Origin of the sequence: Azospirillum fermentarium, from assembly GCF_025961205.1 — a bacterium.
Classification (GTDB): domain Bacteria; phylum Pseudomonadota; class Alphaproteobacteria; order Azospirillales; family Azospirillaceae; genus Azospirillum; species Azospirillum fermentarium.
The window spans coordinates 281,226-394,425 of record NZ_JAOQNH010000001.1; the positions used below are offsets into that span (position 1 = coordinate 281,226).

Consider the following 113,200-nt stretch of genomic DNA (forward strand, 5'->3'; position numbering starts at 1 on the left):
TGACCCTGACCGACCCGCGCCCGCTGGCCCGCGACCGCGCCGGCATGCTGCTGGCCGGCGTCAGCGACGGCGTGCAGGGCTATGCCCCCCTGCCCCATGTGGAGGAGGAGACGGAACGGCTGTCGCGCCTGTTCCCGGCGCGGGTGCTGCTGAACGGCGATTTCACCGCCGCCCGGCTGGCGGGGGAGCTGCGCCGCACCCCCTACAACCTCGTCCACATCGCCTCTCACGGAGAGGTGCGGGGGGAGCACGCCCAAAGCTTCCTGCTGACCCACGACGGGCGGCTGACCCTGGACAGGCTGGAGGCGCTGGTGCGGCTGGGCCGGTTCCGCCCGGACCCGGTGGAGCTGCTGGTGCTGTCCGCCTGCCAGACCGCGGCGGGGGACGAGCGCGCCGCCCTGGGGCTGGCCGGTGTGGCCATCAAGGCGGGGGCGCGCAGCGCGCTGGCCAGCCTGTGGTCGGTCAGCGACGAGGCGTCGGCCCAGTTGATGGAAGATTTCTACGCCCACCTGCGCACCGAGGGGCTGAGCAAGGCCGAAGCCCTGCGCCGCGCCCAGGCCGCCCTGATCGCCAACCCCCGTTACCGCCATCCGTTCTATTGGTCGGCGTTCGTGCTGATCGGCAACTGGCTGTAACACCGCCCGGCACCCGATTCAGGATTTGAGCGCGCGTGTATATCATGGTATGTTGCGCATCCTGACGTAACCATTACCCAGGGCCGATGCCATGATCCCGCGCTTTGCCGTTGCGCGCCTAGCTTCCTTGGCTGCCGCCGCCCTGGTGATCCAGACCGCCATGCCCGCCGCCGGCCAGCCGATGCCGTCGTCCACCGTAGCCCGAGTCGTCACCGGCACCGCCCCGGCGGGGCTGCAGACCACGGCGGATGCACCCGCCCGGCCCATCGTCTACCGCCAGAATCCCCGCGGCACCCCCGGCACCCGCATCATCGGCCAGACCCGCGGCACCGGCACCGTGCCGTTGCTGACAACCCTGGCGCCGTTCGACACCGGGGAAACCACGCTGGCCCAGCCGACGCTGTACTGGTTCGTGTCGCGCCCGGTGAACGCCATGGTCGAAGTGACCATCGTGGAAGAGGCGACCCAGAAAACCGTGCTGGAGGTCACCACCGAAGGGCCGGTGGAGCCGGGCATCTGGGCCTTTCCGCTGGGCGTCCACCGCATCGCCCTGGTGCCCGACGTGGAATACCGCTGGTCGGTGGCGCTGGTGCGCGACCAGAACCGCCGGTCGCTGGACCTGTTCGCCAGCGGCACCATCCTGCGCGTCAACCTGCCGCCGCACCTGACGGCCCAGCTCAACAAGGTCGGGCCGTCGGACATGCCCTATTTCCTGGCCAGCGCCGGGCTGTGGTACGACGCGCTGACCATGCTGTCGGTGCAGATCGCCAACAACCCCCGCGACCGCACCTTGCGCGAGATCCGCGCCAGCCTGCTGGAGCAGGTCGGGCTGAGCGAAGCCGCGGCGTTCGACCGGGTGCTGTAGCCTCGATCTTGCCCCGCAAGGTCCGGCGGCAATTCTTCGTGCGCCCGCGGGGCGCGCGCCGGGCCGGTCTTGTCGCGTCAGCCCCCCCGCAACGGCCATCCGATCCGGCGCCCCATCGGCGGCGGCCCGGCTTCTTTCTTGCTCCGTGCATCGCCAGAACAAAAACAAGATGAAATATGATTGTTTCTAATGAATATTAAGAAGCGAAACACTTTGTTTGACCACGTTCGATTTCAAACCCCAACAATGACGGAGCAATCCGCCAATACAAGGGGTGTGTTATGGGATACAATCTTGTTCAATCTGCGTGGCTTCTTGGAATTGCGTCCAACGCCGCCTCCAGCATCCCGGTGCCGTCCACCGTTTCGGATGGACAGGACTTTCTTCAGCAAAATCTGGCGCTTTACCTGAACGGCGACCCGCAATATCCCAACGCCCCCTTCCCCGGGTTTCTGTCGCTCTTCAACACGCAGGTCGAGACTGGCCCGTGGGACATCGTGTGGGGGCCGTGCGTGTATCTGGCCCCCGGCTGCAACGAGGCGACCAACGCCATGTTCGTGGCCAAAACCACCGACACCAGCGTGACGCCGAACGTCTCCACCTATGTGGTCGCCATCGCCGCCACCAACCCGGCGTCGCTGTACGATTGGATCGACGAGGACGCGCAGGTGGAAGCGAGCCTGATGGTTCCCTGGCCCCTGCCCAAGCCCTACACCTATGTTCACGTCTCCCACCCGGTGGTGGACGCGGGCTCGCCGTTCATTTCGGCGGGCACGGCGCTGGGGATCAGCAACCTGCTGAACAACGTCAAGCCCGCGGGCGGCCCCGGCATCGCCGATTTTCTGGCGCAGGCGGCCAATCCCAACGACACGGTGATCTTCGCCGGCCACAGCCTGGCCGGGGCGCTGACGCCGACGCTGGCCTTCCATCTCTACCCCGACGGGGCCGCCGGCAGCGGGTGGAAGCAGGTTCTGGTGCTGCCCACCGCCGGGGCCACGCCCGGCAATGGCGCGCCCGGCCTGCTCGACAAGAACCCCACGGCGTTCTCGCAGCTCTTCACCAGGAACTTTCCGCAGATCAGCACCGGGTTCTCGCCCTACACCGCCTGGAACACCGACTACGCCAATCAGGCCGACGTGGTGCCCCACGCCTGGAACCAGTTGGGTGACTTCATGCCGGTGCTGAACGGCACGGTGTTCTCCAACCCCTGGGGCGTTCTTTCCGCGTCCATGGCCGCGTCCATGGCCGCGATGCTGACGACGGCGGAGGGGCTGGCGCTGGGCGGCTTTTACGAGAACCTGCCCCAGATCACCTTTCCCCCGCCCGGCCAGATGTATTCCTGGACCCTGAACCAGCAGACCGGCCAGTACGGCTACCCGCCGGCGGCCGTGGACGCCCCGGTCTACACGGCCGCCAACCCGCTGAGCACCCAGGCCGATTTCGGCTCCGCCCTGAAGGTCAACCACGTCGAGGCCTATTATTTCTTCTTCGGCGTGCTGCCGCCGCCGCGGATGCCGCCGACCGGGCTGGTGCCGGTGCCGCTGGAAACCGACGGCGGCACGCCGGCCCCCAAGCCCAGCCGCAAGGATCTGGTGCTCCACGCGGCCCGGCTGTCGGCCTGACGGCGGGCGTGTCTGTGCCGGGGCGGCGGTCCTCCCGCCCCGGTGCGCGTCCGGTGACGGGGGCGGCGGCGTGTGGTGGATGCAAAGTGGGGGTGCGTGCGAATCAGGGCTTGACCCGTCGCGGCTTTCCCCGGCAACTCCCATATCTTCACCCAACCGCCATCTGACCGTTTGCCGGACAAAAGAGGACTGCGCCCGATGACCGACACCCAACGCCCCCGCCCCGTCGTGCTGTGCGTTCTGGACGGGTGGGGCTACCGCGAGGAGCGTGAGGACAACGCCATCGCGCAGGGCGACACGCCCGTGTGGGACCGCCTGTGGGGCACGGAGCCGAAGGCGTTCCTGGATGCGTCGGAGGAGGAGGTCGGGCTGCCCAAGGGCCAGATGGGCAATTCCGAGGTGGGGCACATGAACCTCGGCGCCGGGCGCATCGTCATGCAGGATCTGGTGATGATCGACCACGCCATCGTCGAGGGCGAGTTCGAGCGCAACGCCGCCCTGGGCGCTCTGGTCAAGGCGCTCCAGGCCAGCGGCGGGCGCTGCCACCTGATGGGGCTGCTGTCGCCGGGTGGGGTGCATTCGCACCAGGACCACATCGCCGCCCTGGCCGCCACCCTGTCGCGCGAGGGCATCCCGGTTGAGGTGCACGCCTTCACCGACGGGCGCGACGTGCCGCCCGACAGCGCCAAGGATCAGGTGGCGGAATTCCTGGCCGACGTCCACGATCTGCCCGGCGTGACCGTGGCGACCGTCATCGGGCGCTATTACGCCATGGACCGCGACAAGCGCTGGGACCGCGTGTCCAAGGCGTACGCCGCCATGGTGGCGGGTACGGCGGACCATGCCGCCCCCGACGCCGTGGCCGCGGTGGAACAGAGCTACGCCGCCGGCACCATGGATGAATTCATCCTGCCCACCATCATCGGCGGCTACGCCGGCATGAAGGACGGCGATGCCATCCTGATGGCCAATTTCCGCGCCGACCGCGCGCGTGAGATCCTGATGGCCCTGCTGGACCCGGCCTTCGACGGGTTCGAGCGCGGGACCGTGGTGAAATTCGCCGCCGCCGTCGGCATGGTGGAGTATTCCTCGGCGCTGAACCCGCTGATGACCGCCGTCTTCCCGCCCAAGTCCATCACCCGCGTGCTGGGCGAGGTGGTGGCGGACGCCGGCCTGAAGCAGCTCCGCATCGCCGAGACCGAGAAGTACCCGCACGTCACCTTCTTCTTCAACGGGGGCGAGGAGCGGCAGTATCCCGGCGAGGACCGCATCCTGGTGCCCTCGCCCAAGGTCGCCACCTATGACCTGCAGCCCGAGATGTCGGCGGCGGAGGTGACGGACAAGGTGACCGCCGCCATCGATTCCGGCGCCTACGATCTGGTGGTGATCAACTACGCCAACCCCGACATGGTGGGCCACACCGGCATGCTGGACGCCGCGGTCAAGGCGGTGAAGGCGGTGGACACCAGCCTGGGCCGGCTGGAGGACGCGGTGCGCCGCGCCGGCGGCACCCTGATCGTCACCGCCGACCACGGCAATTGCGAGCTGATGAAGGATCCCGAGACCGGCGGCCCCCACACCGCCCACACGCTGGACAAGGTGCCGGTGCTGCTGGTCAACGGCCCGGCGGATGCCCGCCTGCGCAACGGCCGTCTGGCCGACGTGGCGCCGACCATCCTGGCGCTGATGGGGCTGGAGCAGCCGGCGGAAATGACCGGCGCCAGCCTGATCGGCGGGGCCGGTGCCGCCACGCGCGAGGCCGCTGAGTGACACCGGACCGTGCAGCGGGGAACCCGTTTCCCCGCCGCTTGTCCGCCGCCGTCCCGAGCACCTTGACGGCGGTGCTGCTGGTGTGTTCCGGCGGGGCGGGATGGGCGCAGGATGCCCCCCGCCCGGCCATCGCCCGCGAAAAGCCCATCCCCGCCCCGTCGGCCCAAGACCTGGCCCGGCTGCGGCTCCAGCTTGTCCGGCTGGCCGAGCAGGAGCGCGCCCAGGACGCCGAACTCGCCGCCCTGGAGGCCATGGCCGCCCCGTTGGAGGCGGAGGAACGCGCCCTGTCCGCCCAATTGGAGGAAGGCCGCGCCCGGATCGGGCGCCTGCTGGCGGCCTTGCAGCGCCTGTCGCGCCTGCCGCCCGAAACCGCGCTCGCCCGCCCCGACGCGCCCCTGGACACCCTGCGCTCGGCCCTGATGCTGCGGGAAATGGTGCCGGTGCTGCGCCAGCGCAGCGAGGCGCTGGCCCAATCGCTCCAGCATCTGGCCGACACCCGCCAGCGGCTGGACGAGCAGCGCGCCCGCATCACCGCCGCCCGCAGCACCCTGGCCGACCGCCGCCGCACCATCGACGAGGCGCTGAAGCGCCGCGATGCCCTGCCCCGCCCCGGTGAGGACGAGCGCCGCGCGCTCGCCCAGCAGATGGCCCGGCTGGGCAGCGGTGCCGGCGACCTGCCCCAGTTGATGGACCGGATGGAGGCGGGGCGCCACGCCGCCGCCGCCGCTGCCGCCCGCCGCGAGGCCGAACGGGCGGAGGAGGAACGCCGGCTGGCCGCCCTGCGCGACGCACCGCCGCCGCAGCCCGCCCCCGCCGATGCGGTTCCTTCCGACACCGCCGACGCGCCGCTGGTGGCCTCCCTGCCCCTGCCGGCCCTGCCGCCGCCGGACACGCCGCCCAGCGTCTTGCGCGGGGGTCTGCGCCTGCCGGTGGGGGGGCGCACCGTTATTGCGTATGGGGCGCCGGATCATACGGGCAATCCCAGCCGGGGCATCACCATTGCCGCCCACCCCGGCGCCACCATCACCGCACCGTTCGCGGGAACGGTCATGTTCGCCGGACCGTTTCGGAATTATGGGCAAATCTTGATCGTCGAACATGGCAATGGATATCATAGCCTGATCGCCGGTCTGGGCCGCATCGACACGGCCGTCGGCACGCATGTCGCCGCCGGGGAACCCATCGGTCGGACGCTTTCCCCTTCCGACGAAAGCGCCGAAGTGTATTTCGAATTGAGACGCCACGGTCAGCCCACCAACCCGGCCAACGGGTTCGGTGGGCCGGAGGGGAAAGGACAAGGGTAGATGAGGATGATCAAGCGGGCCGCCGGCGCTGCGGCGCTGGTGTTCCTGGGTGCCGGAGTCGCCACCGTGCTGGCTCAGTCCAACACGTCGGAAACATACCGCCAGCTCAACCTGTTCGGCGACGTGTTCGAGCGCGTGCGCGCCGAATACGTGGAGCAGGTCACCGACGAACAGTTGATCGAATCGGCGATCAACGGAATGCTGACCTCGCTCGACCCCCATTCCAGCTACCTGAACCGGAAGAATTTCCAGGACATGCAGGTGCAGACCCGCGGCGAGTTCGGCGGGCTGGGGATCGAGGTCACCATGGAGAACGGCGCCATCAAGGTGGTGTCGCCCATCGACGACACCCCCGCCTTCCGCGCCGGGATGCAGCCGGGCGACTTCATCACCCACCTGAACGGCGAGGCGGTCAGCGGCCTGTCGCTGAACGAGGCGGTGGACAAGATGCGCGGCCCCGCCGGGTCGGAGATCAAGGTCACCGTCCGGCGCGGCGAAGCCGGCGAGCCGATCGAGATGGCCATCACCCGCGCCGTCATCAAGGTGCAGTCGGTGCGGTTCCGCACCGAGGGCGACATCGGCTATGTGCGCATCACCAGCTTCAACGAGCAGACCCAGACCGGGCTGGAAAAGGCCATCACCACCATCCAGCAGGAAAAGGGTGCCGCGCTGAAGGGCTTCGTGCTCGACCTGCGCAACAACCCCGGCGGCCTGCTGGATCAGGCGGTGTCCGTCTCCGACACCTTCCTGGACAAGGGCGAGATCGTCTCCACCCGCGGGCGCAAGAGCGAAGAGGGCACCCGCTTCAACGCCAAGCCCGGCGACATGGCCAAGGGCCTGCCCGTGGTGGTGCTGATCAACGGCGGCTCGGCCTCGGCCTCGGAAATCGTGGCCGGCGCGCTCCAGGATCACAAGCGCGCCATCATCATGGGCACCCAGTCGTTCGGCAAGGGGTCGGTGCAGACCATCATCCCGCTGCCCGGCCACGGGGCCATGCGCCTGACCACCGCCCGCTACTACACCCCCTCGGGCCGGTCGATCCAGCAGTTGGGCATCACCCCGGATCTGGAGGTGCACCAGGCCAAGGTGGAGGACATCGACCAGGCCGCCCGGCGGCGCGAATCCGACCTGCGCGGGGCGTTGCGCAACGATACCGTCAGCGGCACCAAGCCCGCCCCGGCCACCACCCAGCCGCCGGCCCCGAACGGGGACGCTCCCGCCGAACCGGGCAACGGTGCCGCGGTCAATGACAACAAGCCGCCCTTCGATTATCAGTTGTCCCGTGCGGTGGACCTGCTGCGCGGCATCGCGCTGTATCAGGCCCGCAGCACCGGCAACTGACCGGCGCCGCACCGATCGGGAAAGGAAGCACGGGGACGTGACGTGAACGCCGCCGCCCTGCTGGGACGTCTGAAGGTCAACCCGCTGAGCCGGTTTTCGCGCAAGGCGGGGAAGGCCCCCCCGCGCTTCGCCGGGGACGACGGCGCGCCCCGGCGGCCCAAGCCCGTCGCCCTGATGGCCGCCGCCGGGGCGGTGATCGCCGCCCTGGGCGGCATCGCCGGGTGGGCCGCCCTGTTCGGCGGCCACGCGGCGGAACAATGGTCGGCGGCGGTGCCCGCGGTCACGGTGACCGTGGCCGCTCCGCCACCCCCGCCCGCCCCAGCCCCGCCGCCCGCCGCCGTGGCTCCTCCCCCCGCCATGGCCGCCCCGGCCAACGGGGGGGGCACGGGCGGTGCCGTTCCGACCGCCCCCACCGCCGAATTCCCCCTGGCCCCCGCCCCCGCCATGGGGCTGGTGGAGGACAGCCGCTTCGGCCCCCTGCCCCGCACGGCCGACGACGGACGCAAGCCGTGGCAGGTCTATGCCCGGCCCTATCCCCCCGCCGACAAACGCCCCCGCATCGCCATCGTCATCGCCGACATGGGGCTGTCGGGGGTGACCACCATGAACGGGCTGCAAAAGCTGCCCGCCGCCGTCACCCTGTCGTTCGTCCCCTATGCCGAGCGGCTGGACAGTTGGATCGAGCGTGCCCGCACCAAGGGGCACGAGGTGATGATGTCGATCCCCATGGAGCCGGTGTCCTTCCCCCGCGACGATCCCGGCCCCAACGCGCTCCTGTCGGGCATGAGCCTGGACCGGCTGATCGAACGGCTGAACACGTCGCTGGGCAAGGGGATCGGCTATGTCGGCATCACCACCACCACCGGCAGCAAATTCACCACCAAGGCCGAGGTGATGACCCCCGTCATCGACGCGGTGAAGCAGCGCGGCCTGCTGTTCCTCGATGCCAAGGTGGCGCCGCGCAGCGTCGGCGCCTCCATGGCCGAGGCGGCGGGCGTCCCGCGGGCGTGGGTGGACAAGGTGATCGACCGCGATCTCGCCCGCGGTTCCATCGACGACCAGTTGAAGGAGCTGGAGACCATCGCCCGCACGCAGGGGGCTGCGGTGGGGCTGGGTTTCCCCTATCCTTCCACCATCGAACGCATCAACCTGTGGGTCACCGGGCTGCAGGACCGCGGGATTGCGCTGGTCCCGGTGTCGGCGGTGGTCAACATGCAAAAGGGCAACGGCGGATGAGCCGCACCAAGATCGACCGGGAAACGCTCCCCTACCGCCCCTGCGTGGGCATCATGCTCCTCAACCGCAAGGGCGAGGTCTTCGTCGCCCGCCGCTTCGACACCAAGGACGCCTGGCAGATGCCCCAGGGCGGCATCGACGACGGCGAAACCATCGAGCAGGCCGCCTTCCGCGAACTGGAAGAGGAAATCGGCACCAACCGCATGGAGATCCTGGCCGTCTCCGCCGAAAAGCTGCGCTACGACCTGCCCGACCATCTGCTGGGCAAGGTGTGGAAGGGGCGCTGGCGCGGCCAGGAGCAGGTGTGGATCGCAGCCCTGTTCACCGGCAAGGACAAAGACATCGACCTCGACACCAAGCACCCCGAATTCGACGCCTGGAAATGGATGCCGGCGGACCAGTTGGTGGACCAGATCGTGCCGTTCAAGCGCGCGGTGTACGAGGCCGTGCTGGCGGAGTTCGCCGGGGTGATCAAGGCCCTGAAATAAGAAAGGGAGGAGGCTTCGCCTCCTCCCTTGCCCCTTCTCCACCAAAGGCCGGGAGCCTTTGGGAACCGTCGGTCAGGCGGCTTGCAGGCGGCGGGCGCGGCCGTCGATCACGCGCCACAGCAGGGAAGCCGCGGCCCGGTAAAGCAGGGTGTGGGGCTTCAGGCCGCAGGCTTTGAAGACCATGGCGACGGCGCGGTCCACGTGGCGGCGCTGGTAGCGACTGTAGGCGCCGCGGGCGTAGGCCGCGTTGTAGGTCTTGTGGTCGTACACGGCATCAGCGGGGGCGTTGGCGGCGTAGTAGGCGTAGGCCAGCTCGTCGTCTTCCGTCTCGGTGATGCGCGACAGGGCCACCTGCAGGCGCTTCAGACGGCCGATGTTCTCCCGCTCCAGATAGCGCTTGGCGTAGCTGTAGAACAGCTTGTAATGGCGCAGTTCGTCGGCGGCGATGTGGCGGCAGATCAGCTTCAGCACCGGCTCGTCGGTGGAATCGCCGATGGCGGTGTAATAGGAGCTGGTGCCCGTCTCCACCATGCAGCGGGCGATCAGCTCGCCCGTGCGCGACCCACGCACCGACTGATTCAGGTCGATGGGCACGCTGTAGCCGTCACGGAACCGCTGGACCGCCGCGTCGAAACTGAACGACGGATCGACCCGTTCGGCCCACAGGCCGAGCGCCCGGCCATGCTGGACCTCCTCCACCGCCCACTCGGCGGCCAGCGCCTTGAACTCCGGGTCGTCGTGGAAGACGTTGCACAGATAGGCGGTGTAGTCGTTGGCGTTGTACTCCACCAATGCCGCGGCCTTGATGAGCGGCACCAGGGCCGGATCGACCTTGGCATGGTCAAGCCGATCCCACGGCACCTCGTCGATCCGCCAATGCAACTCCGCCATCACGGCACTCCCTTTCCGCTCAAACCGCTTGTTCCGGTTTTATGACAGACACGTTTATGACACAGGCCCCGCAACGCAACAACGCCGCCCGGCGTCATAGCCGGGCGGCGTTGTCGAAGGTCGTAACCGGCTGTCAGGCCAGCAGGATCAGTGCGCGGTGGCACCGGCCCCGATGGCGTCCAGCTTGGCCCGCGCGATGGCCAGCTTCGCCTCGGCCTCGGCCTTGTCGGCGTCGGTCTTGGCGTCGTCCAGATCCTCGCTCAGATCCTTGAATTCCTGCTCGGCCTTGGCCCGGTCGATCTCGGCGACCGGAATGGCCTGCTCGGCCAGAACCGTGCAGCGGGTTTCGGTGACTTCGGCGAAGCCGCCGGCGACGAACACGCGGTCAACCACCCGGTCGCCCTCGTAGACGTCGATCACGCCCGGACGCACGGTGGAAATCAGCGGCGCGTGACCGGCCAGCACACCGAAATCGCCCTCGGTGCCGGGCACCACAACCATGTCCACCGGCTGGGAAGCCAGCAGCTTCTCCGGCGAAACGAGTTCGAATTCGACTTTGTCGGCCATGGGGGCGTCCTGGTGCTTTCGGACAGGCACCCCGGCCCCAAGGGACCGGGGTACGCATCACTCGTGGTACAGACGGGCGCCGGCGAACCGGCAGCCCGAGCGAAACCAGCCCTTAGGCGGCTTCGGCCAGCTTCTTCGCCTTGGCGATGGCTTCGTCGATGGTGCCGACCATGTAGAACGCCGCTTCCGGCAGATGGTCGTAGTCGCCGTTGACGATGCCCTTGAAGCCGCGGATCGTGTCTTCCAGCGACACCAGCACGCCGGGGGTGCCGGTGAACACTTCGGCCACGTGGAACGGCTGCGACAGGAAGCGCTGGATCTTACGGGCGCGGGCGACCGTCAGCTTGTCTTCTTCCGACAGTTCGTCCATGCCCAGGATGGCGATGATGTCCTGGAGCGACTTGTAGGTCTGGAGCACCTTCTGGACCGAACGGGCGACGGTGTAGTGTTCGTCACCGACGACGCGCGGGTCGAGAATGCGGCTGGTCGAGTCGAGCGGGTCCACGGCCGGGAAGATGGCCATTTCCGCGATCGAGCGCGACAGCACGGTGGTGGCGTCCAGGTGGGCGAACGAAGTCGCCGGCGCCGGGTCGGTCAAGTCGTCGGCGGGCACGTAAATGGCCTGCACCGAGGTGATCGAGCCCTTCTTGGTGGAGGTGATGCGTTCCTGGAGCGCGCCCATGTCGGTGGCCAGCGTCGGCTGGTAACCCACCGCCGACGGGATGCGGCCCAGCAGCGCCGACACTTCCGAACCGGCCTGGGTGAAGCGGAAGATATTGTCCACGAAGAACAGCACGTCCTGGCCTTCTTCGTCGCGGAAGTATTCGGCGAGCGTCAGGCCGGTCAGGGCGACGCGGGCGCGCGCTCCCGGCGGCTCGTTCATCTGGCCGTACACCAGCGCCACCTTGGAGCCGGGGCCGTCGGTCTTGATGACGCCCGATTCCATCATTTCGTGGTACAGGTCGTTACCTTCACGGGTACGTTCACCCACACCGGCGAAGACCGACACACCGCCGTGCGCCTTCGCAACGTTGTTGATGAGCTCCATGATGGTCACGGTCTTGCCCACGCCCGCACCGCCGAACAGGCCGATCTTGCCGCCCTTGGCGTACGGGGCCAGCAGGTCGATGACCTTAATGCCGGTGACCAGCACCTCGGCTTCGGTGGACTGGTCCACGAAGTCGGGGGCCGAACGGTGGATGGGGAACGCCAGTTCGGCGCTGACCGGACCACGCTCGTCGATCGGCTCGCCGATCACGTTGATGATGCGGCCCAGGGTGGCGGGACCGACCGGCACCGAGATCGGCGAACCGGTGTCCTTCACTTCCAGACCGCGCACCAGACCGTCGGTGCTGTCCATGGCGATGGCGCGGACCGTGTTCTCACCCAGGTGCTGCGCGACTTCCAGAACCAGGGTCTTGCCCTCGTTCTGGGTGTGCAGCGCGTTGAGAATGGACGGCAGGTCACTGTCGAACTGGACGTCGACAACAGCGCCGGTCACCTGCGTGATCTTGCCGACGGCGTTGGTCGCCTGGGTCGTGTTAGCCATCGAGAAAAGCTCCCTCGGAACTCGAAATTGTCAGTTAAGACGCCGTATCGGCAAGGAATTCGGCCGCGATCAGATCGCCTCGGCACCGGAGATGATCTCGATCAGCTCCTTGGTGATGTAGGCCTGACGGGTCCGGTTGTACGTGATCGTCAACCGGTTGATCATGTCGCCGGCGTTGCGGGTGGCGTTGTCCATCGCCGTCATCCGCGCGCCCTGCTCGGACGCAGCACTTTCCAGCAACGAGCGATAGATCTGGATCGCCAGATTGCGCGGCAGCAGCTCGGCCAGGATCTGTTCCTCGTCCGGCTCGAACTCGTACACCGGCTTCGCTTCCGCCGCCGCACCCTCGGCCGCCGCCGCCGTTTCCGGCACCGCGAAGGGAACGATCTGCTGAAGCGTCACGACCTGGGAGATCGCCGACTTGAACTGGTTGTAGACGACCGAGCAGACGTCGTATTCGCCCGCGTCGTACATCTCCAGCACCTTCTTCGCGATGCGGTCGGCATCGGCGAAGGACAGCTTCCGGCGGCCCACATCCTCATAGGACTCGACGATCAGCGAGGCATAGTCGCGGCGCAGCTGGTCGCGGGCCTTGCGGCCGACGGTCAGCAGCTTCACGGTCTTGCCCTCGGCCTGAAGCCGCTGGATCTGCCGGCGCGTTTCACGGACGATGGAGCCGTTGAAGGCGCCGCACAGCCCGCGGTCCGAAGAGATGACGACCAGAAGCTGCACCTGGTCGGAACCGGTGCCGGTCATCAGCTTCGGGCCTTCGCCGCCGCCCTGGACGTTGACCGCCAGAGAAGACAGCATCCGGCCCATGCGCTCGGCGAAGGGGCGGGCCGCTTCGGCCTGCTCCTGCGCGCGGCGCAGCTTGGAGGCAGCGACCATCTTCATGGCCGAGGTGATCTTCTGCGTCGATTTGACGCTGTCGATCCGTAGCTTGAGATCCTTGAGGTTCGGCATGCCGGGCCTTCATTCCGCTCGCGTAGTACGTCGGGACAATCCGGGGGGCGGGTGCCCCCCGGATCAGGGACGACGGATCAGACGAACACCTTGGCGAAGGTGTCGAGGAAGGCCTTCAGACGCTCCTCGGTCGCCGGGGTGATCTGCTTCTCGGTGCGGATCGTGGCCAGGATGTCGGCACCCTTGGCGCGGATCTCTTCGAGGAACTTCTTCTCGAAGCGGTTCACATCCTCGACGCGGATCTTGTCGAGATAGCCGCGCACGCCGGAGAAGATCGACACGACCTGCTCTTCCACGGGCAGCGGCGAGAACTGCGCCTGCTTCAGCAGCTCGGTCAGACGCGCACCGCGGGCCAGCAGACGCTGGGTGGAGGCGTCGAGATCCGAGGCGAACTGGGCGAAGGCCGCCATTTCGCGGTACTGCGCCAGTTCCATCTTAATGGTACCGGCCACCTGCTTCATCGCCTTGATCTGGGCGGCGGAGCCGACGCGGCTCACCGACAGACCGACGTTGATGGCGGGGCGGATGCCCTTATAGAACAGGCCGGTTTCCAGGAAGATCTGACCGTCGGTGATCGAGATCACGTTGGTCGGAATGTACGCGGACACGTCGCCGGCCTGGGTTTCGATGACCGGCAGCGCGGTCAGCGAACCGGCGCCGTTGGCGTCGTTCATCTTCGCCGCGCGTTCCAGCAGGCGCGAGTGGAGGTAGAACACGTCGCCGGGATAAGCTTCGCGGCCCGGCGGGCGGCGCAGCAGCAGCGACATCTGACGGTAGGCGACGGCCTGCTTGGACAGATCGTCGTACACGATCACGGCGTGCATGCCGTTGTCGCGGAAGAATTCGCCCATCGTGCAGCCGGTGTACGGCGCCAGGAACTGCAGCGGGGCCGGTTCCGACGCGGTGGCGGCGACGACGATCGAGTATTCCAGGGCGCCGGCGTCTTCCAGGGTCTTCACGATCTGGGCGACGGTGGAGCGCTTCTGGCCGACGGCGACGTAGATGCAGTACAGCTTCTTCGACTCGTCGTCGCCAGCGTTGATGCCCTTCTGGTTCAGGAAGGTATCAATGGCGACGGCGGTCTTGCCGGTCTGACGGTCACCGATGATCAGCTCGCGCTGACCACGGCCAACCGGCACCAGGCTGTCGATGGCCTTCAGGCCGGTCTGCATCGGCTCGTGCACCGACTTGCGCGGAATGATGCCGGGGGCCTTCACTTCCACGCGCTTGCGCTCGACATCGACCAGCGGACCCTTGCCGTCGATCGGGTTGCCGAGGCCGTCCACCACGCGGCCCAGCAGGCCGCGGCCCACCGGAACGTCCACGATGGTGCCGGTGCGCTTCACGGTGTCGCCTTCGCGGATCGCGCGGTCGTCGCCGAAAATCACGATACCGACGTTGTCGGTTTCGAGGTTCAGCGCCATACCCTTGATGCCGCCGGGGAATTCGACCATTTCACCGGCGCGGACGTTGTCCAGGCCGTGAACGCGGGCGACGCCGTCGCCGATCGAAAGAACCTGGCCGACCTCGGCGACATCCGCCTCGGTCCCGAAATTCGCGATCTGCTGCTTGAGGATCGCAGAGATTTCTGCGGCGCGGATATCCATCAGACTTGTCCCCCTGAGGCCTTCATGGCGAGTTGCAACTTATCGAGCTTCGTGCGGACCGACGTGTCCACCATCCGCGACCCGAACTTCACGATCATCCCGCCAATCAGCGCCGGATCGACCGAAACGTCCACAGCGATCTTGGCCCCGGCCGACGCCTTCAGCGCATCGGTCACGGCGGCGAGCTGGGCGTCGGTGAGCGGTTTCGCAACCGTCACCTTCGCCGTGGATTCCCCACGGCGGCGGGCCAGCTCGGCCAGATAGCCTTCGATCATCCCGGAAAGCGCGAAAAGACGCCGATTCTTCGCGACCAGCCCAATAAACCGCGTGGTGATCTCCGACGCAGCGGATTTCTCCAGAATCGCGGCCATGGCGCGACCCTGATCCGCTCGGCTGATCACCGGGCTTTGGACGAGGCGGCGTAGGTCGGCGCTCTCGGCCAGGAGTTGCTTCAGGGCAGACAGATCGCTCGCGACCTGGTCCAGCGCCTGGTTCTCGTCCGCCAGCTCGAACAGCGCCGTGGAGTAACGGGCTGCGAGTTCGGAAACGCCTGTACCTTCAGATGCCACCTGATCCCTCGAATTGAGTTCGGTAGACGGTGAATTTTCAGGGCCTTAGGAGGTTACCCATCCGCGGCGGCCCCGGCCGCGAAAGCGAGCGGTCCAATATCACAGGATTAGCGTATGTGCAACCAAGTCTGGACAATTCCAGTGAGGCTTTTGGACATTCTCCGCCACTGGGCCCAGGCGATGAGTAAGAATGCTGTCATTTCGGGCAGGCGGACCATCCGTTGGGCAAGAAATGGCCCGCAATGGTCATACCGCTTGTGACTTTTCCCGCGCTTTAAGCCCCGCTTAACCGCTGCGGCCCAGTGTCGAGGCATGGCGGCCTCTCCTTGTGCCGGCCGCGATCCTCTTGTTAACAGTTTGGAATCCCCCGATGTCCGTCGTTCCCTTCGCCCGCTGCCGCTTTACGCCGGACGACATCGGCCTGTTCCACGACGTGGCGGGGCCGAAGCTGGAACGGGGGCAGTGGATGGCGGTGGAACGGGTCAGCGGGCGGGATTTCGACAGCCTTCTGGTGCATATTCCGCGCGGAAACGGCCCTGTCTTCCGCTTTTCCCGCGATTTTCAGGGCCGATACCACCTGAGCTTCAACGACCGGTCGGGTTGGCAGGCCATCGGGGCGGGGTCCAGTGCGGCCGAATGTCTGGCCATCTGGCGCCCGCGAAGCCGGCTGGCCGCCCGCTCCGCGGTGTCCTGACGGCGAAAGGTATAGCGTGCATGGGGTGATTCGCACCCCGAGTCGGCCGCCCTCACGCCGCCGTGCCGATGGGGGTGCGCCCGCGCACCAGAGCGGCGAAGGCACGGGCGAAGTCGGCTTCCACGGCCCCGCTCGCCTCGAACTTCACATGCAGCCGGCCCTGGGTGTTGGACAGCACACGGGCCGGCAGGGTCATGGACACCCCGTCGATGCGCACCGAAACCATCTGGCCGGCAGCGATGGACGCCGGCATTCCCTCGACCGTCGCCCCGCCTTCCGAAAGGTTGCCGATGCGGCCCGGCTGGTCGTTCACCCGGCACCCCACGTCCAGGGCGTAGCGGGGCTTGCGCCGCCGGTCCACGTCGCTGGTGGAGGTGCGGACGATGCGCACCAGCACCTCGCGCAGGGAATCGATGTTGGACGCCATGTCGCCGGCCACCGTCTGCACGTCGCGGGCGCGGCTGCCGGTGGAATCCGCCTCGGCCGACACCCGCGTGATGCTGTCGGCCACGGCCTGGGCGGCCTGGCTGGTTTCGCCGACGGTGCGGGAGATTTCGCTGGTGGCGGCGGCCTGCTCCTCGATGGCGGTGGCGATGGAGGTTGAGATCTGATCCATCTCGTGGATGGTGCGGACGATCTCCTCCACCGCGCGCACGGCGGCCCCGGTGACGTTCTGGATCTCGCCGATCTGGCGGGCGATCTCTTCGGTGGAGTTGGAGGTCTGGTTGGACAGGTTCTTGACCTCCGACGCCACCACGGCGAAGCCCTTGCCGGCATCGCCGGCGCGGGCCGCTTCGATGGTGGCGTTCAGCGCCAGCAGGTTGGTTTGCGCGGCGATGCCGTTGATCAGGCCCGCCACCTCGCCGATGCGGTCCACCGCCTGGGTCAGCGACTGGATGGTGCCGGTGGCGGATTCGGCGGCGGTCACGGCCTTGCGGTTGATGGTGCTGGCGTGGGTGACGCGCTGGCTGATCTCGCCGATGGAGGCGGTGAGCTGTTCGGTCGCCGCCGCCACCGTCTGGGCGTTGCCCAGCGCCTGCTGGGCCGAGGCCGCCACGGCCTGGGCGTTTTCCGACACCGCCTCCGCCGAGTGCGACATGGCCTGGGCGTTGCGGTTCATCTGGTGGGTGCGGTCGGCCACCTGCTCCACCGCCGCGCGGGTTTCGCGCTCCACGGTCTGCGCCATGGTTTCCAGGGCCTGGCGGCGCTCCTTGATACCCCGTTCGCGCAAGCCTTCCTGTTCCGCCCGCAGCCGTTCATTGTCGCGGGCCGAGGCGCGGAACACCCGCAGCGCTTCGGCCATGGTGCCGATCTCGTCCCGGCGGCCGTGGAACCCGACCTCCACCGACAGGTCGCCCTGGGCCAGAACCCCCATCACCCCGCCGATGCGGCGCAAGGGCGCCACCACCTGGACCTGGACCAGCACCACCACCAGACCGGCCACCACCAGCACGACGACGAAAGCCGCCTCCACCGTCAGCTTGATTCCCTCGCTCAACCGGTGGCTTTCAGCCACCGCCGATCGCAGCCGTGCGGTCTGCTCTTCGGTTTCCTTGTCAACGAAGCGGGTCAGAGCCTTCACCGCCTCATCCAGCGCCTCGGCGTTCTCGTCCAGTTCCTTCATCACCAGATTGCCCTTTTCCGGGCCGCCGGCGATGTAGGCGTCGGCCATGCGGCGGCCGCCGGCATAGAAGGGTGTGAAGGCGGTGCGCACCGCGTCGATGCCGCCCACCACCTCGTCCAGGCCGAGGGCGGTGGCCAACCGGCGCGCTTCCAAGGTGTCGGTTTCGAACCGCGCGGCATACTCCGCCGCCTTTTGCAACCCGTCGTCCAGCCCGTCCTTGCCCTGGGTCGCCGACACGTCGGTCAGCCACTGCTGCACCTGCACCACGTCGTAGCGGACGGCGTCGATGCGGTCGCCCAGCGGCATCACCTGCCCCAACGCCCGTTCGGAGATGGCGGACATGGCGGTGAGCTGATGGTCCGAGCGGTTCACGTCCCGCAAAATCAGGATAAAGGCCACAACAAAAGAAAGAACGATCAGGGCCAGCACGGCCCCGATCTTCGTGCGGATCGACAAGGATGACATGGCGGTTGTTCCGGCGGCTGATGCGCAAACCCCCGCGCCGGCCCGGCGCAGGAAAACAGATGCGGCATACAACGCTGGAACGACGCAATCATCAACACACAAATGATGATGCGCCCCTCTGCTGCGGCCAGATGGCGCATTCAGGGGCGCCGCCACAAGAAAATCCCTATCGGTCTTGCTGGTATCCCTGATTGGTCGTGTTCTGATGAATATTCCCTTGGCGCCCTTGTTCCGACAGATTGTTATCTTCTTGATGATTCTTCTTATCAACGGCAGCGTCATTTGGGACATGATCGCCACCGGGGCCTTTGGGACTGCGCCCGGCGGGGGGAACGGGGGGAATGTGGCGGGTCATGGGGGTCTCCCTTGCAACGTGGGGCATGACACCACAACAGATTTACACGGGTATGCGGTTCCCAGCGACTCGCCACAAAAAGCGCCTCTTACAAAAAGCTCTGCGGGTCCACGTCCACCTGTACCCGCACCGCCGCCGGCACCTCCACCCGCTCCAGCCATTGGGCGATCAGCGGCTGCACCGCCACCCCGCGCGGCGCCTTCATCAGCAGCCGGCGGCGGTGGCGTCCGCGCAACAGCGACAGCGGCGCCGGCGCCGGCCCCAGCACCGCCACCGTCTCGCTGCGCGGCGCCGCCCGGCCCAGCGCCAGCGCCACCCGGTCCACCAGTCCCTCGTCCTCCCCCGACACGATGAGCGCGGCCAGCCGGCCGAAGGGGGGCATGGCGGCGTCCTGGCGCATCTCGGCTTCCAGCGCATAAAAGCCGTCGCGGTCGTGGGCCTTCAACGCCTGCATCACCGGGTGTTCGGGCATGTAGGTCTGCAGGAACACGGTGCCGGGCCGGTCGCCGCGCCCGGCGCGCCCCGCCACCTGATGCAGAAGCTGGAAGGTGCGTTCGCCCGCGCGCAGGTCGCCGCCGGCCAGCCCCAGATCGGAATCCACCACCCCCACCAGGGTCAGCATGGGGAAATGGTGGCCCTTGGCCATCACCTGGGTGCCGATGATGATGTCCAGCTCATGGTCGGCGATGCGGCGCACCATCTCCTGAATGGCGTGCGGGCCGGTCAGGGTGTCCGACGCCATGATGGCGGAGCGGGCGTCGGGGAACAGTTCCGCCACCTCTTCCGCCACCCGCTCCACGCCGGGGCCGCAGGCGGCGAGGCTGCCCGCCTCCCCGCATTCGGGGCAGGCTTCGGGCACCGGCTGCGACAGGCCGCAGTGGTGGCATTGCAGCTTGCGCGCCAAACGGTGTTCCACCAGCCACGCAGTGCAGTTGGGGCAGCGCAGCCGGTGGCCGCAGGCCCGGCACAGGGTCAACGGCGCATACCCCCGGCGGTTCAGGAACAGCATGGCCTGCTCGCCGTCGGCCAGGGTGGCGGTCAGGGCGTCGCGCAGGCTGGGGGCCAGCCAGTGGCGGGCCGGGGGCCGGTCGCGGCGCAGGTCGATCAGCGTCACCCCCGGCAGCACCGCCCCCCCGTGGCGCCCCGGCAGGTGAATGCGGGTGTAGCGCCCGGAATCGGCGTTGACCTGGGTTTCCAGCGCCGGAGTGGCCGACACCAGCACCACCGGGATCTGCCCCAGATGCGCCCGCGTCACCGCCATGTCGCGGGCGTGATAGATGGAGCCGTCCTCCTGTTTGTACGCCTGATCGTGCTCCTCATCGACGATGATGAGGCCAAGGTCGGCATAGGGCAGGAACAGGGCCGAGCGCGCGCCCACCACCACCTTGGCCGAACCGTCGGCCACCGCCCGCCACGTGGCGCGGCGCTGGCCGCCGGTCAGGTCGGAATGCCATTCGGCGGGCCGCGCGCCGAAGCGGCGGGCGAACCGCTCCAGCCCCTGGGCCGAGAGGGAGATTTCCGGCAGCAGGATCAGCGCCTGCCGCCCGGCGGCCAGACAGGCGGCAATGGCCTCGTAATAGACCTCGGTCTTGCCCGATCCGGTCACCCCGTCCAGCAGCACGGTGGCGTAGGTGCCGGCACCGACCCGCGCGCGCAGATCCTGGGCCGCCGCCTCCTGCTCCGGCGACAGGGTGGGGCCCGCGCGGGTGGCATCGGGGGCGGCGATGCGGGGGGGCGGGAGAAGCTGGGGCACCAGCAGCCCGGCCTCCACCAGCCCGCGCACGACGGTCACGCCGCACCCGGCCTCTTCCGCCAGATCGGCGGCGGAACGGGGGGGGCCGCCGTCCGCCAGCAGCGCCAGCACCCGGCGGCGGGCGTCGGTGGTCTTGAACCCCGGCGGCGGCTCCGCCCCGCTGGCGTGATAGGCCAGCGTGGCCCGCGGCGGCTCCAGCGCCGCCGGCACGCTGACCGCCATGCGCAGCACCTGCCCCGGCGGGGTCATGGTGTAGGCGGCCACCCACTCGATGAAGCGGCGCTGCACGTCCGGCATGGGCGGCACGTCGAACCGGCGGACCACCGGCTTCAGCCGCCCGCCGTCCACCACGCCCGCCCCCGGGCCCCACACCACGCCGATCACCCGGCGGGGGCCGAGGGGAACCTCCACGTAATCGCCCGGTGCCAGCGCCATGCCATCGGGCACGCGGTAGTCATACGCTTCACGCAAGGGTAATGGCAGCAGCACCGCCACGCGGGCCGCTTCCGTTTCCAGGCCGGACCTAGTAAGGAGTGTGTCCATGGGCTACAGTGCCCCGCGGAAAATGGCCGCGGCACCCTGCACCCGCACCGACGCTTTCGGCCCTGCTATCAATGGACCCGATCCCATGAAGTTCTTCGTTGACACCGCCGACATCGCCGAAATCCGTGAAATGGCCGACACCGGCCTGCTGGACGGTGTTACCACCAACCCCTCCCTGATCGCCAAGTCCGGGCGCAAGTTCCTGGATCTGGTGGCGGAAATCTGCGAGGTGGTCAACGGCCCGGTCAGCGCCGAGGTGGCTTCCACCGATTTCGAAACCATGCTGGCCGAAGCCCACCACATCGCCAAGATCTCCCACCGCGTGGCGGTGAAGGTGCCGCTGACCCCGGCGGGGCTGAAGGTCTGCAAGATCCTGTCGTCGGAAGGCACCATGGTCAACGTGACCCTGTGCTTCTCCCCGGCGCAGGCGATCCTGGCGGCCAAGGCCGGCGCGTCCTTCGTGTCCCCGTTCGTGGGCCGTCTGGACGACATCGGCCAGGACGGCATGGGCATCATCACCGATATCTGTGAGATCTATAACAACTATCCGGCGTTCAAGACCGAGGTGCTGGTGGCGTCCATCCGCAACCCCATGCACATCGTCAAGGCCGCCCGCCTGGGTGCCGACGTCATCACCGCCCCGACGTCGGTGCTGCGCCAGCTGTTCAACCACCCGCTGACCGACAAGGGTCTGGCCCAGTTCGTCGAGGACTGGAAGAAGACCGGCCAGTCGATCCTGTAACCACACCGGGGACGCACACCCCAATGGGCCACACCACCGGACATCCCCCGTCCCTCCCCACGGAGGAGGAGGTCAGCGCCTATCTCAGGGCGCATCCGGACTTCCTGGCCCGTCATGCCGAGCTGGTCCACCACCTGATCCTGCCGCCCCCCGACCGGGGCGGGGGCAACGTGGTGGACCTGCAGGGCTTCATGCTGGGGCGCCTGCGGGACGAGGTGCGGGCGCTGAAAGAGCAGCACCGCGCGCTGATCGCCACCGCACGCGCCAACATGAACAGCCAGAACCGCATCCACGCCGCGGTGCTGGTTCTGCTCGATGCCCCCAGCTTTCCCCGCTTCGTCCAGACCGTCACCACCGATCTGGCGGTGATCCTGGGGGTGGATGTGGCGTCGCTGGTGATCGAAACCAACGGCCCGGCGCCACCGTCCGGGTCGGGGGTCATCCCGGCGGCCCCCGGCACCGTGGCCCGCCTGTTGGGCCGGCGGGACGTTGTTCTGCTGTCCGACACCCCCGGCACGCCCGACATCTTCGGCCCCGGCGCCGGTCTGGTGCGCTCGCAAGCCCTGATCCGGGTGCAGGTGACGCCGGAAACGCCGCCCGGCCTTCTCGCCTTCGGGGCACGCGATCCGGTGCTGTTTCATGAAAGCCAGGCCACCGAACTGATCGGCTTCCTTGCCCGCGTGGTGGAACGCTGCCTGAGGGCATGGCTGGACCTGCCGGACGACGATTAGGCCGGCGCCGTCTTCATCCGCCGTCTTATCCTTTGAAAAATTCGGGGTGTCCATGGACGCGTTCGTCAGCGCGCTCGTCGTGTTCCTGGTGGTCATCGATCCGCCGGGGCTGGTACCGATCTTCATCGCCCTGACCCAAGGGTTCGACGCCCGCCGCAAGCGTCTGATCGCGCTGCGCGGCACGGCGCTGAGCTTGGCGGTGATCGTGTTCTTCGCCTATTTCGGCGAAATGGTGCTGGACGCGCTGTCCATCGGCATGGCGGCGTTCCGCATCTCGGGCGGGGCGCTGCTGTTCTGGATCGCGTTCGAGATGCTGTTCGAACGCCGCGCCGACCGCAAGGAAAGCACCGCCGACGAGGCCCGGTCGGAGGAAGAGGCCCACGACCTGTCGGTCTTCCCCCTGGCGGTGCCGCTGATCGCCGGGCCGGGGGCCATCACCTCCACCCTGCTGCTGATGGACCGTTACGGCACCGGAATCGCCGGGCAAATGTCGGTTCTTTTCGCTGCCGGAACGGTGATCGCCGGGCTGGCGGTGATCCTGATGCTGGCCGACACCGTGCGCCGCCTCTTGGGGCGGACCATCATCAACACCGTCACCCGCGTGCTGGGCATCGTGCTGGCCGCACTGGCGGCGCAGACGGTGATTTCCGGCATCACCGCCATCTATCCGCCGGGATAAACGGGCTACCGCCCGGACCCGTTTGGGGCGATGCCCCAAACCCCCTTTTCTTTTCCCGATAGGAAAGGGGGGAGGTTTGGAGGCTCAGCCTCCAAGCGGGGCCGGGGCGGCAGCCCCGCTGTTCTCCGCTTTACTTCTCCGGCACGTCCGTCCCGCTGCAATACTCCCACGCGCTGCCGTGCAGCCCGAAGAACAGGGCCACCGGCTTGGCGCCGGAACGGTCGATCACCACCCGGAACCGTTCGCCGGTGCAGGCCCCGGCAGGCTGGTTCTTGTACGGCACCGCCACATTCTTGGACGTCAGGCAGGCGTTGGACACCTTGGGCGCCGGGCCGGCGGTGACCGGCTTGCCGTTCAGCACCATGTAGTAATTCTTGGCCGCCCCGCCCTGCACCGTGGCCTTGATCTCGATCTTGCCGAAGCGGGAGCGGTACATGCCGGTGTCCTGCTCCCCGTCGGGGGTGCCGGACGGGATGGGGCGGAAGGAGATGGCGGCGCACTTGGGCGGTTCCTTGCCCGCCGCCGCGGCCGCCGGCTGCGGCGCCAGAACCGCCGCCGCACCGGCCACCATCACCGCCCCGATCACCGCAGACGCAGAAAATGCCATGGCTTTTCCCCGGTTAAGATTTATTCCCAGGGGGGAGTATCGCCCATGGCCCGGCAAAGACAACCCAAACGTTTGTCTCAGGCCGCCACGCCGATGCAGGTCTGCTGCATGGCGGCGACCAGGGATTCCTTACCGCCGTCGCGCATGAACACCTCCACCGCCGTGACCGACAGGGTACGGCCCGATTTCAGCACCCGGCCGCGGGCGATCATCACCTCCCCCTTGGCCGGCGACATCAGATTGACCTTGAACTCCACCGCCAGCACCTCCGTCCCCGCCGGCATCAGGGAATAGGCGGCGTAGCCCCCGGCGTTGTCGGCCAGCATCGCCACCACGCCGGCCTGGAAGAACCCGTGCTGCTGCGTCAGGTCGCGGCGGAACGGCAGGTGCATTTCGCAAAAGCCCGGCTCCAGCCGTTCGATGGTCATGCCCAGCGCCGACACGATGGGCTGGGCGGCAAGACTGGCGCGGCAGCGCGCCTCCCACTCGGGATCACGGGGCTGAAAGTCGCTCATGGGGCGGGGGCGTCCTGGCTGGTGGTCCATACGGAAACGGATGGTCGCATCCCCTCCCCCGCCGATCAAGAGCCGATCAGGCCGAGCTGGGGGCTGGACGCCTCCGCCCCGAAGCGCTTGGGGATCCGCCCCGCCAGCCGCGCGTCACGTCCGGCCCGCACCGCCCCGGCCATGGCGGCGGCCATGCGCACCGGGTCGCGCGCCTTGGACACCGCGGTGTTGAGCAGCACCGCCGAGCACCCCAGTTCCATGGCCAGGGCGGCATCCGACGCGGTGCCGATGCCGGCGTCGAGGATCACCGGCACCGGGCTGCGGGCGCAGATGACCTCGATGGCGTGGGGATTCTGGATACCGAGGCCGGAGCCGATGGGAGCGCCCAGCGGCATCACCGCCGCCGCCCCGGCGTCGGCCAGCTTGCGGCAGGTCACCGGATCGTCGTTGCAATAGGGCAGCACAGTAAAGCCGTCGGCCACCAGGGTTTCGGTGGCGCGCAACAGCTCCTCCACGTCGGGATAGAGCAGTTCGCTGTCGCCGATCACCTCCAGCTTGACCCACTCGGTGCCCAGCGCCTCCCGCGCCAATTGGGCGGTCAGCACGGCGTCGCGGGCGGTCAGGCATCCGGCGGTGTTGGGCAGGAACAGCAGCCGGTCTCCCAGCGCGTCCACCAGGCTTTCCGCGTAGCCGTCCAGGCTGATGCGGCGGATGGAGGCGGTGACCACCTCCGCTCCCCCGGCCTCCAGCGCGTTCAGCATCACGGTGCGGCTGGGATAGCCGGCGGTGCCGAGGAACAGGCGCGACGTCAGCCGCCGTCCCCCGATGACAAGGGCGTCGTCGGTCATGAGCAACTCTCCGAGGTGTGGGAAGGGATGATCAGCCGCCCTGGAAGGCGCGCACGATGTCCACCGTGTCACCGGGGGCCAGCGGGGTTTCCCCCCAGCGGCCCCGCGGTACCACGGCGCCGTTCAGCGCCACGGCCACGCCGCGGGCCCCGGCCTCCAGGCCATGGGCGTGGGCCAGGGCGGCGACGGTCAGCCCCGCCGGGCACGGCTGGGGCTGACCGTTCACGCGGATGAAAGCGGCGGCGGTCATGCGGCACGCGCGGGGTGAAAACGGGACAGGGCGAAGGGGGTGGCCACGGCCGGCATCTCCCCCTCCAGGATCAGGGCGGCGATGGCCTGTGCCGTGATGGGGGTCAGCAGGATGCCGTTGCGGTGGTGACCGGTGGCATAGACCAGCCCGTCCAGCGGACCCGTGCCGAGGATCGGCGCGTCGTCCCGCGCGGTGGGGCGGAAGCCCACCCACGTCTCCTCCAGCGGCAGGTCGGCGATGCCGGGCAGCGCCCGCCACGCCCCCTCCAGCAGGGCCATCACCCCGCCGGCGGTCAGGCGTTCGTCAAACCCCGCCTCTTCCGTCGTGGCGCCGATGATCAGGCGCCCGTCGCGGCGGGGAATGAGGTAGGTGCCGGGGGTCCACACCACATGGGACAGGAGCGGGGCGGCGGCGCTCATGCGCACCGCCGCCATCTGCCCCTTGACCGGACGCACCGGGGGGCGGCCGGCGTCCGTCAAGCCCGGAAGATCCCGCGACCACGCCCCCGCGGCCAGGACCACCACATCGGCCGTTACGGCGGTATCCCCCACCGTTACGCCTGTAACACGCCCGTCCGTGTGGTTCAGACGGGCGACCGGCACGCCCGCCGACACCATGACCCCGGCGTTCACGCAGGCGCTGTGCAGGCCCGCCACCAACCGGCGGCTGTCAACCTGATGGTCTTCGTGACAAAAGATAGCACCGCCGATGCCGGGAGCAAGGAAAGGTTCACGATGCCGCACCTCGCTCCCCGGCAGCCATTCCACCGGCAGCCCCAGCCCCTTCTGAAAATCATAGAGGAACCGCACCCGCCCCAGATCGTCGGCGGTGCGGGCGATGACCATGGTGCCCTCGGTCCGCAGTTCCGGGTCGATGCCACCGGCGGCGTGCAGGTCGGCGGCAAAGCCGGGCCACAGCGCCTGACTGGCGCGGGCCAGGGGAACCAGCGCCTCCTCCCCCGGTTCGGATTCGACGCAGGCCGCCAGCATCCCGCCCGCGGCGTTGCTGGCCCCGCCGCCGACGGGGCCACGGTCGAACACCGACACCCGGCAGCCGGCCCGCGCCAGCGTCCAGGCGATGGACAGGCCGATCACCCCGGCGCCGACGACGGCGACGGACGGGTGGGAGGAAACGGAGAACGGACGGATGGCGGACGTGGGTGCGTCCATTGCGGTGGCTCCCTTCGCTGGCATTATCCAGACAGGTTCGATGGGTATGATCTCAGCCGCACGGACGGAACCGGGCGGCACCCCAGCCTATGGTCGGGCCGGATGGTGAACCCGCGTCCGCACCTTTGCAAGAAAAATCCTCAACCTTCCATGGCGCTGCATTACCGCAGCCCATCCCGCAAAGGCGTGATGCCCCCGCCGTGCTGGCCCGGTGCGGGCGCGGCTGGTATGGTGCCCGCCGCCCCGTTTCCCCCTTGTCTTCTTCCCCGGAAAGCCCACCCATGATCCCCTGCCCCTGCGGCTCCGGCCTTGACCTTGCGGGCTGCTGCGGCCCGTTCATCGCCGGCACCGCCGACGCCCCCACCGCCGAGGCGGTGATGCGCGCCCGCTACACCGCCTTCACCCAGGGCAACCTGGATTACGTGGAGTGCACCCACGCCCCCGAGATCGCCGCCGAGTTCAACCGCCCCGAGGCCGAGCGCGCCGCCGCCGAGGTGGAGTGGGACAGCGTGGAGATCACCGGCGGGGCGGAAGCCGGCGACGGCACGGCCACCGTGGATTTCACCCTGCGGTTCCGTCGGAACGGCGAGGACATGGTGCAGCGGGAACGCGCCCATTTCCGCCACGACGGGGGCCGCTGGCTGTACGTGCGCGGCGACCTGAACCCCAAGGCGCCGCCGCGCCAGGTGGTGAAGGTGGGCCGCAACGATCCCTGCCCCTGCGGGTCGGGGAAGAAGCACAAGAAGTGCTGCGGCGCCTGACCCGGTATCCGGCACCATGGCGATGGAGCACCGTTTCCACTGCACCGCCTGCGGCAAATGCTGCCACGGCTGGCTGCCCCTGACGGTGGACGAGGCCGTCGCCCACGCCGGTGATTTTCCCCTGGCGATGATCTGGGCGCCGGTGCGCAAGGGGGCCAGGTCCTTCGCGCTCGCCGCGCGCCTGGGCGCCACCGTGCGCCTGGACCGGCGGCAGGAGGTGGCGGTGCTGCTGATGCCCACCGTCTACATCCCGCCGGACATGCCGTGCCCGTTGCTGTCCGCCGACGGGCTGTTGTGCTCGGTCCACGATGCCAAGCCGCTGCGCTGCCGCACCATGCCCTTCTACCCCTATCAGGAGGAGGGGGAGCAGCGCCCGTACCTGACCCCGCGGGCGGGCTGGGCCTGCGACACGTCGGACGCGGCCCCGGTGGTGTACCGGGACAAGACGATCGTGGAGAAGGGTGATTTCACCCGCGAGCGTGCCGCCCTGGTGCAGCAGGCCCCGGCCCTGCGCGCCTATGCCGACATGATGGTGAAGGCCAGCCCGTCGCTGGTGGCGCTGCTGGCGAAGGCATCGCTGAACCCCATGGGCGGCAAGGTGCCGGTCAGCTTTTCGTCGTTCCTCAGCCTGTCGCGCACCATCGACACCCGCGCCTTCGCGGAACGGCAGATCCCGGTGCTGACGGATCACGCCGCCCGCACCGAAGGCAAACCGGAATGGGCCGAGTACCACGCTCATTACACACGCTTCGCCGCCGAGATGGAACGGTTCCGGCGGTAGACGCAAAAAAGGGCGGGGGGCGCCCGTCACGGCGCCCCCCGCCCCTTCATCCTGCGGATTACATGCAGGTGGCCTGGGCGGTCATCAGGATCTCGATGCCCTTGGCGTGCTTCTGGGTGGCGGCGGCGGCCTCTTCGGCCTTGCCGGCGGCCATGGCGCCGTTCACGGCCTTCATCGCGTCGATGGCGGCGGTGCGGTCGGCGCCGCTCAGCTTGGTGGACGCGCACTGGCACGACTTGACGGTCGGCTCCGACTTGTCGGTGGCGGTGCACAGCGCTTCGAAATCATCGGCAAAGGCCAGGGCCGGAACCGCCGCAACGGCGAAAGCAGCGACAAAAGCAATCTTCAGGGAGCGCATGGATATCTCCATTAATTTTGTGTGGACACCTTGTGCGCCTTGAAATCAAACCGCCTCAATTCAAATTTTTGATATTATTGTTTTCAAGAACAATATTCTCATAAAAAAATGTGGATTGTTTGTCCGCAACCGAGAGCGGGGTACCAACCACAGGGTACCGCAGCTTCATTCCCGATGATTTCAGTAGGATAGAAGCCCTTCTTTTGGAAAATTTGCCATTATAGATTTTCCCACCACGCTTTGTGGACAATCGGCCGCCCTCTTTCCCCGAGCATGGAGACGAAACGGATGCGGCGATTCGGAAAAACCCTCCGTATGGTGCCGCATGGGATCTGGATAATGAGGGTTATGGCAAAATCCCTCATTATGATCCCCGCATCGGGTTCCAAAGTGAGGGTTTTCATGAACCGCAACAGCCTTTGCCCAGCGGTTCGGACGCGGCTGCCCCGCCTTCCGATGGAAATCCTGAGTACGGACGGGCGGAAGCCGTGGGTGTTCGGCAGCGGCCCCGACATTCCCGAAGCCTGAAACCAGGGCGCCTGAAACGAAAAAGCGCCCCCCGTGCGGGAGGCGCTCTTCGTTCTTCCGGTTGGCCGGGAGACAGAGGCTTTGATTAGAAGCCCATGTCGTCCATGCCGCCCATGCCGCCGGGCATGGCGGGCGGGGCCTTCTTTTCCGGCTTTTCGGCGATCATCGCTTCGGTGGTGATCAGCAGGCCCGACACCGAGGCGGCGTCCTGGAGGGCGGTGCGGACGACCTTCACCGGATCGATGATGCCGGCGGCCACCAGATCGCAGTACTCGGACTTCTGGGCGTCGAAGCCGAAGTTCGGGTTGTTCTGGTCGATCAGCTTGCCGACGATGATCGAGCCGTCTTCACCGGCGTTGTAGGCGATCTGACGGATCGGCGACTGCAGGGCGCGGCGCACGATGTCGATGCCGACGCGCTGTTCGTCGTTGATCGGCTTCAGGGCGTCGAGAGCCTTGGAGGCGTACAGCAGCGCGGTGCCGCCACCGGCGACGATGCCTTCTTCCACCGCGGCGCGGGTGGCGTGCATGGCGTCGTCAACGCGGTCCTTGCGTTCCTTCACCTCGATCTCGGTCGCACCGCCGACGCGGATGACCGCGACGCCGCCGGCCAGCTTGGCCAGACGTTCCTGCAGCTTTTCACGGTCGTAGTCCGAGGAGGTTTCCTCGACCTGCGCACGGATCTGGCCGCAACGGGCTTCGATGTCTTCCTTCGAACCGGCGCCGTCCACGACGGTGGTGGTCTCCTTGGAGATCACGACCTTCTTGGCGGTGCCCAGCATGTCGATGGTGACGTTTTCGAGCTTGATGCCCAGGTCTTCGGAGATGACCTGGCCGCCGGTCAGGATGGCCATGTCTTCCAGCATCGCCTTGCGGCGGTCGCCGAAGCCCGGAGCCTTCACCGCCGCGACCTTCAGGCCGCCGCGCAGCTTGTTGACCACCAGGGTGGCCAGCGCTTCGCCTTCGACGTCTTCAGCGATGATCAGCAGCGGCTTGCCCGACTGCACGACGGTTTCGAGAACCGGCAGCAGAGCCTGGAGGCCCGACAGCTTCTTCTCGTGCAGCAGGATGAACGGGCTTTCCAGCTCGCAGATCATCTTGTCGGCGTTGGTGATGAAGTACGGCGACAGGTAGCCGCGGTCGAACTGCATCCCTTCCACGACGTCCAGTTCGGTTTCCAGGCTCTTGGCCTCTTCCACCGTGATGACGCCTTCGTTGCCGACCTTTTCCATGGCCTGGGCGATCATCTTGCCGATTTCGGCTTCGCCGTTGGCGGAGATGGTGCCGACCTGGGCCACTTCGTCGTTGGTGGTGATCTTCTTGGCGCGCGACTTGATGTCGGCGACGACGGCTTCGACCGCCAGGTCGATGCCGCGCTTCAGATCCATCGGGTTCATGCCGGCGGCCACGGCCTTCACGCCCTCGCGGACGATGGCCTGGGCCAGCACGGTGGCGGTGGTGGTGCCGTCACCGGCCAGATCGTTGGTCTTCGAGGCGACCTCGCGGACCATCTGGGCGCCCATGTTCTCGAACTTGTCGGCCAGTTCGATTTCCTTGGCGACCGACACACCGTCCTTGGTGATGCGCGGAGCGCCGAAGGACTTTTCGATCACGACGTTGCGGCCCTTGGGACCCAGGGTCACCTTGACCGCATCGGCCAGGATATCCACGCCGCGCAGCATCTTTTCGCGGGCGACGGCGGAGAACTTGACTTCCTTGGCAGCCATTGTCTCGTTTTCCTTAAATCGTAAAATTGGGACGCAAAGATGCGAAGAGCATCAGCAGGCAACAGAGAGCTTAAATCAGCCCTCGATGATGCCCATGATGTCCGATTCCTTCATGATGAGGAAATCTTCGCCGTCGATCTTCACTTCGGTGCCGGACCACTTGCCGAACAGAACGCGGTCACCGGCCTTCACGTCCAGAGCGACGACCTTGCCCGCTTCGTCGCGCGCGCCCGGACCCACCGCGATGACCTGCCCTTCCTGGGGCTTTTCCTTCGCGGTGTCGGGGATGATGATCCCGCCCTTGCTCTTGGTGTCGGACTCAAGGCGCTTGACGACGACGCGGTCGTGCAGCGGACGGAACTTCATGGTGGTAGCCTCCTCGAACTCAAAAGACGATTGAGGTTTGATTCTGGAACCGGGGATCGTGTTAGCACTCCCTCCCGGCGAGTGCCAAACAGCTAATCGAGAGGCCATCGGGATTCAAGAGGGGATTTGCGCATTTTTTGCCGCCAGCGGCTGCCCACACCGCGGGAGGCGGGATAACATATTGATAAAATACAATATTTTTCCAAAAGCGCCGCCTACGGATGCGGCAGAATTTCACACGAACGTCATTCGGGGCGGGGAGGCGCCATGCCTCTTGCACTTCGCCGCGCATTTCCACATATGTGCGGCCATTCCCGATTCAAAATTCCCTTTCACACACAAAAGAAGATGGTGATCCCATGACCGAGGAACGGCTCAGCTTCCAGGCCGAGGTCAGCCGCCTGCTCGATATCGTCGCCCATTCGCTGTACAGCGAAAAGGAAGTGTTCCTGCGCGAGCTGGTCTCCAACGCCTCCGACGCCTGCGACAAGCTGCGCTACGCAGCGTTGACCCAGCCGGAGCTGTCCGCCGACGATCCGGCGCTGAAGGTGCGCCTGCTGGTGGACACGGACGCCCGCACGCTGACCGTCGCCGACAACGGCATCGGCATGAACCGCGAGGATCTGGTGGAGAACCTGGGCACCATCGCCCGCTCCGGCACCGCCGCGTTCATGAAGCAGCTTTCCGGCGACGGCAAGAAGGACGTGAACCTGATCGGCCAGTTCGGCGTGGGCTTCTATTCCGCCTTCATGGCCGCCGACCGGGTGACGGTGCTGACCCGCCGCGCCGGGGAAGCGCAGGGCTGGCGCTGGGAGTCCGACGGCAAGGGCGAATTCACCATCGCCGAGGCCGCGGACCTGCCCCGCGGCACCCGCGTGATCCTGCACCTGCGCGACGGCGACGACGAGTATCTGGAGGAAAGCCGCCTCAGCGGCATCATCCGCAAATACTCCGACCACATCGCCATCCCGATCCTGTTCGGTGACGGCGACGAGGCCAAGGCGCTGAACAGCGCGTCGGCCCTGTGGGTGCGGTCCAAGTCGGACGTCACGCCCGAGCAGTACAAGGAATTCTACCACCACGTCGGCCACAGCTTCGACGACCCGTGGCTGACGCTGCACTGGCGTGCCGAAGGGGCCATCGAATACACGAACCTGCTGTTCGTGCCGTCGATGAAGCCGTTCGACCTGTTCGACCCCAAGCGCGCCCACCGGGTGAAGCTGTACGTCAAGCGGGTGTTCATCACCGAAGGGGCCGAGGGGCTGATTCCGCCCTATCTGCGCTTCCTGAAAGGCGTGGTGGACAGCGAGGATCTGCCGCTGAACATCAGCCGCGAGATGCTCCAGCACAACCCGATGCTGGCCAAGATCCGCGCCGGCATCACCCGCCGCGTCCTGGGCGACCTGAACAAGAAGGCCCGCGACGAGGACGCCAAGACCGAGTACGAAACCTTCTGGACCAACTTCGGCGCCGTGCTGAAAGAAGGTCTGTACGAAGATTACGAGCACCGCGACGAGTTGCTGAAGCTGCTGCGCTTCCGCACCACCGCCGGCGACGGGCTGGTGTCGCTGGAAGAGTATGTGGGCCGGATGAAGGAAGGCCAGGAGGCCATCTACACCATCGCCGGCGACGACGTGGACAGCCTGATGAAGAGCCCGCAACTGGAAGGCTTCCGCGCCAAGGGCATCGAGGTGCTGCTGCTGACCGACCCGGTTGACGAATTCTGGGTGCCGTCGGTGGGCAGCTATCAGGACAAGCCGTTCAAGTCGGTCACCCGCGGCGGCGCCGACCTGGGCAAGATCAAGGGCGGCGAGGACAAGCCCGAAGCGGACAAGGCGCCGGAAGGCGACCTGTCGTCCCTGATCGCGCTCGTCAAGCTGACGCTGGGCGAGCAGGTGAAGGACGTGCGCGCGTCGGAACGCCTGACCGAGAGTGCGGTGTGTCTGGTGGCCGACGACAACGCCATGGACATGCATCTGGAACGGCTGCTGAAGCAGCACAACCAGCTGAACGCCCTGGACAACGGCCCCACCCGCATCCTGGAGATCAACCCCACCCACCCGCTCATCAAGCGGCTGGCCGAACGGTCGAAGGCCGAGGGGGCGACGGATTCCCTGGAGGATATGGCCTATCTGCTGCTGGATCAGGCCCGCATCGTCGAAGGCGACCCGCTGCCCGACCCCGCCGCCTTTGCCCGCCGTCTGGCGGCGATGATGGAAAAGGGGCTGGTGTAAGGATCACGGCCCGCCGCCGGCAACGCGCCAGCGGCGGGCCTTTTCCGTGATCCCTGTCCCATGGCGCATCAATTGCGATTCCCGTCCGTGTGTATGATACTACACACGCCACGAACGGGAGAGGCGTCATGAACCACGCGCGGCGCTCCGAAACGGGATATGATGCCGACGCCCCCAAGACGCGCCTCAACATCACCGTCAACGAAGATCTGGTGCGCACGGCTCAAGCCTATACGGACAACCTGTCCGGCACCATCGAATCGCTGCTCGCCACATGGATGCAGGAGCAGCGGCGCAAACAGGACGACGACCGCACGCATCGGGAAAAAGTCGTCGCCGCCTGGAATGCGTTCGATGAGACCCATGGGCGCTTCGCGGACGAGTGGAACCACGCATTCACCCCGGACCACGACGCTTATTCCACCCCCTTCACCGTGCGCTCGCGGTAGAGGATGTAGAGGCCGCTGGCGGCGATGACCAGTGAGCCGGCGATGGTCATGGTGCCGGGGATCTCGGCGAACAGCAGCAGGGAATAGCCGGCGGCCCACACCAGCGTCATGTACCCGAACGGCGCCACCACCGACGCGGTGGCCGCGGTGTAGGCGCGGATCATGCAGTAATGGCTGAGCGTGCCCGCCAGCCCCAGCACCAGCATCAGCGCCCACCCGGCGGCATCGGGCGTCACCCACGCCAGCGGCAGGAACAGGGTGGTGCCCACCGCCCCCACCAGGGCGGTATAGACCGAGGTGGTCAGCGGGTGATCCTCCGGCCCCAGCTTGCGGGTGACGATCTGATAGAGCGCGTTGGTCAGCGCGATCAGCAGCGGCACCGCCACCGCCCAGCGAAAGGCCGTGCTGGCCGGGCCGGCCACCATCATCGCCCCCGCCAGCCCCACCAGCACCCCCAGCCAGCGGCGCCACCCCACGGTTTCGCCCAGCAGCGGCACCGACAGCGCCGTCACCAGCACCGGCGTCACCGCCACGATGGCCGCGATGTCCATGAAGGGCATGAGCTGGAGCGCCACCATCATCAGCATGGACACCCCGAACAGCAGGAGCGACCGCACCACCTGCCACCCCGGCCGGTTGGCGCGCAGCAGGGCCGGCGAGCGCACCAGAACCACGGCGGCGGCCAGAACCGTGTGGATGGTGAAACGCGCCCACGCCACCTCCGCCACCGGATAGGCGTGGAGCAGCACGCGCGACGTGGCGTCCTGGGTCACGAACACAAGCGTCGCCGCCATCATCCAGGCAATGCCCGCCAACGATCCTTCAAGCCGCCGCATCCCGCCCCCCGCCAAAAGCCGGAGAGCTTGACCATCCGTGATTGATCCCAGCAATCGTCTATTGTGCGATGCAGCTCGGTGGCGGGTGCATGACGAAACGGCCAGCCCCCCCGCCAACGTCACAGGACGAACAGAGAGGGGCGGCTGGTCGAAAGATAAGGTGGACAGAAGCTCCGTACGTTCTTATCAATAGAGTCAGAAGTAAAATGGTAAAAAGACGTAAAAGACGAGGCATTCCCTCTTGGCCAAGGAAATGGATCAGGCGATGAGCACCTCTGCCTCCGCCCAATCCCGCGAAGGCCGCATTAAATTGTCTCAAAGCCAATTTAATGCCGTTCTGTCACGCCACATGGCCTTTCGCAAGAGCCAGCACGGCGGCGCGCGCGCCAACCTGAAGATGGCCGACCTGTCCCATCTGGACATGACCAACGCCGACCTGTCCGACGCCGACCTGTCGGGGGCCAAGCTGTTCAGCGTGCGGCTGACCGGCGCCAATCTCAGCGGCGCCAACCTCTACGCCGCCGACCTGCGGCTGGCGAACATGGAGCGGGCCGACCTGCGCCGCGCCGACCTGCGCGGGGCCTGCCTGCGGGGGGCGGTCCTGTCGGAAGCGGTGCTGGTGGAGGTGGACCTGCGCGACGGCACCCTGCTGCATTACACCGCGGGCGGGGAACTGCGCGAGCACAGCCACGACAACAGCGTGCTGAACGCGGAACTGACCGCGGCCACCCTGCGCGCCGCCGACCTGACGCGGGCGAAGATGGCCAATTCCTTCGTCATGCAGTCGGACCTGACCGACGCCATCCTGCGCGGCGCCAAGTTCCAGCGGGCCAACCTGTCCAACGCCAACCTGACCGGCTGCGACCTGACCGACGCCGACCTGTCGGAGGCCAACCTGTCGGGCGCCCGGCTGTCGGGCGCGGTGATGACCGGGGCGGCCATCGGGCGGGCCAATTTCACCAACGCCAATCTGATCGGCGCCATCCTCGATTCCGGGCAGCTTCGCTCAGGCGCCCTGTCGGGGGCGGTGCTGGCCAAGGCGCTGGAGGATCAGGACGGCGGCGAGCTGCACCGCATCATCACCCTGCATCTGGCCTGGATCGACAGCAGCGGCAAGGACGGCCGGCGCGCCGACCTGTCGTCGCTGGACCTGTCGGGCAAGCGGCTGGACGGGGTGAACATCTCGGCCGGCGTGCTGCAATGCGTGACGTTGCGCGGGGCGTCGATGGTGGGGGCGGTGCTGGCCATCGCCGACCTGTCGCTGGCCGATCTGCGCAAGACCGATTTCTCCCACGCCGACCTGCGGGGGGTGAATTTCGAGCGGGCCACCCTGACCAATGCCAACCTGACCAAGGCCCTGCTCAGCCCCGTGCAGATCCAGGGGGCCAGCGGGCATCTGTGGCGGGCCAACCTTCAGCGCGCGCGCATGAGCATGGCGATCCTGGCCGGGGCCGACCTGTCCAAGGCCAACATGGCCGGGGCCAACCTCAGCGGCGCCGACCTGCGCGGCGCCAATCTGGCCGGGGCCAACCTGACCGGCTGCGTCTTCAGCGGCGCCGACCTGGGCGGCGCCAACCTGGAGGGCGCCATCACCGCCGAAACGGTGGGGCTGGTCTGACCCCGGAGCGGGCGGAGGCGGGTTTCCGCGTCACCATGAAACGCCATTCACGGGATGGTCACGGGACTGTCATCGCCCCGTCACCGGCGGCGGTTATGGCTCTTCCATCCTTTGCGTGCGAAACACTCCCGTCCGCACGGCGAAACGACCAAACATAGGACGCTGCCCGATGATCCGCCGGCTTTGCCGTGGTGCCCGCCGGGGTGCCGCCGTGCCCGCCCTGTCGCTGTCCGCTCTTCTTCTGTCCGCATCCCTGATGGCGGGACCGGCCACCGCCGCCGGGTTCGGCGGGCCGAATGCCTTCGAATTCGTGGCGATGGGCGACATGCCCTACAACCTGCCCGCCGACGACACCCGGTTCGAGACGCTGATCCGCGCCGTCAACGGCGTCAAGCCCGCCTTCTCGGTCCATGTGGGCGACATCAAGAGCGGCTCCACGCCGTGCACCGACGCGATGTTCCAGCGGGTGAAGGATCAGTTCGGCCTGTTCGACCAGCCGCTGGTCTATACCCCCGGCGACAACGAATGGACCGACTGCCACCGGGAAAAGGCCGGACGCTTCGACCCCGACGAGCGGCTGGCCAGGATCCGCGCCATGTTCTTTGCCGCCCCGGTCAGCTTCGGCAAGACGGCGCTGCCGCTGGTGCGTCAGGGGGACATCGACCCGGCCTTCGCCACCTATGTGGAAAACGCCCGCTGGGCGGTGGGCAAGGTGCTGTTCGTCACCGTCCACGTCATCGGGTCCAACAACAACCTGCCCGATTCCAAGGGCAAGACCGACGAATACACCGCCCGCAACGCCGCCAACATCGCCTGGATCAAGGCCGGCTTTGCCGAAGCGTCGAAGTCGGGGGCCGAGGCCGTGGTCCTCGTCATGCAGGCCGACCCCGAATTCTATCGCAAGGACCGCACCGGCAACGGCTTCAACGACACGCTGGAGGCGCTGACCGAAGGGACCAAGGCGTTCCGCAACCCGGTGCTGCTGGTGCAGGGCGACAGCCACGAGATGGTGATCGACCAGCCCCTGACCATGCCCGACGGCAAGACCACGCTGGAGACCTTCACCCGGCTGCAGGTGATGGGCGACGGCCACGTCCACGCCGTGCGCGTTCTGGTGGACCCGGATTCGCCGGGCGTGTTCTCTTTCCAGCCGCTGATCGTGCCGGAGAATCTCCGGTCGCCGTAACACCCTCCTTCTGATGGCGAGGAGGCGGTGCGGAAGGAGAGGCCCCGCACCGTTTCCCCCCGCTCATACGTTCCACCCGCCAGGACGGCCCCCGCCGTCGTCCCGCCGGGAGACCCTCATGAGCGATTCCATCCTCCACCCCACCGCGGGCAAGCTTCCCTCCCCCGAACCCGTGCTGTTCACCGCCGCGCTTGCGGTGCTGGTCACGGCGCTGTGGAGCCTGCCGTGGCCAGGTTTTGCCGAAGACGGGGCAGCCCTGGCGCTGAGCCGGCTGCTGGCCGGGCTGCTGCCCCCCGATGCCCTCCCCCCCGACCTGTCCGCCGCCACCCTGACCGCCGAGGCGCTGGGACCGAACGGGCTGGTGGAGCCGCTGTTCGCCGTGCTGCTGGCCGTGGCCGCCCCGGCGGCGGCGGCCAAGCTGCTGCTGACCGGGTGCGTGGTGGCGCTGCCGCTGGCCATGCGCTACGCGGTCACCGCCGTCTATCCCGACAACGGGCCGCTGGGGTGGTACGCGCTGCCCTTCCTGTTTTCCGCCCCGCTGGGGCTGGGGTATTACGACCTGCTGTTCAGCCTGCCGCTGCTGCTGGTCAGCCTGGGCTACCTGCTGCGGCACTGGCGGCGGCTGGGGGACGGCGGCGGGGCGTGGCCGGCGGCGGTGCTGGCCGGGCTGGGGCTGCTGACCGGGCTGGCCCACCCGTTGAGCGGGGTGGCGCTGGCGCTGATGCTGGCGTGCTACGCCGGATGGCTGCTGCTCTATCAGGACGCCCTGCCCCGCCGGTTCAAGCCCGCCGAACCCACGGTGCGCGACGGCACCGTCCCCGCCGGCCCGGCGGCGGCCAAGCTGGGGCTGGTGCTGCTGCCGCTGGCCGCCCTGCTGGCCGAGCGGGTGGCGGGATGGTGGGAGGCGGCCTCCGCCCCCGGCACGCCCGATGCCTGGACGCGGCTGGAGATGCTGATCACCGGGGGGGCGCTGCTGCCCCATGCCCGGTGGGAGCTGCTGCTGACTCTGCCGGTGGCGGTGCTGCCCTTTGCCGGGGCGGCCATGCTGGCGAAACGGCGGTGGACGTGGCGCAAGCTGCTGCCGCGCGACGGGCTGCTGGCCGGGGCCGCGGTGGTGACACTGGCCGGGCTGGTGCTGCCGGCGGCGCTGGCGGGCGATGCCATCCCGGCGGACGCGCTGGCGGTGCCGTGCCTGCTGATCTTTCCGCCGCTGCTGGTGGTGTTCTGGCTGGGGATCATCACCTCGTGGAAGACGCTGCGCCGGGTGATCGTGGCGGTCAGCGTGATGGCGGCGGTGGGGCTGCTGGCCGTCACCCTCCACCACAACACCCTCATGCACGGCACCATGACCGACGGGGGGAGCGCCCGGACGGGTACCCCCGATTTGGGCGTAGCGGGAACGGCACCGCGTGGGTAAAAGGGACACCTGTCTCTCCACCACCGGACCGCCCGCCCCGATGCTGCAGCGCCTGTATCAATGGACCATGGAAAAGGCCGCCTCCCGCCACAGCCGGGGGTGGCTGGCGGCGGTGTCCTTTGCCGAAAGCTCGTTCTTCCCCATCCCGCCGGATCTGCTGATGATCCCGATGATCCTGGCCGACCGCAAGCGGGCCTGGTCCATCGCGGCGCTGGCGACGGTGGCGTCGGTGGTGGGGGGGATCGCCGGCTATCTGATCGGCTTCTTCCTGTACGAGACCATCGGGCGCTGGGTCATCGACCTCTATCACCTGGAGGGGCAGTTCGACACCCTGCGCCAGACCTTTGTCGATTATGGCGCCGAGATCCTGATCCTGAAGGGCATGACGCCCATCCCGTACAAGCTGCTGACCATCACCGCGGGCGTGGCGCACCTGAATATGGGGATCTTCATCGGGGCGTCGATCATCTCGCGCTCCATGCGCTTCTTCCTGGTGGCGGCCCTGCTGTACTGGTGCGGGGAGCCGATCCGCGCCTTCATCGAAAAGCGGCTGACGCTGGTCACCACGGTGTTCGCCGTGCTGCTGGTGGGCGGCTTCCTGGCGGTGAAGCTGCTGTGACGTCCCGGTCCGGTCCCGGCCGCCCCCGCGGGGGGCGCCCCATCCCCCCCAAGGCCCCGGTACGGGCGGAGGAGCCGCGCAAGACCCTGCGCATCGCCGGTCTTGCCGCGGTATCGGCCCTGTTCGCCCGCGATGCGGAACGGGTGGAGCGGCTGTTCTTCGACGCCCGGCTGAAGGACGCGGCGGGGGATTTCTGCCGCACCATGGCCGCGTTCCGCCGTCCCTACCGCATGGTGGACGCCGAGGAACTGGCGAAGGTGGCGGGCACGGTGCTGCACGGTGGCATCGTCGCGGTCACCACGCCCCGCCCGGTGCCGCCGCTGGACACCGCCGACGTTCCCCGCTGGGCGGTGGCGCGGCAGCCGCTGCTGCTGCTGGACGGGGTGGGCAACCCGCACAATCTGGGCGCCATCGTCCGCACCGCCGCCTTTTTCGGGCTGCCGCGGCTGGTGGTGTCCGACCACCCGGCCCAGGCCCTGCCGTCGGAGGCCGCCTACCGCGTGGCCGAGGGCGGCTTCGAATGGCTGGAGCTGTGGCGGGCCGAGCGTTTCGCCGCCACGCTGAAGCGGCTGAAGCCCGCCTACCGCGTCATCGGCACGGCACTCGACCCCAAGCGCCCCACGGTCGGGGTGGAGGCGCTGACCCGCCCCGGCCCGCCCATTGCCCTGATCCTGGGCAACGAGGAAGAGGGGCTGCCGCGGGCCACGCTGGACGCCTGCGACGCGGTGCTGACCATTCCCGGCAGCGGGCGGGTGCAGTCGCTGAACGTGGCCGCCACCGCCGCCATCCTCATCAACGCGCTGGCGGCGGGGCGGGTTTAGTCAGCTAAACGCCACCAGCATCACCACCGCGACGGCGCCCATGGACAGCAGGGGCAGCATATCCACCCCGCCCCGTTCCAGGGTGGGGGCGTGGTGGTGGCTTCCCGGCGCGTCCGGCTGGCGGGCGAAGCCCATGCCGGCGATCTCCCTGGCCGTGGCCGGGCGGGCGCCGGGGGCGGAAATGGCCGGGGCCGCCGGATTGGCCATGTCCACCACGCCCACGCCGTGCTCGCGGTCCACCGGTGCGCGGCGGGGCATCAGCAGCGATGCGTCCACGTCCACCTCGATCCCGTCATCCTCCAGCCGCTCCATGAGGGCGGTCAGATCCGCCACCGACAGGTCGGCCAGCGGCAGGGTGCGGGCCACATCGCCGGTGGTGACGCGGCCATGCCGCGCCCCGATGGCTTTCAGCCGTTGGTAACCGGCGCTTTCCCAGGCCATACCCATGGTCCGTGCTCCTTGCTTGGTGTTTCTGGTTGAGTCAACAGCGCTGGGGCCATCCGTGTTTCACCGCCGCCGGGCCTTGCCCCCGGCGCCGCACCCACCACTTGGTTGAGAACACCGACACAAGGGTAGCGTTCGCCATGCTGGGCCACCTCTTCCGCAAACCCCTGACCATCCCGACGCCGCACGATGCCCTGCCCGGACGGGACGAGCCGATGCCCATCCCCGCCCGCCACGCGGTCAGCGGCCATCCCCTGGCCCCGCCCTATCCCGCGGGAACCGAGACCGTCGATCTGGGGCTGGGCTGCTTCTGGGGGGCCGAGCGGCGGTTCTGGACCACGCCCGGCGTGTGGGTGACGGCGGCGGGCTATCAGGGCGGGCATACCCCCAACCCCACCTATGACGAGGTGTGCAGCGGCGGCACCGGCCATACGGAGGTGGTGCGCGTGGTGTTCGACCCGGCGAAAATCACCTTCGACGCGCTGCTGCGGGTGTTCTGGGAAAGCCATGACCCCACCCAGGGCATGCGCCAGGGCAACGACATCGGCACCCAGTACCGCTCGGCCATCTACACCCATTCCGATGCCCAGGCCGCGGCGGCGCTGGCGTCGCGCGATGCCTATGCCGCGGCGCTGGGGGCCGGCGGATTCGGCGCCGTGACCACCGAGATCCGCCCGGCCCCGCCTTTTTATTTCGCCGAAGGCTACCACCAGCAGTATCTGGCGAAGAACCCCAACGGCTATTGCGGGTTGGGCGGCACCGGCATCGCCTGCCCCGGCTGAGGACGGGCGGCAACGCCGCGCCAAAACCGGAACCGGGGCCGCGGCCCCGGTTGCGCCGGCTTGTGTCTTGCGGGTATGGTTTGGCCGCTTTCCGCCGGCCTGGACCGGCTTTCCCATGAACAGCCGCACCGCCCGATGACCACCGCAGAAAGACCAGAGCTGTCAACACCTGCCCTCAACAGCCTTCTTGACTTTTGGCTGAGCAAGTGCGACGGCAGCACACCCCCGGTGTCATCCAGCATTTCCCCCACGGAGCTACGCCCGTGGAAGGATAATATTGTCATCTTCGAAATCGTCGGTGACGACGACTTCGTGTATTCCTACTATGGCAAGGCTCTGGAACGGGCCTGGGGCCATTCCCGACTTGGCCATACCCTGGACGCGCTGCCCGATGACCAGCGGCGTCTGGTGCGCGGGGAATACGACACGGCCCTGCGCGAACGCCTGCCCATCGCCCGCCTCCACACCGGGGATTTCGACGGCGTGACCCGCGCGTTCGAACGGCTGGTGCTGCCGCTGTCCAACGACGGCGTCACCGTGGACAAGCTGATGGTCTGCGCCTACGAAGTGACCGGGGCTGAGGCTTCCGAAGCCGGGGCTTCCGAGGCCGGGGCCTCCGGGATCGGGGCGGCCCCCCCGCCGGACGCACCGGATGCGGTCCCCCCCGAACCGGCGCCGGAGACTGTGGCCGAAACCACCCCGGAAACCGCGCCCGAAGCCCCCCTCTCCACGAACACGGCCTCCGAGAGCACAGCCCCCGAAAGCACGGACGATGCGGCTGTGGGACAAGGCCCGGCGGATGAAACGGCCCCGGACGGCGCACCCGCCGGCGAGCCGCCCGTCCAGGATCCGCCCACCGAAGACCGGCTCCCCGACGGTCCGATCCCCGACGGTCCGCCCACGGAAAAACCCGCGCCGAGCCCCCTCGCGGCCCACGCCGAGACCGCGGACATCGCCGACACCAACACGACCATCATTCTCCTGCCGGGAGCCACGGCATGACGCCGCGTATGCCTCATGTGATCGCCCCCGTTACCCAGTCGGGCATCGTCACCGCCGATGAATTCAATCTGTGGTGCGCGCTGAACGGGCGCCCCTTCAACCTCACCGCCATGGCGGCGGGGGACGGGCGCCTGTCATGGGCGGTGGAGGTGCTGCCCGGCACCCCGCGCGCCGGCACCGTCTATTCCACCGGGATGAGCGACGAGGCGCTGGCCGTGGTGGCCGGCTTTGCCTTCCTGGCCGGCGTGGAATGGGCCGACGAGGTGCGCGTGGAGGAGGAACCCGATGCCGTGCCCGCCCCGGTTCCGGCAGCCCTTCCCCTGGCCGAAGAGGCCCCCGCGGTTGACGCCCCCCCGGTGACCGCGGCCGCCGCGGACGCCCCCGACGCAGACTTCCCCGGCGCGGACGCCCCAGCGGAAGCGGACGCCGTGACGGAGGAAGCCCCGGTCCCTGAAGACGTGGCCCCGGAAAACCCGGTGGATGACGCCGCCATGGACGAGGATGCCGGCGCGGCCCACGCGGAAGACGGCGCCGGTCCCGACGACGCCGACGGTTTCGACGCCGCCGCCGCCGATGAGGAGGACGGGGACGGGGACGAGGAGGAAGAGGAGGACGTTGACGGGGAGACGGCGGAGGAAGAGCCCTTCGACGATTCCTATCACCTGCCGCCCGTGCATCTGCTGCAATCGCCGCCGCCGGCCCCGCCGCAGCAGCACGACGAAACCGTGCTGGCCCACAACGCCCGCATGCTGGAAACGGTGCTGAAGAACTTCCGCGTCCGCGGCGAGATCATGGAGGTGCGCCCCGGCCCGGTGGTGACGCTCTATGAATTCGAACCGGCCCCCGGCACCAAATCGGCCACCGTCATCAACCTGACCGACGACATCGCCCGGTCCATGAGCGCGGTCACCGCCCGCATCGCCATCGTGCCGGGCCGCAGCGTCATCGGCGTGGAACTGCCCAACCCGGTGCGGGAGATGGTGTATCTGCGCGAGATGCTGCAGTCCGACATCTTCCAGAACTCCACGCAGAATCTGGCCATCGCACTGGGCAAGGACATCGGCGGGTCGCCGGTGGTGGCCGATCTGGCGCGCATGCCGCACCTGCTGGTGGCCGGCACCACCGGGTCGGGCAAGTCGGTGGCCATCAACACCATGATCCTGTCGCTGCTCTACCGGCTGCCGCCGGAGCGCTGCCGATTCATCATGGTCGATCCCAAGATGCTGGAGCTGTCGGTCTATGACGGCATCCCCCATCTGCTGACGCCTGTGGTCACCGACCCGAAAAAGGCGGTGGTGGCCCTGCGCTGGGCGGTGCGGGAGATGGAAAGCCGGTACGAGGCCATGTCCAAGCTGGGCGTGCGCAACATCGAAGGCTACAACGCCCGCATCACCGAAATGATCGCCAACGGCGAGACCATGCCGCGCCGCGTGCCCCCCGGCGGCGCCGACGACGGCCTGATCGACCTGACGCCCACCGAGCCGGTGGCCCTGCCCTTCATCGTCGTCATCGTGGACGAGATGGCCGACCTGATGCTGGTGGCCGGCAAGGAGATCGAAGCGGCGATCCAGCGTCTGGCCCAGATGGCGCGCGCCGCCGGCATCCACCTGATCATGGCGACCCAGCGGCCCAGCGTGGACGTCATCACCGGCACCATCAAGGCCAACTTCCCCACCCGCATCAGCTTCCAGGTGACCTCGCGCATCGACAGCCGCACCATCCTGGGCGAAGCGGGGGCCGAACAGCTTCTGGGTCAGGGCGACATGCTCTACATGCAGGGCGGCGGCCGCATCACCCGCGTCCACGGCCCCTTCGTCTCGGATTCGGAAGTGGAGGAGATCGTCCATTACGTGAAAGCCCAGGGTGCGCCCAACTACGTCACCGCCATCACCGAGGAAGAGGACGACGCCATCTCCGCCGACGAGGACGAGGGCGGCGGCGGCAATTCCGCCGACGACCTCTACATGCAGGCGGTAACCACGGTGGTGCGCGACCAGCGGGTCTCGATCAGCTCGATCCAGCGCCAGCTCCAGATCGGCTACAACCGTGCCGCCCGTCTGGTGGAGCGCATGGAGCAGGAGCGCATCGTCACCCCCCCGAACCACCAGGGCAAGCGCGAGGTGCTGATGTCCACCGCCGGGCTGTCGGCCAAGCGGGCGGGGGTGTGAGGGCGATCGTCAAAAAACCGGCTTGTCCGGGGCGTCATGCGTCCCGGACAAGCCGGTGACCGCTGCACGCCCTCACCCCCACGCCAGCAGCCCCACCAGCCCGCGGGCGGCAAAGAGCACCATCAGCGTCTCGACCGTGCCCAGGATGATGCGCAGCGACGCGCTGACCAGCCCGGTGAACCAATCCTCGTCCGGGAACACGTCGGCCACCATCTGCTGAACCGCCAGACGCAGACGCGCCGCCGCGGTCCCGGCCACCAGCAGCATCACCGGGCCGCCCGCCAGAAAGTACACCGCCCCCTTCCAGAAGGCGAAGGACGCGGGCGTCAGCGCAAATTGGTAAAGGCCGGCGGCGATCCACACCATCGCCGGCCACAGCGCGACGGGTGGTTTTTCCGGTGGCGGGTGGGGAGGGTTGGCCGTCATGGGAAGAGAGCGTGGTGGCGGGGTTCCATCCTATACCAGCCACGCGGAAACCACAGGGCACGAAACGCCGCGGCCCATGCCGGGGCCGCCACCCGGACCCGCCGTTTTTTTTACAAGGCGGATTCCGCGGGTTCGTCCTCGCGGCGGGGGCGCAGTTCGGGGGCGGGGGAGCCGTCGCCGTTCAGCCCCTCCCCCACCCGCAAGGTGGCGCGGAAGCGCTGGACCAGAACACGGGCCTCCGCCTCCGGCACGCCCAGGCGGGCCAGGGCATAGGCGCCGATGGCCAGCGACAATTCCCGCTCGCCCATGGCCGCCATGCCCACACCGTTCCTGTCCAGCCACCCCATCTCCTCCTCCCCGGCGGCGCGGACCACCACGTCCACCAGGGTGTTGAGGGTCTTGGCGCTGGTCACCACCCGGCGCCCCTGCACCGTGCCGGGGGCGGCCAGCACCACCAGCCGCGCCTTCTTCACCCCGGCGGCCTCCAGCACCTCCGGCTCGCCGCCGTCGCCCCACACCACGGTCAGGCCGCGGGCGCGCAGCTCCTCCGCCCGACGGCGGTCCTGCTCCACCACCACGAACGGGCGGCCCCGGTCGGCCAGCATCCGGCACACCAGCGCCCCCACCCGCCCGTGCCCCACCACGATGGCATGATCGCGCAGGTGCGGCGCCTCCCCATGGGGGACCGTGGGGGCGGGGTCGCCGGCGTGGGGCCACCACGCCGGACGGCTGAGGTTGGATCGCCCGATCCATTCCGCCAGACGGTCTACGGCGGCGAACACCGCCGGGTTGAGGGTGATCGACAGCAAGGCGGCCGCCAGCACCAGATCACGCCCTTCGCTGGGCATCAGCCCCAGCGCCACCCCCAGCCCGGTCAGGATGAAGGAAAACTCGCCCACCTGCGCCAGGCTGGCGGAAATGGTCAGGCCGGTGCGCATGGAATGGCCCAGCAGCACCACCAGCACCAGTGCGGCCAGGGATTTGCCGATGATCACGATGCCCAGCGTCGCCAGCACCGGCAGCGGGTCGCGCACCAGCACCATCGGGTCGAACAGCATGCCCACCGACACGAAGAACAGCACGGCAAAGGCATCCTGCAGCGGCAGGCTCTTGGCCGCGGCCTCGTAGCTGAGGTCGCTTTCGCTCAGCACCATGCCGGCAAAGAAGGCGCCCAGCGCCAGCGACACCCCGAACAGCGACGCCGACACCAGCGCGATACCCAGCGCCGCGGCCAGCACCGCCAGCGTGAACAGCTCGCGCGATCCGGTGCGCGCCACCTGTCCCAAGAGCCACGGCAGCACCCGCCGCCCGGCGATCAGCATCACCGCCGCGAACAGCCCCACCTTGGCCAGCGTCAGCCCCAGTTCCATCCACGGGAAGCCGCCGCCCCCGCCCGCGTCCTTGCCGGGGGCCAGCGCCGGCAGCAGCACCAGCGCCATCACCGTGACCAGATCCTCCACCACCAGCCAGCCCACCGCGATGCGCCCGTCGCGGGTGTCGAGCGCGCGGCGGCTTTCCAGGGCCCGCAGCAGAACCACCGTGCTGGCCACCGACAAGGACAGGCCGAACACCAGCCCGGCGTTGAGATCCCACCCCCACAGCAGCGACACCCCCGCCCCGATGGCGGTGGCGACCAGGATCTGCACCACCGCCCCCGGCAGCGCCACCCGGCGCACCGCCCACAAATCACCGATGGAAAAATGCAGCCCCACCCCGAACATCAGCAGGATGACGCCCACCTCGGCCAGTTGCGACACCAGCTCGCCGTCGCCGACGAACCCCGGCGTGTGCGGCCCCACCGCGATCCCCGCCAGCAGATACCCCACCAGCGGCGGCAGGCCGAAACGCCGGGCGGCGAAGCCAAGGGCGAAGGCCATCACCAGTCCGATGGCGATGGTGGCGATCAACGGCGGAACATGGAACATGAAGGCCGGGCTTTCCCTGGGCGGTTGACGGGGCGGGGGAGTGGGCAAAGCCGCTATATGGTGGCCGAAGCCCACCCCATAAACCCTGGGACTGTCCTCCACACGGACGATCCACACAAGAAAACCGCCGTCCGGGGAAATACGGACGGCGGTGCGGAAGTCTCGGTTCGGAAGCGTCAAACGGGGGGGACGGAACCGGGACGTCAGCCCGCCCGCACCTGATCCATGAAGCCGCGCACCTTGGTGTCCAGCGAGCGCACCTCCGTCGCCACGGTGGAGGAAGCCTCCAGCACCTGGGTGGCGGAGCGGCCCGATTCCTCCGCCGCGCGGGCCACGGCGTCGATGCTGGTCAGCACATGGCGGGTGCCGTCGGCGGCCTCGTGCACGTTGCGGGCGATCTCGCGGGTGGCGGCGCTCTGCTGCTCCACCGCCGCCGCCACCGACGTGGCGATGTCGTTCATGGTGCGGATGGTGTCGGCAATGCCGCGGATGGTGTCCACCGATTCCCGCGTCGCCGCCTGCATGGCGCTGACCTGGGTCTGGATGTCGTCGGTGGCCCGCGCCGTCTGGTTGGCGAGGCTCTTGACCTCCGACGCCACGACGGCAAAACCCTTCCCGGCCTCGCCCGCGCGGGCCGCTTCGATGGTGGCGTTCAGCGCCAGCAGGTTGGTCTGGGACGCGATGTCGTTGATCAGGCTCACCACCTCGCCGATGCGGTTGGCGGCGTCGGACAACCCCTCGACCGTGCGGTCGGTGCGGGCGGCGGCCTCCGCCGCTTCCCGCGCGATGCGGCTGGACGTCACCACCTGCTGCCCGATCTCCTGGATCGAGATGGAAAGCTGTTCGGCGGCGGCGGCCACCGCCTCCACGCTGCTGGACGCCTGGCGCGAGCTGCCTGCGGCACTGGTGGCCTCGCCGCTGGTCTGGCGGGCGGTATCGGTCATGCGCTCGGCCAGGGACTGCATCGCCGTGGCGGCCTCGGCCACCCGGCTCATCACCGAGCGCACGCTGTTCTCGAAGCTTTCGGCCATATCCAGCATGGCGCGGCGGCGTTCCTGGGCGGCGCGGGCGCGTTCCTCCTCGGTGCGGCGGGTGGCTTCGCGGGCCTCCAGGGCGGTGTCGCGGAACACCTCCAACGCTGCGGCCATGTCGCTGATCTCGTCGCGCCCGCCGGTGGGAATGGTGGTGTCGAGCCGCCCGTCGGCGATGGAGCGCATGGCCACCGCCAGCCGGCCCAGCCGCTGGGTGATGCCGCGGCCCACGGTGAACCACGCCAGCCCCATGGCAACGAACAGGCTGGCCCCCGCCAGGATCATCAGATAGAGCCGGCCCGACGCGATGGCGGCATCGGCACCGGCGGCGGCGGCGTCGGTTTCGTTGCTGAGCGCCGACACCTCCATGTCCACCGACGCGGTCAGGGCGGCGGCCTGGGCGCGGCCCTCCTGCTGCACCGTCACCGCGTCCTCGGCCAGGGCCAGCATGGCGCGGCGCAGGTCGAACAGATTGTCCTTGTCGCTGCCGAACCCGATGATCAGGTCGGCGAAGGCCGACAGGCCGCTGTCCTCCGCCTCGCTGCCCAGCACGCTCAGGCGGGTGCGCAGCTTGTTCACCTCCAGCGCGAAGCGGGCCTTGATGGCGTCCAGCCGGGCGGGGTCGGTGGCGGTGGCGGCCTCGGTCAGGCTGCCGGCCAGCGCGCTGCCGGCGGCATCCAGTTCCAGCACCGCGCGGAAGCGGGCCAGCCCGCCCTGCAGCAGCTCGTCCAGGGAATCCCGGGTCTGGTCCTGCACCCGGTCGAGCGCGAGGTTGATGCGCAGCTTGGCCCGCGACAGGAGCGGCGTCACCGCCTGTTCCACCGCTTCCGCCGCGACCAGGGTGCGGGTGGCGTTGCGTTCGGCTTCCTGCACCAGGGTGCGGCGGTCGTCGGGGTCGGCGTCCAGCAGGCGGCGGCGCAGGGCCACCGGGTCGGCGGCATCGCTGACCGTGCCGATCAGGGTTTCGGCCAGGGCGCGCATCTCCGGCCCGCCCAGCCATTCGCTGGGGTTGATGAGCTGGGTGCGCAGCGTCACCACCGCGCGGGCGCGCAGGTCGTCCAGCGCCGACAGCCGCTGGGGATCGGCGGTGATGCCGGCCAGGGCCGGGATCTGCCCCAGCGTCTTGGCCGCGGCACGGATGTCGTTGACCGCGGACAGGTCGATGACGGCGCCGCGGGTGTTGCTCAATTCCTCGCTGGTGAAGGAGGTGAGCTGTTCGCCCTTGCCCCGCAGCGCCACCCCGGCGGCATCCACCACCGGTGTCAGGGTCTTGGAAAAGATCTCATAGGCCGACCCCAGGCCCGACAGGGCGCGGTCGCGCTTTTCCTCCAGCTCCAGCCGGCGGCTGACGGTCTGGTTCTGCTTTTCCAGCGAGGCCAGCATGGCCTGCACGCGCGCGCGCAGATCCACCAGCAGCGGATCGCCGGGCCGCTTGGCCGCCAGCGTGTCGAGCACCGACATCAGTTGCTGGGCGCGGGCGCTGATCTTCTTATAGGCCGCGTCACGCTCGGCCTGGGAATGCACGGCGTCCAGGGTGGGGGCGGCGGCGGCGATGATGTTGCTTTCCTTCGCCAACGTGTTGGCGAGCATCATGCCGGGCAGGTTTTCCTGGGTGATATGGGCGAGCGGCGCTTCCACCGCCCGGTACGAGACCAGCCCGACGAGGCTGGCGCCGACGGTCATGGCGGCGATGCCACCGAACGCGGCCAGAAGCTTGGCCTTGATGCTCAAGCCGAATCCGCTGCCGGGACCGGATACAGGCAAATGTTTCCCTGGCAAACCATTCGACTTCTCATAAGACATCGGGCGCTCCCTATATTGACGCTTTATTATTCGTCATTGATCCTTATCATCAGAGAAACCGGTTAACAAATACCCAACGGTTTTCCTGCGGAAAGTCCTTATGCATGGGGATGAGGGCCGCGGGGAATGCGGTACTCCTATGCAGAATGCTGAAAAACAGCCCTTGCATCCCCGGCCTCATGGCGCTATGGTCCGCGCCCGAGCCGCTGGGGAAACAACCGGCCCTGGCGGAAGCGACAATGTGCTGCCTTAGCTCAGCCGGTAGAGCAGCTGATTCGTAATCAGCAGGTCGTCAGTTCGAGTCTGACAGGCAGCACCATTCTAAGCCCCTGAAAGGTAACGCCTTTCGGGGGCTTTCCATTTCTGGGCCAACGCTCCGTTTCCGGTCCAGCAATCACCCGACAATCACCCGGAGCGATTTCGCGGTCTGGACCGTGCCTCCGGCTTCCCTGGTCATCCCCCCTCGCCCTGTCCGGCCCTCGAGTCCGCGGCGCCCGCCGCTGCCGGGCCTGTTGGCTCTCGGCGTCACCACGCCCCAGTTTCGCCGCTCCCGGCCTTCAAGGACTGAAGGCTGGGGCTACCGCTTCCCCCGTTACGGCCCGCATCACCGGTGGTGGGCGGCTCCGTCCCCTCGGTCGCCTTTCGCCATCGCGGTGAACCTCTCTCGCTCCGGTGTGGCCCCGCCCTGGTGCTCGCCTGCCCTCTCGGCTCTGGCGCCCCGCCCTGTGGCCGGGGGCGGCCTGCTGCGCCCTCGCCTCGGACCCTCCCCCGGTCGGCTGGGGCGGTGTCGGTGGGCGGGCACCCCGGCGGGAGGGGGGTGGGGGTCTTGCGCGGTCAGGCCGACGCGCGCGGGTGGGGGGGCAAAAACGCGGCGGAGAATCCTCCTCGGGGCATCCTTTCCCGATTTTTCCTACCCCCATAAGGGCGTAATACTCTTTCGTTCTGCAGTTCTTCAGGCGCAACCTTCCGGGTCAGCGTCCTCAAGGTAGATGCTGAGAAGTTCGGCGGCCACGAGCCCCGTTCTGCCCTCGATGTACCGGTGGATCTCGCTTCGCTCGTTGGCGATGGCCCTGAATGCCTCCAGGGCATTCCATGCCTCTTCCCGGGCTTTCCCGAGACGCTCGGCGACTCCCGGCGGAATGGACCCTTCAGCGCAGGCATCGCAGAATGCACGGGTCATTTCCTCGGGGTCGGGGTGTGGACGGCGGCATAGCTCGCCAGCAGCCGGCGGCGGGACAGGGCCGGCAGGTGGTTGATCAGGTCCAGGGCCTGGGGTGCGGCGTTGTCGTTGGCCTCGGCCTCGCGCAACACCGACAGCAGCCGGGCGGCGTCGTTGGGGTGGACCAGAACCGATGCCAGCGACCGCAGCGAGCGGAGCCGTGCGAGACGTTCTGCGGGGTCGATGCCGGGGGTGAACGGCCCCCATTGGTCGTTCGCGGATGTCATGCTTCAGCACTCCTGAAACCTGCCAACCACTGCCAACCATCTGCCAACCAACCCGCCCCCCTTATAGGGGGGGGCGGTTGGCATTGGTTGGCACGGTTGGCACTGCATGTGGTCACGCTCTGGTTGGCAGCGGTTGGCACCGCAGTTGGCAAGTGGTTGGCAGATGGTTGGCAACGTGATTTTCGGATTTGGTTGGCACTTTGCTCATCCCGACCGTATGGACCACGCGAAATCACCGTCACACGCAACCCATGAGTGCTCAACAAGAAGGGACTTATTCTTGTTAAAGTTGGTACTCCGTCGACGCTGATCGTCGCGGTCTTCGCCGCCTGGAATCAGTCCGAGACGGACGCATTCGTCACGCCAGTGCTGAAGCGTCGTGCCTCGTTTGCCATCTCGCGTTTCCCCATGGGCGATCATGGCGTTGAGCAAGGCTTCGGCGTATCTCTGGGCCGCTGGCGGCGGGTTGCTCCCTCTCCGCTTTCCGCTGCCATCGGATGGCGCCTCGCGCTCGGCGGGCGTGACGATGCAGGATGTGACCGGCTTCCCGAGAGGGTTCCTGCCGAGCTCGACCGACGTGAGGGTGAAGACGAACTCGCCATTGGTCTCGAGGTCGCGCTGCTTGGTGATCCTGGCGACAGACGGGGTTTCCGCCCCTTCGCGGGACACTTCGATTTCGGTGTCGGTGGCAGCGCGCAAGAGGCTGTGACCACGCGCGCCACGCGACGTGTCCTTGCCGCTGTGGTGAACGAACATCAAATGGGCACCCGTCTCCTGACGGATGCGGTCGGCGTTCATCACCAGGGCGCCCATGTCCTCGCTGGCGTTCTCGTTCCCGCCGGCCATGGCCCTCGACAGGGTGTCGATGACAACCAAGGCAACCGGCATCCCGGCGTGCTGGGCCGCATGGGTGATGGCGGCAATCAGGGCCTCGGTGTGCCCCCTGTCCGGGTCCAGCAGGTTCACGGAAGATCGGATGACGGCGAAGGGCGGGGCTGACGCGATGTCGTAATGGCGGCGGAAGGCGGCGATCCGGTTCATCACCCCTTTACCGCCCTCGGCCGCGACGTAGATCACGGCGCCCTGGACCACATGACGGTCACGCCAGCGCCAGCCAAGGGCGATGTGCAGAGCAAGGTCGGTCGCAAAGAAGGTCTTGCCGCAGTTGGACTCGCCGTAGACGACGGAAAGGGCGCCTGGGGTCAAGACCCCTTCCACCAGTTCCATGGTGTCGAGGTCGACAGCGATATCCCCGAACCAGACGAAATCAAGCGCGCCCGGCTGGTAACCGGCCGGCGCCACGGCGGGCCCCACCCCCTCGGCGGGCAGGGCTTCGGCGATCAGGCGCTCAAGATCCTCGTCGGTCCAGCCCTCGGGCAGCGGGTCGGCCAAGTCCCACGTCTCGGGCAGTCCCTGCGGCAAGGCGACGACGCGGACCGAGCACGCCCCGGCCTTGACAGCCTCCGCCACCACCTTGCGGGCGGATGCTGCCCCGGCCTCGTCGTTGTCGGGCCAGATGGTCACGTCGCGGCCCTGGAGAGGCGACCAGTCGGCACGGGCTATGCCGGCAGAGCCGCCGGCCCACGTCACCACCACCCGCTCCCCGATCAGGTCGCAGCCAATGTCGGCGGACTTCTCGCCCTCCACCACCAGCACCGGCAGGCTGGGGTTCGCCAGCAGGTCGGGAAGATGGTAGAGGGGAACGGGGGTGGGCCATTTCCATTCCATCCCCGCCGCCGTGCGGATCAGGGGGCGGAACTGCTTGCGCCGCTTCCCCCGTGCATCAAGGGCAGGGTGCCCGTCCGAATCGGTCTCATCGAACCGGCAATGGCGCATGACGAGCCGGTTGGCAGCGTCGTAGTATTCCCAGACGCTGGCCGGCTGCCCCAGCCGATGCAGGGCGGGGACGGGCGTTGCCGGGTCGATGGACAGGGGAATCACCGCGGCGTTGGCGTTGGCGGGCCGGTCGATCCTGGGGGGCTTGGGCTGGGAACGGGGGCGGTTCTGGCCGAAAGTGACGGTGATGCCGCCGTAGCGCTGGGCGGCTTCGGCCATGGCCTCGGTCCGGGACAGTCCACGGGCTTCCTGGTAGAGGTCAAGGTCATCGCCGGAGAACCCCCCGGAGAAATCCCGGATGGTTTCGGCCCTCTCCGAGTTCAGGGGAATGGGCAGGGAACTCCCTGGCTCGCCGTGGGGGCTGCCGATGTAGAACACCCCGGACACGATCCGGCCCGCCGGGAAAACAGCCGGCAGCCAATCCCGGCGGCAACGCCGGAGGATGTCCGAGATTTCGGCGGCGGACGGCAGGGCGGTCATGCTCTGGGCACCTCAAGGGGGGGACGTGGGGCGAAGCGGTGTCCATCGATGGCAGACAGCATCGACGGGTCGAGGCGGCTGTACCGCTCCAGCCGGTCGATGATGTCGTCCTGGCTGTCGGTTTTGGCGGCCAGTTCGGCGAGGAATTCGGCAAGGGCGCGTGGCCCGAGTTCGTGAAGCTGCCGGGCCAGCCGCTCCACCCGCACCTGCTCGTCGGGGCGAAGCTTCCAGAGCATCACTTCCTCTCCCGCTCCCTCAGCCACGCGGCAGCAGCCTCCGCCCGGATCAGGGTGCGGCGCCCCAGCTTGATCGTGGGCGGGCCTTCGCCGCGGGCACGGAGGTTGGTGAGGTGACGCCGGGTGATTCCGACCTTCCGGCAGAATTCATCAATGCTGATGGTGGTAAGTTCGTCGGCGGTGCTGTGTTCAGCGGTCATGGGGTGATCCCGTCAATCAGTGAAGACGGGAAACCCTGATGCCACCCGGCGAAAAGCGACAACGCACCGGCAGGAACTGACGGAACCCGGCGGGAACTTATGGGTCAGGCCGCGCTGCTGGTGGACGTGTGGCGCTGCCTGTTCAGAAAGGAAATCACATCGCCGCGGCGGTATCGGACAGCACGGCCAAGCTTGAAAAAGGGGAGGCCCATCACGCCGCTGACCCTCCAGTTAGCGAGGGTCTTTTCGGTCACGTTGATCATGGCCGCGGTTTCCCTGGGGGTCATGAGGTGATCATCGTTCGCAAGAACGGCGGTGGAAGCGGGGTATAACTTCTTCATGTCCCTGGTTTCCTCTTAAAGCCCTTGACCTTCCCTGTTGAGGAACCTACCACCTGATCATCATCAGATCAAGCGCACTTGATCAACAAAAAATCAGGTGCCGCAACTGCAACCGGGGGGTGAGGCATGTCTGAGGAATGGCCTGTTACAGCCGCTGAATGGGCGAAATTTATGGCTCGGCCCATAAATGAAAGACTACTTGTATTTGATGAAGAGGCAGAAAAAATATCAGGAGCAAGCGTCAGTGACCTCAGAAAGTTGCAAACTGCCGGCGCAATTAAAGCAGATAAAATTCCCAAAACTGGTGGAGGATATGTTCGAGTTTGGGGTAAAAATTCTATTATAATTTCTGCTATAGCAAAACAGATAGATGAAAATTCTATACTAGGAATAATTGAATCTGGAGAAATTGCGGCATCGATAAAAGATTCTCTTTTCTTGAAAATAATTGAAGAATCAATATCACAAAAAAAATCATATAATATTGAAAATGATGCGCAAAATGATTGGGCAATATGCATTTACGACATAATATTTGTGAAAATAGAAAAAATATCAACGAGAGAAAACTATGATATATGCATATCAATATTAGATGAAATAATACAGATAGAGAACGATGAACAGAGAAATCAAATGAGGAAGGCAGAAATCAATTATTCTGCCATGATAAGATTGAATATCAGCGGAACAATTAGAGAGGTCCATAAAAAATTCGAATTGCTTGCATAGGTGATGGTGCGTTTCCCCCCGCTCCTCCCTGCCCGTACGGTCACCCCGATCAGCAGCAGGAAGGGGAAAGCCGTGCGGGTTTTGGTGGAAACGATGGGGGTCAGCGATCCCATGTTGCAGTCGGCGCGGGACGCGCTGTGCGCGGATACCCTGGCCGACGGGACAACGGTGGTGCTGGCGGAGGATTGGGCGGCGCTGGAAACGCTGAACCGGGAGCACGCCGAATCATGGTTCCCGCTGTTGCCCCGGCCCGCCGGCGCTCCGACCTTCTGGCTGGCCGCGGTTGACCATGAAGGCGAGCCGGTGGCGGTCCAGGCGGCCGCGCTGCTGGATTGCTCCACGGCCTCCCTGGGAGAGCGGCTGGAGGATCTGACGGCCTTCCATGATCCGGGTGGCGCCCCGTCCGACGACTGGTGTTTTGTCGCGTCGGCCACCGCGCGGGAAACCCATGGGCCGGTGGCGCTCATCACATCGGGGTGGACCCGGCCCGACTGGCGCGGGCGCGGGCTGTTCCACCGGCTGGGCCGGTTGGTGCGGCTGGTGGTCCTGGAGCGCTGGGCCGTGCGGTGGGTGGCCGGGCTGGTCGACCCCGAAACGGTGCCACAGTGGAGTGCGGCGAAGGCCGGGCACCGGCACCTCGACCCGCACCCCACGATCCTGCTGCACCAGACCGGGGCCGGACGGCTGCCGCTGCACCTGTTGCGATTCACGACGGCATCCGTGCGGCTGGATCTGTCGGCCCATGCCCGCCGCTCCCTGGTCACGGCCGGCTGACGGCGGCAAGGTCGAACCCGAACCACCGGGCCGACAGGCGCGACACGGTGCCGTCCGCCACCGCCGCGCGGATGGCGTCATCGAATCGGGCCTGCAAGGCAGTATCGCCCTTGCGCAACCCCACGCCCACCCCCTGCCCGAACTCGCCGCCGGCCACGTCCATGGGCAAGGGAATTACCCCGTCGTGTCCGCAGGTAACGGCACCCACCGCGGAGCGGGCACCGAACACGGCATCGATCCGCCCGGCAACAAGGTCGAAGGCCGCGGCCTCAATGGTGGGATAGTCCACCACCCGCACGTCGGGCAGGCGTTGGGCCAGGAACAGGGCCTGGGTACTGCCGGGCTGCACCCCGACCGTCCGGCCCTCCAGCAGCGCGGCAAGCGCTGCCAGAGCCTTCCGCGTCCCGGTGCCGTTGTCGGACAGGTCCAGGTGAGTGGGCAAGCCGGGACCAACGGACACCCCGTCGCGGACGGCGAAGGCGGACGGCTCGGCGGCATAGGGGCCGGCGAACCCGATCACCCCGCGGCGCTCCTCGGTGATCGATACCGCGGCCATGACGGCATCGGCTCGGCCCTGGCGTAGGGCGGGAATCAGACCCTCCCACTCCAACCCCACCATCTGGCACTCCACAGCCATCCGGCGGCAGAGGTCACGGGCAAGGTCCACCTCGAACCCGACCAGTTCACCGCCGGACCCGGTGGCGTTCCACGGGGCGTAGGCGCCCTCGGTGACGATGCGCAGAGGTTGAGGGGTGGGAGTGGTTCCGGCCACGGTGGACAGGGACAGGATGCCGACAGCCAGGGCCACGGCGGCAATCATCTTCATCGACATGGCGTGGCCTCAATGCAGGACGACGGCGGACAGCACGGCCCGGCGGTCGCCGCCGGTCCAGCCGGCCAACAGGTGGCTGTAGGAGAAGCCCGCCCCGATTCCCCGAACCGTGACGGTGTTGAACACCGGCTCGCCGCCCTCGATGGCCTCGGCGTATTCGGCCCCGATCAGGCGGGCGTAGCCGGCGTGCGGGTCGGCATCGTCGGGCTGGTGCAGCACCGCCCGGCCCCAGCCACGCCCCAACACCGCCAGCGTGGGCGCGCCGATGTGACGGAAGGTCAAGGGGCCGCCCGGCCCGCTCGCCAGGAAGGTGCAGCGGGACAGCAGGCCCGCATCCTTCAGGAAGCCGGGCACCGCCGGGTCGAGCGTGCGGTGGGCGCGCCAGAAGCGGGCAAGGATCTGCTGCCAGTCGGCGGCGGTTCTAACCGGGTGCCGCCGGATGGTGACCGCGGGATCGGCGGCGGGCGGCGGGTTGCCGGGCAGGATGATGACGTTCACGCGGCGGTCCTCCCGGCCTGGGCCATGGCGGCGTAGACCGCGCGGGCAGTGTCGGGATTGATGCCGGCGGCAGCGGCCCCGGCCTCGACCATGGACAGCGACGGCGTGACGGGCAGCGCCAGCATGGCGGGGGCTTCGGCCTCGAAGCCGGCGACGGCCTCGGCGAAGGGGTCACGGTGGGCGTTCACCATCTCGAACAGTTTTTCCCACTGGTTGTTTAGGCTGGTGATGGCATTCCTCACCTGTCCCAGCACCCAGCAATGGGCATTGCTGGTGCCGGTGACATCGTAGCCGTGGACGCTGAAGTCATGCTGGTCCAGGACTATCGCGGTGGTAATAGCGGCTTGGGCGGTGCCAAGCACATTTTTTATGTCGAACACGATGTCGCAGATGTTCTCAGGGACCGCGGACTTGGATTGGGCACACTCGGGACAGGCGGCCTTTCTTTCTTGCCGGCCCACCATCCTCTTGATACTCTCGGAGATGTTCCACAAGATATGGGTCACTGGATCATTATCAATGATTTCCGGCTTGCGGTAATCACCTTGGCCATTCAGGAACCATTCCTCGACGGTTTGGCGCGCGTCCTTCACGGATTCCGTTTCCCGCACGGCCATCAGCGCCAGAGCATTTAGCCCCTCCAGAGTGTTGGCCTTGAAGTTCTTCATCCGCTCGGCGAGCACTATCCAATGTTTAAAGAGGACCTCCCGCTCTTCGTCGGGCTGTTCGCTACCCTCCGGGTCCAAGGCGAACGCCGCATCGAAGGCGCGGAACGCCTTGAACGTTGCCAGCAGTTCGGCGTCGCGGTGGGTGCTGCCAGCAGCCCCTGTGCCCAGCCGGTACGCGCACATATGGGCGGCGGCGGCGGCAGTGTCCCTGAGGCTGTCGTCTTGCCGGTCGCCCTGCTCGATCCCGCCCCCCAGAACGGAGCCATCGGCGGCGGTGACAATCCAAGTGCAAATGCGGCGGTCGGTGGTCGGAGCCAAGCCACAGAGGTCCAGCACTTCCAGACGGTACGGACCATCCTGGGCGGTCAGGCGCGCCCAATGGGTGCCGGCAGTGGGATTGGTTTCCTGCTTTGTAGTCCAGGCGATCAAACTGGGAGTCGGCTGGGCATGGCTCGAGCGTTCGCGCCCTATGGGCACGTTGTCGTTTGTCGTGATCATGATAATCCTCAGCGTTCAGACAAAGGGGAAGCGTTCACGCCTTGGGGGCGTGTTGGAATAGGGGAAGACTTCTTAACCCTGTTGTTGACCTTCCAAGCGGCGCAGATTACACCTCAAGTGTGAGCACATACCCTGTCAGGGTATCAACACCCTGAGTGTGTTATCATGTACCTGAGGTGTAACATTGGCTATTTTGACAGGTGAACAGATTCGAGCGGCCAGGGCGCTTCTGCGGTGGGAGCAAAAGCGCCTCGCTGATGAAGCGAGGGTATCGCTTGAAACGGTTAAGCGCCTGGAGGGGATGTTGGGAGAGGTGTCCGCCATGGCCGGCACGGTCGATACTCTCCGCAAAGCGTTCGAATCCCAGGGCGTCCAGTTCATTGATGACGGGGCCTATCAGGGAGACGGGGGGCCGGGCGTGCGACTGCGGAAGGGCATGACCTCTGCCTTCGGAGGGCAGCGCTCGTAGACGTGCGGGAAACCAGATGCGGCATGCAGGGACGATGGACGTACAGGGTCTGCACCCGCCTCAGCAATGATTCTCGGACGGGTGCCCCGTCTCACCGACAGTGAACGCGCGCAGTACCAGGGGCGGGAAGGCAGCGGCGAAGGGGCGGTAGACCTCATCCAGCCCGTCGAACGGATCGAAGGCGCCGGGCGCGCCCGGGGCGTCCGCGGGCAGGTCCACACCGTAGCCGACGGCGGAGCCGATGCTGTTGGCCTGCCGGAAGGCGGCTCCCACGGTGTCCAGCGCTGCGGGGGCCGGCGGCAGACAGGGCCTTGCGGTTCTCGTCGGCGTAGGCTTCAACCATGCGGCGGGACAGGGCCGAGTCGGTGCGCAAGGCGAGCAGTTCGGCGTCGCTCTTGCCGGCGGCCACCTCGGGGGCGGCCTTGCTCATCAGCCACTTCCATGTACCATCGGTGAACTGCCCCGGCCCCGTGGCGCTGCTGTTGGGGTTGCGGGCGTTGGGGTTGCCGCCGCTCTCGGCGGCGATGAAGCGGTCGGCCAAATCGGACGGGAGCGAGGCCGGGTCGCGCTGCCGGGATGTCGGCGGCGCCAACCCCACCCGCGCGAAGGCGCTGCTCACCCGCTCGGTTTCCTCCTGCTGGCGGCGCAACGCGGTGGTGTAGCGGGTGCGGTCCTCCTTGCCGATTTTCTGGTCGCGGAACAGATCGTCCACGGTGAGTTGATCCAGCCTCCCGGCGCCAAGCTCCCGGTCCAGGCCGATGAGACGGTCGGCGTAGAGGCGGGCTTCGGCGTCCCGCTGCTCGGCCTCGGTCATCCCCTGGCGGCGGTGCAGGTCGTTGACCAGCGCGTGGGCGCGTCCAAGGAAACGCTGACGCTCCGCGGCACTGAGCACCAGCGCCGAATCGTTGAACAGGCTGTCGGCCTCCTCCAGCGCACCCACCGCACCCTTGTCGGCGAACGCCTGCCGGATGGTCCGCAAGGCGCCCTCGCCCAACGCCATGCCGTGGAGTTCGTCGCGGCGAAGCTGGGCGCGTTCGGGCGAGATGAGGCCCAGCGCCACCGTCTCGTACGCATCCGGTAAGCGCCGCCTTGGCAAAGTAGGGTCCGACGTCTGAGTTTTGCGTGGCGCGTCATCGCGCGGACGCAAACGAGTGGCAAACGTCATGGCTTACCAGCGGGTCGAGGTTCTGACGGGGACGGAGCGGCGGCGGAACTACACGCCGGCGGAGAAGGTCCGGATGGTCGAGGAGGCGTTCCGCCCCGGCGTGGTGGTGACGGAGGTGGCCCGCCGGCTGGGCGTGCACGAAAGCCTGCTGTATCGCTGGCGGGGGCTGATGAAGGCCACGGGGATCGCCGTGGGCGAACCGCCCAGCTTCACTGCGGTGACCATCACGCCGGAGCCGACCGTCACGGAACTGCCGGTCGTGGAGCCCCGTGCGCCATTGCCGCCTCCGGCGACGTCGGCCACGAGCCCGGCGATCCTCGAGGTCATCCTGCCCAGCGGGGCACGCCTGCGTCTGGAAGGGCCGGTCGACCCGGCCCTGGCGGCGGCCGTCATCGGTGCCCTGGCATGATCCCGGTGCCGAGCGGGGTGCGGGTGTGGCTGGCCAGCGGGCACACCGACATGCGCAAGGGCTGGGCGAGCCTGGCGTTGCTGGTGCAGGAACGCTTCGCCCAAGACCCGCACAGCGGCCATCTCTTCATCTTCCGCGGGCGCCGCGGCGATCTGGTGAAGATCATCTGGTATGACGGCCAGGGCAGTTGCCTGTTCATGAAGAGGCTGGAGCGGGGCCGTTTCATCTGGCCCACGCCGGCGGACGGCGCGGTGTCGATCTCGGTTGGGCAGATGGGCTATCTGCTCGAAGGCATCGACTGGCGCAACCCGCAGAAGACTTGGCGTCCCGAGACCGCAGGGTGACTGCGACACGGTGAATCGACGGGCCGGTTCAGGGGAGATTGCGACGGCTCGAAGGCGTGATCCCAGGTAAACTGGCGCCATGACCGCCGCCCCGCCCCCTGCCGCCGTGGCCGACGACATCGCCAGCTTGCGCGCCGCCTTGGCGCAGGCCGAGGCGCGGGCGGACGCGGCGGAAGCCGAAGCGGCGCGGGCCAGGGCGATGGCTTCGAACACCGAGGCGCTGATCGCCAGCCTGAAGCTGGAAATCGAGAAGCTCCGGCGCGAGCTCTACGGCACGCGCTCCGAGCGCAAGGCACGCCTGCTGGACCAGTTGGAGTTCCAGCTTGAAGAGCTGGAAGCGACGGCCAGTGAGGACGAGTTGGCAGCCGAGCAGGCCGCTGCCCGAACCACCGGGGTGACGGCCTTCACCCGCAAGCGGCCCTCGCGCCAGCCCTTTCCCGGCCACCTGCCGCGCGAGCGCGTCGTTGTGCCGGCCCCCGCGACCTGCCCGTGCTGCGGCTCGGACAAGCTGTGCAAGCTGGGCGAAACGATTACCGAGACGCTGGAGGTGATCCCGCGCCAGTGGAAGGTGATCCAGACGGTGCGCGAGCGGTTCTCCTGCCGGGCCTGCGAGACGATCAGCCAGCCGCCGGCACCGTTCCACACCACCCCGCGGGGCTGGGCCGGCCCCAACCTGCTGGCCACCATCCTGTTCGAGAAGTTCGGCCAGCATCAGCCGCTGAACCGGCAGGCCGAACGCTTCGCGCGGGAGGGCGTGCCGCTCAGCCTGTCCACCCTGGCCGACCAGGTGGGCACCGCCGCCGCGGTGCTGAAGCCGCTGCACGACCTGATCGCGGCGCATGTGATGGCGGCTGAGCGGTTGCATGGGGACGACACCCCGGTGCCCGTGCTGGCCAAGGGCAAGACCGATACCGGGCGCCTGTGGGTGTATGTGCGCGATGACCGGCCGTTCGCCGGCCAAGCCCCACCGGTGGCGCTGTTCCACTATTCCCGCGACCGCAAAGGCGAACATCCCGAACGGCACCTGGCCGGCTTCAAAGGCTGGCTGCAGGCCGATGCGTTCGCCGGCTACAACCGGCTGTACGAACCCGAGCGACAGCCGGGGCCGATCAGCGACGTGCTGTGCTGGGCGCATGCCCGGCGCGGCTTCTTCAAGCTGGCCGACATCGCTACGAACACCAGGCGCGGCAAGGATGCCCCGCCGATCTCGCCGCTGGCGCTGGAGGCCGTGACGCGCATCGACGCCCTCTTCGATCTCGAGCGTGCCTTGAACGGCAAGCCGGCGGCCGAGCGGCTGGCGGCACGCCAGGAGCATGGCGTCACCCTGGTAGCCGCGCTGGAGGGCTGGATGCGGACGGAGCGGGCCCGGCTCTCCCGCCATGCCCCCGTGGCCAAGGCGATGGACTACATGCTGACGCGCTGGGACGGCTTCACCCGCTTCCTCGGCGATGGCCGGCTGTGCCTGACGAGCAACGCCGCCGAACGCGGCCTGCGCGGGATCGCCCTCGGGAGGAAGGCGTGGCTGTTCTGCGGCTCCGATCGCGGCGGCCAGCGGGCGGCGATCATGTATGGCCTGATCACCACCGCCAAGCTGAACAACGTTGACCCGCAGGCCTGGCTCGCCGACGTGCTGGCGCGCATCAACGACATGCCACAAAACCGCCTGCACGAACTCCTGCCCTGGGAGTGGAAGGCGATGCGCGAGCAGGCAAAAGCTGCCTGACCGCGGTACTCAGCGGATGCTTACACCGTCTCGTCGGTCAGCCGGGCGTAACTGTCCAGGGCCTGGGCCATGTCGGCGGTGTTGCCGGCGGCGGCGAACCCCATCACCTGGGCCGTCAGCCGGTCGGCGCGGGCATCCAACGCGTCGGCAGTGGTCTTGCGGGCCTGCTCCACGGAAGCCCGCACCACCGTGCGGTACCCCCTGGCGCCCGCCGCGTCATAGGCGTTGCGGGCCACGTCCCCGTACCGCAGACTGACCGTGCCCAGCACGCCGTTGCGGGCGGCCTCCAGACCCTGGCGGAACGCTCCGGGGTCGTTGGGGTGCCGGGCCATCAGGTCGGTGACGGTGTTCTCGGCGTCGGTTTCCAGCCGGGCCTTTTCCCGGGCGTCGAGGCCCGCCTGGATCTTGTCGGCGAAGGCGCCGATCTGGTCCCCGATCCTGGCGACGGCGGCCCATTTCTCCGCCTCCGCCGCCGGCACGGGGTTGGACGGGATCGGAGCCGGCTGGGTGGTGACGGGCTGTAGGTCCTTGATGGGCAATCCGGTGCCGGCCATCAGAATTTGCTCCCGCTGTTGGGAAAATAGGAGACGGCCCTGCCCTTCCAGGTGCCCTGGAAACCAGGGTCGCTGTTCGCCAGACTGGTGGGCGCGAACGCCTTGGCGCCGAAGTCCAGCAGCGACGTGCCGGCCCTGAGGTAGCCGGTGGTGAGTGCGGTGGACGCGGCGGCATCGCTCTGTTCGGCGCTCATGCGGCTGCTGTCCGCGCCGTTCAGGATGTTGAGCCTTTCGACTCGCATGGCGTCCATGGCGTCGCCGGTCACGTCCTGGCGGATGCGCAAGGCGGTGGGGCTGTCGCCGGACAGACCGCGGCCCGCGCGCAAGGCATCGACGGTGGATTGCTGCGACAGCAATTCTTCGCGCCGCTGCGCCTCGCGCTGGAGAGCGGCGGTGCGCTGCGCCTCTTCCTGGCGGCGCTGCGCTTCGGCCTGCGCCTTCAAGGCGGCGCTCTGGGCCTGACCCTGCTGAATGCTGCTGTAAGCGCCCGCGGCGGTGCTGACCGCCGCCAGCGCAATGGCGGCTTCCATGCCCATTAAACGATGACCTCCATAGTGGAAACCAAAACAGCGATAAGCTTTTCCTCCGGAACCGCCACCGCACCGGAGACATAACGACGATTTATGGGTATAAGTAACACAATTTATGATCTTAAGCCCAATGGGACAGCCCATGACGCAGAGGCAGGAACACAGACCGGAGAGGCTGGTGGAGACGCCGCTGCTGTACCGGCAGGTCATGGCCGGGCTGGTGCAGCGCAAGCGCGAGGTGAGGCTGGCCAACTGGCAGGTGGACGATCTGTCCGGGGTACAGGACGGCTACTTCGCGAAGATGGCCTCCCCCGACGCGCCGCAGGGGCGGATGGCCGGATGGCAGGCCGTGGACGAGGTGTGCCGGGCGCTCTACGCTGACGGGTTCGTCGTCCTCATCCACCCCGCCGGCCCACGGCGGCCGCGCGGCTCGGGTGCGCTGTCCGCCCCGGCCCGCCACGGGCGCCACCGCCGCCCCCGCCCCGTGACCTATCTGCACAACCGGAGCCTTGATCCCGCCATGGACGTCTTCACGATCCGCCTGGAAGCCCTGCGGCTGGCCACCGAAGCCGGGGGCAGTCCCGCCGACATCACCGCCCGCGCCGCGGCCTACGCCGAGTACCTGGGGGGATCGGTGCCCCCGTCCCGCCCGCCGCTGGCGGCACCGGCCAACGACGCGCACGCCGTGAAGGAGGTGTCGTGATGGAAGACGAACGCATCGAACGGATCCTGGACGCCATGTCCGAGGGGACCAGCCTGCGGGCGGCCTGCCGGGAGGAAGGCGTCACGCATTCGTGGTTCCTGCGGCGGGTGAAGGCGAACGAACACGGCCTCCGGAACCGCTATGCCGCCGCCCGCGAAGCCCAGGCCCACGCGCTGGCGGACACGGTGATCGACATCGCCACCGAGGCCGGGCAGGGCAGCGTCGATCCGCACACGCTGCGGGTTCGGCTGGACGCGGCGAAGTGGGCGGCGTCGAAGATCCTGCCCAAGCAGTATGGGGACAAGGTGGACGTGACGGTCGATGCCGACGTGAAGGTGGCCGGCTACATCATCGACCTGACGGCGGCGGTCCCGCCACCGGACGGGATGGCGCTGCCAGGTGACGGTCAGCCCTCCTTGCCCGGGCCAGGTGACTGAATAGGGGTGGGGAGCACACCGCCGATCAGGATCTGCACGGCGCTCATCGCCCGTTCGCGGATAGCCATGTCGGTTTCGGCATCCCCCGAGCGCGGGGTGGTGTAGGCGGCCAAGGCTGCGTCGCACTTGTCCAGACCTTCAGCCAACCACGCGCGGGGATCGTGCTTGCGGGCGGCGGCATCATGCAGCAGTGCCGAGACCAGCAGCCGGAGCGCCAGGAGCTCGGCATGGGTCTTGTCGATGGACGACAGGTTCATGATTCCCTCCATGATGATGACGGGAACCTGACGGAAAGTCGGGGACGGCGTAAACGCACGTGGGGTCAGCGCGGGGAATGGCCGGTATCGGGGATGTCCACGAACTCGATGCGGACGCGTTTGCCCAGCGCGGCGGCAGCCTTCTTCAGCGTGTCCAGGGTGACGGCATCGCTGGCGGGATCGAGAAGCCGCTGAAGCTGGGCGCGGCTGGTGCCCATGCGCTCGGCCATGGCCGTCTTGGTCAGGCCAGCGTTCTGCATCGCTTCGGACAGTTGCCACGCGATGACGCGCTTGACGGCTTGGTCCGTCGCTTCGTCCAGGCGTCCCTCCTCGGCCAGGAAGTCATCGAAGCTTCCCCCGGTGTGCGGGTTGGTTTCGGTCATCGTCAGCGCCTCCATGCGGCTTCGTGGGTGGCCTTGTTCCGGCGGGCAAGCTCCAGGTCTGCGGCGGGCGTTTTCTGGGATTTCTTGATGATCGCGTGCAGCAGGACCATGTTCCCCGCCGCATCGACATAGAAGAACACCCGCCCGATCCGGCCCCCCGGCAACGACGAACGCACCTCGAACAGCCCCTGCCCCATCGGGCGGCAGATGGGCATCCCGACAGGCCAGCCGAATTCCGCCGTGCGGATGTCGTCCCCGATGATCTTCCGATCCTCGGCGGACATGGCCTTGAGCCAATCGCGCACCGGCTCGCCTCCCGCTGCCGTGCGGAAGAACACGGCGTTGATCTTCTTCATCGGCTGGACGGGTGGGTTCGTCATGATGGATCGTATCAATATTGGTACGTTTCAGCAAGGGCGGATGGAAAATGCGAGAAGGCCGCAGGATGGCCGTGGATGCGGTTCTGGGGAGGCCGGTAGAAAGAAGGCGTGAGAGGCGCGTCACGGGTCAAGGGCGGGGCGGGAAAGAGAGTTGCGGGGTTTGATGTTGTCTCGGCTCGAACCAATACGCGCGCGTGCGCAGCCTCCCCACCCTGATGCCCCGGCCCGACCGTCACGCGACGGCGTGGCGCAGGTCCACCACATTGGCCGGGGTGCCGTTGACGATCCGGTCCAGCCGCTGCGCCCATGCGTCCAGGGCGGCGCGGCTCTCGTCCAGATAGTCATGCCGGTTGTAGACCGCGGCCACGCCGCGGATGGTGCCCTGGACGTGGTTGAGGATGCGGTCGGCCACCTGGGGCGCGATGCCCATGCGGGCAAGGCCGGTGGTGACGGTGCGGCGGATGTCGTGGAAGCGCCACCCCTCCACCCCGGCCAGCAGGTCCAGCCGCTCCTTGGCCTTGGAGAAGCCGGACACCGGCGTGGTTCCGGTGGTGGTGAACACGAAGTCGCTCGGCGTCCCGTCGTCCATCTCCAGCCGGGGAAGGACCGCCAGTACCGCCACCGCGGCAACGGAGAGCGGAACGGCGTGGGCTTTGCCGTTCTTGGCCCGCTCCTTCGGGATGGTCCACAGTCCGGCGTCAAGGTCGAGCTCGGACCAGCGCATCCCGGCCACCTCATCCCGGCGCTGGCCGGTCAGGATCAGCAGCCGGACCAGCGGCCCGAACAGTTCCCCCAACGCGGACGCGGCCTCCCACACCCGGCGCAGTTCGTCGTCGCCCAGCACCCGGTCGCGGCTGTCCTCGGCGGACGGCGGCATGATGCCGGCGCAGGGATTGGCGGCCACGTAGTCCTTGGACGCGGCCCAATTGAACATCTTGCGCACCGCGGCCAACAGGCGGTTGGCGACCACGGGGGCGCCGCCGTCCACCACCTCGTCCAGCAGCAGATTCACGTCGCGGCGGGTGACGTCGCCCACCGCCCGTGCGCCCCAGACCGGAACCGCGTGGCGGTCCAGCAACCGCTTCGTAATCAGCAGGTCGTCAGTTCGAGTCTGACAGGCAGCACCATCGTAAGGCCCTGGAAGGGAACACCTTCCGGGGCCTTTCCATTTTTGGATCACTCCAGCGGCGACGACGCGAATTCCGGCAGCGCCTCGGCGCGGGCGGAGAAGGCGGACAGGGCCGGAAAACGGGCCGCCGGAACCACGTCGGCCAGCGCGTGCTGGATGAAACGCCACACCACCGCCACCGTCACGTCCGCCTGCATCGGGCGCTCCCCGGTCAACCAGCCACCGCCGGCCCCCACCGCCTCTTCCAAAAGGCCGGTGGCCGCGGCCAACTGGCCCGTCACCCGCTCGACCCACGGCTGGTGCCGCTTGTCTTCCGGGCGCAGCTCGCGTTCATAGACGATCTGCACCGCTTTCTCGCACGCGGCCAGGGCCAGCCCGATCAGGTGCTGCGAACGGGCATGGACGGCCAGATCCTCCGGTGTCAGGCGGCGGTCCGGCGGGGCCAGACGTTCCACATGCTCCAGGATCAGGGTGGAATCCATCAGCACCACCCCGGCGCCGGTCACCAGCGTCGGCGCCTTCACCACCGGGTTGATGGCGGCGAAGGCGTCGAAATGACGGAACACCGAGAGCTGATCGTGGGCGAAATCCACACCCATCATCTTCAACGACACCGCCACCCGCCGCACATAGGGCGAGTCCATCATGCCGATCAACCGCATCGCCGCTTTCTCCTTGCTGAATCACACGCGCGGGGCACGACGTGCGGCATGGGTTCTTCCCGCATGGGTTTCCCCGCATCGGCTTCCATGGTATGCTGAAAACGTCTCCACCGCACGCCACCGGGGCCGGATGAACCACCAGAAACGTTATGCCGACGCCGCGGCCACCACATCCACCCTGACGTTGATCGTCACCAAGATCGATGCCATGGATCAGCGCAACGGTGCCCGCTTCGACCGCCTGGAAGAACGGATGGACCGGGTAGAGCAGCGGCTGGACCGGGTGGAAGAGAGACTCGACCGCGTGGAGCAAAGGCTGGATCAGATCGACACCCGTCTGGACCGGATCGAGACGCGGCAGGATTCCATGGAACAGACGCTGCTGCACGCCATCGCCAACATGGTTCAGGTGATGAACGACAATCACGCCGAACTGAACCGCAAGATCGAGACCATCGCCGCCCAGACCGCGGCCCGCTGAGAGACGCGCGGGCGCGGATCATCCCCCCGGCAGGTGGCGGTAGGCCAGGACGAAAACCGTGTTGCCGCGGGCGTCCGCCAAGGGCAGCAGCACTTCCACATAACGGTTGTTGGGCAGCAGCGGGTCGTTGCGCACCAGATGGCTCTTCACCACCCCTTCGGTGAAGCAGGCGCGCAGATCGGCCAGCCAGCGCTCCGCCGCCTCGTCCGGGTGCAGGTCGCGCACCCGCCGGCACACCGCCCGCACGGTCAGCCGCTTCTGCACCGCCTTGCCGCACGAGCGGTAGACGAAATCGTCCCCGTCCGGGGCCATCAGCGACAGCCGCGCCACGCAATCGCGCAGTTGCGCGGTGTCGATCTCGTGCGCCGCGGGCATGGCGCGCTGCTTCTTCAGCCGGTGCCAGTAGGAATAGAGCACGCGGGCCGCCGGGGGGATCTGCTCGATGTCCAGCGGGGTCGAGCGGCACAGCAGCGGGTCCACCGCCGGAACGGGCGGCGCCACCGGGGCCGGCTGGGGAACCGCCGCGGCGGGGGCCGGACGCACAGGCGCCGCCTTCACCGCCGCCGCCGGGGTCGGCATGGAGGTGATGGGCTGTCGCTGGGGCCGCGCGCCGTGGGCCTTCAGCATGGGCAGCGGCGACCACACCGGGCAGGTGTGATAGGACCGGGTGGCCTTGTGGTAATCCTGGCTGACCGCCGCACGGCATTCGCCGGAGACGCTGTAGCGCTCCACATGCACCAGCGTGTTGTCGCCCGACACCCGGCGTTCACCGCCCCAGGAAACGCACACGGCACAGGAATGGCTGTCTTTGGCGAAGGCGTGCGTCATTCATGGCCCGCGTTTGGGGTCGAGGGGAAATCCCGTTAAGGGAAACCCCATTGATGCCGTTCCCCACCGCCGGGTGCAAGCGCCATCGTCGCCCCGGGCCCCTCACCCCCTGGACGGCATCAGGCGGAAAAATCCAGCACGATCCGGGTGCCGCCGCCGTCCGCATGGCCGATGTCCAGCCGCCCGCCCAATTGCCCGGCCAGATTGCGGATGATGGTCCAGCCCAGCCCGCCCGCGGCACCGGCCTCGAATCCCGCGGGCAGCCCGCACCCGTCGTCGGTCACCTCCAGCCGCAGGCGGCCGGGCCCGCCGGGCTGCGGGTGCAGACCGATGCGCACCGTGCCGCCGCGCCCATCGGCAAAGGCGTGCTTCAGGCTGTTGGTCAGGGTCTCCACGATCAGCAGCGCCAGGGCCAGCAGCCGTTCGGGGGACGCCGGGGCCGCCGACACCGACACCACGCAGGTCACCCCCTCCACCCCCGCGGCGCGCAGCAGGTCGCGGCACAGCGCGTCCACATGACCGGCGAAATCGTCGCCGGCCTGGGGATCGTGCAGGCGGCGGTGAACCTGCGCCATGGTTTCCAGCCGCCGCCCCGCCTCGGCCAAGGCTTCCGCCGCCGATTCCGGCGTGGTGCCGATGGAGCGCCGCTGCAACGATAACAGGGCCGAGACGAACTGCATGTTGTTGGCCACCCGGTGCTGCAGCTCATGGAACATGGTGGTCTGACGGTCCAGCAGGGCCGCGGTCCGTGCGCGTTCGGCGGACAGGCGGCGCATGGCCACCTGCATGGCGTGGATCAGCGCGATGTCCACCGCCACCACCGCGATATAGAAGCCCTGGGCCAGCAGCGTGGGGCGGTTGATGGTGAAAACGAAGACCGGCGGAATGAAGAAATACCACGCCGCCAGCCCGCACAGCACCGCCGCCAGGATGCCCGGCCCCACCCCGGCGACGAAGGCCGTGAGGATCACCGCCGGAAAAAAGGTCACATAGGGAAAGCCCGGCGGCATCATCTCGTCCACGGCGAGCCGCAACGCCAGCGATGCCCCCGACAGCGCCACCGCCAGCCCGTACCGCGCCCCGGCCCCGCTCTCCAGCAGGGAAAAGCGGGTGATCGCCTGCCAGATGGACCCCCGCCACGTGGGCCGGACAGCCGCCATCGAATCAGACTTCCCTAATGGTTAAGCGCGGTCTCAGCCTAACATCCTTTGTTTCGCCTGCCACCCCCGCCTTCCGTCATCCCACCGAACGGAATCACCATTCCGTGCCGCCCCGTGACGGGACCACCCCGCCCGGACGCCGGGCGGGGTTGCGCAGAATGTGGGCATGGAGCGGCAGCAACGCCCTTCCCCCCCGGCGGTGAAGCCCCTATAAAGGGCGCTCGCAACGACATGCCGCCTCTTCCCGCCCACCGGCGGAAGGGGCTTTTCTGCTGACCAAACGTCCGATCAAGCGAGCCGCCATGCCCAAGCGCACAGACATCAAGTCCATCTGCATCATCGGCGCGGGGCCGATCGTCATCGGCCAGGCCTGCGAATTCGATTATTCGGGCGTCCAGGCGTGCAAGGCGCTGCGGGAAGAAGGCTACCGGGTGATCCTGGTCAACTCCAACCCCGCCACCATCATGACCGACCCCGGCCTGGCCGACGCCACCTATGTGGAGCCGATCACGCCCGCGGTGGTCGCCAAGATCCTGGAAAAGGAACGCCCCGACGCGCTGCTGCCCACCATGGGCGGCCAGACGGCGCTGAACACCGCCATGGCGCTGTCGGACGACGGCACGCTGGAACGGCTGGGCATCGAGATGATCGGCGCCAAGCGCGACGTCATCGCCAAGGCCGAGGACCGCATCCTCTTCCGCGACGCCATGGACAAGATCGGGCTGGAAAGCCCGCGCTCGCGCCTGATCCGCACGCTGGACGAGGCCATGGACGCGCTGTCGTTCGTGGGCCTGCCCGCCATCATCCGCCCCAGCTTCACGCTGGCCGGCACCGGCGGCGGCATCGCCTATAACCGGCAGGAGTTCGAGGACATCGTGCGCGGCGGCCTGCGCGCCTCCCCGGTCGGCGAGGTGCTGATCGAGGAATCGGTGCTGGGCTGGAAGGAGTACGAGATGGAAGTGGTCCGCGACAAGGCGGACAACTGCATCATCATCTGCTCCATCGAAAACATCGACCCGATGGGCGTGCACACCGGCGACAGCATCACCGTGGCCCCGGCCCTGACGCTGACCGACAAAGAATACCAGATCATGCGCAACGCCTCGATCGCGGTGTTGCGCGAGATCGGGGTGGAAACCGGCGGGTCGAACGTGCAGTTCGCCGTCAACCCCGAGAACGGCCGCCTGATCGTCATCGAGATGAACCCGCGCGTCAGCCGCTCCTCGGCGCTGGCGTCCAAGGCCACCGGCTTCCCCATCGCCAAGATCGCCGCCAAGCTCGCCATCGGCTACACGCTGGACGAGCTGGACAACGACATCACCGGCGTGACCCCGGCCAGCTTCGAACCGACCATCGACTATGTGGTCACGAAGATGCCCCGCTTCACGTTCGAGAAGTTCCCCGGTGCGGAACCGCTGCTCACCACCTCGATGAAGTCGGTGGGCGAGGCGATGTCCATCGGCCGCACCTTCGCCGAATCGGTGCAGAAGGCGCTGCGCTCCATGGAAACCGGCCTGACCGGCTTCAACGAGCTGGCGATCGGCGGACTGGACAACCCCGATCCCGCCGCCATCCGCGGCGCGCTGGCCAAGCCCACGCCCGACCGTCTGCTGGTGATCGCCCAGGCGTTCCGCCACGGCTTCTCGGTCGCCGACGTGCAGCAGGCGTCCAAGTACGATCCCTGGTTCCTGGAGCAGATCAAGGCCATCGTCGATACGGAAGCCGGCGTGCGCGCCAACGGCCTGCCCACCGACGTCAAGGGCTGGCTGGCGCTGAAGCAGATGGGCATGAGCGATGCCCGTCTGGCCGAGCTGGCCGGCACGACGGAGGGTGCGGTGGCCGAGGCCCGCCGTGCCGCCGGGGTCAAGCCGGTGTTCAAGCGCATCGACACCTGTGCCGCCGAGTTCGCCTCGCGCACGCCCTACATGTATTCCACCTATGAAACCGACGGCAGCGGTCAGGCCGAGTGCGAGTCCGACCCCAGCGACCGGCGCAAGGTGGTGATCCTGGGCGGCGGTCCCAACCGCATCGGCCAGGGCATCGAGTTCGATTACTGCTGCGTCCATGCCGTCTACGCCCTGCAGGAAGCCGGGATCGAGGCGATCATGGTCAACTGCAACCCCGAAACCGTCTCCACCGACTACGACACCGCCGACCGGCTCTATTTCGAGCCGCTGACGGCGGAGGACGTGGTGGAACTGGTGCGGGTGGAACAGAGCCGCGGCACCCTGCTGGGCTGCATCGTGCAGTTCGGCGGCCAGACCCCGCTGAAGCTGGCCGACAGCCTGGAAAAGGCCGGCATCCCGATCCTGGGCACCTCGCCCGACGCCATCGACCTGGCCGAGGACCGCGAGCGGTTCCAGAAGCTGCTGCACCACCTGGGCCTGAAACAGCCGGCCAACGGGCTGGCCCGTTCGCTGGAAGAGGCCGAGGCGGTCGCCGCCCTGGTGGGCTTCCCCGTCGTGATCCGACCGTCCTATGTGCTGGGCGGTCGGGCGATGGAGATCGTCCACGACATGGCGGGCCTGCGCCGCTACATCGCCACGGCGGTGAAGGTGTCGGGCAAGAACCCGGTGCTGATCGACAGCTACCTCCAGGACGCCATCGAGGTGGACGTGGACGTGGTGGCGGATTCCGCCGGCGGCGTCTATGTGGCCGGCGTGATGGAGCACATCGAGGAGGCCGGCATCCATTCCGGCGATTCGGCCTGCGCCCTGCCGCCCTATTCCCTGCCCGCCGACGTGATCGCCGAGATCAACCGCCAGGGCGAGGCGCTGGCCCGGGCGCTGCACGTGGTCGGGCTGATGAACGTGCAGTTCGCGGTCAAGGACGGCGTGGTTTACATCCTTGAGGTGAACCCGCGGGCGTCGCGCACCGTGCCGTTCGTCGCCAAGGCCACCGGCACCGCCATCGCCAAGATCGCCGCCCGCGTGATGGCGGGTGAGAAGCTGAGCGACTTCAAGCTCAACGGCCCGACCCCGCCGCACACCGCGGTGAAGGAGGCCGTGTTCCCCTTCGCCCGCTTCCCCGGCGTCGATACCCTGCTGGGGCCGGAAATGAAGTCCACCGGCGAGGTGATGGGTCTGGACCGCACCTTCGCGCTGGCCTTCGCCAAGGCGCAGCTGGGGGCCGGCGTCACCCTGCCGCTGGAAGGCACCGTGTTCATCTCGGTGAAGGACCGCGACAAGGCCAACCTGTTCCCGGCGGCACAGAAGCTGGCCGACATGGGCTTCCGCCTGCTGGCCACCAGCGGCACGGCGCGGTTCCTGAAGGACAAGGGCCTGCCGGTGGAGACGGTGAACAAGGTGGTGGAGGGTCAGCCCCACATCGTGGACGCCATGATCAACGGCGACGTCCAGCTTGTGTTCAACACCACCGAAGGCGCCCAGGCGCTGGCGGACAGCTTCAGCCTGCGCCGCACGGCGCTGACGTACAACATTCCGTACTACACCACGGTGGCCGGTGCGCGGGCGGCGGTGGAGTCAATTGCCGCACTGAAGAACGGCAGCCTTGAAGTTGCGCCGTTGCAGTCGTACCTTAGCGGATCGTACTAAGAACGTGAGACGGCGCGGCGGCCTTCCACCGCGCCGTAACTTTCTTACGCGCAGCTTTGGCTTGGTGATGGGCAGACCATGGAAAAAGTCCCTATGACTGCGGCGGGTTTCAACCGCCTCCAGGAGGAATTGAAGAACCTGAAGACCGTCGAGCGGCCGAACGTGATCAAAGCGATTGCGGAAGCCCGCGAGCATGGCGATCTGTCGGAAAATGCCGAATATCATGCGGCCCGCGAGCGTCAGAGCTTCATCGAAGGCCGTGTTCTGGAGCTTGAGGACAAGATCAGCCGGGCGGAGGTGATCGACCCCGCCAAGCTGTCCGGCGACACCGTGAAGTTCGGCGCCACCATCACACTGGCCGACGAGGATACGGACGAGGAGTCCACCTATCAGATCGTCGGCCAGGACGAGAGCGACATCAAGAACGGCTTCCTGTCGATCCAGTCGCCGCTGGCCCGCGCCCTGATCGGCAAGTCGGTCGGCGACAGCGTGGAAGTGGCCACCCCCGGCGGCTCCAAACTGTACGAAGTCGTCAAGGTGGTCTTCCGCTAAGACCTCCTCCCACGCCAAACGCGTTATCCCATACCGCCGCCTCCCCCAACGGGACGCGGCGGTTTCTTTTTGTTCGGGGTTTGGGGGATATTCACTGTGCAGTGAATATGGATTTTTTACCGAATATGCGGTATAAACGGCTTATTCACTGCGCAGCAAATAAGCATGGAAAACCGAACAAGCGACGCACTCATCCAGGGGTTGGCCACAGCCTTGGGCGAGATCACGGACAAGGCTCCCGTTGTCGTAACGTCTGCGCAGACCCGTGATGCGTATCAGGATGCCGTCATCACCCTGAGCGTGGATAGCACACCCTATCGGCTTGCCATTGCGGTCAAGCGGTCAATTTTCCCCCGCGATGCTCGCGAAATAGCCTGGAAACTCAAGTATTTCTCCACCCAGAGCGATGCCTCCCCCCATGACACCATTCCCGTCGTCGTGGCAGAAACGCTGTCGCCCGGTGCCCGCGATGCCCTCCGCGCCGAACGGGTCGGCTATTTCGATGCCAGTGGAAGCCTGTTCCTGGCGGCCAAGGGGCTTTACCTGCGGATCGACAGGCCGGCGTTGAAAACACAATCCCGCACGCTGAACAACCTGTTCACTGGCCAGCGTGCCCAGGTTTTGCACGCCGTATGGCTCACCGGACGGGAATGGTTCGGCGTCCATGACATCGCCGCGCGGGCCGGCGTGTCGCCCGCTACCGCCTCGGAAACCCTGACGGCGCTGGAGCGGCGGACATGGGTCGAGGCGCGGGGGGCCGGTCCATCGAAAGAACGCCGCCTGACCGACCCACGCGCTCTGCTCGACGGCTGGGCGGCCTATCAGGGATCGGTCAAATCGAAGACTGTGCGCCACTATTATATCCGTACGGCCACGCCGGCGGACCTGCAGCGCCGGATCAATCGGGCGTGCGGGATCGAAAATGTTCCTTATGAACTGGCCGGGATCTCTGCCGGACAGATTCACACTCCCTACCTATCCAGCGTTTCACAGGTCTTTTGCCGGATTCCCGCGGGCCAGGGAATGCAGGCGGTGCTAGCAGGGCGCGGAAAAAGGCTATGCCCGGCTGGCCGGTCGTGATTCTCTCATTTCGTAGAGAATGAGGCCGGCGAGGGGGCGATGCGGGGTTCGGACGAACGCAGCGAGGGTCTGTTCAGCTACGTGAGCTGTGAGGCTCGGGTTCCGGCCAACCACCCGTTGCGGGCGATCCGGGCCATCGTGGATGAAGCGCTGGAGGTGATGTCGCCAGCCTTCGAGGGTCTGTACTCGAAGATCGGGCGGCCGTCGATCGCACCGGAGAAGCTGCTGCGGGCGCTGCTGCTCCAGGCCTTCTACTCGGTGCGCTCGGAACGCCAGTTGATGGAGCAGCTTGATTACAACCTGCTGTTCCGCTGGTTCGTCGGGCTGTCGATGGACGCCCCGGTGTGGGACGTGACGGTCTTCACCAAGAACCGTGAGCGTTTGCTGGCGGGGGATGTGGCGGCCACGTTCCTGGCCACCGTGCTGGATCAGCCGCGGGTCAAGGCGCTGCTGTCGGACGAGCACTTCTCGGTGGACGGCACGCTGATCGAGGCGTGGGCCAGCGTGAAGAGCTTCCGGCCCAAAGATGGCAGCGGTGAGCCGCCGGGGCCGGGCCGCAACGGCGAGCGCGACTTTCACGGTGAGAAACGGTCCAACGAAACGCATGCCTCCACAACCGATCCCGAGGCGCGTCTCTACCGCAAGGGCAACGGGCAGCCGGCGAAGCTGGCCTTCATGGGCCACGCGCTGATGGAGAACCGCCATGCTCTGGTGGTGGATGTCCGGCTGACGGCGGCTACGGGCTTGGCCGAACGCGAGGCGGCGGTGTCGATGGTCGAGGCCATCTCCGGCTGCCACCGCATCACGCTGGGCGCCGACAAGGCTTACGACACCAAGGATTTCGTGGCGAACATGCGCCGCCTGGGCGCCACCCCGCACGTTGCCCAGAACACCAGCAACCGCCGCTCAGCCATTGATGGCCGGACCACCCGTCACCCCGGCTATGCCGTGTCCTTGCGCATCCGCAAGCGGATCGAGGAGGTCTTCGGCTGGATCAAGGGGGCGGGGCTGCGCAAGACCCGTCACCGCGGCACCGCCCGCGTCGGTTGGATGTTCACGCTGACTGCCGCCGCCTATAACCTGATCCGTCTGCCCAAGCTGCTGACAACGGCATAATCATCCCGGAGTCCGCCTGAATGGCGGCTCCAGGAGCCTGAGGGCGCGGAAAAAGGCGCCATCCAGACCAAAACAGGCCCCGAAAACACCATTTCCAAGCTTCAGCGGAGACAATGCCACCGCATCGGTCCGTTTTTCCGCGCCCTGCTAGAGGGCATCGGCGCACGGCCCGTAAAAGAAGGCTGGAATCTCGGTGTTCACGAGGCGAAGCCGGGCGATACGCTGCGGTTTCGTCAAAGCATCGACGGCCTGTGGGTCGCCGATCCGCTGCAAACCTACCTGGACCTGCTGCACGCGGGTGGCCGCGCCAAGGAGTTGGCAGAGCATCTGCGTGCCGAGACGTTGGAGACGTGATGACCAAGCCACAGTTCCTCACCGGCTACGATCCCACGGTCACCTATGAATGCGAACGGGTGCTGGTCACGCTTTTCAGTGGTCTCGGGCCATGGCGCGAGTCCGTGTTCCTCGTGGGCGGCTTGACGCCACGCTATCTGGTGGCGGCCCGGCCACCGGCGGTCCCGGCCCATGCCGGCACCGGCGATATTGATGTGGTCGTGGATCTTGCCGTTCTCGCCGATACCGAAGCCTACCGGACGCTTGAGGACAACATCAAACGCATGGGGTTCGAGCGGGCGGAAAACCACAAGGGCATCAAGGTCAATTGGCGCTGGAAGGCCAGGACCGAACAGGGGATCTCGGTCATTCTGGAGTTCCTGGCCGACGACCCGGCTTTGAAGGGCGGAGCGCTGTAGGAACTGCCGACCGACGGCAACATCTCCGCCGTCAACATTCCGCACGCATCGCTCGTCTTCGATCTTCACGACAAACGAGAGGTGACCGCCGAGCTTCTCGGGCAAAGGGGACGCGCAACCGAAACCATCCCGTTCGCAAACATAGTGTCGTTCACCTGCCTGAAAGCGTTTGCGTTCGATCATCGCCGTGAAGGGAAGGACGCTCACGACCTCGTTTACTGCCTGGAACACGGCGATGGCGGCCTGGACGGTGCACGTGCCGCCTTTCAGCAGGCTTTGACCGGGAAGCACGCCGACACCATCCGCACAGCGCTGGCGATCCTGTCGAAACGCTTTTGCGATCCAAACCCGGATGACGGCTACCGCCGCGAAGGCCCCGTCGCCACCGCCCGGTTCGAGATCGACGGCGACGATGACGACGCCGACATCCAGAACCAACGGGTGCTGCGGCAGCGCGTGGTGAGCGAGGTCATAGCCGGCCTCCTCAAAAACCTGTCCCCCACACCATAACGCTCACCCCACCGGCACCCGCACCACGAACACGCCCCCGCCGGTGGACGGCACCGCCGCCGCCGTGCCGCCATGAGCCGCCGCCAGACTGCGCACGATGGACAGCCCAAGCCCGGTGCCGCCGCTGGCCCGCGCAGTCGTGAAGAACGGGTCGAACAGACGGGCGGCGTTGGCAGGCGACACGCCGGGGCCGTCGTCGGTCACCGTCAGCACCGCCTCCTCCCCCTCCCGCCGCAGGGTGACGGTGACGTGCGGACATGGGCCGGCGTGCTGGCGGGCGTTGTCGAACAGATTGACCAGAATGGTTTCCAGCGCCTCCGCCCCCATGGGCAGGGTCAGGCCGGGGGCGCAGTCCACCGTCACCCCCATGCCCGGCGCACCGTACCGCCCGGCCAGCCGGGCCAGCAGCGGGGCCGGGTCGGTGGCGGCCTCCCCCGGTCCGCCGGTCATCACGTCGGCGCGGGCCAGATCCAGCAGACGGCGCACCAGATGGGACAGGCGGCGGGCGTCGGCGTCCAGATTGGACAGGAACCGTTCACGCTCGTCCGCCGTCATGCCGTCCAGATGGTCGCGCAGCAGTTCCACCGTGCCGCTGATGGAGGCCAGCGGCGTCTTGAACTCGTGGGACACATGGGCGGCGAAATCGCGGATGTAGTCGGCCCGCCGTTCCAGCGTCACCGCCATGCGGGCCAGGGCGTGGGACAGATCGTCCACCTCCCGCACCGGGGGGATCAGGGTGGGGGGCGGGGGGGTGAGGGTTTCCCGCGCCCCCTCGGCGATGGCGATGGCGCGGCGGGTGACGGCGCGCAGGGGCCGGGCGATGGCCGCGGCCCCCAGCGCCGCCAGCCCCCCCACCGCCCCCAGCACCACCGCCGCCAGCCCGGCCAGATGCCAGCGCTTGCCGTACAGGGTTTCCGCCAGGGCGCGCGGGGTGCGCGACAGCAGCACGGCGCCGATCACCCGCCCCTCTTCCAGCACGGGGGTGGCGACGAAGACACGCAGGGCGCTGGGACGGTCGAAGACGGCGGCAAGGCCCGATACCGCCGGCCCCTTGGCCCGCAGGCGCAGCACGCTCACCGCCTCCCCCGCCAGGGCGCGGGCCACTTCTTCCTGATGGACCATGGAGACGGGGGCCGTGGCCTCGCCGGTGGCGGCCACCACCACGCCGGTGCGGTCCAGCACCCGCATGCCGGCGAGCGTGGTCCGTTGCGCCTCCCTCAGCACGCCGCCCAGCGCCGCTCCGGCCTGCACCGACACCGGGTCCGCCGGAGCCGGGGCCGGCAGCGGGTCGGGCGGTGGCGGCAGGATGGGGTCGGCGGCCAGATCCAGGGCGGCGAAGCGGGGCGTCCACGGGCCGTCGAAGCCGGGGGGATGCAGGGTGCTGTCGCCGGCGGCCCGCTCGCTGCCGTCCAGCCGGCCGCCCGCGGCCAGCCAGCCGGTGCGATAGACGGCGGCGATCACCGCCGACTGCGCGATCAGTTCCGATTCCGTCTGGCGGATCAGCGCGCTTTCATAGAGCCGCAGCACCCACAGCCCGCTCAAAGGCACCAGCAGGGCCGCCACCGCCAGCGCCAGCAGCGCCGACCCGATGGAGGGGCGCCAGCCGCGGCGCTCCGGCCTCACCGGCACTCCGACAGCTTGTAACCCAGGCCGTGGACCGTCTCCACCGGGGTGCCGCCGGCGGCGTGGAACTTGGCGCGCACCCGGCGGATGTGGCTGTCCACCGTGCGGTCGCTGACATAGTGGTTCAGGGCGTAGGCCCCGTCCATCAGCGCATCCCGTGTCATCACCCGGCCGGGCCGCTCGGCCAGGGTGCGCAGCAGGGCGAATTCGGTAACGGTCAGCACCACCTCCGCCGTGTCCCAAAAGGCACGGAAGCCGTCCAGGTCCAGCCGCAGCCGGTTGTGGCGGATCTCGGCGGGCGGCAGCGGGGATGGGACGGCAGCGGGCGGCGGATCGGGCGGGGCCGCGCGGCGCAGCACCGCCTTGACCCGCGCCACCAGTTCGCGGGGGGAAAAGGGCTTGGTCACGTAATCGTCGCCGCCCAGTTCCAGCCCCAGCACCCGGTCGATCTCGTCGTCGCGCGACGACAGGAAGATGATCGGCACCCGCCCGTCGCGGCGCAGGCGGCGGCACACCTCGGTCCCGTCCATCTCCGGCATCATGATGTCCAGCAGGATGAGGTCGGGGGCGGTGGTCTGGGCCATCTCCAGCCCCTGGCGCCCGTCGCCGGCCTCCACCACCGCAAACCCCTCGCGCGTCAGGGCGAAGCGCACGATGTCGCGGATGTGGGCGTCGTCGTCGATCAGCAGGATGGAAGCCATGGGGGAAGCACCGCAACCGGACAGCGGGGCGGCAGTGTAGCCGAAGCCCTGCACCATTTCTGCACAGACTTTCCCCGCCGCCTGCACCGCCCCGCCATCGCGGCGGCACCGCGGCGGCCCAGGATGGGCCTCAGACGATCCCGACCCGGAGTTCCACCCATGACAGCGAGCCCCACCCCACGGCCCCGCCCGCGCCCGACGGTGCTGTTCACCACCCGCGCCGCGCTGGACCCCGCCACCGCGCGGCGCTACGGCGTATCCGCCGCCGAATCCACCCTGTGGCGCCGCTGGCTGGACGCGCGGCTCAGCCGCCTGCTGCGCCGTTCAGGGCTGGAGGGCACGCGATGAGCCCCCCCGATGCCCCCATGCCCGCCACGCCCCGGCCCCCCGCCCCGTCCCTGCTGGGATGGAAGAAGGCGCTGTGGCTGGGGTGCCTGCTGGCCGGCGCCGCCATCGCCAGCGAGATGGTCACCGACATCGCGCGGGAACGGACCAGTTATCAGGAGGAGGCGCGCCAGAGCATCGCCGGCAAATGGGGCGGCAGCCAGGGGCTGTCGGTGCCCCGCCTGTACGTCCCCGTCCGGCTGACCAACGGCACGTCCAGCCACATCCGCGTCGATGCGGGCAACGTGGCCATGGACGTCACGCTGAAGCCGCAGGAAAAACGCTCCGGCGTCTTCTCCTCGGTGGTCTACACGGCGGAGGCGGAGATCACCGGCACCTTCACCATCGACCCCGACACCATCCTGCATTCCCCCGCCGAGGGGGTGGCGGCCATCCATTGGGACGAGGCGTTCCTGGCGATCCACGCCCAGCGCCGTGACGACGGCATCAAAGCCGCCCCCGTGGTGTGGGACGGACGGCCTCTGCCCTGGCGGCCCATGAGGACCGAGGCGAAGCGCGAAACGCCAAGCGCGTGCCCGAACGCGGCCACCATCATCAGCCCGCTGGCCCTGACCACCCCGGCGGACGGCACGCCCCACAGCTTCCGCACCCACGTCAGCTTCCGCGGGTCGGACACGGTGTCGGTGGCGTTCGGGGCGGCGCAGGGGACGGTGCGGGTGACATCCCCGTGGCACTCCCTGGGCTTCACCGGCACGCGGTCCCCCGACACGGTGACCCGCACCGACGACGGCACCACGGCGGAATGGTCCACCCGCTGGGCCGCCGCCCCGGACGGCGAGGCCGCCGGCACCGACGAAGGGCCGAGGCTGGTCCGGGAGGAGCTTTTCCGCCCCGCCCCCTGCCTGAGCGGCCCCGCGTACGGCGCCCGGCTGGTGGTGGACGTGCCCGATTACCGCAAGGTGGAGCGCACGTCGAAATACGCCCTGCTGTTCGTCGGGCTGGGGATGGCGGCCTATCTGCTGTTCGAGATCCTGGCGCGGGTGCGCATCCACGAGCTGCAATACACGCTGCTGACCGCATCGCTGGTGCTGTTCCCGCTGCTGCTGCTGGCGGCGGCGGACGTGACGGGGTACGGCATCGCCTTTCTGCTCAGCGCGGCGGCGGTGCTGGCGCAGGCGGGGCTCTACACCCTGTCGGTCACCCGGCGGGCGGGGCTGACGGCGGTGTTCACCGCCATGCTGGCCGGGGTGTTCGCGCTGCTGTTCATCCTGCCGTCCATGGAAACCCACGCGCTGCAAACCGGGGCGGTGGTGCTGTTCCTGGTGCTGTCGGCGCTGATGGCGGTGACCCAGCGCTGTCTGGGCCGCACGCCGCCGGGCTGAGAAACGGTCACATCCGATCCACGCATACGGGGGGACGCGCACAAGACGGTTCCCCCCACGGCGGTTCTGTGCCACATGAATGGGTCCGGTAACGGCCCGGCAGTGAACCGACCAACGGCTGGCATCGAAGCGTGTTTTCTCTGTTCTCCTCCTCATCCCGCTCCCCCTCTCCCGCCACGGACGATCCGGCGCTGGACGTGCTGCGCAGCGTGTTCGGCTACGACCGCTTCCGCGGGCAGCAGGCCGAGATCATCGGCCACGTCATCGGCGGCGGCGACGCGCTGGTGCTGATGCCAACGGGCGGGGGCAAATCACTGTGCTATCAGGTGCCGGCCCTGGTACGCGAGGGCGTGACGGTGGTGGTGTCGCCGCTCATCGCGCTGATGCGCGATCAGGTGACGGCGCTCAGGCAGTTGGGGGTGCGGGCGGCGTTCCTCAACTCCTCCCTCTCGCTGTCGGAATCCCGCGCGGTGGAACGGGCGGTCGCCAACGGCGAGCTGGATCTGGTCTATGTGGCGCCGGAACGGCTGGTCACCCCGCGCTTTCTGGAATTGCTGGAGCGCACGCCCATCGCCCTGTTCGCGCTGGACGAGGCCCATTGCGTCAGCCAGTGGGGCCATGATTTCCGGCCTGAATATCTCCAGCTTTCGATTCTGCACGAACGCTTCCCCGCCGTTCCCCGCATCGCGCTGACCGCCACCGCCGACGCCCAGACCCGCGCGGAAATCGCCGAAAAGCTGAATTTGGGCGATGCGCGGGTGTTCATCTCGTCGTTCGACCGGCCCAACATCACCTACCGCGTGGTGCCCAAGAACAACGAGCGCCAGCAGCTTCTGGCCTTCCTCACGGACAACCACGAGGAGGACGCGGGCATCGTCTATTGCCTGTCGCGGGCCAAGGTGGAAGAGGTGGCGGAGTGGCTGAACGCCCATGGGCGCGAGGCCCTGCCCTATCACGCCGGTCTGCCGGCGGAGGTGCGGGAGGCCAACCAGGACCGCTTCATCAAGAGCGAAGGTCTGGTGATGGTGGCGACCGTCGCGTTTGGCATGGGCATCGACAAGCCCAACGTGCGCTTCGTGGCGCACCTGGACCTGCCCAAGAGCCTGGAGGCCTATTACCAGGAAACCGGGCGCGCCGGGCGCGACGGGCTGCCGGCCAACGCCTGGATGAGCTACGGCATGTCCGACGTGGTGGTGCTGCGCCAGATGCTGGAGCAGTCGGAGGCTGGCGACGCCCACCGCCGGGTCGAGCGCGGCAAGCTGGAAGCCATGCTGGGCTTCTGCGAAACCGCCGCCTGCCGCCGGCAGGTGCTGCTGAACTATTTCGGCGAGCGGATGCCCGAGCCGTGCGGCAACTGCGACACCTGCCAGGAGCCGGTGGAGACCTGGGACGGCACGGTGGCGGCGCAAAAGGCGCTGGCCGCCGTCTACCGCACCGGCCAGCGCTATGGCGCCGGCCACCTGATCGACGTGCTGCTGGGCAAGGCCACCGACAAGGTGGTGCAGCAGGGCCACGACACGCTGAAGACCTTCGGCGTCGGCAAGGATCTGTCCAAGGGGGAATGGCAGTCGGTGTTCCGCCAGCTGGTGGCCGGCGGCTATCTGACCGTGGATCTGGAGGGGTACGGCGGCTTCCGCCTGACCGATGCCGGGGTGCCGGTGGCCAAGGGCCAGCAGACCGTGCGCCTGCGCCGCGACCCCGAGGCGAAGAAGCGCCGCACCACCGACGCGCTGCGCCGCGGGACCGCCAAGCGCGGCGGCCCGTCCGCCGGCCCGTCGCGCAGCCCCAGCGGCCTGGACCCGGCGGACGACGCGCTGTGGCACGCGCTGCGCGCCTGCCGGCTGGAACTGGCCCGCGACCAGGGGGTGCCACCCTATGTCATCTTCCACGACAGCACGCTGCTGGCGATGGTGGAGGAACGCCCGCTGGACCGCCGCGACTTCGCCCGCCTGGCCGGCGTGGGCACGCGCAAGCTGGACCTCTACGCCGACTCGTTCCTTGAGGTCATTCACAAGTATGCGTGAGGGGGCTTACCCCGCCGCGAACAGATAGCCGCCGATGCCCAGCGCCGCCAGCAGCGCCAGCAGGACCACGGCGCCGATCTTGTGCTGGAGGTGGTCCACCGCCGCCCAGGCGGCGAAATCGCCGGTTTCGGCATGGCGCAGGCGGCGGAGCACCAGCCCCACGCACACCGCGTTGGCGGAAATGGCCAGCAGGCCGAACCCGATCTTCACCGCCAGCAGCGGGGTGACCGGCACATGGGCCGCCATCAGCCCGCCGGTTACGAGAACGCCCAGGAAGGCCGGGATCTCGATCCACCTGTCGGTGGTCCAGTGCAGGGCCGACACGAAACGGCGCATGGCCGGGCTGGTATCGATGGAATGCTCGTACACAGCCTCCACCAGAATGCAGCCGAGCCACACGGATACACCGACAATGTGGAGAAAAAGAAGCAACGTCATGCTTTTCGGCCCAGGCAAAGATCGTGATGCAGCGATCTGCCTGGAATAACCGCCCGCTCCGACCTCGTAAAGACAACCAAAAGCCGCAGCCCCGCCTACGCCGCCACGCCCGCGGCGATGTCGCGCACCACGGCGCCGCCGACCAGATCGTCGGGGTCCAGGCGCTTCAGGTGGGCCAAGGCCTCGCCCGCCAGATCGTTTTCGTTCCGGCGCAGGCGGATGAAGGCCAGCGCCTTCAACGTATAGAGCGCGAAGCGGGCCGCCGGGGTGCCGGTCCAGTCCTGCATCGCCGGCGTCCACGACCGCCAGTCGGCGGGCAGGCCGCATTGCCGCGCCGCCTCCGCCAGCCCGCCGTGGGCGGCGTCCAGCGCCGCGTCCAGGTTGCGCTGATAGGTGTGGATCTTGTACAGGCAGAAATAGACCGGCAATTGGTCCGGCGCCATCGCCAGCGCCCGGCGGAACAGGCCGTCGGCGGCGGGGCGGTCCTCGAAATAGGCCAGAACCCCCTGTTGCAGGATGGCGTTGACCTCTTCGGCCAAGGGACCGAAGTCGATCAGATCCTCGTCCAGCACACCGGCGGCCATATCCGTCACCCCTCTCAGCAATCCGTTCATCAAATCTATCATGCTGCGGCGCACACCGACAATGGGTCGGTGCGGCGATCACGCCCCCTGACTTTTGGCGCTTTGACGTGACGTATGCGTCATGATGAAATGCGCGCAACGGCGCAACCAAAGCGCCATCAAAGCTCAAGGGGAGTGAAACGCATGTCCGGTTTGTTGCCCGGCCTGATGATGTCGATGCCGCTGCTGGTGACTTCGGCGCTGCGCCACGCCGCCCACTATCACGGCGATGTGGAGGTGGTGACCCGCACGGTGGAAGGGCCGATCCACCGCAGCACCTATGCCGAGGTGTGGGCGCGCGCCCAGCGGCTGGCCAACGCCCTGGCGGCACTCGGGCTGCAGCCCGGCGACCGGGTGGGAACGCTGGCCTGGAACACCCAGCGGCATATGGAGGTCTATTACGGCGTGTCGGGGTCGGGGATGGTGTGCCACACCGTCAACCCGCGCCTGTTCCCCGACCAGATCGCCTATATCATCAACCACGCGCAGGACGCGGTGCTGTTCACCGACCTGACCTTCGTGCCGCTGCTGGAGGGGCTGGCCGGCCAGTTGGCCGGCGTGCGCGCCATCGTGGTGATGACCGACGCCGATCACATGCCGGCGTCGGACACGCTCTCCGGCCTGCTGTGCTACGAAACACTGCTGGCGGAACAGCCCGCCGTGTTCGACTGGCCCACGTTCGACGAGAACACGGCGGCCAGCCTCTGCTACACCTCCGGCACCACGGGGCATCCGAAGGGGGTGCTGTACAGCCACCGCTCGTGCATCCTGCACGCCATGGCGGTGTGCCTGCCCGACGTGTTCGCCCTGTCGGCCCGCGACGTGTCGATGCCGGTGGTGCCCATGTTCCACGTCAACGCCTGGGGCTTTCCCTATGCAGCACCCATGGTGGGGGCGAAGCTGGTGCTGCCGGGAGCGAAGATGGACGGCGCCAGCCTGCACGAACTGATCGAAGCCGAGGGCATCACCGCCACCGCGGGCGTGCCCACCGTGTGGATGGCGCTGCTGAACTGGGCGGAGCAGAACGGCAAGTCGCTGGCGCCGCTGAAACGGGTGGTGATCGGCGGATCGGCCTGCCCGCCGGTGATGATCGAGCAGTTCCGTGCCCACGGGGCCGAGGTGCGCCACGCCTGGGGCATGACCGAAACCAGCCCGCTGGGCCTCGCCAACGTGCCCAAACCCAAGCACGACGCCCTGCCGCCCGCCGAACGGCTGGCGATGGAGGCCAAGCAGGGCCGCCCGCTGTTCGGGGTGGAATTCCTGATCGTGGACGCCGACGACAACCCGGTGCCCGCCGACGGCACCAGCTATGGCCGGCTTCTGGTGCGGGGGCCGTGGGTGTGCGCGTCCTATTTCGGGGTGGAATCCAGCCCGGCGCACGAGGCGGTGCCCGGCTGGTTCGAAACCGGCGACGTGGTGACCATGGACGCCGACGGCTACATCCAGATCGTGGACCGCACCAAGGACGTCATCAAGTCGGGCGGCGAGTGGATCAGCTCCATCGACCTGGAGAACATCGCCGTGGCCCACCCCGCGGTGCGCGAAGCGGCGGTGGTGGCCCGCACCGACCCCAAATGGGGTGAACGCCCGCTGCTGGTGGTGGTGCTGAAGGAAGGCCAGACCCTGACCCGCGAGGCCGTGCGCGCCCATTACGAGGGCAAGGCCGCCAAATGGTGCATCCCCGACGATGTGGTGATCGTGGACGACCTGCCCCACACCGCCACGGGCAAGCTGTTGAAGGCCAAGATCCGCACGATGTTCAAGGACTACCAACCCACGGAAGCATAAAGGCACGGGAAGGGCCGGGTGAGGAAAGCACCCGCGCCCTTCCATCAAGCATGGCACATTGCCAACACCCGTCATTCATAATATGATTGCAAAAAGCTTTTGATCAAAAGAGGCAATTATGGACGATATCAATAAGGCGATAAAATTACATGGTAAATATGCAAAAATATTCTCCGCCGGATTCCTTCAAGGATCCTGTGAAGCTGGAATGATCGGATCAATATCGTTAAGCGACTCAACCATATCAATACCTGGATTATCAGAAAATTTTCTTGATAAATATAAGATTTTATTTGAAAAAATAGAGGGATCGCTTTCGAAATACGGAGACACGCTTTTATTTATCCCAGATATAATCAAAAAACATCCAGAATTAAGAGAGTGCTTTTCTATTTTCGAATTGTGGACCCACGAAGCCATCCATGGAATACAAAAGCATTGCTACAAATCTGTTTTCACATTGGTTGATGCTATTCAGTCTATAGAAAAATGGGAGCTTCTTTTATTTTTTTCACACGCTCGAAATGATGGCCGCTGGCAGCTTGAGGGGAGCTTTCTCGACATACTTCATTCTATGGACTCACGTGATGGATCACGAATTGGTGCATTAATTTCAGGAAATTGCGAAATCGTTCTTGAAGCCATTGCAGAAAGAGATAACAATTTAGGTATATTACACCTCATTGAAGGGCAGGCTTTTGTTGCATCACGCTCCGTAGGCGGTTTTCTGGATGAACTCCCCCTGCCAGATAAGCCAATCTACACGAAAGCTTGGACGGAGTTCTTGAAGCATGGCGGGCGCGAATCAACCGTGTTTGTTCTGCTGGTCAGCGCTGCACTACGGTATGGTGACATCAATGACAGCCCCGGCTCGGTCATGGAGCAATTCTACCCTCATCCCGTTGATATATTTAATTTTTTGGTGAAATTTTCCGCCGACTTCGAGAACGCGTCTGAAGAAATACAGAGAAACACTCACCTTGAAAGCAAAGGTTCGGTGAGCCGTTTTTTTGCTCCCAAGCTTTTCACGAGCACGAAAAAAGAAGATTTCGACGCCGCCATCGTCACCAAGCTTCTCAAGCGTATTGCCGAATCCGGGATCGTGCCTGCGGATGCCCCGAGAGACAGCCTGTCCTATGTCCGAAAAACCAAAACCGAGTCGTCGCAGCCCCCCTCGGCCCATGATGACAGAATTTGGTATTATCATTATTGCCGCCGCTGCAACGGCGACGGGCTTTTTTCCCACGTAGACCCCCATTGCGGCACGTGCAGCGGGACAGGAAAGGATTGGGCCGAAGGGGAGGAGGGATATCAATGGCTGCGGGAATCCTACGGCGCCCCTCCCCACCAAGGCGTGTTTCCAAAGCACAATCTTTTCGGCCAACGGATCTTCGGCTCCTATGAGGAGTCAGCCGGCTATGAGGATGAACGCGAGCAGGAGGAAATCGAGGCGAGGCATCACCAGAATGTGAATGCCGCTTTCGATCCTCTGCAAAGAAAAAAATCTCTGGGACCAGAAAAAGAAACCGCTATTGACGTCAATCTTCGATTGGCAAAAATCATCGCATGCGTCCTGGAGCAGATCTACACACGGCTAGCCCCCAGCATGAAGGGCATACTTCCCCGAAACGGGGAAAATGAGATCGCTGACGCGGTTGCAAATGATTATGTAAAAAATTTCCCTGATTTTTATCAAGAAGAAATAATATTGAGATCCATAGCATCTCAATCATTTGTCGCCGATACTTTCGGGTATTTTTTTACGTACATGCAAGAAAATGTTATGGTGAAACCATTCAAGTCAGCGCCACCCATGTCTCATGGTGAATATACATTTCTTCGCCTTTTGCCCGACACTATTAAAAAGGCGCTCATTTTCTATCAATGGAACAATCCGACTATCGATGACGGCCAAGACGATCACGCTGATGAGAACGGCCACGCCGTTGCTCTTTATTGCTGCAGCAAGCATGGGATGATCCCCCTCAGCAGCACCCCATCCGCCATCGCCGACTGCTCTAGCGACGATAGCGTGGGCATGGGATTTAAATCAATTTTCGGCCGATCCTTTAATGATTTCTTCGAATAAGAAGGTCGTATCGCAATGATAAATTATTCTGTGGAGTGGATCGGCTCTTCTGAGGAGAGCTTACCCGACATTCTCGAAAAAAAGATCCGCCACGACCTCCCGACAGGAGGCGCTCTTCACTCCCATCTTGTTTCGACCCCGAAAAAATCTTCTTTTATAGAAGTATTATCGCTGTGGATGGGGTATTCAGGTGTTCCCGACACCATAAGAGACAGCCCTGCTTTCATCACGTTCCTATCCGTGATAACGCTGGCCCTCCTGTCCCCCCGTCACTTCAAGCTTGTCCCTGACAGCGCCGGCGAGGTGTTGGACGTTTTTGAGATGAAAGGATTTGACCGGATATTATCAAAAAAGAAACTTCATGAATACATCAAAGACTACAAAGTCGTCATGGATGGCATACAATTTCTTATTGACAGAAAAATGATCGAGCCTCACGGGGAAAATTACAGACTTCTGGTGACGCCACTGACGAATATCAAAATTAAATTTCTTTAAATTCTTCCTGTTACGGAGACAATGGCACCGCCAGAAAGCCCGTGCGCCCTATCTTCATACCGATATTCTTTCCAGGCAGGGAAAGGGGACCGGATGATCCCGGTCCCCGGCCCCTTTACCAATCCTGCGGGCAGCCGCGGCATTCCTCCATCAGCGTGCCCTGGAAATTGGTGTAGCGCTTCAGCGCCCCGTCCATGTCCACCTGCCGCAGGTTGGCGAAGGTGAACTTGGTTTCCTGCAAATTGGCGTTGACCATGATGGCGCCGACGAAGCGGGCCTTTTCCGCGCGCAGCATCTCCAGATTGGCCGCGGTCAGGTTGGCGCCGCCGAAATTGGCGCCGCCGGCACGGGCGAATTCCAGATTGGCGCCGCGCAGGTCGGCACCGCTGAAATTCGCCCCCTGGATGAAGGCGAGGCTGAGATCCGCCCCTTCCAGATTGGCCCCCGACAGGTTGGCCCCGCGCAGGTTCACATGGCGCAGGTCGGCACGGGCCAGATTGGCGCCGCGCAGGTCGATCCCGCCCATGTCCACGTTCTTCAACGGGCGATGGCGCAGGTCCGCCCCGGCGCACGCCGCCTTCGGCCCCAGCCGGCAGGTAGCGGCCTGAAGCGGGTCCGGCTCCGGCCCCTCGTCGTCATAATCGTCCAGCCCGGCGGCAGCAGCCGCCCCTGCCGTCACCGCCAGCACCAGCGCCGCCATCGCCGCCCACCGGCCCGCAGCATCGGTCATCCACCCCATCGGCGTTCTCCCCGCACTCAATGGAAAGCCCCCGCCCTGACGATCAGGGCGGGGGCCGGGTCTCAGTTCGTGCTCGACACCTTGGTGTCGGACAGCTTGAACACCCAGAACGAACCGCCCTGGGAAACGCGGGTGGTCAGGTCGGCCATGTCGCCGCCCCACAGCGGCACCGCGCCGCCGTACCCCGACGCGATGCCCACATACTGCACCCCGTCCATTTCCCACGTGATGGGGCAGCTCACCACGCCGCTGCCGGTCTGGAACGACCACAGCTCCTTGCCGGTCTTGGCGTCGAACGCCTTCAGATAGCCGTCGCCCGTGCCGGTGAAGACCAGATTGCCCGCCGTGGTCATCACGCCGGCCCACAGGGGCAGTTCTTCCTTATGCTCCCACGCGATCTTGCCGGTCTTGGGGTCCAGGGCGCGCAGGGTGCCCACATGATCGTTGAACAGCTTGTGGATGCGGAAGCCCATGCCCAGATAGGCGGCGCCTTCCTTGTAGTGGACCTGTTCGGTCCAGTAGTCTTCCTTCCAGTGGTTGGCCGGGATGTAGAACAGCCCGGTGTCCTCGCTGTAGGCCATGGGGTTCCAGTTCTTGCCGCCCAGGAACGGCGGGGAGACCTCGACCGCCTTGCCGCGCTCCTGGCCGGGCTCGGGCAGCGGCGGGCGCTGGCCGGCCACTTCGATGGGCCGCCCGGTCTTGGTGTCGAAACCCTTGGCCCAGGTGATGCCGTCCACGAAGGGATAGGCGGCGATCAGCGAGGTGGGCCGGTTGATTTCGCCGCCCGAGGCCGCCAGCTTGTTGCGGTCGGTGATGAAGAAGAAGCCGTTGCGGTCGGCGTGGGCCGCGGCCTTGGTCACCTTGCCCTGGGCGTCCTTGAAATCGAACAGGATCAGCTCGTTGTTGCCCGAGAAGTCCCAGGTGTCGTTGGGCGTGTGCTGGTAGAAGCCCTTCAGTTCGCCCGTGGTGGGATCGACATAGGCCTGGCCCGAGGTGAACAGGCTGTCGCCCGGCGACCGCGCCCAGCCGTTCCACGGCGCGGGATTGCCGGCGCCGATGACGATGGTGTTGGTTTCGGTGTCGAAGGTGGCGCTCTGCCAGGGCGCGCCGCCGCCGTGGTTCCAGGCTTCCACGAACTTGCCGTCCTTGTCGCGCGGCCACGACGGCGCTTCCACGTTGCCGGTGACCGTGCTGTCCTTGCCGTTCAGCCGGCCCATGTGCCCCTCGACCATGGGGCGCATCCAGATTTCCTCGCCGGTGTCGGGATCGCGGGCGAACAGGCGGCCCACCACGCCGAACTCGTCACCCGAGGAGCCGTGGATCAGCAGCACCTTGCCGGTCTTCTGGTCCTTCACGATGGTGGGGGCGCCGGTCATGGTGTAGCCGGCCTTGTGCTCGGCGAACTTCTTGCGCCAGACCACCTTGCCGGTGTCCTTGTTCAGCGCGACGATGGACGCGTCCAGCGTGCCGAGGAACACCTTGTCGCCATAGATCGCCGCACCGCGGTTCACCACGTCGCAGCAGGGGCGGATGTCGTCGGGCAGGCGGTGGGTGTAGGACCACAGCTTGCGTCCGGTCTTCGCGTCCACGGCGAACAGGCGCGAATAGGACGCGGTGATGTAGATCACCCCGTCATGCACCAGCGCCTGGGTTTCCTGGCCGCGCTGCTTTTCGTCGCCGAAGGAGAAGGACCACGCCGGCACCAGCCGCGACACGTTGTCGGCGGAGATCTGCTTCAGCGGGCTGTAGCGCTTGGCGTCCAGCCCCATGCCGTACATCAGCACGTCCTTGGTGGTCTTGGCGTCGTTGGCGATGTCCTCCCACGACACGTTGCCGGCCTGGACGCCCGCCGCCGGCAGGAAGGCCGCCGCGGCGGCGGCAAGCGCCAGCCCGGCAACGGAGCGCCGCAAACGGCGGGGGAAAAGGGTGCTGACGTGGCTTGTCATCGACGTTTCCTCTGTTTTGTCCCGTTCATGCCCCGGTCATGCCACCGGCCAGGGACGCGCGTGCCGTCCGTTCCGCGGGGCCAGAGGCCACGGAACGAGGGAGAAGCCGTGATCGCTGTTGCTGAACGGCCGGCACGCACCGTCCTGATGAAGCCGAAATCATCGGCTTCTCCACACCACCCCTGCATCCACACAATACAGAGGCGGTGAATGGCCGGTTGTTCACCGCGTCTTTCTTTGACGCCGCCATTCAGCATCAGGAAACGCCGCGCAACAATTGGACGTTGGAAGGATGACAAAGCCTCAGAGGGGCAACGTTATTCTTCCTGTCCTGGACGGGAAAAAACGGTAGATCCTCTTGCCCGTCCATCCCGCCCGCCGGTCTCCACCGAAGGTTCAATGGCGCCGGCCCCGGGCCCCCCTTTATGATGAGGCCCGAAACGGGGGGAGACGGGGGACATGGCCTTGAAATGGCGGGTGGTGGCGCTGTTCGCCCTGTTCACCCTGCTGTCCATGGCAACCGGCGCGGCGGTGCTGGTGGCGAACGCCCGCGCCGCGGTGCGGGCGGAAATGGACTCGGCCCTGACGCTGGCCCGCGCGGTGGCCGGGGCCGGGGTGCCGGCCGACGCCCTGGCCGGGCTGGGCCTGCGCCACATCCGCGTGACCGCTCCCGACGGCCCGCCCGCCGCCTTCATGCCCCCGCCCGCGGGCGAGGAACAGGCGCCGGCATGGTTCGCCGCCCTGATCGGGGTGGAGCCGCAGGAACACCGCCTGCCCACCATGACCCTGACCGCCGAGCCGTGGGACGAGATCGCCGAGGTGTGGGAGGATCTGACCAGCCTGGGCCTTGCGGCGGCGGGGCTGTCCGCCGTGCTGCTGGTGCTGGCCGCGTGGGCCGCCGGGCGGGCGCTGCGCCCGCTGGTCCTGTTCGAACGGGGGCTGGACCGGCTGCGCGCGGGGGATTTCGCCGCCCCGCCCGGCGCCGCGTTCCTGACCGGGGGCGGGGCGCCGGAACTGGCGCGCATCGGCGGGCGCATCGCCGCCCTGGCCGACAGCCTGCGCCGGGCCGACGCCGAGAACCGCCGCCTCGGCCGCCAGCTCGTGCAGGTGCAGGATCGCGAACGGCGGGAGCTGGCCCGCGAGATCCATGACGAGCTGGGCGCCACCCTGTTCAGCCTGAAGATCGACATCACCGCCCTGCGCACCGCGGCCTCGACGCCGGAGGCGGCGGAACGGGCACGATCCGCCCTGGCCGCGGTGGAGGAGCTGCACCGGCTGAGCCGCCGCATCCTGACCCGCCTGCGCCCCGAGGTGCTGGATCACCTGCCGCTCAGCGAGGTGCTGCGGGAGATGGTGGCGGCGGAACAGCGCCGCCAGCCGGCCGTCGCCTGGGACTTCACCGCCGAAGGCGACATCGACGGGCTGGAGGAGCCGGCCCGCCTGACCGTCTACCGCCTGATCCAGGAGGGGATGACCAACGCGCTGCGCCACGCCGCCCCCTCGCGCATCGCCGTCGGCATCCGCCGCCGCGAGCCGGAGGGGGTGGAGGTCACCGTCCGCGACGACGGGACCGGCGTGGAAACGGACAAGGAAAAGGGTGCGGGATTGGGGCTGTCGGGCATGGCCGAGCGGGTGCACGCGCTGGGCGGGCGCCTGACCGTGGCGGACGAACCCGGCGGCGGCACCGGGCTGCGCGCCATCATTCCGGTTTCCCCCGCCGCACCGGAACGGCTATCCTGCGCATCATGAACGCCGCCGCCATCGCCGATACCGCCACCCGTACCGTCCTTCTGGTGGACGACCACCCCATCGTCCGCGACGGCTGCCGGCGGCTGCTGGCCGGCTCCTTCCGCGTGCTGGAGGCCGAGTCGGCGGAAACGGCCCTGGACCTCTACACCGCCGGACGGCCCGACGTGGTGATCCTCGACCTCAACCTGCCCGGCATGGGCGGGCTGGAGGCGGTGCGGCGCCTGCGCGACGGCGACCCCGGCGCGCGGATCCTGATCTTCAGCATGTACGACGACCCGCTGTTCGCCGCCCGCGCGCTGCAGGCCGGCGCCAAGGGCTACATCACCAAGAACGACGCGCCCGAGGCGCTGATGACCGCCATCGGCACGGTGCTGGACGGGGGCGTCTATCTCAACCACACCATGGCGCGGGAACTGGCGGTGATGAGCTACGCGCCCCGCGGCAACCCGCTGCAGACCCTGACCCCGCGGGAGCTGGAGATCCTGACCCTGCTGGGCCGCGGGCTGGCCATGGCCGACATCGCCCAGTCGCTGGGCATCAGCCACAAGACGGTCTACAACCTCTGCACCCAGATCAAGGACAAGCTGGGGGCCAAGAGCACGCGGGATCTCATCCGCATCTCCATTGAGCACCATCTGCCGGGGTGAGGGAGAAAGGGGCTCAATCGACCTTTTCGTTGGGATAGGCGCCCCAGAATTCGCTCTGGGCCAGCCAGCCGCGGTATCCCTGGATGTCCACCTGGCACCAGCCGTTCAGGCATTTCTTCAGCGCCCCGATCACGCCGGGCTTGGCGCGGGCCACGACGGCGGAGGCTTGCGACGGTTCCTCGCGCAGGGTGCGCACCTCGCCGGTGATCACCGCGCCGCGGCGGCCCGACAGCATGCTCTGGTGGACCCAGCCCTCGCTGCCCTCCCAGTCGCGGATGCGGCGCCAGGTGTCGAACTCCTGGGTGATCTCCACCGGCATGTCCTTGCGGGTGAACACCCATTCGATGGGATAGCGCGAGCCGGGGCCGGTGCGCACGTTCACCTCGTTGGAGCGCAAGGTGACGAAGCGCGGCACCGGCAGGCCCGAGGTCTTGGGCCCCACCCCTTCGTTCGCCAGCGCCACCGGGGCCGGAACCGCCGCGGCGACGATCAGCCCCAGCAACAGGGCCAGCACCGGCGAAACGGGCAAAGAGCGCGGCAGGGGCGGCATCGGCGGTCCTCGTGTCCGGGGGAAACGGTATCCGGTTTGCAGGGGTGCGTCCGCGGCACTATAGTAAGCCCCCCTTACCCCCGGCAACCCTGGACAGCCGGGCTGATGATTGGTATGGCAAAATCCATGCGGACCGGGGCCGGGGGAACGATCGCCCGGTGTCGTGACAGACGCCCCGGTATTGAGACAGGGAGCAGGCGCTCGATGCCCGACAAGAAGAAGCCGCTGGTGGTGGTCACGCGCAAGCTGCCGGACCCGATCGAAACCCGGATGATGGAGCTGTTCGACACCCGGCTGAACGCCGACGACACGCCCATGTCCCATGACGAGCTGGTGGAGGCCGTGGCCACCGCCGACGTCCTGGTCCCCACCGTCACCGACCGCATCGACCGCGGCGTGATCGACGCGGCGGGGCCGCGGCTGAAGCTGATCGCCTCGTTCGGCACCGGGGTCGATCACATCGACCACAAGGCGGCGCGCGAACGCGGCATCACCGTCACCAACACCCCCGGCGTCCTGACCGAGGACACCGCCGACATGACCATGGCCCTGATCCTGGCCGTGGCCCGCCGCCTGACCGAGGGCGAACGGCTGGTGCGGTCCGGCGAATGGAAGGGCTGGGGCCCCACCACCATGCTGGGCGCCCGGCTGTCGGGCAAACGGCTGGGCATCCTGGGCATGGGCCGCATCGGCTCCGCACTGGCCCGCCGCGCCCGCGCGTTCGGCATGTCGATCCACTACCACAACCGCCGCCGCGTGCATCCCGACCTGGAAAACGAGCTGGAAGCCACGTACTGGGAAAGCCTGGACCAGATGCTGGCCCGCATGGACGTGGTGTCCATCAACTGTCCCCACACCCCGGCCACCTTCCACCTGCTGTCGGAACGGCGGCTGAAGCTGATGCGCCCGTCGTGCTTCATCGTCAACACCGCCCGCGGCGAGGTGATCGACGAGGGCGCGCTGACCCGCCTGCTGATCCAGGGCAACATCGGCGGTGCCGGGCTGGACGTGTTCGAGCACGAACCGGCGGTCAACCCGAAGCTTCTGAAGCTGGACAACGTGGTGCTGCTGCCACACATGGGATCGGCCACCATGGAGGGCCGCATCGACATGGGCGAGAAGGTCATCATCAACATCAAGACCTTCGTGGACGGCCACGCCCCGCCCGACCGCGTGATCGAAACCCTGCTCTGATCCAGAACGTGTCAGGGGGCGGGGGCGGCCCCCTGACGCGCTCCGGCCGTTCCGGAGACCGTGTGATGGCCGATGTCCGCCCCCTCAGAACCGAAAGCTTCGGGACTCGCCATCGGCACCGGGCACCCGCCCCTAACCCGGATGCGGCATAGGGTCTTCCCCCCGCGCGCTTGACCGGTTCGGGGACCGGGCGCAGACTCCACAGGACATAAAGGATCGGATCTCAAGGACGCTCACGCGGCGGGGAGGTAACCCATGGCCCACAACGAGCTTCAGGCGATCATGTCCATTCTCACCACCGAGGATCGCCACCACGGCACCGCCGCCGGGCCGCCGCCCGTGGTCACCGTGTCCCGCGATCACGGGGCCGGCGGCGAGGCCATCGCCGCCGCCCTGGCCGAACGGCTGGGGGTGCGCTGCTACGACCGCGATATTCTGGACCGGGTGGTGGCGTCGGCCACCAGCGACCCGGCGCTGATGCGCGTGCTGGACGAACGCGCCCCCGAACACAGCGGCATGTTCCTCTACACCACCCTGTTGGGACGGGACGACCCGGTGCCGGAATACCAGCGCCTGCTGACACGGGTCATCCACGGCATCGCCGCCCACGGCGGGGTGATCCTGGGGCGGGGGGCGCATCTGCTGCTGCGCGGCGAGGCTGCCTTCCGCGTGTGCATCGTCGGGAGCGAGGGCGCCTGCGCCCGCCGTCTGGCCGGCGGCAACGAGGCCGCGGCGACGGCCCTGCGGGACGAGGTGCGGGCGGTGAACGCGCGGCGCACCGCCTATCTGCGCGACCTGTTCAAGGTCGAGCGGGACGACCCCCGCCATTACGACCTGACGCTCAACACCGACCGGGCCGGCGATCCGGCCACCGTGGCGGCGGTGATCGACGCGGCGCGCACGGCGATGCCGCACAAAGCCTGAAAAAACACCGGACCCAAACGGCAACCGCCGCCGTGGATGTCCCACGGCGGCGGCGGCCGGCAACCGAAAGGGAAGCGTCGATCTTAGTGGATGGTTTCGCCGTGCAGGGCGAGATCCAGGCCGTCGCGTTCCACGTCCTCATCCACACGCAGGCCGATCACCAGATCGATCACCTTCAGGATGATGGCCGAGCCCACGGCGGAATAGACCAGGGTGGCGACGATGCCATAGATCTGGGTGATGACCTGGCCGGCGTTGCCTTCCAGCAGACCGGCGGTGCCGCCGATGGACTGCTGGGCGAAGACACCGGTCAGAACGGCGCCGATGATGCCGCCCACGCCGTGCACGCCGAAGGCGTCCAGGCTGTCGTCATAGCCCAGCATCTTCTTGAGCGACGTGGCCGACCAGAAGCAGAACACGCCGGCGACCAGACCGATGACCAGCGCACCCATGGGGCCGACGAAGCCCGACGCCGGGGTGATGGCGACCAGACCAGCGACCGCGCCGGAGATGATGCCCAGGACCGAGGGCTTGCCCTTGACGATCCATTCGGCGAACAGCCAGCCCATGGCGGCGGTGGCGGAGGCGATCTGGGTGACCAGCATGGCCATGCCCGCACGGCCGTCGGCGGCGAGCGCCGAACCGGCGTTGAAGCCGAACCAGCCAACCCACAGCATCGAGGCGCCGATCAGCGACAGCACCAGATTGTGCGGGGCGAAGTTCTCGTTGGGATAGCCCTTGCGCTTGCCCAGGATCAGGGCCGCGACCAGACCGGCCACACCGGCGTTGATGTGCACCACGGTGCCGCCGGCATAGTCCAGCACGCCGTCACCGGCCAGATAGCCGCCCGGACCCCAGACCCAGTGGGTGATCGGGGCATAGATCACGACCGACCAGATGCCCATGAACACCAGCATGGCCGAGAACTTCATACGGTCGGCGAAGGCACCGGTGATCAGCGCCGGGGTGATGATGGCGAACGTCATCTGGAAGGTGACGAACACCGTTTCCGGGATGGTGCCCGACAGGCTGTCCTTGCCGATGCCGGCCAGGAACGCCTTGGACAGGCCGCCGAAGTACGGGGTGCCTTCGGTGAAGGCGATGCTGTAGCCGACGGCGAACCACAGGATGGTGATCAGGCAGGTGATGGCGAAGCTCTGCATCACCGTCGCCAGCACGTTCATCTTGCGGACCATGCCGCCGTAGAACAGGGCCAGACCGGGGATGGTCATGAACAGGACCAGCACCGTGGACACCAGTACCCACGCGGTGTCACCGCTGCTCAGCGCCGGGGCCGCCGGCGCTGCGGCCGCCGCCGCGTCCTGAGCCAGGGCAGCGGCAGGCAGACCGGCCACGCCCAGAACAGCCGCCGCGGCCGTGGCCGCGCGAAGGGACAGTCGGTTCATCGAGGCTCCTCATATCAACAGGTTGCTCCCGCCCCGGACCCTGCCGGCGGAGGGCCGGGTCGGGCGGGGCCAGTGTCGGTCCCTTCTGTAGCAAGAGTGATGCCAAAGCTTTTGCCGCGGGAATCGGCACCTCGCCGAACGGGCTAAGCCTCCGGCAAGAGCCTCAAAGCCGAGTCGTTTTGCTGATTTTGCCTATTTTTTGCCCACATTTCGCACCTGCAACAGGATCGCAATCTGAGGAGATTCAATATCTAAACCCTGTTTCGCCTGACTACGAACGGGTGTGGACCCACCCCGTCCCGGCCATATGGTCAAAAAATAGGCATGCAACCTTCGGCCTAGGAGGCAGTGCCGCATACGCACAGCGTCCGATGAATACGAATGCCGCCCCATGGCATGGGCGGCGGATTTGTGGCACCGTTCCACCGGAAGGCCCAAGGATAAGCCCGGCAGCGCACAAGCCGGGTGAACGAACAGGAAGGATCACCCGCCTCATGCTCGATACACGGGATTTGCGGCACGCCCCCCGGCGCGCCGTCGCTCTGGTTCTGGCCGGCGGCCGTGGCAGCCGGCTGAAGCAGCTCACCGACCGGCGGGCCAAGCCGGCGGTCTATTTCGGCGGCAAGTTCCGCATCATCGACTTCGCCCTGTCCAACTGCATCAATTCGGGCTTCCGCCGCATCGGCGTGCTGACACAGTACAAGTCGCACAGCCTGCTGCGCCACCTGCAGCGCGGCTGGAACTTCTTCCGCGGTGAAGTGAACGAGTTCTGCGACCTTCTGCCCGCCCAGCAGCGCATCAGCGAAACCGCGTGGTACCAGGGCACGGCGGATGCGGTGTACCAGAACCTGGACATCCTGCGCGGCCACGGGCCGGAATACGTGCTGATCCTGGCCGGCGACCATGTTTACAAGATGGACTACGGCGTCCTGCTGGAGGATCACATCGCCCGCAAGGCCGACATGACCGTGGCCTGCATGGAAGTGCCGCGGATGGAGGCCACCGGCTTCGGCGTCATGCATGTGGACGGCGAAGGCCGGGTGATCGACTTCGTGGAAAAGCCCGCCGACCCGCCGTGCGTGCCGGGCAAGCCCGACATGGCGCTGGCCAGCATGGGCATCTACGTCTTCAACGCCGAGTTCCTCTATGACCAGTTGGAGCGGGATTTCAACGATCCCAATTCCAGCCGCGACTTCGGCAAGGACATCATCCCCTATCTGGTGCCGCGGGCCCGCGTGATCGCCCACGACTTCGCCCGCTCGTCCATCGCGGACGCGCCGGGGCAGGCGCCCTACTGGCGCGACGTGGGCACCATCGACGCCTATTGGGAGGCCAACATCGACCTGACCCGCGTCACCCCGTCGCTGAACATGTACAACCGCGACTGGCCCATCTTCACCTATCAGGAACAGCTTCCGCCGGCGAAGTTCGTGTTCGACGACGATGACCGCCGCGGCATGGCGGTGGACAGCCTGGTGTCGGGGGGCTGCATCATCTCCGGCTCCAGCGTGCGCCGGTCGCTGCTGTTCTCGTCGGTGCGGGTCAATTCCTACGCCGAGCTCAGCGAATGCGTGGTGCTGCCCGAATGCGACATCGGGCGCCACGCCCGGCTGACCCGCGTGGTGGTGGACCATGGGGTGGAAATCCCCGAGGGGCTGGTGGTGGGCGAAGACCCCGCGCTGGACGCCCAGCGCTTCTACCGCAGTGAGAACGGCATCTGCCTCATCACCCGCGACATGATCCAGAAGCTCCAGCCGACCGGCGGCACCGCCGGGGAGACCGCCTGACCGCCATGCGCATCCTGTTCGTGACCTCCGAATGCTACCCCCTGGTGAAAACCGGGGGGCTGGCCGATGTCAGCGCCGCCCTGCCCCCGGCGCTCGCCCGCGCCGGCGCCGACGTGCGCCTGCTGCTGCCGGGTTATCCCGCGGTGCTGAAGGGCTTGAGCGATCTGGCCCCGGTCGGCGATCCCATCCCCGACCTGCCCGGCATGGCCGGGGCGGCACCGCGGATGCTGCTGGGCCGCATGCCCGACGGCACCCCGGCCTATGCGCTCGACGCACCGGCCCTGTTCGGCCGGCCCGGCAACCCCTACATGGGGCCGGACGGGCGCGACTGGCCCGACAACGCCCAGCGCTTCGCCGCCTTGGCGTGGGCGGCGGCGGCCTTCACGGCGCCCGCCGGGCTGGACCCGTGGTGGCGCCCCGACGTGCTGCACGCCCACGACTGGCAGGCGGGGCTGGTGCCGGCGTACCTGCGCCTGCGCCCCGACCGCTTCGGCGGCGAGCGGCGGCCCGGCACGGTGCTGACCATCCACAACATCGCCTATCAGGGGCAATTCCCGCCGTGGACCATGGGGGACATCCACCTGCCCTCCTCCGCCTACGCCATCGACGGGGTGGAGTATTACGGCAGCGTCGGCTACCTGAAGGCCGGATGCTATTACGCCGACCGCCTGACCACGGTCAGCCCGACCTACTCCCAGGAAATCCAGACCGACGAGCAGGGGGCCGGGCTGGAAGGGCTGCTGTCGGTGCGCGCCGACCGGCTGTCGGGCATCCTGAACGGGGTGGATTACGGGGTGTGGGATCCCGCCCGCGACCCGCTGCTGCCCGCCCCCTATTCCGCCGGGGACATGGGCGGCAAGGCGGTGTGCAAGACCGCCCTGCAGGAGGCGTTCGGGCTGGAACGCGCCGCCGCCCGCCCGCTGGCCGCGGTGGTCAGCCGGCTGACCTGGCACAAGGGCCTGGATCTGGTGCTGGAGGCGGCGGGCGGCTGGGTGGCCGCCGGCGGCCAGCTTGCGGTTCTGGGCACCGGCGAGCCGTGGATGGAGCAGGGATTCCGCCAATTGGCCGCGTGGCACCCCGGATCGGTGGGCGTGCGCATCGGCTATGACGAGGGGCTGTCCCACCGGCTCCAGGCCGGGGCCGACCTGCTGCTGGTGCCGTCGCGGTCGGAGCCGTGCGGGCTGACCCAGCTCTATGCCCTGAAATACGGCACGCTGCCGCTGGTGCGCCGCACGGGCGGGCTGGCCGACACGGTGATCGACGCCACCCCGGCGGCGGTCAACGACGGGGCGGCCACCGGCTTCAGCTTTGGTGCCGCCACGGTGCGGGAGATCGCGTTCTGCCTGCGCCGGGCGCTGGCGCTGTACCGCCGCCCCGACCGCTGGCAGGTCATCGCCCGCCACGCCATGACCCGCGATTTCGGCTGGGAAGCCCCGGCGCGGGAATACCTGGAGCTGTACCGCGCCGCCCAGACCGATGCGGCCTAGCCATGCGGCGCCATAGGGGGGCGGCGCGGCGGAAGGGTCACGCCGGACGGGGCGGGGGGCGGCGCACGGCGTACCCCGCCACCGTCCCTCTGTCCGTATTGTCCGCCGTATTGACAGAACCCCCCTGGCGGCCCACGCTTCTTTCATACACCGCGATGGAATTGGGGATTTGGGGACGGATGGGGCACAGGCAGGATCGGCGATACCCATGCTGACCGTCCACGCCACATGCGTTCTGCTGGTTCTGCCGCGGGAACGGGGGGACGCGCTGACGGCCGGGGTGCTGCTGCGCGGCCCGTCCGGCAGCGGGAAATCCGATCTTGCCCTGCGGCTGATCGACGAAGGAGCGCGACTCGTGGCCGACGACCGGGTGGTTCTGCGCGACGGCGGCGGGGTGCCGGGCCGGGTTCTGGCCTCGGCACCGCCTGCGCTGGCCGGCTTGCTGGAGGTGCGCGGGGTGGGCATCGCCGCCCTGCCCGCCGTGGCCGAGGTGCCGGTGGCTCTGGTGGCCGATCTGGTGCCGCGCGCCCGTGTGGAGCGGCTGCCGGACGAGGGCGGCACCGCCGACCTGCTGGGACACCGCGTGGCGCGGCTGGATCTCGACCCGTTCGACGCCTCGGCGCCGGCCAAGCTGCGGCTGGCGGCCCGGGCGCTGCCGACGCTTGGCTCCGTTCCCATCCGTCCCGTGTTTTGATGATGCCGGTTCGATCATGACCCCCGTGCCCATCCCCCCATCCCCCCGTCCCGCCACCGGCCCGTCCGCCGGTGCCACGGACCCGCGCCGGCGGGTTCTGCTGGTCACCGGCCTGTCCGGGGCCGGCATGTCGGTGGCGCTGAAGGCGCTGGAGGATCTGGGCTATGAATCGGTGGACAACCTGCGGCTCTCGCTGGTGCCGGCCCTGGTGCAGCAGGTGGAAAGCGGCAACCGCCCGCTGGCCATCGTCATCGACAGCCGCACGCGCGATTTCTCCTCCGACGCCTTTCTGGACCAGTTGGAGGGGCTGCGCCGCCGCCCCGACCTGAACGTCACGCTGCTGTTCCTGGAATGCAGCGACGAGGTGCTGCAGCGCCGCTTCACCGAAACCCGCCGCCGGCATCCGCTGGCGCTCGACCGCCCGGTGCCCGACGGCATCCAGCGCGAACGCGCGCTGCTGGCGCCCTTGCGCGACACGGCGGACCTGTCCATCGACACCACGGCGCTGTCGATCCACGACCTGCGCCGGCAATTGTCGGGGCATTTCGCGCTGAATGCCGAACCGGGGCTCTTGGTGTCCGTGCTGTCGTTCTCGTTCCGGCTGGGGCTGCCGCGCGAAGCGGATCTGGTGTTCGACGTGCGGTTCCTGACCAACCCGCACTGGGATCCGGCGCTGCGCCCGCTGACCGGCCAGGACGAGGCGGTGGCCCGCCGCGTGGCCTCGGACCCCGATTTTCCGGCTTTTTTCACCAATTTGACGGGCTTGTTGCAGCCGCTGTTGCCACGCTACAACCAAGAAGGCAAAAGCTACCTCACCATTGCGGTAGGCTGCACCGGGGGACGTCACCGTTCCGTCTATGTGGCCGAACGTCTGGCCGCGTGGCTGCGGGAGGTGGGGGTCAAGACCGGCCTCAGCCACCGCGACCTTGAACGGCACAGCCCGCGCCCCGGCTGACACCGAGGGGCGCAACAGGCAGACCCGGTACCGCCGGGTTGGGGTTCTTTGGATATAAGGACGCGCGATGATCGGTTTGGTTCTTGTCACCCATGGCCGCTTGGCGGAAGAGTTCATCGCCGCCCTGGAGCATGTCGTGGGCGAGCAGGCGCAGGTCCGTGCCGTGTGCATCGGGCCGGACGACGATATGGAACAGCGCCGGCACGACATCCTGAATTCGGTGGCCGCGGTCGATGACGGCGCCGGGGTGGTGGTGCTGACCGACATGTTCGGCGGCACCCCGTCGAATCTCGCCATCTCCATCATGGACAAGGCGAAGGTGGAGGTGATCGCGGGCGTCAACCTGCCCATGCTGATCAAGCTGGCCAGCGTGCGCAAGCAGGAGAGCACGACCCTGGTCAGCGCCGTGACCGCGGCGCGCGACGCCGGGCAAAAATACATCAACGTCGCTTCCTCCCTCCTGTCCGACGTCTGACCCGCGCACCACATAAGAGCGGCGCATCCCCCATCGGCCCCCAACCGGCCCTCCAGAACGGTCCGGCCCAAGACACCAGCGGAAACCGCCCCATGAGCATCGGCCATTCCCCCGCCTCCGCCGCCGGAGACGGGCAGACCCTTTCCCGGACCCTGACCATCGCCAACCAGCGCGGCCTGCATGCCCGCGCGGCGGCGAAGTTCGTCAAGCTGGCCGGCACCTTCACCAGCGAGGTGGAGGTCCGCCGCGGCGACACCACCGTGTCGGGCGTCTCCATCATGGGGCTGATGATGCTGGCCGCCGGCATCGGCTCCACCATCAACGTCAGCGCCAGCGGCCCCGACGCCGCCGACGCCATCGCCGCCCTGGCCGATCTGGTAAACCGCAAGTTCGATGAAGAATGAGCGTCCCTGCATCCCCGGCCGCGTGCTGCGCGGGCTGGGGGTGTCGCCCGGCATTGCCATCGGCCCCGTCCATCTGGTGGAAAGCGGGGCCGTGCGCGTGCCCGAATACCCCATCCAGCCCGACGGGACCGAGGCGGAGGTCACCCGCTTCCAGGAAGCCGCGGGCAAGGCCCGGCGCCAGCTCCGCAAGCTGAAGACCAAGGCCGCCACCCTGCCCGAAGCGGCGTCGGAAGAGATCGGCATCCTGCTGGACGCCCACACGGCGATGGTCACCAACTCCCGCCTGACCCGCGGGGTGGAACAGCGCATCCGCACCCAGGGCATCAACGCCGAGGCGGCGGTGCAGGCGGAAATCGCCACCATCGCCCAGACCTTCGCCGCCATGGACGACGCCTATCTGGCCGCGCGCATCGCCGACGTGCGCGAGGTGGGGCGCCGGCTGATCCGCAACCTGATGCAGCACGACTACAAGGCGTTCGCCATGCTGCCGGCGGGCACCGTGGTGCTGGCCGAGGAGCTGACGCCCGCCGACACAGCGCTCCTGGACCCCCGGCGGGTGGCCGGCATCGCCACCGTGCTGGGCGGGGCCGAGGGGCACACGGCGATCATGGCCCGCTCGCTGGGCCTGCCCGCCGTGCTGGGGGTGGCCGGGCTGCTGACCGGCGTGCGCAACGGCACCATGGTGGTGGTGGACGGCATCAACGGCCGCGTGGTCATCGACCCGCCCGCCGACGTGCTGGAGGAATTCCGCCACCGCCAGATGGAGCAGGAGCAGGAGCGCGAACAGCTCAAGGCGCTGAAGCGCCTGCCCGCCGTCACCCGCGACGGCACCGCCATCGTGCTGAACGCCAACCTGGAGCTTCCCCGCGACCTGGAGAACGCGCTGAACGTGGGCGTGGAGGGGATCGGGCTGCTGCGCACCGAATTCCTGTTCATGAACCGCGACGACCTGCCCGACGAGGACGAGCAGTACAAGGCGCTGCGCACCATCGTGGAGGGCATGGACGGGCGCACCGTCACCGCCCGCACCATGGACGTCGGCGGCGAGAAGCTGGCCGGCTGGATGCAGGGCCGCTACGGCGAGCCGGCCAATCCGGCGCTGGGCCTGCGCGCCATCCGCCTGGGCCTGCGGGAACCGAAGCTGTTGGAAACCCAGCTTGCAGCCATGCTGCGGGCCGGCGCCCACGGCCCCTTGCGCATCCTGCTGCCGATGATTTCCAGCGTGGCGGAGGTGCAGACGGTGCGCGAGATGATCGCCACCATCGCCCGGCGCCTGCGCCGGCGGGGGGTCAAGATCGCCGATCCCCTGCCGCCCGTGGGCGTGATGGTGGAGGTGCCGGGGGCCGCGCTGTCGGCGGACGCGCTCAGCCACGTGTCCGACTTCTTCGCCATCGGCACCAACGACCTGACCCAGTACACGCTGGCCATCGACCGCGGCGACGAGCAGGTGGCTTCCCTCTACGACCCGCTGCACCCGGCGGTTCTGCGGCTGATCCAGTTCACGGTGGAGGCGGGCCTGCGCGCCCGCATCCCGGTGTCGGTGTGCGGCGAGATCGCCGGCGACCCGCGCTATACGGCGCTGCTGCTGGGGCTGGGGGTGCGGGAGTTGTCCATGTCGTCCAACAGCGTGCCGGTGGTGAAGCGGCGCCTGCGGGCCATGGACCTGATCGCCGCCTGCCGCCGCGCCCGCGTCATCATGGACCAGTCCGACAGCGGCCGCATCGCCACCCTGCTGGACGATTTCAACGCCACGGCGTGAACGGCCAAAGCGCACCACCCTACCCTTAGAATAAGTGGAAAAAAACCGCCCGGCGACGTATAGCTTTAAGCCTTCGGCCCTTCGGCCGAAAGTGGTCAGACAGTTGATCGGAAAGAGTAAGCGCCATGGTGGAGGTTTGGACCCCGAAAAGCTGGAGAATGAAGCCGGTGAAGCAGTTGCCGGCCTATCCCGATCCGGCCAAGGTTGATGCCGTCGTCGAACGTCTCGGCTCCTATCCGCCGCTCGTCTTTGCGGGCGAGGCCCGGCGGCTGAAGGCCGCCCTGGCCGATGCGGTGGACGGCAACGCCTTTCTGCTGCAAGGCGGCGACTGCGCCGAAAGCTTTGCGGAGTTCCATCCCAACAACATCCGCGACACCTTCCGCGTGCTCTTGCAGATGGCCGTGGTGCTGACCTTCGGCGCCGCCATTCCGGTGATCAAGGTCGGACGCATGGCGGGCCAGTTCGCCAAGCCGCGCTCGGCCGACACCGAGGTCATCGACGGCCGGGAGTACCCCAGCTACCGCGGCGACATCATCAACGGGTTCGAGGCCACCGATGCCTCGCGCATCCCCGATCCCGAACGGATGATGCAGTCCTACACCCAAGCGGCGGCGACGCTGAACCTGCTGCGCGCCTTCGCCCAGGGCGGCTATGCCGACCTGCACAAGGTGCACCAGTGGACGCTGGATTTCGTCAAGAACAGCCCCCAGGGCGAGCGGTTCCAGGATCTGGCCAACCGGCTGGACGAGGCGCTGGGCTTCATGGCCGCCTGCGGCATCACGGCGGAGACCACGCCGCAGATCCGCGAGACGGACTTCTTCACCAGCCACGAAGCGCTGCTGCTGCCGTGGGAAGAGGCGCTGACCCGCCGCGACAGCACCACCGGCGACTGGTACGACGTGTCGGCCCACATGCTGTGGATCGGCGACCGCACCCGTCAGGTGGACGGCGCGCACGTGGAATTCCTCAAGGGCGTCAAGAACCCGCTGGGGCTGAAGTGCGGCCCGTCGCTGGACCCCGACGACCTGATCCGCCTGATCGACACGCTGAACCCGGAGAACGAGGCGGGCCGGCTGACGCTGATCGTGCGCATGGGGGCCGACAAGGCGGCGGAAAAGCTTCCCCCCCTGCTGCGCAAGGTCAAGGCCGAGGGGCGCAAGGTGGTGTGGTCGTCCGACCCCATGCACGGCAACACCATCAAGTCCGCCAGCGGCTACAAGACCCGGCCCGTGGACCGCATCCTGGCCGAGGCGAAGATCTTCTTCGCCGTGCATCAGGCCGAAGGCACCCACCCCGGCGGCGTGCATTTCGAGCTGACCGGCCGTGACGTCACCGAGTGCATCGGCGGCGCCCAGGCCATCGAGGACGGCGACCTGCGCGACCGTTACCACACCGCCTGCGACCCCCGCCTGAACGGGGCGCAGTCGCTGGAACTGGCGTTCCTGCTGGCCGACGAGCTGAAGCGGGCGCGGGTCCAGCGCGAGGCGGAACGGCGTGCCGCGGTGGCGGTGGCGGCGGAGTAACCCGGACCAGCCGGCCCCCCATCCGCCCGGACGCAAACGTTCAAGGGTGGGGGGCCGGGTCCAACAACCGGCACGCATCATGACCAAGACCAAGCCCACCACCCCCCATCCCGCCGCCGCCCACCCTGCGAGCGCGTCGGTGCCCGACTGGACCGACACCTATTTCCGCCGCACCAAGGAAACGGTGGGGAAATTCGGTGACCGCACCGTCACCTATGCCGTGTTCATGCGCCGCCCGGTGGTGTCCGCCCCGCGGCTGGCCATCGACTGGCTGAACGCGGTGATGGCCGAACGGGGGGCCGAGGTGTCGGTTACCCTGAACTTCCCCGAAGGCAAATGGGTGGGGGCCGGCGAGCCGATGGTGTACATCACCGGCTCGTTCTATCACCTCGTCGATCTGGAAACGCTGTTCCTGATGAAGCTGGGGCCGGCCTGCGTGGCGGCCTACAACGCCTTCACCATGTGCGCCGATCTGCCCAAGGTGGCCTTCCTGGCCATGGACGCCCGCCACTGCGCCGGCACCGAAATGGCGGAGATGATGGCCTATGCCGCCTCCGTCGGGTCGGAGCGGGCGCGGCGCAAGGTGGGGGCCAAGGGCTTCGTCGGCAACGCCACCGACGCCACCGCCCATTATTTCGGGTGTGGCCGGGGCCAGGGCACCATGCCCCACGCCCTGATCGGCTACGCCGGGTCCACCGTGCGGGCGGCGGAGATGTTCCACGAGACCTTCCCCGACCAGCCGCTGACGGTTCTGGTGGATTATTTCGGGCGCGAGATCACCGACAGCCTGGAGGTTTGCCGCCGTTTCCCCGACCTGGCGGCGTCGGGCCGGCTGGCCATCCGTCTGGACACGCCGGGCGGGCGCTTCGTCGAGGGGCTGGACCCGCCGGGATCGTACGCGGTGCTGGAACGCCATGCCCCCCACGCCATCCGCGGCTACCGCGACGAAACCCAGCTTCGCTACCTGATCGGTACCGGCGTGTCGGCGGCGGCCATCCACTGGATGCGCGAAACGCTGGACGAGGCCGGATTCGCGGCGGTGAAGATCGTGGCGTCGTCGGGCTTCGGCCCGGCCAAGTGCCGGCTGATGGCCGACGCCAACGCGCCGGTAGACATCATCGGCACCGGCAGCTACCTGCCCGAACGCTGGACCGAGACCTATGCCACCGCCGACATCATCGAATACGACGGCGAGCGCCGGGTGAAGGTGGGCCGCGAGTTCCTGTTCCGCCGCTGAGGCGGGACGGTTTTCCGAACACGGACAAAGGGCCGGGACGGCGACGTCCCGGCCCTTTTCTGTCCTCACCCCGCCCACGCCAGCCGGACGGCGAAGCCGATCAGCAGCAGGGCGAAGACCCAGCGCTGCGCCGCCAGCGCCGCCGGGTACCGGGCCAGCCAGCGGCCCAGCGCGCCGCCGGCACAGGCGTACACCACGTCGAAAGCCGCCCCCAGCGCCACCAGAACCAGCCCCAGCACCGCGAACTGCGCCGGCACGTTCCCCGCCCCGGTATCGATGAACTGGGGCAGCAGGACCGAGCAGAACAGCAGCGCCTTGGGGTTGGAGATGTTGGTCACCAGCCCCCGCATCACCGCCGCCATGGCCGAGGGGGCCGCCACCGCGGCGTCCGCGCCCGGGGGCAGCAGCGACGGCGCCCGCAGAATGGCGATGCCCAGCCAGACCAGATAGGCGGCCCCGGCCAGCCGCACCGCCTCGAACAGCACCGGGGCGGCGTGCAGCAGGGCCGCCAGCCCCAGGGCGGCCAAAGCCACATGCACGCCGCGGGACAGGGCCAGCCCGGCGGCGGTCAGCAGGGCGGTGTTGCGCCCGCGCACCGCCCCGGTTTGCAGCACCAGCACCATGTCCGGCCCCGGCACCAGATAAGCCACGGCCAGCGCGCCCATGAACATGGTCATCCCCGACAGCTCGATTCCGGTCATGGCGTTTCCCCCCGTTTGTGCGATGGGGCACGGTAATCCGGCGGGGCAGGGCATGTCCTTGCGAAGACAGCCACACAGAGCCATGATCCTGGCAGATTCTGCCAAGAAGAATTCTGATAGGGGCCGATAATGCCAAAATCAAAATTGGATGCCATCGACTGGCGCATCCTGTCGGCGCTGCAGCAGGACGGCCGGCTCAGCAACGTGGAACTGGCGGAGCGGGTGGGGCTGTCGCCGTCGCCCTGCCTGCGGCGGGTGCGGATGCTGGAGGACGCGGGGGTGATCCAGGGCTATCACGCCACCCTGGACCGGGCCGGCGTCGGGCTGGGGCTGACGGTGTTCGTGGGCGTGAAGGTGGAGCGGCATCAGGACGCCATGGCCACCGCCTTCCGCACCGCCGTCCAGACGTTGCCGGAGGTGGTGACCTGCCATCTGGTATCGGGGGAAACCGATTTCCTGCTGCAGGTGGTGGTGCCCGATCTGGCGGGGTACGAGCGGTTCCTGGTCGATACCCTGCTGAAGATTCCGGGGATCAGCGACATCCGCAGCAACTTCGCCATCCAGACGGTCAAGGCCCAAGGGGCGCTGCCGCTGGGCCACCTGCGGGCGGGGGATGGCGCCTAAACGTCCACCACCATCACGTGGGGCCGCGGGTCGGGGTGGATGCCGAGCAGCAGGTGCAGGTACACCGCCACCTTGCGCGCCCGTTCGGTGTGCAGCGCCAGACAATCGTGCATCTGGCGGGTCAGGCGGGCGTTCTCCAGCACCTCGTCGGGGGTCAGGTGAGAACCATCGGCCACCGCAAGCCCGACGATGCCGTCGTGGTCCACCTCCAGCGCCGGGTCGGCCAGCAACGCCTGGGCCAGCGACTCGTCCTCAACGTCGCTGGCCGGCGGGATGGCGGGCGGAAGGGCGCCGGGCAACGGGTGGCGCTCCAACCGGGCGCGCGGGGCCGCCGGGTGCGGCGGATGGGAGGCGATCTGGCGGGCCTGGGCGTGCGCCTGGGCGGCGGCGGTCAGGTTGGTGCGCAGGTTGTCCTTGATCCGCGTCTTCTGCCCCGGCGACAGGGCCTCGATATCGTCGATTTCCTCGAACAGCAGGTCGTAAAGCCGGCGCCGCAGCGGATTCGGCGGCTTGGCGTCGCGGCGGTCGGGATGCTGGTCCTGCGGTGGGTGCTCGCGGTCGTGACGGCGGTCCCGGTGGGGGTGGTCGGTGGCCGACCCGGCGCGGTCCACGCCCAAGGTGGGCCGGACCAGCCGTTCGGAGCGGCCAATGAAGGAGTCGGGCATGACAGGCGGCTCCTTTCACGCGAAAGGATGTCCAACAGGGACATCATACCACAAAGATGGAGCGGTACCCCCCGGTTGCGTAGTGCACCGAAAGCCCCGTTGCCGGTCCCGGATGGTCATATACCCCATCGGGCACAAAAAACCGGGCCTTTCCCGTGGGGAAAGGCCCGGCAGCGTTTTGACCCGTTCAGACCCGGTTCCAGACCTCAGTCGGCGGCTTCCGACACCGGCACCGCGCGGCGGTTCGGGCGGCCCCAGTGGATTTCCGGGAACACGTTGATCATGGAGGTGATCAGCGCCGCCATATAGGGCAGCGACTGCACGATCAGCAGGCCCGCCCACATGAAGGCATCGCGGTTCTCGCGCCCGAACACCAGCACGATGGCCAGCGCCGCCAGCCACAGGCAGGTCAACAGGGCGATTTCCTCCCGCGCCATCAGGAACGCCTGCATCAGCGCCGGCTGGTTCTCGCACTTGGGCGTGCGGACGAACGGACGGCCCGAGGTGAACATGCCCAGCCACATGGCCCGGCCCACCGTGTGCGTCAGGGCCATGCCGGCCACCGCCGCCCCCACCTTGTCCCAGAAGCCGCAGCGCACGCGCGCCTCATAAAGCCACAGGCTGGCGCCGACCTTGAAGGCGAAGACGCTGAGCGTGGGGATCATGAAGGCGTTGGGCGGGAACTCGAAGTACTTCGGGAACAGCAGCAGCCCCAGCGACCACACGATGCCGGCAACGCCGAACACCATGTGGGCGGCATCCGCGAACCACGGCAGCCAGCCGGTGATGAAGTGGTATTTCTGCCCGATGGTCAGCTTCTTGGCGCCCGGCGCCAGTTCGCGCCAGTGGTGCTTGAGGATCTGCACCGCGCCATAGGCCCAGCGGAAGCGCTGCGTCTTGTAGGCGGAGAAGCTGTCGGGCACCAGACCCTTGCCGTAGCTCTCCGGCATATAGACCGCCTCGTACCCCGCCTCGAACAGGCGCAGGCCCAGTTCGGCGTCCTCGGTGATGCACCATTCGCCCCACCGGCCCTCGCCCTTCAGCGCCGCCTTGCGGATGATGGTCATGGTGCCGTGCTGGATGATGGCGTTGCGCTCGTTGCGCTGGATCATGCCGATGTGGAAGAAGCCGGCGTATTCCCAGTTGATCATGCGCTGGAACAGGTTGCCGGCCCATTCGCGGTAATCCTGCGGCGACTGGACGAATCCCACCTCGGGACGGGCGAAGTGCGGGATGGTCGCCTTCAGCCAGTCGGGGTGGACCTGATAGTCGCTGTCGATCACCGCGATGTGCTCGGCGTCGGGGGCGGTCACCGACAGGCCGTAGTTGAGCGCGCCCGCCTTGTAGCCCGGCCAGTTGTCCAGGTGGAAGAAGCGGAACTTGTCGCCCAGCATCCGGCAATAGGCCTCCACCGGCTTCCACACCTCGGGATCCTTGGTGTTGTTGTCCAGCAGCAGCACTTCATAGTTGGGGTAGTCGAGCCGGGCCAGCGCGTCCAGCGTCTGCATCACCATGTGCGGCGGCTCGTTGTAGCACGGCACGTGGATCGACACCTTGGGCGCGTCGGGGGCCGGGGACGCCTGGCACGGCTGGAAGCGGCGGCGGAACTTGTCCTGCCACACCACCTCGGTCAGTTCCAGCCCGTCGATCAGCATCACCGCCAGCAGCACGAGCTGGCAGAAGATCAGCACGCCCCAGGCGATTTCGGTGGTGGTCGCCAGACCCGCGGCGGATGCCGCCGTCACCGTGAACACCAGGACCGAGGCCACCGCCTGGATCAGCCCGCCGTAGAAGAGCTGGCCGCCGATCTTCAGGTCGTTGCGCCGCCACAGGAAGAACACCATGGGCAGGAAGCCCAGCGCGATGGAGGTCGCGCACATCACCGGCCAGTTCTTGGTTTCCAGGACCGAGCCGGTCATGGGGAACTTCGGCACCCGCCACGCGTCCCACAGGCCCCACGAGGTGCCGGCGGTCCCTTCGATCTCGCGCTTCCACGGCTGGTCGAAGGCTTCCATGATGAAGTAGTCGAGCCGGTTCTGCGCCGCCACGTTCAGGAAGTTGCGGATGAACTTGGCCTGATTGACCTGGCTGGCCTCGGCCCCGCGGCGCCACGGCCCGTCCGACGGCCAGCCGATTTCGGAGATGACGATGTGCTTGTTGGGGTACTTGGTCTTCAGCTCGTTGTAGCGGAACATGGCGTAATCGACCGCCTGGTCCACCGGAACCCCTTCCCAATAGGGCAGAAGGTGCACGGCCATGAAGTCCACGGCGTCCACCAGCTCGGGGTGCTGCAGCCACACGTGCCACGGTTCCGCGGTGGATACCGGCACGTTGACCATCTTCTTGACGCGCTTGATGTAGTCGATGGCCTGCGGCACCGTGATGTCGGCGCGCAGGATCGCCTCGTTGCCCACCAGCACGCGGCGCACGTTGGGGTATGTCCGGGCCAGCTTGATCAGGCCGGCGATTTCCGGCTCGTCGATGTCGGGCTTGCCCTGCACCCAGGCGCCGGCGGTGACCGGAATGCCCAGGCGGCGCGCCGCCGCCGGAACCTGTTCCGACCCGTCGGTGGTGGAATAGATACGCACCCCGCGGACGGCACCCTCGATGGCGGCCAGATCCTTTTCGATGTCCGCCTGGGACGGGCGGTCACGCCGGGTCGGGCTCTTGTCGGGGTGGAAGGGGGTGTAGCCGACGCCGGCGATCACGCCGGCCCATGGCCGCTCGGCAACGGGGCGGTTCCACAGCGCCCAGGCCCCGACATTGCCGAGTATGACCAGTATCAGAACCGCAATCGCTGATTTGCGCATGGATATCCGCTTTCCCACACCTCGTCACCCGGAACCGCTC

Annotated in this window: 108 protein-coding genes, 1 tRNA gene and 1 riboswitch (1 of these 110 running past the window's edge); of the genes, 59 read left to right on the forward strand and 50 right to left on the reverse strand. The window is 67.6% G+C overall.

The window, feature by feature from the left end:
- From M2352_RS01410 to M2352_RS01445, 8 genes are all read left to right on the forward strand, one after another.
- On the forward strand, window positions 1–635 hold the final stretch of the coding sequence (locus tag M2352_RS01410; protein WP_264662730.1) for a CHAT domain-containing protein. It extends 1,420 nt beyond the left edge of the window; the window shows 635 of its 2,055 coding nt (coding positions 1,421–2,055); its start codon lies beyond the left edge, outside the window; its stop codon occupies window positions 633–635.
- A 91-nt stretch (window positions 636–726) separates the two neighbouring features.
- Window positions 727–1,500, forward strand: a complete 774-nt coding sequence (locus M2352_RS01415) for a DUF928 domain-containing protein (RefSeq protein WP_264662731.1) — start codon at window positions 727–729, stop codon at window positions 1,498–1,500.
- Between the two features lie 350 nt (window positions 1,501–1,850).
- Window positions 1,851–3,122: a hypothetical protein gene (locus tag M2352_RS01420; protein WP_264662732.1), complete on the forward strand. Its 1,272-nt coding sequence runs from the start codon at window positions 1,851–1,853 to the stop codon at window positions 3,120–3,122.
- Window positions 3,123–3,320: 198 nt separating this feature from the next.
- On the forward strand, window positions 3,321–4,892 hold the full coding sequence (gpmI, locus tag M2352_RS01425; RefSeq protein WP_264662733.1) for a 2,3-bisphosphoglycerate-independent phosphoglycerate mutase: 1,572 nt from the start codon (window positions 3,321–3,323) through the stop codon (window positions 4,890–4,892).
- The gene (locus M2352_RS01430) at window positions 4,889–6,196 is read left to right on the forward strand and encodes a murein hydrolase activator EnvC family protein (RefSeq protein ID WP_264662734.1); all 1,308 of its coding nucleotides are present in this window, start codon (window positions 4,889–4,891) and stop codon (window positions 6,194–6,196) included. Before gpmI ends, M2352_RS01430 begins: the two co-directional genes overlap by 4 nt.
- A complete protein-coding gene (locus M2352_RS01435) occupies window positions 6,197–7,537 on the forward strand; it encodes a S41 family peptidase (protein WP_264662735.1) in 1,341 nt (446 codons plus the stop codon).
- Between the two features lie 42 nt (window positions 7,538–7,579).
- Window positions 7,580–8,773: a divergent polysaccharide deacetylase family protein gene (locus M2352_RS01440; protein ID WP_264662737.1), complete on the forward strand. Its 1,194-nt coding sequence runs from the start codon at window positions 7,580–7,582 to the stop codon at window positions 8,771–8,773.
- On the forward strand, window positions 8,770–9,261 hold the full coding sequence (locus M2352_RS01445) for an RNA pyrophosphohydrolase (protein ID WP_264662738.1): 492 nt from the start codon (window positions 8,770–8,772) through the stop codon (window positions 9,259–9,261). The genes M2352_RS01440 and M2352_RS01445 overlap by 4 nt, the downstream gene beginning before the upstream one ends.
- 72 nt (window positions 9,262–9,333) lie before the next feature.
- Here M2352_RS01445 and M2352_RS01450 read toward each other — a convergent pair whose 3' ends face one another.
- The 6 genes from M2352_RS01450 to M2352_RS01475 form a co-directional block, all read right to left on the reverse strand.
- Entirely contained in the window at window positions 9,334–10,152 is an 819-nt protein-coding gene (locus M2352_RS01450; protein WP_264662739.1) for a ferritin-like domain-containing protein, read from the reverse strand.
- A 147-nt stretch (window positions 10,153–10,299) separates the two neighbouring features.
- Window positions 10,300–10,719, reverse strand: coding sequence for a F0F1 ATP synthase subunit epsilon (locus M2352_RS01455; protein ID WP_264662740.1), 420 nt, complete (start codon window positions 10,717–10,719; stop codon window positions 10,300–10,302).
- Between the two features lie 112 nt (window positions 10,720–10,831).
- Complete coding sequence (gene atpD / locus M2352_RS01460) at window positions 10,832–12,268, reverse strand: F0F1 ATP synthase subunit beta (RefSeq protein ID WP_264662741.1); 1,437 nt, start codon at window positions 12,266–12,268, stop codon at window positions 10,832–10,834.
- 69 nt (window positions 12,269–12,337) lie between these two features.
- The gene (locus tag M2352_RS01465; protein WP_264662742.1) at window positions 12,338–13,231 is read right to left on the reverse strand and encodes a F0F1 ATP synthase subunit gamma; all 894 of its coding nucleotides are present in this window, start codon (window positions 13,229–13,231) and stop codon (window positions 12,338–12,340) included.
- Window positions 13,232–13,308: 77 nt separating this feature from the next.
- Complete coding sequence (gene atpA, locus M2352_RS01470) at window positions 13,309–14,838, reverse strand: F0F1 ATP synthase subunit alpha (protein WP_264662743.1); 1,530 nt, start codon at window positions 14,836–14,838, stop codon at window positions 13,309–13,311.
- A complete protein-coding gene (locus M2352_RS01475; RefSeq protein WP_264662744.1) occupies window positions 14,838–15,407 on the reverse strand; it encodes a F0F1 ATP synthase subunit delta in 570 nt (189 codons plus the stop codon). The genes atpA and M2352_RS01475 overlap by 1 nt, the downstream gene beginning before the upstream one ends.
- Window positions 15,408–15,777: 370 nt before the next feature.
- Here M2352_RS01475 and M2352_RS01480 point away from each other — a divergent pair, with 370 nt between their 5' ends.
- Window positions 15,778–16,101, forward strand: a complete 324-nt coding sequence (locus M2352_RS01480; protein WP_264662745.1) for a hypothetical protein — start codon at window positions 15,778–15,780, stop codon at window positions 16,099–16,101.
- Window positions 16,102–16,153: 52 nt separating this feature from the next.
- On the opposite strand, the gene M2352_RS01485 is transcribed toward M2352_RS01480, so the two are convergent.
- Window positions 16,154–18,190, reverse strand: a complete 2,037-nt coding sequence (locus tag M2352_RS01485; RefSeq protein ID WP_264662746.1) for a methyl-accepting chemotaxis protein — start codon at window positions 18,188–18,190, stop codon at window positions 16,154–16,156.
- Between the two features lie 443 nt (window positions 18,191–18,633).
- A complete protein-coding gene (locus M2352_RS01490) occupies window positions 18,634–20,841 on the reverse strand; it encodes a primosomal protein N' (RefSeq protein ID WP_264662747.1) in 2,208 nt (735 codons plus the stop codon).
- A gap of 85 nt (window positions 20,842–20,926) precedes the next feature.
- Between M2352_RS01490 and fsa the strand changes: the two genes are divergently transcribed.
- Genes fsa through M2352_RS01505 form a run of 3 tightly spaced genes read left to right on the forward strand, consistent with a single transcriptional unit; the run spans window position 20,927 to window position 22,993 of the window.
- Entirely contained in the window at window positions 20,927–21,583 is a 657-nt protein-coding gene (fsa, locus tag M2352_RS01495) for a fructose-6-phosphate aldolase (RefSeq protein WP_264662748.1), read from the forward strand.
- Window positions 21,584–21,606: 23 nt separating this feature from the next.
- On the forward strand, window positions 21,607–22,314 hold the full coding sequence (locus M2352_RS01500) for a DUF484 family protein (RefSeq protein WP_264662749.1): 708 nt from the start codon (window positions 21,607–21,609) through the stop codon (window positions 22,312–22,314).
- 52 nt (window positions 22,315–22,366) lie between these two features.
- The gene (locus tag M2352_RS01505; RefSeq protein ID WP_264662750.1) at window positions 22,367–22,993 is read left to right on the forward strand and encodes a MarC family protein; all 627 of its coding nucleotides are present in this window, start codon (window positions 22,367–22,369) and stop codon (window positions 22,991–22,993) included.
- Window positions 22,994–23,123: 130 nt separating this feature from the next.
- Here the strand turns inward: M2352_RS01505 and M2352_RS01510 are convergent, their stop codons facing one another.
- The 5 genes from M2352_RS01510 to thiO all read right to left on the reverse strand — a co-directional run bounded on the left by M2352_RS01510 (window position 23,124) and on the right by thiO (window position 26,373).
- Window positions 23,124–23,600, reverse strand: a complete 477-nt coding sequence (locus M2352_RS01510) for a hypothetical protein (protein ID WP_264662751.1) — start codon at window positions 23,598–23,600, stop codon at window positions 23,124–23,126.
- A gap of 77 nt (window positions 23,601–23,677) precedes the next feature.
- Entirely contained in the window at window positions 23,678–24,115 is a 438-nt protein-coding gene (locus M2352_RS01515) for a PaaI family thioesterase (RefSeq protein WP_264662752.1), read from the reverse strand.
- Window positions 24,116–24,180: 65 nt separating this feature from the next.
- Window positions 24,181–24,954 carry a thiazole synthase gene (thiG, locus tag M2352_RS01520; protein WP_264662753.1) on the reverse strand — a complete coding sequence of 258 codons (774 nt, stop codon included), beginning with the start codon at window positions 24,952–24,954 and terminating at the stop codon, window positions 24,181–24,183.
- Between the two features lie 31 nt (window positions 24,955–24,985).
- Entirely contained in the window at window positions 24,986–25,204 is a 219-nt protein-coding gene (gene thiS / locus M2352_RS01525; protein WP_264662754.1) for a sulfur carrier protein ThiS, read from the reverse strand.
- Window positions 25,201–26,373, reverse strand: coding sequence for a glycine oxidase ThiO (thiO, locus tag M2352_RS01530; RefSeq protein WP_264662755.1), 1,173 nt, complete (start codon window positions 26,371–26,373; stop codon window positions 25,201–25,203). The genes thiS and thiO overlap by 4 nt, the downstream gene beginning before the upstream one ends.
- Window positions 26,366–26,468: riboswitch (TPP riboswitch) on the reverse strand. It overlaps the preceding gene by 8 nt.
- 186 nt (window positions 26,469–26,654) lie before the next feature.
- Here thiO and M2352_RS01535 point away from each other — a divergent pair.
- Together M2352_RS01535 and M2352_RS01540 are read left to right on the forward strand one after the other, a co-directional pair.
- A complete protein-coding gene (locus tag M2352_RS01535) occupies window positions 26,655–27,134 on the forward strand; it encodes a YchJ family protein (protein WP_264662756.1) in 480 nt (159 codons plus the stop codon).
- 16 nt (window positions 27,135–27,150) lie between these two features.
- Complete coding sequence (locus M2352_RS01540) at window positions 27,151–27,915, forward strand: YkgJ family cysteine cluster protein (protein WP_264662757.1); 765 nt, start codon at window positions 27,151–27,153, stop codon at window positions 27,913–27,915.
- 58 nt (window positions 27,916–27,973) lie between these two features.
- On the opposite strand, the gene M2352_RS01545 is transcribed toward M2352_RS01540, so the two are convergent.
- The 3 genes from M2352_RS01545 to groES form a co-directional block, all read right to left on the reverse strand.
- Window positions 27,974–28,273: a hypothetical protein gene (locus tag M2352_RS01545; protein ID WP_264662758.1), complete on the reverse strand. Its 300-nt coding sequence runs from the start codon at window positions 28,271–28,273 to the stop codon at window positions 27,974–27,976.
- A gap of 613 nt (window positions 28,274–28,886) precedes the next feature.
- Window positions 28,887–30,527 carry a chaperonin GroEL gene (gene groL, locus M2352_RS01550; protein WP_264662759.1) on the reverse strand — a complete coding sequence of 547 codons (1,641 nt, stop codon included), beginning with the start codon at window positions 30,525–30,527 and terminating at the stop codon, window positions 28,887–28,889.
- Window positions 30,528–30,602: 75 nt separating this feature from the next.
- Window positions 30,603–30,893 carry a co-chaperone GroES gene (groES, locus tag M2352_RS01555; RefSeq protein ID WP_264662760.1) on the reverse strand — a complete coding sequence of 97 codons (291 nt, stop codon included), beginning with the start codon at window positions 30,891–30,893 and terminating at the stop codon, window positions 30,603–30,605.
- A gap of 359 nt (window positions 30,894–31,252) precedes the next feature.
- Here groES and htpG point away from each other — a divergent pair, with 359 nt between their 5' ends.
- Entirely contained in the window at window positions 31,253–33,127 is a 1,875-nt protein-coding gene (gene htpG / locus M2352_RS01560) for a molecular chaperone HtpG (protein WP_264662761.1), read from the forward strand.
- Window positions 33,128–33,255: 128 nt separating this feature from the next.
- Window positions 33,256–33,576 (forward strand): type II toxin-antitoxin system CcdA family antitoxin, encoded by a 321-nt coding sequence (locus M2352_RS01565; RefSeq protein ID WP_264662762.1) that lies wholly within the window; start codon window positions 33,256–33,258, stop codon window positions 33,574–33,576.
- On the opposite strand, the gene M2352_RS01570 is transcribed toward M2352_RS01565, so the two are convergent.
- Window positions 33,543–34,391: a DMT family transporter gene (locus M2352_RS01570; protein WP_264662763.1), complete on the reverse strand. Its 849-nt coding sequence runs from the start codon at window positions 34,389–34,391 to the stop codon at window positions 33,543–33,545. The two genes, M2352_RS01565 and M2352_RS01570, sit on opposite strands and share 34 nt — an antisense overlap.
- 370 nt (window positions 34,392–34,761) lie before the next feature.
- Between M2352_RS01570 and M2352_RS01575 the strand changes: the two genes are divergently transcribed.
- The 5 genes from M2352_RS01575 (at window position 34,762) to M2352_RS01595 (ending at window position 40,073) form a co-directional block, all read left to right on the forward strand.
- Window positions 34,762–36,030, forward strand: coding sequence for a pentapeptide repeat-containing protein (locus tag M2352_RS01575; protein ID WP_264662764.1), 1,269 nt, complete (start codon window positions 34,762–34,764; stop codon window positions 36,028–36,030).
- Between the two features lie 169 nt (window positions 36,031–36,199).
- A complete protein-coding gene (locus tag M2352_RS01580; protein ID WP_264662765.1) occupies window positions 36,200–37,216 on the forward strand; it encodes a hypothetical protein in 1,017 nt (338 codons plus the stop codon).
- Between the two features lie 118 nt (window positions 37,217–37,334).
- Complete coding sequence (locus M2352_RS01585; protein WP_264662766.1) at window positions 37,335–38,633, forward strand: hypothetical protein; 1,299 nt, start codon at window positions 37,335–37,337, stop codon at window positions 38,631–38,633.
- Window positions 38,634–38,673: 40 nt separating this feature from the next.
- A complete protein-coding gene (locus M2352_RS01590) occupies window positions 38,674–39,252 on the forward strand; it encodes a YqaA family protein (RefSeq protein ID WP_264662767.1) in 579 nt (192 codons plus the stop codon).
- Window positions 39,249–40,073 (forward strand): TrmH family RNA methyltransferase, encoded by an 825-nt coding sequence (locus M2352_RS01595; RefSeq protein ID WP_264662768.1) that lies wholly within the window; start codon window positions 39,249–39,251, stop codon window positions 40,071–40,073. Before M2352_RS01590 ends, M2352_RS01595 begins: the two co-directional genes overlap by 4 nt.
- On the opposite strand, the gene M2352_RS01600 is transcribed toward M2352_RS01595, so the two are convergent.
- Window positions 40,074–40,520: a hypothetical protein gene (locus M2352_RS01600; protein WP_264662769.1), complete on the reverse strand. Its 447-nt coding sequence runs from the start codon at window positions 40,518–40,520 to the stop codon at window positions 40,074–40,076. It abuts the gene before it with no gap.
- Between the two features lie 137 nt (window positions 40,521–40,657).
- On the opposite strand from M2352_RS01600, the gene msrA reads away from it, so the two are divergent.
- The 3 genes from msrA (at window position 40,658) to M2352_RS01615 (ending at window position 44,469) form a co-directional block, all read left to right on the forward strand.
- A complete protein-coding gene (gene msrA / locus M2352_RS01605; RefSeq protein ID WP_264662770.1) occupies window positions 40,658–41,299 on the forward strand; it encodes a peptide-methionine (S)-S-oxide reductase MsrA in 642 nt (213 codons plus the stop codon).
- A gap of 228 nt (window positions 41,300–41,527) precedes the next feature.
- Window positions 41,528–42,301: a PAS domain-containing protein gene (locus M2352_RS01610; protein ID WP_264662771.1), complete on the forward strand. Its 774-nt coding sequence runs from the start codon at window positions 41,528–41,530 to the stop codon at window positions 42,299–42,301.
- On the forward strand, window positions 42,298–44,469 hold the full coding sequence (locus M2352_RS01615; RefSeq protein WP_264662772.1) for a DNA translocase FtsK: 2,172 nt from the start codon (window positions 42,298–42,300) through the stop codon (window positions 44,467–44,469). The genes M2352_RS01610 and M2352_RS01615 overlap by 4 nt, the downstream gene beginning before the upstream one ends.
- A 72-nt stretch (window positions 44,470–44,541) precedes the next feature.
- Here the strand turns inward: M2352_RS01615 and M2352_RS01620 are convergent, their stop codons facing one another.
- From M2352_RS01620 to M2352_RS01630, 3 genes are all read right to left on the reverse strand, one after another.
- Complete coding sequence (locus M2352_RS01620) at window positions 44,542–44,895, reverse strand: hypothetical protein (RefSeq protein WP_264662773.1); 354 nt, start codon at window positions 44,893–44,895, stop codon at window positions 44,542–44,544.
- Window positions 44,896–45,005: 110 nt separating this feature from the next.
- Window positions 45,006–46,820 carry a YbaL family putative K(+) efflux transporter gene (gene ybaL, locus M2352_RS01625; protein ID WP_264662774.1) on the reverse strand — a complete coding sequence of 605 codons (1,815 nt, stop codon included), beginning with the start codon at window positions 46,818–46,820 and terminating at the stop codon, window positions 45,006–45,008.
- A gap of 203 nt (window positions 46,821–47,023) precedes the next feature.
- Entirely contained in the window at window positions 47,024–49,582 is a 2,559-nt protein-coding gene (locus M2352_RS01630; RefSeq protein WP_264662775.1) for a methyl-accepting chemotaxis protein, read from the reverse strand.
- Window positions 49,583–49,897: 315 nt separating this feature from the next.
- On the opposite strand from M2352_RS01630, the gene M2352_RS01635 reads away from it, so the two are divergent.
- Window positions 49,898–49,973, forward strand: a tRNA-Thr gene (locus tag M2352_RS01635).
- Between the two features lie 857 nt (window positions 49,974–50,830).
- On the opposite strand, the gene M2352_RS01640 is transcribed toward M2352_RS01635, so the two are convergent.
- The 5 genes from M2352_RS01640 to M2352_RS01660 all read right to left on the reverse strand — a co-directional run bounded on the left by M2352_RS01640 (window position 50,831) and on the right by M2352_RS01660 (window position 54,193).
- On the reverse strand, window positions 50,831–51,100 hold the full coding sequence (locus tag M2352_RS01640; RefSeq protein ID WP_264662776.1) for a hypothetical protein: 270 nt from the start codon (window positions 51,098–51,100) through the stop codon (window positions 50,831–50,833).
- Window positions 51,101–51,304: 204 nt separating this feature from the next.
- Entirely contained in the window at window positions 51,305–53,416 is a 2,112-nt protein-coding gene (locus M2352_RS01645) for an AAA family ATPase (protein ID WP_264662777.1), read from the reverse strand.
- Complete coding sequence (locus M2352_RS01650; RefSeq protein ID WP_264662778.1) at window positions 53,413–53,652, reverse strand: hypothetical protein; 240 nt, start codon at window positions 53,650–53,652, stop codon at window positions 53,413–53,415. Before M2352_RS01650 ends, M2352_RS01645 begins: the two co-directional genes overlap by 4 nt.
- Window positions 53,652–53,852 carry a helix-turn-helix transcriptional regulator gene (locus tag M2352_RS01655; protein WP_264662779.1) on the reverse strand — a complete coding sequence of 67 codons (201 nt, stop codon included), beginning with the start codon at window positions 53,850–53,852 and terminating at the stop codon, window positions 53,652–53,654. The genes M2352_RS01650 and M2352_RS01655 overlap by 1 nt, the downstream gene beginning before the upstream one ends.
- A 104-nt stretch (window positions 53,853–53,956) precedes the next feature.
- Window positions 53,957–54,193 carry a helix-turn-helix domain-containing protein gene (locus tag M2352_RS01660; RefSeq protein WP_319802010.1) on the reverse strand — a complete coding sequence of 79 codons (237 nt, stop codon included), beginning with the start codon at window positions 54,191–54,193 and terminating at the stop codon, window positions 53,957–53,959.
- Window positions 54,194–54,319: 126 nt separating this feature from the next.
- On the opposite strand from M2352_RS01660, the gene M2352_RS01665 reads away from it, so the two are divergent.
- Together M2352_RS01665 and M2352_RS01670 are read left to right on the forward strand one after the other, a co-directional pair.
- Window positions 54,320–54,925 (forward strand): hypothetical protein, encoded by a 606-nt coding sequence (locus tag M2352_RS01665; protein ID WP_264662780.1) that lies wholly within the window; start codon window positions 54,320–54,322, stop codon window positions 54,923–54,925.
- Window positions 54,926–54,997: 72 nt separating this feature from the next.
- Window positions 54,998–55,699, forward strand: a complete 702-nt coding sequence (locus M2352_RS01670) for a hypothetical protein (RefSeq protein WP_264662781.1) — start codon at window positions 54,998–55,000, stop codon at window positions 55,697–55,699.
- Here the strand turns inward: M2352_RS01670 and M2352_RS01675 are convergent.
- The 4 genes from M2352_RS01675 to M2352_RS01690 form a co-directional block, all read right to left on the reverse strand.
- Window positions 55,686–56,531 carry a transporter substrate-binding domain-containing protein gene (locus M2352_RS01675; protein WP_264662782.1) on the reverse strand — a complete coding sequence of 282 codons (846 nt, stop codon included), beginning with the start codon at window positions 56,529–56,531 and terminating at the stop codon, window positions 55,686–55,688. The genes M2352_RS01670 and M2352_RS01675 overlap by 14 nt on opposite strands.
- Before the next feature lie 9 nt (window positions 56,532–56,540).
- Window positions 56,541–57,029 (reverse strand): hypothetical protein, encoded by a 489-nt coding sequence (locus tag M2352_RS01680; RefSeq protein WP_264662783.1) that lies wholly within the window; start codon window positions 57,027–57,029, stop codon window positions 56,541–56,543.
- Window positions 57,026–58,195 carry a hypothetical protein gene (locus tag M2352_RS01685; protein WP_264662784.1) on the reverse strand — a complete coding sequence of 390 codons (1,170 nt, stop codon included), beginning with the start codon at window positions 58,193–58,195 and terminating at the stop codon, window positions 57,026–57,028. The genes M2352_RS01680 and M2352_RS01685 overlap by 4 nt, the downstream gene beginning before the upstream one ends.
- A gap of 623 nt (window positions 58,196–58,818) precedes the next feature.
- Entirely contained in the window at window positions 58,819–59,760 is a 942-nt protein-coding gene (locus M2352_RS01690) for a lysozyme family protein (RefSeq protein WP_264662785.1), read from the reverse strand.
- A 67-nt stretch (window positions 59,761–59,827) separates the two neighbouring features.
- On the opposite strand from M2352_RS01690, the gene tnpA reads away from it, so the two are divergent.
- From tnpA to tnpC, 3 genes are all read left to right on the forward strand, one after another.
- Window positions 59,828–60,238, forward strand: coding sequence for an IS66-like element accessory protein TnpA (gene tnpA, locus M2352_RS01695; RefSeq protein ID WP_264662670.1), 411 nt, complete (start codon window positions 59,828–59,830; stop codon window positions 60,236–60,238).
- The gene (gene tnpB, locus M2352_RS01700; RefSeq protein WP_174471014.1) at window positions 60,235–60,582 is read left to right on the forward strand and encodes an IS66 family insertion sequence element accessory protein TnpB; all 348 of its coding nucleotides are present in this window, start codon (window positions 60,235–60,237) and stop codon (window positions 60,580–60,582) included. Before tnpA ends, tnpB begins: the two co-directional genes overlap by 4 nt.
- Window positions 60,583–60,661: 79 nt before the next feature.
- Window positions 60,662–62,305 (forward strand): IS66 family transposase, encoded by a 1,644-nt coding sequence (gene tnpC / locus M2352_RS01705; RefSeq protein ID WP_264662671.1) that lies wholly within the window; start codon window positions 60,662–60,664, stop codon window positions 62,303–62,305.
- A 20-nt stretch (window positions 62,306–62,325) separates the two neighbouring features.
- Here tnpC and M2352_RS01710 read toward each other — a convergent pair whose 3' ends face one another.
- On the reverse strand, window positions 62,326–62,859 hold the full coding sequence (locus M2352_RS01710; protein ID WP_264662786.1) for a hypothetical protein: 534 nt from the start codon (window positions 62,857–62,859) through the stop codon (window positions 62,326–62,328).
- A complete protein-coding gene (locus M2352_RS01715) occupies window positions 62,859–63,395 on the reverse strand; it encodes a hypothetical protein (RefSeq protein ID WP_264662787.1) in 537 nt (178 codons plus the stop codon). Before M2352_RS01715 ends, M2352_RS01710 begins: the two co-directional genes overlap by 1 nt.
- A gap of 136 nt (window positions 63,396–63,531) precedes the next feature.
- Here M2352_RS01715 and M2352_RS01720 point away from each other — a divergent pair, with 136 nt between their 5' ends.
- Both M2352_RS01720 and M2352_RS01725 read left to right on the forward strand, forming a co-directional pair.
- Complete coding sequence (locus M2352_RS01720; RefSeq protein WP_264662788.1) at window positions 63,532–64,092, forward strand: hypothetical protein; 561 nt, start codon at window positions 63,532–63,534, stop codon at window positions 64,090–64,092.
- Window positions 64,092–64,529 (forward strand): terminase small subunit-like protein, encoded by a 438-nt coding sequence (locus M2352_RS01725; protein WP_264662789.1) that lies wholly within the window; start codon window positions 64,092–64,094, stop codon window positions 64,527–64,529. Before M2352_RS01720 ends, M2352_RS01725 begins: the two co-directional genes overlap by 1 nt.
- Here the strand turns inward: M2352_RS01725 and M2352_RS01730 are convergent.
- The 5 genes from M2352_RS01730 to M2352_RS01750 form a co-directional block, all read right to left on the reverse strand.
- Window positions 64,499–64,786: a hypothetical protein gene (locus M2352_RS01730; RefSeq protein WP_264662790.1), complete on the reverse strand. Its 288-nt coding sequence runs from the start codon at window positions 64,784–64,786 to the stop codon at window positions 64,499–64,501. The two genes, M2352_RS01725 and M2352_RS01730, sit on opposite strands and share 31 nt — an antisense overlap.
- Before the next feature lie 65 nt (window positions 64,787–64,851).
- Window positions 64,852–65,169, reverse strand: coding sequence for a helix-turn-helix domain-containing protein (locus M2352_RS01735; RefSeq protein WP_264662791.1), 318 nt, complete (start codon window positions 65,167–65,169; stop codon window positions 64,852–64,854).
- Window positions 65,170–65,171: 2 nt separating this feature from the next.
- Window positions 65,172–65,549 carry a type II toxin-antitoxin system RelE/ParE family toxin gene (locus M2352_RS01740; protein WP_264662792.1) on the reverse strand — a complete coding sequence of 126 codons (378 nt, stop codon included), beginning with the start codon at window positions 65,547–65,549 and terminating at the stop codon, window positions 65,172–65,174.
- 232 nt (window positions 65,550–65,781) lie between these two features.
- Window positions 65,782–66,627 (reverse strand): tyrosine-type recombinase/integrase, encoded by an 846-nt coding sequence (locus M2352_RS01745; RefSeq protein WP_264662793.1) that lies wholly within the window; start codon window positions 66,625–66,627, stop codon window positions 65,782–65,784.
- A gap of 98 nt (window positions 66,628–66,725) precedes the next feature.
- Entirely contained in the window at window positions 66,726–67,340 is a 615-nt protein-coding gene (locus tag M2352_RS01750) for a glutathione S-transferase (RefSeq protein WP_264662794.1), read from the reverse strand.
- A gap of 130 nt (window positions 67,341–67,470) precedes the next feature.
- On the opposite strand from M2352_RS01750, the gene M2352_RS01755 reads away from it, so the two are divergent.
- Complete coding sequence (locus tag M2352_RS01755) at window positions 67,471–67,821, forward strand: hypothetical protein (RefSeq protein WP_264662795.1); 351 nt, start codon at window positions 67,471–67,473, stop codon at window positions 67,819–67,821.
- An 18-nt stretch (window positions 67,822–67,839) separates the two neighbouring features.
- On the opposite strand, the gene M2352_RS01760 is transcribed toward M2352_RS01755, so the two are convergent.
- Window positions 67,840–68,649, reverse strand: a complete 810-nt coding sequence (locus M2352_RS01760; RefSeq protein WP_264662796.1) for a PAS domain-containing protein — start codon at window positions 68,647–68,649, stop codon at window positions 67,840–67,842.
- Between the two features lie 119 nt (window positions 68,650–68,768).
- The gene (locus M2352_RS01765; RefSeq protein ID WP_264662797.1) at window positions 68,769–69,809 is read right to left on the reverse strand and encodes a sensor histidine kinase; all 1,041 of its coding nucleotides are present in this window, start codon (window positions 69,807–69,809) and stop codon (window positions 68,769–68,771) included.
- A 302-nt stretch (window positions 69,810–70,111) separates the two neighbouring features.
- Here M2352_RS01765 and carB point away from each other — a divergent pair, with 302 nt between their 5' ends.
- The 6 genes from carB (at window position 70,112) to M2352_RS01795 (ending at window position 77,373) form a co-directional block, all read left to right on the forward strand.
- Entirely contained in the window at window positions 70,112–73,363 is a 3,252-nt protein-coding gene (gene carB, locus M2352_RS01770; protein WP_264662798.1) for a carbamoyl-phosphate synthase large subunit, read from the forward strand.
- A gap of 78 nt (window positions 73,364–73,441) precedes the next feature.
- Window positions 73,442–73,915, forward strand: a complete 474-nt coding sequence (gene greA / locus M2352_RS01775; RefSeq protein ID WP_264662799.1) for a transcription elongation factor GreA — start codon at window positions 73,442–73,444, stop codon at window positions 73,913–73,915.
- 213 nt (window positions 73,916–74,128) lie between these two features.
- Window positions 74,129–74,995: a helix-turn-helix domain-containing protein gene (locus M2352_RS01780; protein ID WP_264662800.1), complete on the forward strand. Its 867-nt coding sequence runs from the start codon at window positions 74,129–74,131 to the stop codon at window positions 74,993–74,995.
- Between the two features lie 39 nt (window positions 74,996–75,034).
- Window positions 75,035–76,111, forward strand: coding sequence for an IS5 family transposase (locus tag M2352_RS01785; protein ID WP_264662801.1), 1,077 nt, complete (start codon window positions 75,035–75,037; stop codon window positions 76,109–76,111).
- 353 nt (window positions 76,112–76,464) lie between these two features.
- Complete coding sequence (locus M2352_RS01790; RefSeq protein WP_264662802.1) at window positions 76,465–76,863, forward strand: hypothetical protein; 399 nt, start codon at window positions 76,465–76,467, stop codon at window positions 76,861–76,863.
- A gap of 81 nt (window positions 76,864–76,944) precedes the next feature.
- Entirely contained in the window at window positions 76,945–77,373 is a 429-nt protein-coding gene (locus tag M2352_RS01795) for a hypothetical protein (RefSeq protein ID WP_264662803.1), read from the forward strand.
- 3 nt (window positions 77,374–77,376) lie between these two features.
- Here M2352_RS01795 and M2352_RS01800 read toward each other — a convergent pair whose 3' ends face one another.
- Window positions 77,377–78,996, reverse strand: a complete 1,620-nt coding sequence (locus M2352_RS01800; RefSeq protein ID WP_264662804.1) for a sensor histidine kinase — start codon at window positions 78,994–78,996, stop codon at window positions 77,377–77,379.
- The gene (locus M2352_RS01805) at window positions 78,993–79,697 is read right to left on the reverse strand and encodes a response regulator transcription factor (protein ID WP_264662805.1); all 705 of its coding nucleotides are present in this window, start codon (window positions 79,695–79,697) and stop codon (window positions 78,993–78,995) included. Before M2352_RS01805 ends, M2352_RS01800 begins: the two co-directional genes overlap by 4 nt.
- A 159-nt stretch (window positions 79,698–79,856) precedes the next feature.
- On the opposite strand from M2352_RS01805, the gene M2352_RS01810 reads away from it, so the two are divergent.
- The 3 genes from M2352_RS01810 to recQ all read left to right on the forward strand — a co-directional run bounded on the left by M2352_RS01810 (window position 79,857) and on the right by recQ (window position 83,448).
- Window positions 79,857–80,045: a hypothetical protein gene (locus tag M2352_RS01810; RefSeq protein ID WP_264662806.1), complete on the forward strand. Its 189-nt coding sequence runs from the start codon at window positions 79,857–79,859 to the stop codon at window positions 80,043–80,045.
- Window positions 80,042–81,424 carry a cell envelope integrity protein CreD gene (locus M2352_RS01815; protein ID WP_264662807.1) on the forward strand — a complete coding sequence of 461 codons (1,383 nt, stop codon included), beginning with the start codon at window positions 80,042–80,044 and terminating at the stop codon, window positions 81,422–81,424. The genes M2352_RS01810 and M2352_RS01815 overlap by 4 nt, the downstream gene beginning before the upstream one ends.
- Window positions 81,425–81,555: 131 nt before the next feature.
- A complete protein-coding gene (gene recQ, locus M2352_RS01820) occupies window positions 81,556–83,448 on the forward strand; it encodes a DNA helicase RecQ (RefSeq protein WP_406567222.1) in 1,893 nt (630 codons plus the stop codon).
- A gap of 6 nt (window positions 83,449–83,454) precedes the next feature.
- On the opposite strand, the gene M2352_RS01825 is transcribed toward recQ, so the two are convergent.
- The gene (locus tag M2352_RS01825) at window positions 83,455–83,886 is read right to left on the reverse strand and encodes a hypothetical protein (protein WP_264662808.1); all 432 of its coding nucleotides are present in this window, start codon (window positions 83,884–83,886) and stop codon (window positions 83,455–83,457) included.
- A gap of 95 nt (window positions 83,887–83,981) precedes the next feature.
- Entirely contained in the window at window positions 83,982–84,500 is a 519-nt protein-coding gene (locus M2352_RS01830; RefSeq protein ID WP_264662809.1) for a hypothetical protein, read from the reverse strand.
- A gap of 153 nt (window positions 84,501–84,653) precedes the next feature.
- Between M2352_RS01830 and M2352_RS01835 the strand changes: the two genes are divergently transcribed.
- The 3 genes from M2352_RS01835 to M2352_RS01845 all read left to right on the forward strand — a co-directional run bounded on the left by M2352_RS01835 (window position 84,654) and on the right by M2352_RS01845 (window position 88,884).
- Entirely contained in the window at window positions 84,654–86,297 is a 1,644-nt protein-coding gene (locus M2352_RS01835; protein ID WP_319802011.1) for a 3-(methylthio)propionyl-CoA ligase, read from the forward strand.
- A gap of 118 nt (window positions 86,298–86,415) precedes the next feature.
- The gene (locus M2352_RS01840) at window positions 86,416–88,386 is read left to right on the forward strand and encodes a hypothetical protein (protein ID WP_264662810.1); all 1,971 of its coding nucleotides are present in this window, start codon (window positions 86,416–86,418) and stop codon (window positions 88,384–88,386) included.
- A gap of 30 nt (window positions 88,387–88,416) precedes the next feature.
- Entirely contained in the window at window positions 88,417–88,884 is a 468-nt protein-coding gene (locus M2352_RS01845) for a hypothetical protein (protein ID WP_264662811.1), read from the forward strand.
- A 115-nt stretch (window positions 88,885–88,999) separates the two neighbouring features.
- On the opposite strand, the gene M2352_RS01850 is transcribed toward M2352_RS01845, so the two are convergent.
- Both M2352_RS01850 and M2352_RS01855 read right to left on the reverse strand, forming a co-directional pair.
- Entirely contained in the window at window positions 89,000–89,614 is a 615-nt protein-coding gene (locus M2352_RS01850) for a pentapeptide repeat-containing protein (RefSeq protein WP_264662812.1), read from the reverse strand.
- A gap of 71 nt (window positions 89,615–89,685) precedes the next feature.
- Complete coding sequence (locus tag M2352_RS01855) at window positions 89,686–91,569, reverse strand: methanol/ethanol family PQQ-dependent dehydrogenase (RefSeq protein ID WP_264662813.1); 1,884 nt, start codon at window positions 91,567–91,569, stop codon at window positions 89,686–89,688.
- Between the two features lie 459 nt (window positions 91,570–92,028).
- Between M2352_RS01855 and M2352_RS01860 the strand changes: the two genes are divergently transcribed.
- The gene (locus M2352_RS01860) at window positions 92,029–93,318 is read left to right on the forward strand and encodes an ATP-binding protein (RefSeq protein ID WP_264662814.1); all 1,290 of its coding nucleotides are present in this window, start codon (window positions 92,029–92,031) and stop codon (window positions 93,316–93,318) included.
- The gene (locus tag M2352_RS01865; protein WP_264662815.1) at window positions 93,315–93,965 is read left to right on the forward strand and encodes a response regulator; all 651 of its coding nucleotides are present in this window, start codon (window positions 93,315–93,317) and stop codon (window positions 93,963–93,965) included. The genes M2352_RS01860 and M2352_RS01865 overlap by 4 nt, the downstream gene beginning before the upstream one ends.
- A 13-nt stretch (window positions 93,966–93,978) precedes the next feature.
- Here M2352_RS01865 and M2352_RS01870 read toward each other — a convergent pair whose 3' ends face one another.
- A complete protein-coding gene (locus M2352_RS01870; protein ID WP_264662816.1) occupies window positions 93,979–94,515 on the reverse strand; it encodes an SH3 domain-containing protein in 537 nt (178 codons plus the stop codon).
- Between the two features lie 204 nt (window positions 94,516–94,719).
- Here M2352_RS01870 and M2352_RS01875 point away from each other — a divergent pair, with 204 nt between their 5' ends.
- Window positions 94,720–95,709: a 2-hydroxyacid dehydrogenase gene (locus M2352_RS01875; RefSeq protein WP_264662817.1), complete on the forward strand. Its 990-nt coding sequence runs from the start codon at window positions 94,720–94,722 to the stop codon at window positions 95,707–95,709.
- 255 nt (window positions 95,710–95,964) lie between these two features.
- On the forward strand, window positions 95,965–96,633 hold the full coding sequence (locus tag M2352_RS01880) for a cytidylate kinase-like family protein (protein ID WP_264662818.1): 669 nt from the start codon (window positions 95,965–95,967) through the stop codon (window positions 96,631–96,633).
- A gap of 83 nt (window positions 96,634–96,716) precedes the next feature.
- Here the strand turns inward: M2352_RS01880 and M2352_RS01885 are convergent, their stop codons facing one another.
- A complete protein-coding gene (locus M2352_RS01885; RefSeq protein ID WP_264662819.1) occupies window positions 96,717–98,039 on the reverse strand; it encodes an ammonium transporter in 1,323 nt (440 codons plus the stop codon).
- A gap of 494 nt (window positions 98,040–98,533) precedes the next feature.
- Here M2352_RS01885 and glgC point away from each other — a divergent pair, with 494 nt between their 5' ends.
- The 9 genes from glgC (at window position 98,534) to M2352_RS01930 (ending at window position 108,360) form a co-directional block, all read left to right on the forward strand.
- Window positions 98,534–99,826 carry a glucose-1-phosphate adenylyltransferase gene (gene glgC, locus M2352_RS01890; RefSeq protein WP_264662820.1) on the forward strand — a complete coding sequence of 431 codons (1,293 nt, stop codon included), beginning with the start codon at window positions 98,534–98,536 and terminating at the stop codon, window positions 99,824–99,826.
- A gap of 5 nt (window positions 99,827–99,831) precedes the next feature.
- A complete protein-coding gene (gene glgA / locus M2352_RS01895) occupies window positions 99,832–101,313 on the forward strand; it encodes a glycogen synthase GlgA (RefSeq protein ID WP_264662821.1) in 1,482 nt (493 codons plus the stop codon).
- Between the two features lie 208 nt (window positions 101,314–101,521).
- Complete coding sequence (locus M2352_RS01900; RefSeq protein WP_264662822.1) at window positions 101,522–102,007, forward strand: HPr kinase/phosphorylase; 486 nt, start codon at window positions 101,522–101,524, stop codon at window positions 102,005–102,007.
- Between the two features lie 16 nt (window positions 102,008–102,023).
- A complete protein-coding gene (rapZ, locus tag M2352_RS01905; protein WP_264662823.1) occupies window positions 102,024–102,962 on the forward strand; it encodes an RNase adapter RapZ in 939 nt (312 codons plus the stop codon).
- A gap of 67 nt (window positions 102,963–103,029) precedes the next feature.
- Window positions 103,030–103,437 (forward strand): PTS sugar transporter subunit IIA, encoded by a 408-nt coding sequence (locus tag M2352_RS01910; RefSeq protein WP_264662824.1) that lies wholly within the window; start codon window positions 103,030–103,032, stop codon window positions 103,435–103,437.
- Window positions 103,438–103,529: 92 nt separating this feature from the next.
- Window positions 103,530–103,841: an HPr family phosphocarrier protein gene (locus tag M2352_RS01915; RefSeq protein WP_264662825.1), complete on the forward strand. Its 312-nt coding sequence runs from the start codon at window positions 103,530–103,532 to the stop codon at window positions 103,839–103,841.
- Window positions 103,831–105,600: a phosphoenolpyruvate--protein phosphotransferase gene (ptsP, locus tag M2352_RS01920; protein ID WP_264662826.1), complete on the forward strand. Its 1,770-nt coding sequence runs from the start codon at window positions 103,831–103,833 to the stop codon at window positions 105,598–105,600. Before M2352_RS01915 ends, ptsP begins: the two co-directional genes overlap by 11 nt.
- A gap of 125 nt (window positions 105,601–105,725) precedes the next feature.
- Window positions 105,726–107,123 (forward strand): class II 3-deoxy-7-phosphoheptulonate synthase, encoded by a 1,398-nt coding sequence (locus tag M2352_RS01925; protein ID WP_264662827.1) that lies wholly within the window; start codon window positions 105,726–105,728, stop codon window positions 107,121–107,123.
- A 79-nt stretch (window positions 107,124–107,202) separates the two neighbouring features.
- A complete protein-coding gene (locus M2352_RS01930; RefSeq protein ID WP_264662828.1) occupies window positions 107,203–108,360 on the forward strand; it encodes a beta/alpha barrel domain-containing protein in 1,158 nt (385 codons plus the stop codon).
- A gap of 65 nt (window positions 108,361–108,425) precedes the next feature.
- Here the strand turns inward: M2352_RS01930 and M2352_RS01935 are convergent, their stop codons facing one another.
- Window positions 108,426–109,061 carry a LysE family translocator gene (locus M2352_RS01935; RefSeq protein ID WP_264662829.1) on the reverse strand — a complete coding sequence of 212 codons (636 nt, stop codon included), beginning with the start codon at window positions 109,059–109,061 and terminating at the stop codon, window positions 108,426–108,428.
- A gap of 129 nt (window positions 109,062–109,190) precedes the next feature.
- Between M2352_RS01935 and M2352_RS01940 the strand changes: the two genes are divergently transcribed.
- Window positions 109,191–109,685: an Lrp/AsnC family transcriptional regulator gene (locus M2352_RS01940; RefSeq protein ID WP_264662830.1), complete on the forward strand. Its 495-nt coding sequence runs from the start codon at window positions 109,191–109,193 to the stop codon at window positions 109,683–109,685.
- Here M2352_RS01940 and M2352_RS01945 read toward each other — a convergent pair.
- Together M2352_RS01945 and M2352_RS01950 are read right to left on the reverse strand one after the other, a co-directional pair.
- Window positions 109,682–110,350 (reverse strand): hypothetical protein, encoded by a 669-nt coding sequence (locus tag M2352_RS01945; RefSeq protein ID WP_264662831.1) that lies wholly within the window; start codon window positions 110,348–110,350, stop codon window positions 109,682–109,684. The genes M2352_RS01940 and M2352_RS01945 overlap by 4 nt on opposite strands.
- A gap of 206 nt (window positions 110,351–110,556) precedes the next feature.
- The gene (locus tag M2352_RS01950) at window positions 110,557–113,160 is read right to left on the reverse strand and encodes a glycosyltransferase (RefSeq protein WP_264662832.1); all 2,604 of its coding nucleotides are present in this window, start codon (window positions 113,158–113,160) and stop codon (window positions 110,557–110,559) included.
- Window positions 113,161–113,200: the final 40 nt, after the last annotated feature.

Bases quoted from the DNA above. Each gene is read 5' to 3' on its own strand.
- M2352_RS01415 (WP_264662731.1), top strand. From the start codon at position 727: ATGATCCCGCGCTTTGCCGTTGCGCGCCTAGCTTCCTTGGCTGCCGCC.
- gpmI (WP_264662733.1), top strand. From the start codon at position 3,321: ATGACCGACACCCAACGCCCCCGCCCCGTCGTGCTGTGCGTTCTGGAC.
- M2352_RS01435 (WP_264662735.1), top strand. From the start codon at position 6,197: ATGAGGATGATCAAGCGGGCCGCCGGCGCTGCGGCGCTGGTGTTCCTG.
- M2352_RS01445 (WP_264662738.1), top strand. From the start codon at position 8,770: ATGAGCCGCACCAAGATCGACCGGGAAACGCTCCCCTACCGCCCCTGC.
- M2352_RS01450 (WP_264662739.1), bottom strand. From the start codon at position 10,152: ATGGCGGAGTTGCATTGGCGGATCGACGAGGTGCCGTGGGATCGGCTT.
- M2352_RS01455 (WP_264662740.1), bottom strand. From the start codon at position 10,719: ATGGCCGACAAAGTCGAATTCGAACTCGTTTCGCCGGAGAAGCTGCTG.
- atpD (WP_264662741.1), bottom strand. From the start codon at position 12,268: ATGGCTAACACGACCCAGGCGACCAACGCCGTCGGCAAGATCACGCAG.
- M2352_RS01465 (WP_264662742.1), bottom strand. From the start codon at position 13,231: ATGCCGAACCTCAAGGATCTCAAGCTACGGATCGACAGCGTCAAATCG.
- atpA (WP_264662743.1), bottom strand. From the start codon at position 14,838: ATGGATATCCGCGCCGCAGAAATCTCTGCGATCCTCAAGCAGCAGATC.
- M2352_RS01480 (WP_264662745.1), top strand. From the start codon at position 15,778: ATGTCCGTCGTTCCCTTCGCCCGCTGCCGCTTTACGCCGGACGACATC.
- M2352_RS01485 (WP_264662746.1), bottom strand. From the start codon at position 18,190: ATGTCATCCTTGTCGATCCGCACGAAGATCGGGGCCGTGCTGGCCCTG.
- M2352_RS01490 (WP_264662747.1), bottom strand. From the start codon at position 20,841: ATGGACACACTCCTTACTAGGTCCGGCCTGGAAACGGAAGCGGCCCGC.
- fsa (WP_264662748.1), top strand. From the start codon at position 20,927: ATGAAGTTCTTCGTTGACACCGCCGACATCGCCGAAATCCGTGAAATG.
- M2352_RS01500 (WP_264662749.1), top strand. From the start codon at position 21,607: ATGGGCCACACCACCGGACATCCCCCGTCCCTCCCCACGGAGGAGGAG.
- M2352_RS01505 (WP_264662750.1), top strand. From the start codon at position 22,367: ATGGACGCGTTCGTCAGCGCGCTCGTCGTGTTCCTGGTGGTCATCGAT.
- M2352_RS01510 (WP_264662751.1), bottom strand. From the start codon at position 23,600: ATGGCATTTTCTGCGTCTGCGGTGATCGGGGCGGTGATGGTGGCCGGT.
- M2352_RS01515 (WP_264662752.1), bottom strand. From the start codon at position 24,115: ATGAGCGACTTTCAGCCCCGTGATCCCGAGTGGGAGGCGCGCTGCCGC.
- thiG (WP_264662753.1), bottom strand. From the start codon at position 24,954: ATGACCGACGACGCCCTTGTCATCGGGGGACGGCGGCTGACGTCGCGC.
- thiS (WP_264662754.1), bottom strand. From the start codon at position 25,204: ATGACCGCCGCCGCTTTCATCCGCGTGAACGGTCAGCCCCAGCCGTGC.
- thiO (WP_264662755.1), bottom strand. From the start codon at position 26,373: ATGGACGCACCCACGTCCGCCATCCGTCCGTTCTCCGTTTCCTCCCAC.
- M2352_RS01535 (WP_264662756.1), top strand. From the start codon at position 26,655: ATGATCCCCTGCCCCTGCGGCTCCGGCCTTGACCTTGCGGGCTGCTGC.
- M2352_RS01540 (WP_264662757.1), top strand. From the start codon at position 27,151: ATGGCGATGGAGCACCGTTTCCACTGCACCGCCTGCGGCAAATGCTGC.
- M2352_RS01545 (WP_264662758.1), bottom strand. From the start codon at position 28,273: ATGCGCTCCCTGAAGATTGCTTTTGTCGCTGCTTTCGCCGTTGCGGCG.
- groL (WP_264662759.1), bottom strand. From the start codon at position 30,527: ATGGCTGCCAAGGAAGTCAAGTTCTCCGCCGTCGCCCGCGAAAAGATG.
- groES (WP_264662760.1), bottom strand. From the start codon at position 30,893: ATGAAGTTCCGTCCGCTGCACGACCGCGTCGTCGTCAAGCGCCTTGAG.
- htpG (WP_264662761.1), top strand. From the start codon at position 31,253: ATGACCGAGGAACGGCTCAGCTTCCAGGCCGAGGTCAGCCGCCTGCTC.
- M2352_RS01565 (WP_264662762.1), top strand. From the start codon at position 33,256: ATGAACCACGCGCGGCGCTCCGAAACGGGATATGATGCCGACGCCCCC.
- M2352_RS01575 (WP_264662764.1), top strand. From the start codon at position 34,762: ATGGCCTTTCGCAAGAGCCAGCACGGCGGCGCGCGCGCCAACCTGAAG.
- M2352_RS01580 (WP_264662765.1), top strand. From the start codon at position 36,200: ATGATCCGCCGGCTTTGCCGTGGTGCCCGCCGGGGTGCCGCCGTGCCC.
- M2352_RS01585 (WP_264662766.1), top strand. From the start codon at position 37,335: ATGAGCGATTCCATCCTCCACCCCACCGCGGGCAAGCTTCCCTCCCCC.
- M2352_RS01590 (WP_264662767.1), top strand. From the start codon at position 38,674: ATGCTGCAGCGCCTGTATCAATGGACCATGGAAAAGGCCGCCTCCCGC.
- M2352_RS01600 (WP_264662769.1), bottom strand. From the start codon at position 40,520: ATGGGTATGGCCTGGGAAAGCGCCGGTTACCAACGGCTGAAAGCCATC.
- msrA (WP_264662770.1), top strand. From the start codon at position 40,658: ATGCTGGGCCACCTCTTCCGCAAACCCCTGACCATCCCGACGCCGCAC.
- M2352_RS01615 (WP_264662772.1), top strand. From the start codon at position 42,298: ATGACGCCGCGTATGCCTCATGTGATCGCCCCCGTTACCCAGTCGGGC.
- M2352_RS01620 (WP_264662773.1), bottom strand. From the start codon at position 44,895: ATGACGGCCAACCCTCCCCACCCGCCACCGGAAAAACCACCCGTCGCG.
- ybaL (WP_264662774.1), bottom strand. From the start codon at position 46,820: ATGTTCCATGTTCCGCCGTTGATCGCCACCATCGCCATCGGACTGGTG.
- M2352_RS01640 (WP_264662776.1), bottom strand. From the start codon at position 51,100: ATGACATCCGCGAACGACCAATGGGGGCCGTTCACCCCCGGCATCGAC.
- M2352_RS01645 (WP_264662777.1), bottom strand. From the start codon at position 53,416: ATGACCGCCCTGCCGTCCGCCGCCGAAATCTCGGACATCCTCCGGCGT.
- M2352_RS01650 (WP_264662778.1), bottom strand. From the start codon at position 53,652: ATGCTCTGGAAGCTTCGCCCCGACGAGCAGGTGCGGGTGGAGCGGCTG.
- M2352_RS01655 (WP_264662779.1), bottom strand. From the start codon at position 53,852: ATGACCGCTGAACACAGCACCGCCGACGAACTTACCACCATCAGCATT.
- M2352_RS01660 (WP_319802010.1), bottom strand. From the start codon at position 54,193: ATGAAGAAGTTATACCCCGCTTCCACCGCCGTTCTTGCGAACGATGAT.
- M2352_RS01665 (WP_264662780.1), top strand. From the start codon at position 54,320: ATGTCTGAGGAATGGCCTGTTACAGCCGCTGAATGGGCGAAATTTATG.
- M2352_RS01675 (WP_264662782.1), bottom strand. From the start codon at position 56,531: ATGTCGATGAAGATGATTGCCGCCGTGGCCCTGGCTGTCGGCATCCTG.
- M2352_RS01685 (WP_264662784.1), bottom strand. From the start codon at position 58,195: ATGATCACGACAAACGACAACGTGCCCATAGGGCGCGAACGCTCGAGC.
- tnpA (WP_264662670.1), top strand. From the start codon at position 59,828: ATGGCTTACCAGCGGGTCGAGGTTCTGACGGGGACGGAGCGGCGGCGG.
- tnpB (WP_174471014.1), top strand. From the start codon at position 60,235: ATGATCCCGGTGCCGAGCGGGGTGCGGGTGTGGCTGGCCAGCGGGCAC.
- tnpC (WP_264662671.1), top strand. From the start codon at position 60,662: ATGACCGCCGCCCCGCCCCCTGCCGCCGTGGCCGACGACATCGCCAGC.
- M2352_RS01710 (WP_264662786.1), bottom strand. From the start codon at position 62,859: ATGGCCGGCACCGGATTGCCCATCAAGGACCTACAGCCCGTCACCACC.
- M2352_RS01715 (WP_264662787.1), bottom strand. From the start codon at position 63,395: ATGGGCATGGAAGCCGCCATTGCGCTGGCGGCGGTCAGCACCGCCGCG.
- M2352_RS01720 (WP_264662788.1), top strand. From the start codon at position 63,532: ATGACGCAGAGGCAGGAACACAGACCGGAGAGGCTGGTGGAGACGCCG.
- M2352_RS01725 (WP_264662789.1), top strand. From the start codon at position 64,092: ATGGAAGACGAACGCATCGAACGGATCCTGGACGCCATGTCCGAGGGG.
- M2352_RS01730 (WP_264662790.1), bottom strand. From the start codon at position 64,786: ATGAACCTGTCGTCCATCGACAAGACCCATGCCGAGCTCCTGGCGCTC.
- M2352_RS01735 (WP_264662791.1), bottom strand. From the start codon at position 65,169: ATGACCGAAACCAACCCGCACACCGGGGGAAGCTTCGATGACTTCCTG.
- M2352_RS01740 (WP_264662792.1), bottom strand. From the start codon at position 65,549: ATGACGAACCCACCCGTCCAGCCGATGAAGAAGATCAACGCCGTGTTC.
- M2352_RS01750 (WP_264662794.1), bottom strand. From the start codon at position 67,340: ATGCGGTTGATCGGCATGATGGACTCGCCCTATGTGCGGCGGGTGGCG.
- M2352_RS01755 (WP_264662795.1), top strand. From the start codon at position 67,471: ATGAACCACCAGAAACGTTATGCCGACGCCGCGGCCACCACATCCACC.
- M2352_RS01760 (WP_264662796.1), bottom strand. From the start codon at position 68,649: ATGACGCACGCCTTCGCCAAAGACAGCCATTCCTGTGCCGTGTGCGTT.
- M2352_RS01765 (WP_264662797.1), bottom strand. From the start codon at position 69,809: ATGGCGGCTGTCCGGCCCACGTGGCGGGGGTCCATCTGGCAGGCGATC.
- carB (WP_264662798.1), top strand. From the start codon at position 70,112: ATGCCCAAGCGCACAGACATCAAGTCCATCTGCATCATCGGCGCGGGG.
- greA (WP_264662799.1), top strand. From the start codon at position 73,442: ATGGAAAAAGTCCCTATGACTGCGGCGGGTTTCAACCGCCTCCAGGAG.
- M2352_RS01785 (WP_264662801.1), top strand. From the start codon at position 75,035: ATGCGGGGTTCGGACGAACGCAGCGAGGGTCTGTTCAGCTACGTGAGC.
- M2352_RS01790 (WP_264662802.1), top strand. From the start codon at position 76,465: ATGACCAAGCCACAGTTCCTCACCGGCTACGATCCCACGGTCACCTAT.
- M2352_RS01805 (WP_264662805.1), bottom strand. From the start codon at position 79,697: ATGGCTTCCATCCTGCTGATCGACGACGACGCCCACATCCGCGACATC.
- M2352_RS01810 (WP_264662806.1), top strand. From the start codon at position 79,857: ATGACAGCGAGCCCCACCCCACGGCCCCGCCCGCGCCCGACGGTGCTG.
- M2352_RS01815 (WP_264662807.1), top strand. From the start codon at position 80,042: ATGAGCCCCCCCGATGCCCCCATGCCCGCCACGCCCCGGCCCCCCGCC.
- M2352_RS01825 (WP_264662808.1), bottom strand. From the start codon at position 83,886: ATGACGTTGCTTCTTTTTCTCCACATTGTCGGTGTATCCGTGTGGCTC.
- M2352_RS01830 (WP_264662809.1), bottom strand. From the start codon at position 84,500: ATGAACGGATTGCTGAGAGGGGTGACGGATATGGCCGCCGGTGTGCTG.
- M2352_RS01835 (WP_319802011.1), top strand. From the start codon at position 84,654: ATGTCCGGTTTGTTGCCCGGCCTGATGATGTCGATGCCGCTGCTGGTG.
- M2352_RS01840 (WP_264662810.1), top strand. From the start codon at position 86,416: ATGGACGATATCAATAAGGCGATAAAATTACATGGTAAATATGCAAAA.
- M2352_RS01850 (WP_264662812.1), bottom strand. From the start codon at position 89,614: ATGACCGATGCTGCGGGCCGGTGGGCGGCGATGGCGGCGCTGGTGCTG.
- M2352_RS01855 (WP_264662813.1), bottom strand. From the start codon at position 91,569: ATGACAAGCCACGTCAGCACCCTTTTCCCCCGCCGTTTGCGGCGCTCC.
- M2352_RS01860 (WP_264662814.1), top strand. From the start codon at position 92,029: ATGGCCTTGAAATGGCGGGTGGTGGCGCTGTTCGCCCTGTTCACCCTG.
- M2352_RS01865 (WP_264662815.1), top strand. From the start codon at position 93,315: ATGAACGCCGCCGCCATCGCCGATACCGCCACCCGTACCGTCCTTCTG.
- M2352_RS01870 (WP_264662816.1), bottom strand. From the start codon at position 94,515: ATGCCGCCCCTGCCGCGCTCTTTGCCCGTTTCGCCGGTGCTGGCCCTG.
- M2352_RS01875 (WP_264662817.1), top strand. From the start codon at position 94,720: ATGCCCGACAAGAAGAAGCCGCTGGTGGTGGTCACGCGCAAGCTGCCG.
- M2352_RS01880 (WP_264662818.1), top strand. From the start codon at position 95,965: ATGGCCCACAACGAGCTTCAGGCGATCATGTCCATTCTCACCACCGAG.
- M2352_RS01885 (WP_264662819.1), bottom strand. From the start codon at position 98,039: ATGAACCGACTGTCCCTTCGCGCGGCCACGGCCGCGGCGGCTGTTCTG.
- glgC (WP_264662820.1), top strand. From the start codon at position 98,534: ATGCTCGATACACGGGATTTGCGGCACGCCCCCCGGCGCGCCGTCGCT.
- glgA (WP_264662821.1), top strand. From the start codon at position 99,832: ATGCGCATCCTGTTCGTGACCTCCGAATGCTACCCCCTGGTGAAAACC.
- M2352_RS01900 (WP_264662822.1), top strand. From the start codon at position 101,522: ATGCTGACCGTCCACGCCACATGCGTTCTGCTGGTTCTGCCGCGGGAA.
- rapZ (WP_264662823.1), top strand. From the start codon at position 102,024: ATGACCCCCGTGCCCATCCCCCCATCCCCCCGTCCCGCCACCGGCCCG.
- M2352_RS01910 (WP_264662824.1), top strand. From the start codon at position 103,030: ATGATCGGTTTGGTTCTTGTCACCCATGGCCGCTTGGCGGAAGAGTTC.
- M2352_RS01915 (WP_264662825.1), top strand. From the start codon at position 103,530: ATGAGCATCGGCCATTCCCCCGCCTCCGCCGCCGGAGACGGGCAGACC.
- ptsP (WP_264662826.1), top strand. From the start codon at position 103,831: ATGAAGAATGAGCGTCCCTGCATCCCCGGCCGCGTGCTGCGCGGGCTG.
- M2352_RS01925 (WP_264662827.1), top strand. From the start codon at position 105,726: ATGGTGGAGGTTTGGACCCCGAAAAGCTGGAGAATGAAGCCGGTGAAG.
- M2352_RS01930 (WP_264662828.1), top strand. From the start codon at position 107,203: ATGACCAAGACCAAGCCCACCACCCCCCATCCCGCCGCCGCCCACCCT.
- M2352_RS01935 (WP_264662829.1), bottom strand. From the start codon at position 109,061: ATGACCGGAATCGAGCTGTCGGGGATGACCATGTTCATGGGCGCGCTG.
- M2352_RS01940 (WP_264662830.1), top strand. From the start codon at position 109,191: ATGCCAAAATCAAAATTGGATGCCATCGACTGGCGCATCCTGTCGGCG.
- M2352_RS01945 (WP_264662831.1), bottom strand. From the start codon at position 110,350: ATGCCCGACTCCTTCATTGGCCGCTCCGAACGGCTGGTCCGGCCCACC.
- M2352_RS01950 (WP_264662832.1), bottom strand. From the start codon at position 113,160: ATGCGCAAATCAGCGATTGCGGTTCTGATACTGGTCATACTCGGCAAT.